At 71.3% G+C, this 112605-nt stretch carries 115 protein-coding genes (2 of these 115 running past the window's edge); 28 read left to right on the top strand and 87 right to left on the bottom strand.

Annotated features, from left to right (window positions below):
* Nucleotides 1-355: the 5' portion of an EamA family transporter RarD gene (gene rarD, locus DEI91_RS03090; protein ID WP_111050836.1), read on the bottom strand. The gene continues 599 nt to the left of window position 1, outside the view; the window shows 355 of its 954 coding nt (coding positions 1-355); the start codon lies at nucleotides 353-355; its stop codon lies off the left edge, out of view.
* A gap of 124 nt (nucleotides 356-479) precedes the next feature.
* Complete coding sequence (groES, locus tag DEI91_RS03085; protein WP_110824204.1) at nucleotides 480-776, bottom strand: co-chaperone GroES; 297 nt, start codon at nucleotides 774-776, stop codon at nucleotides 480-482.
* 158 nt (nucleotides 777-934) lie between these two features.
* Here groES and DEI91_RS03080 point away from each other — a divergent pair, with 158 nt between their 5' ends.
* A complete protein-coding gene (locus DEI91_RS03080; RefSeq protein WP_111050835.1) occupies nucleotides 935-2137 on the top strand; it encodes a class I SAM-dependent methyltransferase in 1203 nt (400 codons plus the stop codon).
* Nucleotides 2138-2210: 73 nt separating this feature from the next.
* Here DEI91_RS03080 and DEI91_RS16820 read toward each other — a convergent pair whose 3' ends face one another.
* From DEI91_RS16820 to DEI91_RS03050, 6 genes are all read right to left on the bottom strand, one after another.
* Nucleotides 2211-3119 carry a DUF4190 domain-containing protein gene (locus tag DEI91_RS16820; protein WP_111050834.1) on the bottom strand — a complete coding sequence of 303 codons (909 nt, stop codon included), beginning with the start codon at nucleotides 3117-3119 and terminating at the stop codon, nucleotides 2211-2213.
* 98 nt (nucleotides 3120-3217) lie between these two features.
* Nucleotides 3218-4273 (bottom strand): tRNA (adenosine(37)-N6)-threonylcarbamoyltransferase complex transferase subunit TsaD, encoded by a 1056-nt coding sequence (gene tsaD, locus DEI91_RS03070; protein WP_111050833.1) that lies wholly within the window; start codon nucleotides 4271-4273, stop codon nucleotides 3218-3220.
* Entirely contained in the window at nucleotides 4260-4805 is a 546-nt protein-coding gene (gene rimI, locus DEI91_RS03065) for a ribosomal protein S18-alanine N-acetyltransferase (RefSeq protein WP_258374264.1), read from the bottom strand. The genes tsaD and rimI overlap by 14 nt, the downstream gene beginning before the upstream one ends.
* Nucleotides 4802-5422, bottom strand: coding sequence for a tRNA (adenosine(37)-N6)-threonylcarbamoyltransferase complex dimerization subunit type 1 TsaB (gene tsaB, locus DEI91_RS03060; RefSeq protein WP_111050832.1), 621 nt, complete (start codon nucleotides 5420-5422; stop codon nucleotides 4802-4804). The genes rimI and tsaB overlap by 4 nt, the downstream gene beginning before the upstream one ends.
* 112 nt (nucleotides 5423-5534) lie before the next feature.
* Nucleotides 5535-8144 carry a polynucleotide kinase-phosphatase gene (locus tag DEI91_RS03055; RefSeq protein WP_111050831.1) on the bottom strand — a complete coding sequence of 870 codons (2610 nt, stop codon included), beginning with the start codon at nucleotides 8142-8144 and terminating at the stop codon, nucleotides 5535-5537.
* Entirely contained in the window at nucleotides 8141-9646 is a 1506-nt protein-coding gene (locus DEI91_RS03050; RefSeq protein ID WP_111050830.1) for a 3' terminal RNA ribose 2'-O-methyltransferase Hen1, read from the bottom strand. Before DEI91_RS03050 ends, DEI91_RS03055 begins: the two co-directional genes overlap by 4 nt.
* Before the next feature lie 172 nt (nucleotides 9647-9818).
* On the opposite strand from DEI91_RS03050, the gene DEI91_RS03045 reads away from it, so the two are divergent.
* The 3 genes from DEI91_RS03045 to DEI91_RS16140 all read left to right on the top strand — a co-directional run bounded on the left by DEI91_RS03045 (nucleotide 9819) and on the right by DEI91_RS16140 (nucleotide 11262).
* The gene (locus tag DEI91_RS03045; RefSeq protein WP_111050829.1) at nucleotides 9819-10427 is read left to right on the top strand and encodes a hypothetical protein; all 609 of its coding nucleotides are present in this window, start codon (nucleotides 9819-9821) and stop codon (nucleotides 10425-10427) included.
* Between the two features lie 65 nt (nucleotides 10428-10492).
* A complete protein-coding gene (locus DEI91_RS03040; RefSeq protein WP_111050828.1) occupies nucleotides 10493-11092 on the top strand; it encodes a dihydrofolate reductase family protein in 600 nt (199 codons plus the stop codon).
* Nucleotides 11089-11262, top strand: coding sequence for a hypothetical protein (locus tag DEI91_RS16140; protein ID WP_181439444.1), 174 nt, complete (start codon nucleotides 11089-11091; stop codon nucleotides 11260-11262). Before DEI91_RS03040 ends, DEI91_RS16140 begins: the two co-directional genes overlap by 4 nt.
* Before the next feature lie 433 nt (nucleotides 11263-11695).
* On the opposite strand, the gene tsaE is transcribed toward DEI91_RS16140, so the two are convergent.
* From tsaE to glmS, 5 genes are read right to left on the bottom strand one after another with little or no spacing between them, the layout of a single operon-like run.
* A complete protein-coding gene (tsaE, locus tag DEI91_RS16135) occupies nucleotides 11696-12151 on the bottom strand; it encodes a tRNA (adenosine(37)-N6)-threonylcarbamoyltransferase complex ATPase subunit type 1 TsaE (RefSeq protein WP_181439451.1) in 456 nt (151 codons plus the stop codon).
* A 38-nt stretch (nucleotides 12152-12189) separates the two neighbouring features.
* Complete coding sequence (gene alr, locus DEI91_RS03030) at nucleotides 12190-13353, bottom strand: alanine racemase (protein ID WP_181439443.1); 1164 nt, start codon at nucleotides 13351-13353, stop codon at nucleotides 12190-12192.
* Nucleotides 13350-14453: an alanine racemase gene (alr, locus tag DEI91_RS03025; RefSeq protein WP_111050827.1), complete on the bottom strand. Its 1104-nt coding sequence runs from the start codon at nucleotides 14451-14453 to the stop codon at nucleotides 13350-13352. The genes alr (DEI91_RS03030) and alr (DEI91_RS03025) overlap by 4 nt, the downstream gene beginning before the upstream one ends.
* Nucleotides 14450-14848, bottom strand: a complete 399-nt coding sequence (locus DEI91_RS03020) for a holo-ACP synthase (protein ID WP_111050826.1) — start codon at nucleotides 14846-14848, stop codon at nucleotides 14450-14452. The genes alr (DEI91_RS03025) and DEI91_RS03020 overlap by 4 nt, the downstream gene beginning before the upstream one ends.
* Nucleotides 14849-14854: 6 nt before the next feature.
* Entirely contained in the window at nucleotides 14855-16702 is a 1848-nt protein-coding gene (glmS, locus tag DEI91_RS03015) for a glutamine--fructose-6-phosphate transaminase (isomerizing) (protein WP_111050825.1), read from the bottom strand.
* A 114-nt stretch (nucleotides 16703-16816) separates the two neighbouring features.
* Between glmS and DEI91_RS03010 the strand changes: the two genes are divergently transcribed.
* From DEI91_RS03010 to coaA, 3 genes are read left to right on the top strand one after another with little or no spacing between them, the layout of a single operon-like run.
* Complete coding sequence (locus DEI91_RS03010) at nucleotides 16817-18001, top strand: ATP-binding protein (RefSeq protein ID WP_146244181.1); 1185 nt, start codon at nucleotides 16817-16819, stop codon at nucleotides 17999-18001.
* 10 nt (nucleotides 18002-18011) lie between these two features.
* The gene (locus DEI91_RS03005) at nucleotides 18012-18497 is read left to right on the top strand and encodes a glutathione peroxidase (RefSeq protein WP_111050886.1); all 486 of its coding nucleotides are present in this window, start codon (nucleotides 18012-18014) and stop codon (nucleotides 18495-18497) included.
* A 37-nt stretch (nucleotides 18498-18534) separates the two neighbouring features.
* Complete coding sequence (coaA, locus tag DEI91_RS03000; protein ID WP_111050823.1) at nucleotides 18535-19479, top strand: type I pantothenate kinase; 945 nt, start codon at nucleotides 18535-18537, stop codon at nucleotides 19477-19479.
* Between the two features lie 184 nt (nucleotides 19480-19663).
* On the opposite strand, the gene glmM is transcribed toward coaA, so the two are convergent.
* From glmM to truA, 6 genes are all read right to left on the bottom strand, one after another.
* Nucleotides 19664-21037 (bottom strand): phosphoglucosamine mutase, encoded by a 1374-nt coding sequence (gene glmM, locus DEI91_RS02995; RefSeq protein ID WP_111050822.1) that lies wholly within the window; start codon nucleotides 21035-21037, stop codon nucleotides 19664-19666.
* A gap of 22 nt (nucleotides 21038-21059) precedes the next feature.
* Nucleotides 21060-21545 carry a 30S ribosomal protein S9 gene (rpsI, locus tag DEI91_RS02990; protein WP_110824220.1) on the bottom strand — a complete coding sequence of 162 codons (486 nt, stop codon included), beginning with the start codon at nucleotides 21543-21545 and terminating at the stop codon, nucleotides 21060-21062.
* 38 nt (nucleotides 21546-21583) lie between these two features.
* A complete protein-coding gene (gene rplM / locus DEI91_RS02985; protein ID WP_110824221.1) occupies nucleotides 21584-22030 on the bottom strand; it encodes a 50S ribosomal protein L13 in 447 nt (148 codons plus the stop codon).
* Between the two features lie 263 nt (nucleotides 22031-22293).
* Nucleotides 22294-25116 carry an ExeM/NucH family extracellular endonuclease gene (locus tag DEI91_RS02980; protein ID WP_181439442.1) on the bottom strand — a complete coding sequence of 941 codons (2823 nt, stop codon included), beginning with the start codon at nucleotides 25114-25116 and terminating at the stop codon, nucleotides 22294-22296.
* A 131-nt stretch (nucleotides 25117-25247) separates the two neighbouring features.
* The gene (locus DEI91_RS02975; protein WP_111050821.1) at nucleotides 25248-25994 is read right to left on the bottom strand and encodes an MBL fold metallo-hydrolase; all 747 of its coding nucleotides are present in this window, start codon (nucleotides 25992-25994) and stop codon (nucleotides 25248-25250) included.
* A gap of 49 nt (nucleotides 25995-26043) precedes the next feature.
* Nucleotides 26044-26961 (bottom strand): tRNA pseudouridine(38-40) synthase TruA, encoded by a 918-nt coding sequence (truA, locus tag DEI91_RS02970; protein WP_111050820.1) that lies wholly within the window; start codon nucleotides 26959-26961, stop codon nucleotides 26044-26046.
* A gap of 128 nt (nucleotides 26962-27089) precedes the next feature.
* Here truA and DEI91_RS02965 point away from each other — a divergent pair, with 128 nt between their 5' ends.
* Nucleotides 27090-28226 carry a hypothetical protein gene (locus tag DEI91_RS02965; protein WP_146244180.1) on the top strand — a complete coding sequence of 379 codons (1137 nt, stop codon included), beginning with the start codon at nucleotides 27090-27092 and terminating at the stop codon, nucleotides 28224-28226.
* 10 nt (nucleotides 28227-28236) lie between these two features.
* Here the strand turns inward: DEI91_RS02965 and DEI91_RS02960 are convergent, their stop codons facing one another.
* The 7 genes from DEI91_RS02960 to infA form a co-directional block, all read right to left on the bottom strand.
* Nucleotides 28237-29409, bottom strand: coding sequence for an aromatic acid exporter family protein (locus DEI91_RS02960; protein ID WP_111050818.1), 1173 nt, complete (start codon nucleotides 29407-29409; stop codon nucleotides 28237-28239).
* A 127-nt stretch (nucleotides 29410-29536) separates the two neighbouring features.
* The gene (rplQ, locus tag DEI91_RS02955) at nucleotides 29537-30118 is read right to left on the bottom strand and encodes a 50S ribosomal protein L17 (protein ID WP_111050817.1); all 582 of its coding nucleotides are present in this window, start codon (nucleotides 30116-30118) and stop codon (nucleotides 29537-29539) included.
* Nucleotides 30119-30182: 64 nt separating this feature from the next.
* Nucleotides 30183-31178 (bottom strand): DNA-directed RNA polymerase subunit alpha, encoded by a 996-nt coding sequence (locus DEI91_RS02950; RefSeq protein ID WP_110824226.1) that lies wholly within the window; start codon nucleotides 31176-31178, stop codon nucleotides 30183-30185.
* A 188-nt stretch (nucleotides 31179-31366) separates the two neighbouring features.
* A complete protein-coding gene (gene rpsK, locus DEI91_RS02945; protein WP_110824227.1) occupies nucleotides 31367-31765 on the bottom strand; it encodes a 30S ribosomal protein S11 in 399 nt (132 codons plus the stop codon).
* Nucleotides 31766-31774: 9 nt separating this feature from the next.
* Nucleotides 31775-32149, bottom strand: a complete 375-nt coding sequence (rpsM, locus tag DEI91_RS02940) for a 30S ribosomal protein S13 (protein WP_110824228.1) — start codon at nucleotides 32147-32149, stop codon at nucleotides 31775-31777.
* Between the two features lie 206 nt (nucleotides 32150-32355).
* Nucleotides 32356-32472: a 50S ribosomal protein L36 gene (gene rpmJ, locus DEI91_RS02935; RefSeq protein WP_022903266.1), complete on the bottom strand. Its 117-nt coding sequence runs from the start codon at nucleotides 32470-32472 to the stop codon at nucleotides 32356-32358.
* Nucleotides 32473-32542: 70 nt separating this feature from the next.
* Entirely contained in the window at nucleotides 32543-32764 is a 222-nt protein-coding gene (infA, locus tag DEI91_RS02930; protein ID WP_017885509.1) for a translation initiation factor IF-1, read from the bottom strand.
* Between the two features lie 286 nt (nucleotides 32765-33050).
* Here infA and DEI91_RS02925 point away from each other — a divergent pair, with 286 nt between their 5' ends.
* Nucleotides 33051-34337 (top strand): LCP family protein, encoded by a 1287-nt coding sequence (locus DEI91_RS02925; RefSeq protein ID WP_111050816.1) that lies wholly within the window; start codon nucleotides 33051-33053, stop codon nucleotides 34335-34337.
* A gap of 386 nt (nucleotides 34338-34723) precedes the next feature.
* Here DEI91_RS02925 and map read toward each other — a convergent pair whose 3' ends face one another.
* From map to rpsJ, 23 genes are all read right to left on the bottom strand, one after another.
* Nucleotides 34724-35554 carry a type I methionyl aminopeptidase gene (map, locus tag DEI91_RS02920; protein WP_258374263.1) on the bottom strand — a complete coding sequence of 277 codons (831 nt, stop codon included), beginning with the start codon at nucleotides 35552-35554 and terminating at the stop codon, nucleotides 34724-34726.
* 14 nt (nucleotides 35555-35568) lie between these two features.
* Nucleotides 35569-36159, bottom strand: coding sequence for an adenylate kinase (locus DEI91_RS02915; RefSeq protein WP_111050815.1), 591 nt, complete (start codon nucleotides 36157-36159; stop codon nucleotides 35569-35571).
* The gene (gene secY, locus DEI91_RS02910; protein WP_110824231.1) at nucleotides 36156-37478 is read right to left on the bottom strand and encodes a preprotein translocase subunit SecY; all 1323 of its coding nucleotides are present in this window, start codon (nucleotides 37476-37478) and stop codon (nucleotides 36156-36158) included. Before secY ends, DEI91_RS02915 begins: the two co-directional genes overlap by 4 nt.
* 176 nt (nucleotides 37479-37654) lie before the next feature.
* Nucleotides 37655-38119 carry a 50S ribosomal protein L15 gene (rplO, locus tag DEI91_RS02905; RefSeq protein ID WP_110824232.1) on the bottom strand — a complete coding sequence of 155 codons (465 nt, stop codon included), beginning with the start codon at nucleotides 38117-38119 and terminating at the stop codon, nucleotides 37655-37657.
* On the bottom strand, nucleotides 38116-38301 hold the full coding sequence (rpmD, locus tag DEI91_RS02900; protein WP_022906355.1) for a 50S ribosomal protein L30: 186 nt from the start codon (nucleotides 38299-38301) through the stop codon (nucleotides 38116-38118). The genes rplO and rpmD overlap by 4 nt, the downstream gene beginning before the upstream one ends.
* Entirely contained in the window at nucleotides 38301-39110 is an 810-nt protein-coding gene (gene rpsE / locus DEI91_RS02895; protein ID WP_375537661.1) for a 30S ribosomal protein S5, read from the bottom strand. The genes rpmD and rpsE overlap by 1 nt, the downstream gene beginning before the upstream one ends.
* Nucleotides 39107-39484, bottom strand: coding sequence for a 50S ribosomal protein L18 (gene rplR, locus DEI91_RS02890; RefSeq protein ID WP_110824233.1), 378 nt, complete (start codon nucleotides 39482-39484; stop codon nucleotides 39107-39109). Before rplR ends, rpsE begins: the two co-directional genes overlap by 4 nt.
* A 2-nt stretch (nucleotides 39485-39486) precedes the next feature.
* Nucleotides 39487-40023, bottom strand: coding sequence for a 50S ribosomal protein L6 (rplF, locus tag DEI91_RS02885; protein WP_111050814.1), 537 nt, complete (start codon nucleotides 40021-40023; stop codon nucleotides 39487-39489).
* 6 nt (nucleotides 40024-40029) lie between these two features.
* Nucleotides 40030-40428 (bottom strand): 30S ribosomal protein S8, encoded by a 399-nt coding sequence (rpsH, locus tag DEI91_RS02880; RefSeq protein ID WP_110824235.1) that lies wholly within the window; start codon nucleotides 40426-40428, stop codon nucleotides 40030-40032.
* A gap of 156 nt (nucleotides 40429-40584) precedes the next feature.
* On the bottom strand, nucleotides 40585-41175 hold the full coding sequence (gene rplE / locus DEI91_RS02875; RefSeq protein WP_110824236.1) for a 50S ribosomal protein L5: 591 nt from the start codon (nucleotides 41173-41175) through the stop codon (nucleotides 40585-40587).
* Entirely contained in the window at nucleotides 41175-41528 is a 354-nt protein-coding gene (gene rplX, locus DEI91_RS02870; RefSeq protein ID WP_111050813.1) for a 50S ribosomal protein L24, read from the bottom strand. Before rplX ends, rplE begins: the two co-directional genes overlap by 1 nt.
* Nucleotides 41529-41531: 3 nt before the next feature.
* A complete protein-coding gene (rplN, locus tag DEI91_RS02865; RefSeq protein WP_110824238.1) occupies nucleotides 41532-41900 on the bottom strand; it encodes a 50S ribosomal protein L14 in 369 nt (122 codons plus the stop codon).
* A gap of 31 nt (nucleotides 41901-41931) precedes the next feature.
* Nucleotides 41932-42216, bottom strand: coding sequence for a 30S ribosomal protein S17 (gene rpsQ / locus DEI91_RS02860; protein ID WP_110824239.1), 285 nt, complete (start codon nucleotides 42214-42216; stop codon nucleotides 41932-41934).
* On the bottom strand, nucleotides 42216-42536 hold the full coding sequence (rpmC, locus tag DEI91_RS02855; RefSeq protein ID WP_110824240.1) for a 50S ribosomal protein L29: 321 nt from the start codon (nucleotides 42534-42536) through the stop codon (nucleotides 42216-42218). Before rpmC ends, rpsQ begins: the two co-directional genes overlap by 1 nt.
* Nucleotides 42536-42955 (bottom strand): 50S ribosomal protein L16, encoded by a 420-nt coding sequence (rplP, locus tag DEI91_RS02850; RefSeq protein ID WP_111050812.1) that lies wholly within the window; start codon nucleotides 42953-42955, stop codon nucleotides 42536-42538. Before rplP ends, rpmC begins: the two co-directional genes overlap by 1 nt.
* Nucleotides 42956-42957: 2 nt before the next feature.
* Complete coding sequence (gene rpsC / locus DEI91_RS02845; RefSeq protein ID WP_110824242.1) at nucleotides 42958-43764, bottom strand: 30S ribosomal protein S3; 807 nt, start codon at nucleotides 43762-43764, stop codon at nucleotides 42958-42960.
* Nucleotides 43764-44156: a 50S ribosomal protein L22 gene (gene rplV, locus DEI91_RS02840; protein ID WP_110903567.1), complete on the bottom strand. Its 393-nt coding sequence runs from the start codon at nucleotides 44154-44156 to the stop codon at nucleotides 43764-43766. Before rplV ends, rpsC begins: the two co-directional genes overlap by 1 nt.
* A 25-nt stretch (nucleotides 44157-44181) precedes the next feature.
* On the bottom strand, nucleotides 44182-44463 hold the full coding sequence (gene rpsS / locus DEI91_RS02835) for a 30S ribosomal protein S19 (RefSeq protein ID WP_017885529.1): 282 nt from the start codon (nucleotides 44461-44463) through the stop codon (nucleotides 44182-44184).
* Between the two features lie 11 nt (nucleotides 44464-44474).
* The gene (rplB, locus tag DEI91_RS02830) at nucleotides 44475-45314 is read right to left on the bottom strand and encodes a 50S ribosomal protein L2 (RefSeq protein WP_110824244.1); all 840 of its coding nucleotides are present in this window, start codon (nucleotides 45312-45314) and stop codon (nucleotides 44475-44477) included.
* An 18-nt stretch (nucleotides 45315-45332) separates the two neighbouring features.
* Nucleotides 45333-45632 carry a 50S ribosomal protein L23 gene (gene rplW, locus DEI91_RS02825; protein ID WP_110824245.1) on the bottom strand — a complete coding sequence of 100 codons (300 nt, stop codon included), beginning with the start codon at nucleotides 45630-45632 and terminating at the stop codon, nucleotides 45333-45335.
* Nucleotides 45629-46288 carry a 50S ribosomal protein L4 gene (rplD, locus tag DEI91_RS02820; protein WP_111050811.1) on the bottom strand — a complete coding sequence of 220 codons (660 nt, stop codon included), beginning with the start codon at nucleotides 46286-46288 and terminating at the stop codon, nucleotides 45629-45631. The genes rplW and rplD overlap by 4 nt, the downstream gene beginning before the upstream one ends.
* 2 nt (nucleotides 46289-46290) lie before the next feature.
* The gene (gene rplC, locus DEI91_RS02815; protein ID WP_111050810.1) at nucleotides 46291-46944 is read right to left on the bottom strand and encodes a 50S ribosomal protein L3; all 654 of its coding nucleotides are present in this window, start codon (nucleotides 46942-46944) and stop codon (nucleotides 46291-46293) included.
* Nucleotides 46945-46958: 14 nt separating this feature from the next.
* Complete coding sequence (rpsJ, locus tag DEI91_RS02810) at nucleotides 46959-47267, bottom strand: 30S ribosomal protein S10 (RefSeq protein ID WP_110824248.1); 309 nt, start codon at nucleotides 47265-47267, stop codon at nucleotides 46959-46961.
* A 547-nt stretch (nucleotides 47268-47814) separates the two neighbouring features.
* On the opposite strand from rpsJ, the gene DEI91_RS02805 reads away from it, so the two are divergent.
* The gene (locus DEI91_RS02805) at nucleotides 47815-48612 is read left to right on the top strand and encodes a TrmH family RNA methyltransferase (protein WP_220038026.1); all 798 of its coding nucleotides are present in this window, start codon (nucleotides 47815-47817) and stop codon (nucleotides 48610-48612) included.
* 94 nt (nucleotides 48613-48706) lie between these two features.
* Here the strand turns inward: DEI91_RS02805 and DEI91_RS02800 are convergent, their stop codons facing one another.
* From DEI91_RS02800 to DEI91_RS02705, 20 genes are all read right to left on the bottom strand, one after another.
* Nucleotides 48707-49504 carry a DarT ssDNA thymidine ADP-ribosyltransferase family protein gene (locus tag DEI91_RS02800; RefSeq protein ID WP_111050809.1) on the bottom strand — a complete coding sequence of 266 codons (798 nt, stop codon included), beginning with the start codon at nucleotides 49502-49504 and terminating at the stop codon, nucleotides 48707-48709.
* An 87-nt stretch (nucleotides 49505-49591) separates the two neighbouring features.
* Nucleotides 49592-50569 (bottom strand): DNA topoisomerase IB, encoded by a 978-nt coding sequence (locus DEI91_RS02795; protein WP_111050808.1) that lies wholly within the window; start codon nucleotides 50567-50569, stop codon nucleotides 49592-49594.
* Nucleotides 50570-50712: 143 nt separating this feature from the next.
* Nucleotides 50713-51900, bottom strand: a complete 1188-nt coding sequence (gene tuf, locus DEI91_RS02790) for an elongation factor Tu (RefSeq protein WP_110824252.1) — start codon at nucleotides 51898-51900, stop codon at nucleotides 50713-50715.
* A 149-nt stretch (nucleotides 51901-52049) separates the two neighbouring features.
* Nucleotides 52050-54164 (bottom strand): elongation factor G, encoded by a 2115-nt coding sequence (gene fusA, locus DEI91_RS02785; RefSeq protein ID WP_111050807.1) that lies wholly within the window; start codon nucleotides 54162-54164, stop codon nucleotides 52050-52052.
* 87 nt (nucleotides 54165-54251) lie between these two features.
* On the bottom strand, nucleotides 54252-54722 hold the full coding sequence (gene rpsG / locus DEI91_RS02780; RefSeq protein WP_110824254.1) for a 30S ribosomal protein S7: 471 nt from the start codon (nucleotides 54720-54722) through the stop codon (nucleotides 54252-54254).
* Between the two features lie 5 nt (nucleotides 54723-54727).
* Complete coding sequence (gene rpsL / locus DEI91_RS02775) at nucleotides 54728-55096, bottom strand: 30S ribosomal protein S12 (protein WP_058728453.1); 369 nt, start codon at nucleotides 55094-55096, stop codon at nucleotides 54728-54730.
* A 262-nt stretch (nucleotides 55097-55358) separates the two neighbouring features.
* Nucleotides 55359-56543: a hypothetical protein gene (locus DEI91_RS02770; RefSeq protein WP_111050806.1), complete on the bottom strand. Its 1185-nt coding sequence runs from the start codon at nucleotides 56541-56543 to the stop codon at nucleotides 55359-55361.
* Nucleotides 56544-56619: 76 nt separating this feature from the next.
* Entirely contained in the window at nucleotides 56620-57075 is a 456-nt protein-coding gene (locus DEI91_RS02765; RefSeq protein WP_111050805.1) for a DUF6121 family protein, read from the bottom strand.
* Between the two features lie 40 nt (nucleotides 57076-57115).
* The gene (locus DEI91_RS02760; protein WP_111050804.1) at nucleotides 57116-57790 is read right to left on the bottom strand and encodes a hypothetical protein; all 675 of its coding nucleotides are present in this window, start codon (nucleotides 57788-57790) and stop codon (nucleotides 57116-57118) included.
* Between the two features lie 172 nt (nucleotides 57791-57962).
* Nucleotides 57963-58715 (bottom strand): hypothetical protein, encoded by a 753-nt coding sequence (locus DEI91_RS02755; protein WP_111050803.1) that lies wholly within the window; start codon nucleotides 58713-58715, stop codon nucleotides 57963-57965.
* Entirely contained in the window at nucleotides 58712-59491 is a 780-nt protein-coding gene (locus DEI91_RS02750; protein WP_111050802.1) for a hypothetical protein, read from the bottom strand. The genes DEI91_RS02755 and DEI91_RS02750 overlap by 4 nt, the downstream gene beginning before the upstream one ends.
* Nucleotides 59488-60540, bottom strand: coding sequence for a type IV pilus assembly protein PilM (gene pilM, locus DEI91_RS02745; protein WP_111050801.1), 1053 nt, complete (start codon nucleotides 60538-60540; stop codon nucleotides 59488-59490). The genes DEI91_RS02750 and pilM overlap by 4 nt, the downstream gene beginning before the upstream one ends.
* A 38-nt stretch (nucleotides 60541-60578) precedes the next feature.
* A complete protein-coding gene (locus DEI91_RS02740) occupies nucleotides 60579-61418 on the bottom strand; it encodes an A24 family peptidase (protein WP_111050800.1) in 840 nt (279 codons plus the stop codon).
* The gene (locus tag DEI91_RS02735; protein WP_146244179.1) at nucleotides 61415-63301 is read right to left on the bottom strand and encodes a hypothetical protein; all 1887 of its coding nucleotides are present in this window, start codon (nucleotides 63299-63301) and stop codon (nucleotides 61415-61417) included. Before DEI91_RS02735 ends, DEI91_RS02740 begins: the two co-directional genes overlap by 4 nt.
* Nucleotides 63298-63999: a prepilin-type N-terminal cleavage/methylation domain-containing protein gene (locus DEI91_RS02730; RefSeq protein ID WP_220038025.1), complete on the bottom strand. Its 702-nt coding sequence runs from the start codon at nucleotides 63997-63999 to the stop codon at nucleotides 63298-63300. Before DEI91_RS02730 ends, DEI91_RS02735 begins: the two co-directional genes overlap by 4 nt.
* On the bottom strand, nucleotides 63999-65465 hold the full coding sequence (locus DEI91_RS02725; protein WP_146244178.1) for a hypothetical protein: 1467 nt from the start codon (nucleotides 65463-65465) through the stop codon (nucleotides 63999-64001). The genes DEI91_RS02730 and DEI91_RS02725 overlap by 1 nt, the downstream gene beginning before the upstream one ends.
* An 84-nt stretch (nucleotides 65466-65549) precedes the next feature.
* Nucleotides 65550-65981, bottom strand: coding sequence for a prepilin-type N-terminal cleavage/methylation domain-containing protein (locus DEI91_RS16815; protein WP_309148037.1), 432 nt, complete (start codon nucleotides 65979-65981; stop codon nucleotides 65550-65552).
* 208 nt (nucleotides 65982-66189) lie between these two features.
* The gene (locus DEI91_RS02715; protein ID WP_181439440.1) at nucleotides 66190-67413 is read right to left on the bottom strand and encodes a type II secretion system F family protein; all 1224 of its coding nucleotides are present in this window, start codon (nucleotides 67411-67413) and stop codon (nucleotides 66190-66192) included.
* On the bottom strand, nucleotides 67413-69029 hold the full coding sequence (locus DEI91_RS02710) for a type IV pilus twitching motility protein PilT (protein ID WP_111050796.1): 1617 nt from the start codon (nucleotides 69027-69029) through the stop codon (nucleotides 67413-67415). Before DEI91_RS02710 ends, DEI91_RS02715 begins: the two co-directional genes overlap by 1 nt.
* 17 nt (nucleotides 69030-69046) lie before the next feature.
* Nucleotides 69047-70717: a GspE/PulE family protein gene (locus DEI91_RS02705; RefSeq protein WP_111050795.1), complete on the bottom strand. Its 1671-nt coding sequence runs from the start codon at nucleotides 70715-70717 to the stop codon at nucleotides 69047-69049.
* Nucleotides 70718-71048: 331 nt separating this feature from the next.
* Between DEI91_RS02705 and DEI91_RS02700 the strand changes: the two genes are divergently transcribed.
* On the top strand, nucleotides 71049-71447 hold the full coding sequence (locus tag DEI91_RS02700; RefSeq protein WP_111050794.1) for a VOC family protein: 399 nt from the start codon (nucleotides 71049-71051) through the stop codon (nucleotides 71445-71447).
* Between the two features lie 129 nt (nucleotides 71448-71576).
* On the opposite strand, the gene DEI91_RS02695 is transcribed toward DEI91_RS02700, so the two are convergent.
* The 3 genes from DEI91_RS02695 to DEI91_RS02685 all read right to left on the bottom strand — a co-directional run bounded on the left by DEI91_RS02695 (nucleotide 71577) and on the right by DEI91_RS02685 (nucleotide 79935).
* Nucleotides 71577-75458, bottom strand: coding sequence for a DNA-directed RNA polymerase subunit beta' (locus DEI91_RS02695; RefSeq protein WP_110824268.1), 3882 nt, complete (start codon nucleotides 75456-75458; stop codon nucleotides 71577-71579).
* Nucleotides 75459-75505: 47 nt separating this feature from the next.
* The gene (rpoB, locus tag DEI91_RS02690) at nucleotides 75506-78994 is read right to left on the bottom strand and encodes a DNA-directed RNA polymerase subunit beta (protein WP_111050793.1); all 3489 of its coding nucleotides are present in this window, start codon (nucleotides 78992-78994) and stop codon (nucleotides 75506-75508) included.
* 359 nt (nucleotides 78995-79353) lie between these two features.
* Nucleotides 79354-79935 carry a hypothetical protein gene (locus DEI91_RS02685; RefSeq protein ID WP_111050792.1) on the bottom strand — a complete coding sequence of 194 codons (582 nt, stop codon included), beginning with the start codon at nucleotides 79933-79935 and terminating at the stop codon, nucleotides 79354-79356.
* A 363-nt stretch (nucleotides 79936-80298) separates the two neighbouring features.
* Here DEI91_RS02685 and DEI91_RS02680 point away from each other — a divergent pair, with 363 nt between their 5' ends.
* From DEI91_RS02680 to DEI91_RS02650, 7 genes are all read left to right on the top strand, one after another.
* A complete protein-coding gene (locus tag DEI91_RS02680) occupies nucleotides 80299-80673 on the top strand; it encodes a hypothetical protein (protein WP_111050791.1) in 375 nt (124 codons plus the stop codon).
* Nucleotides 80666-81508 (top strand): spermidine synthase, encoded by an 843-nt coding sequence (locus DEI91_RS02675; RefSeq protein WP_111050790.1) that lies wholly within the window; start codon nucleotides 80666-80668, stop codon nucleotides 81506-81508. The genes DEI91_RS02680 and DEI91_RS02675 overlap by 8 nt, the downstream gene beginning before the upstream one ends.
* 96 nt (nucleotides 81509-81604) lie before the next feature.
* On the top strand, nucleotides 81605-82315 hold the full coding sequence (locus DEI91_RS02670; RefSeq protein ID WP_111050789.1) for a DUF4064 domain-containing protein: 711 nt from the start codon (nucleotides 81605-81607) through the stop codon (nucleotides 82313-82315).
* 112 nt (nucleotides 82316-82427) lie between these two features.
* A complete protein-coding gene (locus DEI91_RS02665; RefSeq protein ID WP_111050788.1) occupies nucleotides 82428-83261 on the top strand; it encodes a hypothetical protein in 834 nt (277 codons plus the stop codon).
* The gene (locus tag DEI91_RS02660) at nucleotides 83258-83776 is read left to right on the top strand and encodes a SprT-like domain-containing protein (protein ID WP_258374262.1); all 519 of its coding nucleotides are present in this window, start codon (nucleotides 83258-83260) and stop codon (nucleotides 83774-83776) included. Before DEI91_RS02665 ends, DEI91_RS02660 begins: the two co-directional genes overlap by 4 nt.
* Before the next feature lie 9 nt (nucleotides 83777-83785).
* Entirely contained in the window at nucleotides 83786-84481 is a 696-nt protein-coding gene (locus DEI91_RS02655; protein ID WP_111050787.1) for a CGNR zinc finger domain-containing protein, read from the top strand.
* Nucleotides 84482-84581: 100 nt separating this feature from the next.
* A complete protein-coding gene (locus DEI91_RS02650) occupies nucleotides 84582-85832 on the top strand; it encodes an Nramp family divalent metal transporter (protein ID WP_111050786.1) in 1251 nt (416 codons plus the stop codon).
* Nucleotides 85833-85844: 12 nt separating this feature from the next.
* Here the strand turns inward: DEI91_RS02650 and DEI91_RS02645 are convergent, their stop codons facing one another.
* Nucleotides 85845-86144: a DUF427 domain-containing protein gene (locus tag DEI91_RS02645; RefSeq protein WP_110824277.1), complete on the bottom strand. Its 300-nt coding sequence runs from the start codon at nucleotides 86142-86144 to the stop codon at nucleotides 85845-85847.
* 48 nt (nucleotides 86145-86192) lie between these two features.
* Nucleotides 86193-86825: a hypothetical protein gene (locus tag DEI91_RS02640; RefSeq protein WP_111050785.1), complete on the bottom strand. Its 633-nt coding sequence runs from the start codon at nucleotides 86823-86825 to the stop codon at nucleotides 86193-86195.
* Nucleotides 86826-86920: 95 nt separating this feature from the next.
* On the opposite strand from DEI91_RS02640, the gene DEI91_RS02635 reads away from it, so the two are divergent.
* From DEI91_RS02635 to DEI91_RS16810, 4 genes are all read left to right on the top strand, one after another.
* Nucleotides 86921-87553, top strand: a complete 633-nt coding sequence (locus tag DEI91_RS02635) for a GNAT family N-acetyltransferase (protein ID WP_111050784.1) — start codon at nucleotides 86921-86923, stop codon at nucleotides 87551-87553.
* A 51-nt stretch (nucleotides 87554-87604) separates the two neighbouring features.
* Nucleotides 87605-88078, top strand: a complete 474-nt coding sequence (locus tag DEI91_RS02630; RefSeq protein WP_111050783.1) for a hypothetical protein — start codon at nucleotides 87605-87607, stop codon at nucleotides 88076-88078.
* A gap of 73 nt (nucleotides 88079-88151) precedes the next feature.
* Complete coding sequence (locus tag DEI91_RS02625; protein WP_111050782.1) at nucleotides 88152-88784, top strand: DUF1684 domain-containing protein; 633 nt, start codon at nucleotides 88152-88154, stop codon at nucleotides 88782-88784.
* A gap of 10 nt (nucleotides 88785-88794) precedes the next feature.
* Complete coding sequence (locus DEI91_RS16810) at nucleotides 88795-89154, top strand: GntR family transcriptional regulator (protein ID WP_111050881.1); 360 nt, start codon at nucleotides 88795-88797, stop codon at nucleotides 89152-89154.
* Nucleotides 89155-89270: 116 nt separating this feature from the next.
* Here the strand turns inward: DEI91_RS16810 and DEI91_RS02615 are convergent, their stop codons facing one another.
* Nucleotides 89271-90167: an endo alpha-1,4 polygalactosaminidase gene (locus DEI91_RS02615; RefSeq protein WP_111050781.1), complete on the bottom strand. Its 897-nt coding sequence runs from the start codon at nucleotides 90165-90167 to the stop codon at nucleotides 89271-89273.
* 358 nt (nucleotides 90168-90525) lie between these two features.
* On the opposite strand from DEI91_RS02615, the gene DEI91_RS02610 reads away from it, so the two are divergent.
* Both DEI91_RS02610 and DEI91_RS02605 read left to right on the top strand, forming a co-directional pair.
* Entirely contained in the window at nucleotides 90526-92169 is a 1644-nt protein-coding gene (locus tag DEI91_RS02610; protein WP_111050780.1) for a DEAD/DEAH box helicase, read from the top strand.
* Nucleotides 92170-92302: 133 nt separating this feature from the next.
* Nucleotides 92303-92503 carry a CsbD family protein gene (locus tag DEI91_RS02605; RefSeq protein ID WP_110824283.1) on the top strand — a complete coding sequence of 67 codons (201 nt, stop codon included), beginning with the start codon at nucleotides 92303-92305 and terminating at the stop codon, nucleotides 92501-92503.
* A gap of 110 nt (nucleotides 92504-92613) precedes the next feature.
* Here DEI91_RS02605 and DEI91_RS02600 read toward each other — a convergent pair whose 3' ends face one another.
* Nucleotides 92614-93168, bottom strand: a complete 555-nt coding sequence (locus tag DEI91_RS02600; RefSeq protein ID WP_111050779.1) for an NUDIX hydrolase family protein — start codon at nucleotides 93166-93168, stop codon at nucleotides 92614-92616.
* A 74-nt stretch (nucleotides 93169-93242) separates the two neighbouring features.
* On the opposite strand from DEI91_RS02600, the gene DEI91_RS02595 reads away from it, so the two are divergent.
* Nucleotides 93243-93860, top strand: a complete 618-nt coding sequence (locus DEI91_RS02595) for an alpha/beta hydrolase (RefSeq protein WP_111050778.1) — start codon at nucleotides 93243-93245, stop codon at nucleotides 93858-93860.
* A 15-nt stretch (nucleotides 93861-93875) separates the two neighbouring features.
* Here the strand turns inward: DEI91_RS02595 and DEI91_RS02590 are convergent, their stop codons facing one another.
* The gene (locus tag DEI91_RS02590) at nucleotides 93876-94538 is read right to left on the bottom strand and encodes a PadR family transcriptional regulator (RefSeq protein WP_258374261.1); all 663 of its coding nucleotides are present in this window, start codon (nucleotides 94536-94538) and stop codon (nucleotides 93876-93878) included.
* Between the two features lie 142 nt (nucleotides 94539-94680).
* On the opposite strand from DEI91_RS02590, the gene DEI91_RS02585 reads away from it, so the two are divergent.
* On the top strand, nucleotides 94681-99405 hold the full coding sequence (locus tag DEI91_RS02585; protein WP_111050879.1) for an ATP-dependent helicase: 4725 nt from the start codon (nucleotides 94681-94683) through the stop codon (nucleotides 99403-99405).
* A gap of 24 nt (nucleotides 99406-99429) precedes the next feature.
* The gene (locus DEI91_RS02580) at nucleotides 99430-100209 is read left to right on the top strand and encodes a DNA-formamidopyrimidine glycosylase family protein (protein ID WP_111050777.1); all 780 of its coding nucleotides are present in this window, start codon (nucleotides 99430-99432) and stop codon (nucleotides 100207-100209) included.
* A gap of 1 nt (nucleotide 100210) precedes the next feature.
* On the opposite strand, the gene DEI91_RS02575 is transcribed toward DEI91_RS02580, so the two are convergent.
* The 5 genes from DEI91_RS02575 to DEI91_RS02555 form a co-directional block, all read right to left on the bottom strand.
* Nucleotides 100211-100735: a hypothetical protein gene (locus DEI91_RS02575; RefSeq protein ID WP_111050776.1), complete on the bottom strand. Its 525-nt coding sequence runs from the start codon at nucleotides 100733-100735 to the stop codon at nucleotides 100211-100213.
* Nucleotides 100736-100814: 79 nt separating this feature from the next.
* Nucleotides 100815-102881 (bottom strand): glycosyl hydrolase, encoded by a 2067-nt coding sequence (locus DEI91_RS02570; protein ID WP_146244177.1) that lies wholly within the window; start codon nucleotides 102879-102881, stop codon nucleotides 100815-100817.
* A 2-nt stretch (nucleotides 102882-102883) separates the two neighbouring features.
* Complete coding sequence (locus DEI91_RS02565) at nucleotides 102884-103624, bottom strand: HlyD family secretion protein (protein WP_111050774.1); 741 nt, start codon at nucleotides 103622-103624, stop codon at nucleotides 102884-102886.
* Nucleotides 103621-105609 carry a glycosyltransferase family 2 protein gene (locus DEI91_RS02560; protein WP_258374260.1) on the bottom strand — a complete coding sequence of 663 codons (1989 nt, stop codon included), beginning with the start codon at nucleotides 105607-105609 and terminating at the stop codon, nucleotides 103621-103623. The genes DEI91_RS02565 and DEI91_RS02560 overlap by 4 nt, the downstream gene beginning before the upstream one ends.
* 390 nt (nucleotides 105610-105999) lie before the next feature.
* On the bottom strand, nucleotides 106000-106920 hold the full coding sequence (locus DEI91_RS02555) for a LysR family transcriptional regulator ArgP (RefSeq protein ID WP_220038017.1): 921 nt from the start codon (nucleotides 106918-106920) through the stop codon (nucleotides 106000-106002).
* A gap of 68 nt (nucleotides 106921-106988) precedes the next feature.
* Between DEI91_RS02555 and DEI91_RS02550 the strand changes: the two genes are divergently transcribed.
* The gene (locus DEI91_RS02550) at nucleotides 106989-108038 is read left to right on the top strand and encodes a LysE/ArgO family amino acid transporter (RefSeq protein WP_111050773.1); all 1050 of its coding nucleotides are present in this window, start codon (nucleotides 106989-106991) and stop codon (nucleotides 108036-108038) included.
* 155 nt (nucleotides 108039-108193) lie between these two features.
* Here the strand turns inward: DEI91_RS02550 and DEI91_RS02545 are convergent, their stop codons facing one another.
* The 5 genes from DEI91_RS02545 to DEI91_RS02525 all read right to left on the bottom strand — a co-directional run.
* Nucleotides 108194-109663: an APC family permease gene (locus DEI91_RS02545; protein ID WP_111050772.1), complete on the bottom strand. Its 1470-nt coding sequence runs from the start codon at nucleotides 109661-109663 to the stop codon at nucleotides 108194-108196.
* 79 nt (nucleotides 109664-109742) lie between these two features.
* Entirely contained in the window at nucleotides 109743-110612 is an 870-nt protein-coding gene (locus DEI91_RS02540) for a hypothetical protein (RefSeq protein ID WP_111050771.1), read from the bottom strand.
* Between the two features lie 19 nt (nucleotides 110613-110631).
* A complete protein-coding gene (locus tag DEI91_RS02535; protein ID WP_111050770.1) occupies nucleotides 110632-111456 on the bottom strand; it encodes an alpha/beta fold hydrolase in 825 nt (274 codons plus the stop codon).
* A 293-nt stretch (nucleotides 111457-111749) separates the two neighbouring features.
* Nucleotides 111750-112262: a methylated-DNA--[protein]-cysteine S-methyltransferase gene (locus tag DEI91_RS02530; protein ID WP_111050769.1), complete on the bottom strand. Its 513-nt coding sequence runs from the start codon at nucleotides 112260-112262 to the stop codon at nucleotides 111750-111752.
* A protein-coding gene (locus DEI91_RS02525) for a DNA-3-methyladenine glycosylase 2 family protein (protein ID WP_111050768.1) crosses the window boundary here: on the bottom strand, nucleotides 112259-112605 show its 3' end. The gene runs 1339 nt beyond the window's last position; the window shows 347 of its 1686 coding nt (coding positions 1340-1686); its start codon lies beyond the right edge, outside the window — the gene reads right to left on this strand; its stop codon occupies nucleotides 112259-112261. Before DEI91_RS02525 ends, DEI91_RS02530 begins: the two co-directional genes overlap by 4 nt.

Below are 112605 nucleotides of genomic sequence, written 5' to 3'. Positions count from 1 at the left end.
GCGGGTTGATGAAGTAGCCGAGGGCGGCCTCGACGGTGTGTCCCGTGGTCGTCGCGAGCACGTACACGGTCCAGTTGACCAGGATGAGCCCGGCGGCGACCCCCATCACGCCCATCACCCGGGGCTGCACGAGCAGGGACCGGGTACGGAGCCAGGACCGGGTTGCCAGGATCGCCACGGCGCAGAACACCAGGCCGAAGACGATGCGCCACGACACGATCTCGAACGCACCCGCCGGGGCCATGGCCGCGAAGAGCAGGGGCATGAGTCCCCAGAGCCCGTACGCGACGAGGGCCTGCACCACGCCGACGGATGCCTCGCTGCGCGCCGGACGCGCGGGACTCGGTTCACTCACGGAACCATCCTAGGAAGGCGGACCGACGGGCGCGCCCGGCTCCGGGCCTCCCGGCGGTCTGCGGTGTTCCCGGGACGACGAACGCCCCGTCGGCCAGGCCGACGGGGCGTTCGTGGAGCAGATGTCAGTTCTCGATGACCGCGAGGACGTCGCGGGCGGAGAGGACGAGCAGGTCCTCACCCGAGTACTTGACCTCGGTGCCGCCGTACTTCGAGTAGATGACCTTGTCGCCGACGGCGACGTCGAGCGGCACGCGGTTGCCGTTGTCGTCGATGCGACCCGGACCCACGGCGACGACCTCGCCCTCCTGGGGCTTCTCCTTCGCGGTGTCCGGGATGACCAGACCGGACGCGGTGGTCTGCTCCGCCTCCACCTGGCGGATGACGATGCGATCTTCGAGCGGCTTGATGCTGACGGCCACGGTGACCTCTTCTTTCTCGGTACGTGTTCGGTACTGACGAAAACCGGGTTGGCACTTCCCTGGGGAGAGTGCCAACCCCAACTGTAGGACGTCACTGGCACTCGGTCAATCCGAGTGCCAGCGCGTCCGGCTCTGCCCGCACCTGGGAGGATCGGGGCATGGACGCCGCCGAACTCACCCAGCTGCTGACCCCGGCGGGGATGGACCTGCTCGACCGTACGCCCTCGGTCTCGGACGGCGGCGAGATCGTCCGGGTGGTGTCCCGTCTCCGGGCCGAGGGTCACGACCCGGCACTCGTCGCAGCGGTCCTCACCCAGGCGAAACTCCGGCAGAAGGCGCGGGGCAAGTTCGGCGACTTCGCGGCGCGGATGCTCTTCACCGAGGCCGGACTGGAGCAGGCGACGCGGCTGCAGGTGGCCGCGCAGCACGCCGGCCGGTTCGCCGCCGCCGGGCTGCACCGGGTCGCGGACCTCGGCTGCGGGATCGGCGGGGACGCGCTCGCGATGGCTGCGCTCGACCTCGACGTCACCGCGGTCGACCGGGACGAGGTGACGGCTGCCGTCGCGACGCACAACCTCGCGCCGTGGCCGAACGCACGCGTCGAGCTCGGGGACGCCGCCACGTTCGACGTCGGCTCCGTCGACGGGGTCTGGATGGACCCGGCCCGGCGGACGAGCGGGCACTCGGACACCCGACGGCTGGCCGACCCGGACGACTGGTCGCCCTCGCTCGACACCGTGTTCGCCGCCGCGACGACGACCCCGACGGGCGTGAAGCTCGGCCCGGGCATCGACCGCGACCTGATCCCGGACACCGCCGAGGCGCAGTGGACGTCCGTCGACCGCGAGGTCGTCGAGCTCGCCCTGTGGTTCGGTCCGCTCGCCCGTCCCGGAGTCCGACGTGCAGCGACCGTCATCGGTCCGCACGGCATCGCCGAACTCACGGGCGCCGCCGACGCCGAGGACGTCGAGGTCGGGCCCCTCGGTGCGTACCTCTACGAACCCGACGGCGCCGTCATCCGTGCCCGGCTCATCGGGGACCTGGCGCGGTCGATCGACGGCCGGATGCTCTCCGAGGGCATCGCCTACGTGACGAGCGACCAGGCGGTCGCGACGCCGTTCGCCCAGGGGTTCCGCGTGCTGGACACGATGCCGCTCGACGTCAAGCGGCTGGCGGCCCGCCTCGCGGCGGACGACGTCGGCACCGTCGAGATCAAGAAGCGCGGCGTCGACGTGGACCCGGCCGCGTTCCGCAAGCGCCTGCGACTGCGCGGGCGGAATCGCGTCACACTCGTGCTCACCAGACTGGAGGGCCGCCACACCGCGGTCCTGTGCGAGCGCCTCACCGACGTGGCCGGCTGACCACCCGTCGGACACCGGAACGACGACGGGGCGCCGCCCGAGGTGGCGGTGCCCCGTCGTCGTGCGGTGCCGGTCAGGCGATCAACGCGGTCGTGCTGCTGGTGTCGTAGCCGTCGTACCCGTCGTACCCTCCGTAGTCCGGGTTCTCGGAGGCGAAGACCGCGAGCAGGATGAACGCGACGATGCCGAGGACGGCGAGCGCGGTGAGGATCCACCCGCCGATGATGCCGGCGAGGGCGAGGCCCCGACCCTGCTCACCGGTCTGCTTGATCCGGCCGAGGGCGATGTGCCCCATGATCGCGCCGGCGGGGCTGGTCAGGACGGTGAGCGGTCCGAAGAGGAGTCCGCCGAAGGCGAAGACGATCGACAGGATGGCGAGCACGCTCGTCTTCCGCGGCTGCCCGTAGGGGTTCTGGCTCGAGGCCGCGTACGGGTTGTGACCGGCAGTGGTGCGGTGCTGGCTGCCGTACTGCTGCTGCCCGTACTGCTGCTGCTGGCCGTACTGCTGGCCGTACTGCTGCTGGTCTGAGGTCTTCTGACTGCCGTACGGGTTCTGCGAACCGTACGGGCCCGCCTGCTGCGAACCGTACTGGCCCGGCGCCCCGTACGGGCTCTGCGACGAGTACTGCCCCGCCTGGCCGGCGCCGTACTGACCAGCCTGGCCGGCGCCGTACTGACCAGCCTGCGAGGCGGAGGGACCCTGCGAGCCGTAGGCAGCATGCGACCCGGGCTGCCCGGGCGTCGTGTACGGGTTCTGCTGCCCGCGGTCCGTCTGCCCGGGATCCGACGGCCCGGAGAACGCCGCACGTCCGCTCGGGTCGCCCGCGGGGTCCGTGACGCCCTGCGCTGCCGACCCCTGGCCGGACGTCGCGAACGGGTCGTGCGCAGGGGCGTCGTGCCCGCGCTCCGGCTGGCTCGACTCCTGACCCGACGCCTGGTCCGGCGTCTCGTCCGGCTTCGATCGGTCGTTCTGATCGGACACGTGTCACCCCTCCCGGTGGCCGGTCGACCACCGGCACCGATCCTCCCACACGGCTCCCCGCGTCGTTCAGGAGCGCGAGCGACCCGGGTCGGTACCCGTCAGACCTGGACGGTCGTGACCGGCAGGGTGGAGTCCGCAGCGATGCCGAGGTCGCTCGGAGCGTGCCCCTCGGCCACGAGCCGGGCACCGACGGCGGCGATCATGGCGCCGTTGTCGGTGCAGAGGTCGAAGGGCGGGATCCGCAGCGCCACCCCGGCGGCCGCGCAGCGCTCCTCCGCCACCTGCCGCAGGCGCGCGTTCGCGACGACCCCGCCGCCGAGCAGCAGCCGGTCCACGCCGGTGTCCCGGCAGGCGGCGAGCGCCTTCGTCAGCAGGACGTCGACGACGGCCTCGCGGAAGCTCGCGGCGACGTCGGCGACGGGGACCTCCCGGCCCTCGTCACGGCAGCGCTCGACCCAGCGGGCGACGGCGGTCTTCAAGCCGGAGAACGAGAAGTCGTAGCGGTGCGCCGCCATGTCCTTCGGCAGCGTCAGGCCCCGGGGGAACCGGGTGGCCGTCGGGTCGCCGTCGGCTGCCGCACGGTCGATCTGGGGTCCGCCGGGGTACGGCAGCCCGAGGAGCCGCGCGACCTTGTCGAACGCCTCGCCCGCGGCGTCGTCGATGGTCTCGCCGAGCAGCTCGACGTCCCCGACGAGGTCCCGCACGAGCAGCAGCGACGTGTGCCCGCCGGAGACGAGCAACGCCACCGTCGGGAGTTCGATCTCGGAGCCGTCCGTGCGCAGGACGTCCGCACCGACGTGCCCGACCAGGTGGTTCACGCCGTACAGCGGCTTGCCGGTCGCGACCGCGAGCGCCTTCGCCGCACCGACCCCGACCATGAGCGCGCCGGCGAGCCCGGGCCCGGCGGTGACGGCCACGGCGTCGAGTTCGTCGAGGGTCACCCCGGCCTGCTCGAGTGCCTGGTGCAGGGTCGGGGTCATCGCCTCGAGGTGCGCCCGCGCGGCGACCTCGGGCACGACGCCGCCGTAGCGGGCGTGCTCGTCCATGCTCGACGCGATCACGTTCGCGAGCAGGGTGGTCCCCCGCACGATGCCGACACCGGTCTCGTCGCACGAGGTCTCGATGCCGAGCACCAGTGGTTCAGCCGCGGTCATCGAGCGCCTCCTGTCCGATCGGGCCGACGCCGGTCGTGGTCGGGAGCGCCGGCAGTTCCGCGCGCATCACCCAGGCGTCGACCCCGTCCGGCTGGTAGTACCGCGGCCGGACGGCGATCTGCTCGAACCCGAACGCCGAGTACATCGCCTGCGCCACGGGGTTGTCCGCGCGGACCTCGAGGAACACCTCGTGCACCCCGCGGCGACGCGCCTCGTCGAGGAGCTCCGTGAACAGCACCCGGCCGAGCCCCTTGCCCCGCTGGTCCGCCGCGACCGCGATGGTCTGCACGTCCGCGACCGGGTTGCCCGGCAGCGAGGACAGTCCCGCGTACCCGACCACCGTCGGTGCGGTGCCCTCGGAGGTCGTCTCGATGACGACGTAGTGGCCGTGCGGCGAGTGCAGCTCACCGGACATCTGCGACGCCGACCAGGCATCGGTCGGGAACGAGGCGTGCTCGAGCCACATGACGTCGTCGAGGTCCTGCGGGTGCGCGCGACGGAGCCGCAGCCCCTCCGGCAGCACGGCGGTCACCGGGCCACCCGCTTCGGCGCTCCCGGCATGGTGACGTCGGGTTCGCGCAGGTAGACCGGGGTGTCGGCGGCCAGGGGCGCGCCGGAGGCGAGCCGGTCCGCGGCGAGCGCCCCGAGCCTCCCGGCCGGTATGGTCGCGGCCGTCACGCGTCGCCACGCGACCGCCTCCGGACGGGAGGCCCGCAGCACGTCGTCCAGGTCCGCCGGCTTCGCGAGTCCCGGGCCCGCGACGCGCGCGCCGTCGGCGTCGTAGGCGCTCCAGGCGACCTCGCGACGGCGGGCGTCGGTGAGGACGACGAGCGGCCCGGGGTCCCCCGCGGCGACCGCGTCGTGGCTGACGACGGGGAGGAACGGGACAGCCCGCGCGGCGGCGAAGGTCCTGGCGGCGGCGATGCCGACACGGAGGCCGGTGAAGGGGCCTGGACCCATGCCGGCGACGACGCCCGTGACCGCCGACGGAGCGACCCCGGCCGCGCGCAGGACCTCGTCGAGGAACGGGCCGATCACCTCGGCGTGCCGGCGGGTGTCGTCGGTCGCGCGCTCGGCGAGGACCTGCCGGGTCGTCGGGTCGACGACGGCGACGGAGGTCCCGGCGGAGGTGTCGATCGCGAGCAGCACCCGTCCATCGTAGGCGCGGTGCCGTGCCGGACCGTTCGTGCCGAGCGACGGTCCCGCGGCGCGACGGCCACGAGTGCTGTCGCTCAGCGCGGAGGGTCCGGGACGGGCCCGGTCACAACCGCGGGTCCACGGCCTCCGACTCGAGCGCCAGCACGCCGAACACGGGCTGGTGCACCCGCCACAGCGGTTCCCGCTCGACGAAGCGCGCGAGCGACTCGAGGCCGAGGGCGTACTCCCGCAGCGCCATCGACCGCTTGTGGCCGAGGTCCCGGTCCTTGAGGCGCGCCAGGTTCGCCGGCTGCGTGTACTCCGGCCCGTAGATGATCCGGAGGTACTCGCGGCCGCGGACCTTCACGCCCGGCTGCACGAGTCCCTTCGGCCCACGGGTGAGGTTCGACTCGGGCTTCACGACGGCGCCCTCGCCCCCGGCGTCGGTGAGCTCCTGCCACCAGTCGACGCCGGCTGCGCGGGACGCGTCGTCGTGCACCTCGACGAGCAGCGACCGCGTGGCACGGACGGCCTCGGGAGCGGCGTCGGCCAGCCGCCCGGCGATGTCCATGTGCCACCCGTGCGGCCGCTCGGCGAAGGTCCGTCCCTCGGCCGCGAGGACCTGGAACGGCGCGAACCGCACGTCGTCGATCCCGGCCGCGGGTGCGGCGTAGCGCCGGTAGGACGCGGTGTACGCGGCGGCGGCGATCGCACGCTGTTCCGTCCGCGCGAGCAGGTCCGAGACGTCCACACCGGCGTCCCGGGACGCGGTGAGCGCCGTGAGGGTCGCGGGGAACGCCCCGGCTGCGGCGGCACCGACCTCGGCGTACCAGTCCCGGATCATGCCCTCGGCCTTCACCGCCCAGGGCAGCACCTCGCCGTCGAGCAGCACCCAGTCGGACCCCAGCTCGGCCCAGAGCCCGGCTGCCTCGACCGCGGCGTCGAGTCGGGTCAGGAACGTCGCGGTGTCGGCCTCGTCGAAGAAGGAGCGACCGGTGCGGGTGGTCACGACACCGCGCCAGCCCGCCGGGGCGTCGAAGCGCGCAGGGTCCCGGGTGAGGAGCACGGTGGCTCGGGAGCCCATGTGCTTCTCCTCCATCCGGACGGTGTCCACGCCCTGGCCGCGGTAGTACGCGAACGCCTCGTCCGGGTGCTCGAGGTGGTCCGGGAGCGCCGAGGTCGCGACCGGGCTCATCGTCGGCGGGAGGTACGGCAGCCACCGCGGGTCGACCGCGAAGCGGCTCATGACCTCGAGCGCTCCGGCGGCGTTCTCGGCGCGGATGCCGACCCGGCCGTGGTGCCGGGTCTCCACGACCTGCTTGCCGGTGACGTCCTCGATCGGGAGCAGCCCGGGGACGCGACGGGGCGAGGCGGGGGTGACGGCGGGCCTCCCGGCCGGACTGGAGGCTCGTCCCGCGTCCGGTACGTCGACTCCCGTCGCCGACGTGCGCAGCGGCTCGAGCGGCTTGGCCGGCTCGTAGTGGACGCGCTCGGCGGCCACCTGGACGACCTCGCGCTCGGGGTAGCGGAGCGCGGAGAGCTTCCCGCCGAACACGCACCCGGTGTCGAGACACATGGTGTTGTTGACCCACTCGGCGTCGACCGTCGGGGTGTGCCCGTACAGGACCGTCGCGGACCCGCGGTAGTCGTCCGCCCACGGCAGGCGCACCGGCAGCCCGTACTCGTCGCTCTCTCCGGTCGTGTCGCCGTACAGCGCGAAGGAGCGGACGCGGCCGGAGGCCCGGCCCTGGTACTGCTCCTTGAGGCCCGCGTGTGCCACGACCAGCTGACCGTCGTCGAGCACGAGGTGCCCCACGAGGGCTCGACAGAACTCGCGGACCTCGATGCGGAAGTCCTCCGGCTCCTCGGCGAGCTGCGCGAGCGTCTCGGCGAGGCCGTGACCGGTCTGCACCTTCCGGCCGTCGAGCGCGCGGACGAGCTTGTCCTCGTGGTTGCCCGGCACAGCGAGGGCGTGGCCGTTCCGCACCATGCCCATCACGAGCCGGAGGACGCCCGGGGTGTCCGGGCCGCGGTCGACGAGGTCGCCGAGGAACACCGCTCGGCGGCCGTCGGGGTGGACGGCGTCGACGGGCCGCCCGGCGTCGTCACGCACGAGCGACCAGCCGAGGCGTCCGAGCAGCGACTCGAGCTCGGACCGGCAGCCGTGCACGTCGCCGATGACGTCGAAGGGGCCGTGCTCGTCCCGCCGGTCGTTGAGCAGCGGCTCGCGGACGATCGTCGCGGCGGCGATCTCGTCCTCCCCGTGCAGGACGTGGACGCGGCGGAAGCCCTCCTTGCCGAGGCCCTTCAGCCCGCGGCGGAGCTGTCCCTGCTGCCGTCGGATGACGTCGGCGCCGAAGTCCCGGCCGGGGCGGGCCGCGTTGCGGGCGACGCACACGGCCTCGGGGACGTCGAGGACGATCGCCACCGGCAGGACGTCGTGCTCCCGGGCGAGCTTGACGAAGTCGCGCCGCGCCTCGGGCTGCACGTTCGTGGCGTCGACGACGGTGAGCAGGCCGGCGCGGAGGCGTGTCGCGGCGATGTGCTTCAGCGCGTCGAAGGCGGGCCCGGTGGCGGCCTGGTCGTTCTCGTCGTTCGAGACGAGCCCGCGGAAGACGTCGCTCGACAGGGTCTCGAACCGTCCGAAGTGCTGCGCGGCGAACGTGGACTTGCCCGAGCCGCTCGTGCCGACGAGCAGCACGAGGGACATGGTGGGGATCGGCAGGGCGGTCATGCGTCGGTGCCTCCGGTCGGGGTGGTGTGGGTCGCCGTCGTGCTGGTCGGCGTCGCGCGGCGGAACAGGGCGAGCTGTGTGGGCGGGCCCACCTCGGGGTCGTCGTCGCCGACGGGCCGGAACTCGACCGTGTAGCCGTGGCGGTCCCCGACGGCCTGCGCCCACGCCCGGAACTCGTCGCGGGTCCATTCGAACCGGTGGTCGGGGTGCCGGAACCGCCCGGCCGCCAGGTGCTCGTAGCGGACGTTGTGCTCCGCGTTCGGGGTCGTGACGACGACCGCGCCGGGCCGTGCGGCCTGGAACACCGAGGCCTCGAGGGCCGGCAGCCGCTCGGGGTCGACGTGCTCGACGACCTCCATGAGCACGACCGCGTCGAGCCCGGCGATCCGGTCGTCGGAGTACGTCACCGAGGACTGCAGCAACCGCACGCGGGCGCGCTGCTCGTCGCTGACGTCGTCGAGGCGCAGTCGACGCTCGGCGCGGGCGAGCTCCCGGGGCGACACGTCGGTGCCGATGACCGTCGTGAAGGACCGGTCGGCGAACAGGTGCCGGAGCAGGGCACCCTCGCCGCACCCGACGTCGGCGACCGTGTGCGCCCGCACGTCGGCGAGCGCCGTGAGCACCGCCTGGGCGCGGCGGCGGTACAGCGGCGTCTCGCCGACCGCGTCGTCGGCGGGCGGTGCTGTGCGGACCGGCGCCGTGCCTCCCGACCGGTCATCCGCGTGCCCGCCGTCCGGGACGCCGGCGTCGAGGCCCGCGTCGACGCCGAGGAGGCGCGTGGTCGCGTCGTCGACGAGTCCTCGCTGGTGCGCCAGCGAGCGGGTCGTGATGAGCTCGCAGAGCGGGTGGGCCGCGAGCCAGCCCTCGCCACGGCGGAGGAGCATGCCGACCTCGTCGTCCCCGACCCAGTAGTGCTTCGCGTCGTCGAGGACCGGCAGCAGGACGGTGAGCTGCCGGAGCGCGTCGGCGAGCCGGACGTGTCCGCGGAGGCGGAGCCCGACCGTGGCGGCGTCGCCCCACTCGGGTCGGGTGTCGTCGAGCTGGCGTCGGGTCTCCTCGACGGTCCAGCCGAGCGGGGCGAACAACCGCGTCGCGAGTCCCACCCCGTGCTCGTCGCGCTCGCTCGGCACACTGGTGAGGGCGAGCTCGAGGTCCATCGGCGCCGCCGCCCGCTCCGGTCGCGAGGCGCTCCGGGCGCCCATCGCGCTCCGGAACACCTGCCCGATCGCCGTCGCCAGCATCGACGTCGACGCGTAGGGCCGGTCGTTCACGTACCGCGAGAGCGCCTGCGCGTCGGCGCCGTACCGCTTGCTCTTCGCGAGGGCGATCGCGTCGACCTCGACCAGCAGGGCCGCGGTGCACTCGTCCGGGGTGTCCGCGGGGTAGAACACGTGCGCCGTCCCGACGCTGAGGTCGAACGCCTGTGCGCGCCCGGGGTGCTTGTGGAGCAGGTGCGACAGGTCCGGCGCGGCCTCGCCACGGGTGGTGATGGTCACGAGCATGCGCGGCCTCCGATCGTCGTCGTCCGGCGTCCCGCCGTCCGGCTGGGTCGAGGCCGGAGAGCGAGCCTAGTACGACGACGTGGCGGACCGGGAGCACAGGCGGCACCAGCAGACTGGGACGCCGACCGACCAGCCACGTCCGGCACCGGTCGACCCGGACAGGAGGCCCGTGATGGTCGTGTACGACAGCCGACCGTTCCGACGTGTCCGCCAGGTCGTCGTCGACCTCCTGGTCCTCGTCGGCCTGGTCCTGGCCGTGGTGGTCGGCAGGGCGGTCGCCGGCTCGATCGAACGACTCGCGTCCATCGGCACCCGGGTGCAGGACGAGGGCTCGGCGTTCCAGCGGCAGCTGTCGGCGACCGCACGGGCCCTCGCCGACATCCCCCTCGCCGGTGACGCCGTGAGCGCACCCCTGCGGAAGGCGAGCGAGCACGCCGGCGCCGTCGCGGCCGCGGGAGCGCAGCAGCACGACACCGCCGTGCACCTGGCGCACCTCGTCGGCGGCGGCCTCACCGTCGTGTTCGTCGTGGTCCTGCTCCTCGTCTGGACGCGCACCCGTGGTCGGTTCGTGCGGACCGCGACGACCACCCGTCGGGTCGACCAGGGTCCGGACGGGACGGAGGTCCTGGCGCTCCGGGCGCTCGTCGCCCGCGACGCCGTGGCCGCGCTCGGACCCGGCGTCGTGGACCGGTGGCGGGAGCGGGACCCGGCGACGATCGCGGCCCTCGCCGACCTCGAGCGGCGCAGCTGCGGACTGCGGAGCCGTCCCGGTCGGCTCTGACCCGACGGTGTCTTGCCGGCCGCAGTGCCCGGCGGTACCGTCACCGCATCGACGAAGGAGTCCCGATGCCCGCTCGGTTCGTGTACTGGATGAACGTGTCGCTCGACCTGCTCATCGAGCGGGACCGCGGCGACCACAGCGGCCTCGACGGCCCGGACTGGCTCCGCATCGACGGTCCCCTGCACCGCGAGTTCAACGAGCGGGCCCGCGCGATGACGATGTTCGTCGAGGGCCGTGTCGTCCGCGACATGATGGACCCGTTCTGGCCGGACGCCCGCGACGACGACTCCTTGCCGGACTGGTTCCGCGAGTTCGGGCACATCTGGACCGACATCCCGAAGGTCCTGGTGTCGCGGACCCGGACGACGGCCGACCACCACACCCGGGTCATCGGCGGCGACGACGCGATCGCGCAGCTCGCGGCCCTGCGGCAGGAGTCCGAGGGGGACATCGCGGTCGGGGGTGCGACCCTCGCGACGCAGCTGCTCGCCGCGGGGCTCGTCGACGAGCTGCTGCTGTACACGCACCCGGCGGTCCTCGGCACCGGCCGACCGCTCTTCGACGAGCCGGTGCCGGAGCCCCTGCTGCTCGACCTCCTCGAACAGCGCGCGTTCGACAACGGGGTCACCCTGCACCGGTACGCGGTCCGGGGAGCGACGGCGTGACGACGACGGCCGTGCTGCACGCAGCGGCGTCATGTGTGTCCGACACCGTGCCGTGCGACGACGGTGGCGGCGGCGGGTTCGAGGTGATCGGACTGTTCGTCACCGCGGTCGTCGTCGTGTCGGCCCTGGTGCTGCTCGGTGTCGTGCTGCTCGGCCGCCAGCGCCGCTGACGCGCCCAGCACCTCCACGACCGGCCGCCCGGCCCCGTCGGACGAGGGTCGAGGGCGCTCGCGGCAGGTTCGGGTCTCCGCGACGAGCGCCCTCGCGCTACGACGCCGTCGGGTACGACGCGTGGTCACGACGAGGTCAGCCCGGGAACAGGGATCGGGCATCCGCGGCCAGGGTCCGCGGTGTAGCGCGGGTGACGCTACGCCGTCTGCGCTCGATACCCAAGCGTTTCGAGCGAGTTGGCCGAACTCCGCGTGTCGGACGGGAGGCCCGGACCACCGCGCCGACGTCGGTGACGTCGGGCGGGCCTCCCGTCCGACCCGGCGTCCGGAGTCCCGTCCGCCTGGCGTGCGGCGTCCCGTCCCCCGGACGGCGCGTCCCGGAGACGCGGACGGACCGTCTCGGGACGCGGACGGACCATCTCGGGACGCGGCGTCAGAGGGTGACGCCCTGCCAGCGCGGACCGGTGCCGGAGACGACGACGCGGCGCGGCTCGTCCGGCACGTCGTCCGGGTCGACGGCGTCGCCGGTCACGGCGGCACCACCGGTCGCGCGCACGATCTCGACGTCGAGGACGCTGTCGCTGACCCCGTCGACCATGCCGCGGCCCCACTCCACGACGACGATGGAACCGTCCCAGTCGAGGTCCAGGTCGTCGAGCTCGACCGGGTCCGACAGGCGGTACGCGTCGACGTGCACGAGGTCCGGCCCGGCCGTGGTCGGGTGCGTGCGGGCGAGCACGAAGGTCGGGCTCGACACCTGCCCCCGCGCCCCGAGCGCGGCACCGAGGCCGCGGGTCATGGTGGTCTTGCCGGCGCCGAGCGGCCCGGTCAGGACGACGAGGTCACCGGCGCGTAGGACCGCGGCGAGCCGGGCACCCAGGGCGCCCATCTGCTCGGTCGTGTCCACCGTGGTGTCGAGCAGGACGGTCACGCCCGCTCCCCGCGCAGGTATGCGCCGACGCGGCCCGCACCGGAGTGCCCCTCGTGGACACGCTGGACACGGCCGCCGATCCGACAGACGACCTCCTCGCCGATCGTGCCGATCGCGCTCGCCCACTCCAGGACGGTCATCTCGCCGTCCTCACCGGTGCCGAACAGCGTCACCGGGTCGCCGACGCGGACGTCGTCGTCGCCGACGTCGACGAGGAACTGGTCCATCGCGACCCGACCGGCGATCGGGTACCGCGTGCCGTTGACCGCCACCTCGACGCGCCCCTGTGCCGCCCGCGCCACGCCGTCCGCGTAGCCGACCGGGACGAGCGCCAGGGTGGTCTCGGCGTCGGTGCGGTACGTGTAGTCGTAGGAGACGCCCGTGCCGGCGGGCACACGCTTCGTCTTCGCGACCGAACTCGTCACCGTCATCACCGGTGTCAGACCGAGGTCGGCGGCGGAGACCCCGTCCGCGCCCGGGATGCCGAACAGGTTCGCCCCCATCCGGACCATGTCCTTCCGGAACTCCTTGCGCTCGAGCCCGGCCAACGAGGCGGCGACGTGCTCGCACCGGATGTCGAGACCGAGGTCCTCGGCCTGCTCCACCATCGCGTCGAAGTGCGCCACGGCCGCGGCGTCGTCCTCGTCGGACGACTCGGCCAGGTGTGTGTACGCCGCCACGACCTCGATGCGACCGTCGCGTTGGGCGTCGCGAGCGGCCTCCACCAGGGCCGGCCACTCCCCGACGGTCGCGCCGTCCCGGTGCAACCCGCTGTCGACCCCGAGGTGCACCCGGGCCGGCCGGTGGTCGACCGCGTCCACGACACGCTGCAGCTCCGCGACGTTCGAGACGCCGAGGTCGACGGCGGAGTCGATCGCGTCCCGGAAGTCCAGGTCGGGGTCGTGCTGCCACGTGAACAGCCGCACGTCCTCGCCGACACCGATCGACCGGAGGCGCAGGGCCGCCGGGACCGTCAGCACCCCGATCCACCGGATGCCGGCGTCGACCGCGGTCAGGGCGATGGCCTCGAGCCCGTGGCCGTACGCGTCGGCCTTCATGACGGCCATCAGCTCGACGGGGTCCATCCACGACCGGACCAGGTCGAGGTTGGCGCGGTAGGCGTCGAGGTCGATGACCGCGCGGCGGAGTGGTGCGCTCACGTCGTCCTCCGTTCCACGCTGCGGCCGACCCTGGCGACCACCTCGTAGTTGATCGTGCCGATCGCGTCGGCCCACTCCTCCACTGCCGGGTCGCCGTTCGCCGGGTCGCCCCAGACCACGACCTCGTCCCCGACGGCGACGTCGGCATCCCCGATGTCGATGTGCATCGCGTTCATCGCGACCCGGCCGACGACGGGGAACCGACGGTCGCCGATGCGGACCGAGACGACGCCTCCGGCACCACGGTCGAAGCCGTCCGCGTAGCCGAGGCCGATCACGGCGAGCCGGGTGTCCCGCTCGGCACGCCAGGTGTACCCGTACGAGACGCCGTCGCCCGCGGGCACGGCCACGATCCGGAGCACCGCGGCGGTCACCCGCATGGCGGGACGGAGCCCGAGCTCGGCCGACGTGCGGTCCGGGAACGGGCTCAGGCCGTAGAGGGCGAGCCCGACCCGCACCAGGTCGCGTCGGGTCTCCGGGAGCGCCAGGCTGCCGGCGCTCGCGGCGAGGTGCACGACGTCCGGCCGGATGCCGACCGCCGCCAGGCCGTCCAGGGCCCGCTGCAGCGCGGCGTCCTGGTCGAGGTCGTCGACGCGCGACGCGTTCGACAGGTGGGACATGACGCCCTCGATCCGGGTGCGGTCCCCACCACGGGCCAGCGCCGCCGCGGTCGCGAAGAGCTCGGGCCACTCCGACTCGACCGCGCCGTTGCGGCTCAGGCCGGTGTCGACGACGAGGTGCACGGCAGGGACGTCGGCGTCGGCCGCGGTCGAGAGCTGCTCGACGCTCGACACCGCCGGGGTGATCCCGAACCGTGCCGCGCGGCGGAAGTCCTCGTCCGGGGCGTGCAGCCACGCGAGGATGCGGACCCCCTCGTCGATCCCGGCCTGCCGGAGCGCCACCGCCTCGTCGAGGTCGGCGACACCGAGCCAGTCCGCTCCCGCGTCGACCAGGGCCCGGGCGACCTGCACGGCACCGTGGCCGTACCCGTCCGCCTTGACCACGCCGATGACGCCCGCCGGAGCGACCTGTTCCGCGACCGTCGCGTAGTTGGCGATGACAGCCTCCCGGTCGACGGTCACCCCCGTGAACGCGCTCACGCGGCCGCTCCTTCCGTTGCGGGCCGGTCCCGGCCCTCGATGACGACGAACGCCGTCGCGATCCCGCCGTCGTGGGACAGCGAGAGGTGCACGTGCGAGACGCCCCGGTCGTCCGCGACCCGCTGCGCCCCCTCGTGCAGGGTGAGCGACGGGTTCCGCTGGTCGTCCGCGACGACCTCGAGCTCGCGCCAACTCAGCCCGGCACTCGACCCGAAGGCCTTGACGAGCGCCTCCTTCGCCGCGAACCGGGCGGCGAGCGACGCGATCGGCCGCGGTTCGCCGTCGCGCAGCTGCTCGGCGTCGGTGAACAGCCGCGTCCGCATGGCGGGCGTCCGCGCGAGCACCCGCTCGAACCGTTCCAGGTCGACCACGTCGACCCCGATGCCGATGATCACGTCCGACTACTCGACGGTGACCGACTTCGCCAGGTTGCGCGGCTGGTCGACGTCGAGCCCCTTGGCGGCGGCGAGCTCCATGCCGAACATGTGCAGCGGCGCGACCGCCAGCAGCGGCTCGAACAGGGGCGTCGCGAGCGGGATGCGCAGCACCTCGTCGGCGAAGGGCAGCACGGCGGCGTCGCCCTCCTCCGCGATGGCGATCACCCGGGCGCCGCGGGCGCGGATCTCCTGGATGTTCGAGACGACCTTCGGGTGCAGCGAGCGGGCGTCGCGCGGGGACGGGACGATGACGAAGACGATCTGCCCGGGCTCGATGAGCGCGATCGGACCGTGCTTGAGCTCACCGGCGGCGAAGCCCTCGGCGTGGATGTACGCGAGCTCCTTGAGCTTGAGGGCGCCCTCGAGGGCGATCGGGTACCCGACGTGCCGGCCGAGGAACAGCACGCTCCGGGTGTCCGCCATCCACTTCGCCAGCTCGGCGACACCGGAGGCGTCCTCGATGGTCTGCTGGAGCTTCTCCGGCAGACCCTCCAGCTCGGCGACCTGGGTGGCGATCTGCTCGGCGGTCAGCGTGCCGCGCAGCGTGGCGAGGTGCAGGCCGAGCAGGTACAGCGCGACGCCCTGCGCCAGGAACGCCTTCGTCGACGCGACCGCGACCTCGGGACCGGCGTGCGTGTAGATCACGGCGTCGGACTCGCGCGGGATGGTGGCACCCTGGGTGTTGCAGATCGAGAGCACCTGGGCGCCCTGCTCGCGGGCGTACTTGACGGCCATGAGCGTGTCCATCGTCTCGCCGGACTGGCTGATGGAGACGACCAGGGTGCGGTCGTCGAGCACCGGGTCGCGGTAGCGGAACTCGTGCGCGAGCTCGACCTCGACCGGGACGCGTGCCCACTGCTCGATCGCGTACTTGCCGAGCATGCCGGCGTAGGCCGCGGTCCCGCAGGCGATGACGATGACGCGGTCCACCTGCTGCAGCCGCTCGGCGATCGGGTCGAGGTCGGTCAGCGTGATCGCGCCCTCGTGCACGCGGCCGAGGATCGTGTTGCGCACCGCCTCGGGCTCCTCGCTGATCTCCTTCGCCATGAACGAGGACCAGCCGCCCTTGTCGGCGGCGGAGGCGTCCCAGTTCACCTCGAACTCGCTCGGCTCGGCCGGGGTGCCGTCGAAGTGGATGACGTCGACGCCGTCGGGACGGATCGTGGCGATCTCGTCCTGACCGATCGACAGGGCGCGCTGCGTGTAGGCGACGAACGCGGCCACGTCCGAGCCCATGAAGTTCTCGCCGTCGCCGAGCCCGACCACGAGCGGCGAGTTGCGGCGGGCTCCGACGACGACGCCGGGCTGGTCGGCGTGCACGACGAGGAGCGTGAACGCACCCTCGAGCCGGGCCACCGTGCGGCGCATCGCCTCGGTCAGGTCGTGCGTCTCGCGGAACTCGCGCGCGACGAGGTGCGCCGCGACCTCGGAGTCGGTCTCGCTCGCGAAGGTGACTCCCTCGGCGAGCAGCTCGTCCTTGAGCGGGGCGAAGTTCTCGATGATGCCGTTGTGGATGAGGGCGAGCTTGCCGCCGTCGGCCAGGTGCGGGTGCGCGTTGCCGTCGGTCGGGCCACCGTGGGTCGCCCAGCGGGTGTGGCCGATGCCGGTGCCGCCGTCGGCGATCGGGTTCGCCTCGAGCTCGTCGACGAGCTTCTGGAGCTTGCCGGCCTTCTTCGCCGAGGTCATGTCACCGGCCGGGTCGATCACGGCGATGCCCGCCGAGTCGTACCCGCGGTACTCGAGACGGCGGAGGCCCCCGAGGAGGACGTCCGTGCTGCTGTTGCTGCCGACGTAGCCGACGATTCCACACATGGTCCCGATCCTACGGGCAGTGCTGCGGGCCTCGCTGATCACCGCTCCGCTACATGTCGTCGACGACATACGGAGGATTCGGTCGTACACGCGCCCGTCCAGCACGCTGCTGTGATGCACACCGACCAGAACCCCTACGCGCCCGGGTCCGGGGTGCGACCGCCCCTGCTGGCCGGGCGTGACGAGGAGCTCGGCGCGTTCGACGACCTGGTGAGCCGCACCGCCGCCGGGCGACCGGGTCGGGGCGTCGTGCTCACCGGTCTCCGTGGGGTCGGCAAGACGGTGCTCCTCGACCGGATGCGCGACCGGGCGAGCGATGCCGGCTGGCTGGTCGTCGAGCTCGAGGGCCGGAGCCGCCCCTCTGGACGGGCGTGCGTCCGCCGCCAGCTCGCGCACGGGCTCGCGCTGGCAGCACGCCGTCTGCGCGGTCGTGGGATGACGAGCCAGGCGGCGACGGCGCTCGCCGCGGTGCGCTCGTTCGGCGTCGCCTTCGGCTGGGTGTCCGTCGACCTCGGTGTCGAGCCCGCTGTGGGACGAGCGGACACCGGCGTCGCCGAGATCGACCTGCAGGAGACCGTCGAGGACCTCGCTCCGGCACTCACCGAGCGGGGCACCGCCCTGCTCGTCGTGGTCGACGAGGTGCAGGACGTCGACCTCGACCTGCTCGGTGCGCTCCTGACCGTCCAGCACCGGGCCGTGCAGCGCGGCTGGCCGTTCTTCGTCACGGCCGCGGGCCTGCCGAACAGCCCGGCGGTCCTCTGCGATGCCCGGTCGTACGCCGGACGGATGTTCGCGTTCCGGCAGGTCGGTCCGCTGTCGCGGACCAGCGCGGAGTCGGCGCTCCGCGACCCCGCTCGGGCGGCGGGCGTGCTGTGGGACGACGACGCTGCCCGGGTCGTGCTCGACGCCGCCGACGGCTACCCGATCCACCTGCAGACGTTCGCCGCATGCGCATGGGCGACCGCCGTCGACGGCGGCACGATCACCCGGGCCGACGCCGAGGCCGGCGTCGAGCGCGGTCAGGCAGAGCTCGACGCCGGGTTCTTCCCGGGGTGGTGGGACCGCGCGTCGGAGCTGGAGCAGCAGTACCTCCGCCGTGTCGCCCGTGCGTCCGGCACCGCGGCCGCCGTCGCCACGGTGGACGCAGCACCGGCGTCGGCGAGCGGCTGGGCGTCGGTCCGGCGGTCGCTGTGCGAGAAGGGGCTGCTGTTCATGCCCGGCCCGGACCGGGTGGCGCTCACCGTGCCGCGACTCGATGCGTTCGTCGACGGCCAGGCGACCCCCGACGAGGGCGGCTAGCGTGCGCGACATGGGACGCTTCGACGACATCGCCATCACCACCCTGCAGGGCGAGCAGACCACCTTCGGCTCGTACGCCGACAAGGCCGTGCTCGTGGTGAACGTGGCGTCACGCTGCGGCCTCGCTCCGCAGTACGAGCAGCTCGAGGAACTCCAGCGGACGTACGGGCCGCGGGGCTTCACCGTCCTCGGTTTCCCGAGCAACCAGTTCCTCCAGGAACTCGGCTCGTCGGAGGCCATCGAGGAGTACTGCTCCGCCACGTGGGGTGTGACGTTCCCGATGTCCGAGAAGGTCAAGGTGAACGGCGGCGGCGCGCACCCGCTCTACAAGGAGCTGAAGGAGACGCCGGACGCCTCCGGCAAGGCCGGTCGGGTCGCGTGGAACTTCGAGAAGTTCCTCGTGGCGCCCGACGGCACGGTCACGCGCTTCCGCCCGACGACGAAGCCGGACGCTCCCGAGGTCGTCGCCGCGATCGAGGCGGCCCTCCCCGCCTGACCGGTGCCGGGCCTCCCGGCTGAGTACGCTCGACCCCATGCCGATCCCGGAGACGACCGTCGCGCACCCCACCCCCTTCGTGGAGATCCCGCGTGACGAGTGGTCGCAGCTCGCGCCGAAGGAGCACCTCTCCCTCACCGAGACCGAGATCGTGCAGCTGCGCGGCCTGGGTGACCGCCTCGACATCACCGAGGTGCAGGACGTCTACCTGCCGCTCTCCCGGCTCCTGACGCTGTACGCGGCCGGCGCGCGGGACCTGCACGCCGAGACGAGCCGCTTCCTCGGTGAGCGTGCGGGCCGGACGCCGTTCGTCATCGGCGTCGCCGGATCGGTGGCGGTCGGCAAGAGCACCGTCGCCCGACTGCTCCGCGAGCTGACGAAGCGGTGGCCGGACACACCGCGCGTCGAACTCGTGACGACCGACGGCTTCCTCCACCCGAACGCGGAACTCGAGCGCCGCGGGATCATGGACCGCAAGGGCTTCCCCGAGTCCTACGACCGTCGGTCACTCCTGCGGTTCGTCAGCAACGTGAAGAGCGGTGCCGCCGAGGTCCGGGCGCCGTACTACTCGCACCTGGTCTACGACATCGTGCCCGACGCGGAGATCGTCGTGCGGCAGCCGGACATCCTCATCGTGGAGGGCCTGAACGTGCTCGCTCCGCCCGTCCACGGACGCCTGGCCTTGTCCGACCTGTTCGACTTCACGATCTACGTCGACGCGAAGACGAAGGACATCGAGTCCTGGTACGTCGACCGGTTCCTGGCGTTGCAGGAGCAGGCGTTCGCGAGCCCGGACTCGTTCTTCCACCGCTTCGCCGACCTGTCCCGCGAGGACGCCGTCCGCACCGCGACGGAGGTCTGGCGGGCGATCAACGAACCCAACCTGCTCGAGAACGTGTTGCCCACCCGCTCCCGTGCGACCCTCGTGCTCAAGAAGGCGGCCGACCACAAGGTGACGAGCGTCCTGCTCCGCAAGATCTGACCGGCATCGGCGACCGAGGCGCTCTGCGGCCGCACGGCGTGCGCTGGCGGGGCACAACAGGAACCCGTCCGAACCACGGATACCCCTGGTTCGGACGGGTTCCTGTTGTGCGGGACCGGACGGCACCGCCGGGCCGCGGGGCCGCGGGGCCGCGGGGCCGCCGCGGGGCGCGCGCCGGGAGCGGCTAGGCGGCCTCGAGCGTCAGCCGCGCACGCACGACGTCGGCGAGCTCCTCGGCGACGCGCTGCGCGTCCTCCTGGCTCGCGGCCTCGACCATCACGCGGACGACCGGCTCCGTGCCCGAGGGACGCAGCAGCACCCGGCCGGAGTCACCGAGGGCGTCGGCGGCGGCAGCGACCGCGTCCTGCACGCCCTGGTCGTCGAGCCCGTGGCGGTCGACGCCCTTCACGTTGAGGAGCACCTGCGGGAACACCGTCATGCACGCCGCCAGCTCGCCGAGCGTCTTGCCCGTCCGTGCCATCTCGGCGACGAGGTGGAGGCCCGTCAGCACCCCGTCACCGGTCGTCGCGTAGTCGTTGAAGATGATGTGGCCAGACTGCTCGCCGCCGAGCGAGAACCCGCCCTCGGTCATCTTCTCGAGGACGTAGCGGTCGCCGACACCGGTCTCGAGGACCGTGATGCCCGCGTCCGCCATGGCGCGCTTGAGCCCGAGGTTCGACATGACCGTCGCGACGAGGGTGTCGTCGACCAGTCGCCCGCGTTCCTTGAGCGACAGCGCGAGGATCGCCATGATCTGGTCGCCGTCCACCGCGTTGCCGTCGGCGTCCACGGCGAGGCAGCGGTCGGCGTCGCCGTCGTGGGCGATGCCGACGTCGGCACCGGCCTCGAGGACGGCACGCGCGAGGTTGTCGATGTGGGTCGACCCGACACCGTCGTTGATGTTGATGCCGTTCGGGTCGGCTCCGATGAGCGTGACCTTCGCGCCCGCGTTGACGAACACCTCGGGCGAGACCCCGGAGGCCGCTCCGTTGGCGCAGTCGAGCACGACGTGGATCCCGTCGAGTCGGTGCGGCAGCGTGCCGAGCAGGTGGACCACGTAGCGGTCCTCGGCGTCGGCGAAGCGCGTGATGCGCCCGACCTCGGCTCCGGTGGGGGTCGGCGCGGACTGGTCGTGCATGGCCGCTTCGATGCGGTCCTCGACCTCGTCCGGCAGCTTGCGACCACCAGCGGCGAAGAACTTGATCCCGTTGTCCGGGGCGGGGTTGTGCGACGCGGAGATCATCACGCCGAAGTCGGCGTCGATGTCCGCGACGAGGTAGGCCGCTGCCGGGGTGGGGATGACCCCGGCGTCGAGGACGTCGACGCCGGCGGAGGCGAGCCCGGCCGCCACCGCGGCACCCAGGAACTCGCCGGAGACGCGCGGGTCCCGCGCGAGCACGGCCCGCGGGCGCGTGCGACCGGACGCTCGTCGAGCGTCGGCATGGTGTCCGTGCGTGAGCACGGCCGCGCTCGCCTGGGCAAGACCCAGTGCGAGCGCGGCCGTCAACTCGCCGTTGGCGAGGCCACGAACGCCGTCGGTACCGAACAGACGCGGCATGCGATCTCCCGCCGTCAGGCGATCAGCGCTTCGAGAACTGCGACGCCTTGCGGGCCTTCTTGAGACCGGCCTTCTTGCGCTCGATGACGCGGGCGTCACGGGTGAGGAAGCCGGCCTTCTTGAGGGTCGCGCGGTTGTTCTCGCGGTCGATCTCGTTCAGGGTGCGGGCGATGGCGAGACGGAGCGCGCCGGCCTGACCCGAAGGGCCGCCACCCGTGATGCGGGCGGTGACGTCGTACGCGCCGAGGAGCTCGAGCACCTTGAACGGGTCGTTGATGAGCTGCTGGTGCAGCTTGTTCGGGAAGTAGTCCTCGAGCGTGCGGCCGTTCACCGAGAAGGTGCCGGAACCGGGGACCAGGCGGACGCGCGCGATGGCCTCCTTGCGGCGACCGACGGCACCGCCCGAGACGTTGAGGATCTGACGGGGAGCCGCCTCCGACGCGACGGGCGCGCTCTCGGTGGTGAAGGTCTCCGGGGTCTGGTCGATGGAGTCAGCGATCTGAGCCATGAGTGTTTTCTCGTTCCTGGAAGTCGTCGTGGCCGCTGTTACTGCGAGACCTGGTCGAAGGTGTACGGCTTGGGCTGCTGCGCCGCGTGGGGGTGCTCAGCGCCTGCGTAGACCTTGAGCTTCTTGAGCTGCTCGCGACCGAGGGTGTTCTTCGGCAGCATGCCGCGGATCGCCTTCTCGACGGCGCGGGTCGGGTGCTTCTCGAGCATCTCCGGGTAGGTGGTGGCCGTGAGGCCGCCCGGGTAGCCGGAGTGGCGGTAGTAGACCTTCTTGGCGAGCTTCGACCCGGTCAGGGCGACCTTGTCGGCGTTCACGATGATGACGTAGTCACCCATGTCCATGTGCTGGGCGAAGGTGGCCTTGTGCTTGCCGCGGAGGAGGGCGGCGACGTGCGAAGCGAGGCGGCCGAGCACGACGTCGGTCGCGTCGATGACGATCCAGTCGTGCTGGACGTCTGCCGGCTTCGGGGAGAACGTACGAGTCACAGGAGTGCTGCTTTCGTGTCGAGGTGAGGAGTCCGTGAATCCCGCTCCGGTGGGCGTTCCCGCGGGCAGACGCCCGGAGAACGACCCGGTGGAGGGCCCATCTGACTGTCTGGCGCAACAAAGCGCGCAGACCAAGGTGAGAGCCTAGCGGACGCCGGAGCGGTCGGTCAACCGCGCGCGGGACCGCCGTACCACGGACGGGAGGCGCGACCCGGGTGGGACCCGGACCGCGCCTCCCGTCGGTGGTCGCGCTCAGCGCGGCGTCACTCGGTGCCGCCACCCGTCGCCCGGCTGCGACGGAGGGCGAGGAGCCCGCCACCGGCGGCCAGGAGGGCGAGCGCCGCCGCGAGGCCGCCCCCGATCTCCGCGCCGGTGAAGGCCAGGCCGCCACCGGCGCTCGGCGTCCCGTCCGGACCACCGGCCCCGGGGGTCGATCCCGCACCGCCGGCGACCGGCGGCGTCGTCGGGTTCCCCGCGCCCGGGGACGGCGTCGGCGCGGGCTCCGGGGCCGGGTCGCCGGGCACCTCGGCCGCGGTCACGTCGAAGCCGACGAGGATCGGGTCGTGGTCGCTGGCGCGGTACACGTCGTCGCGGTACAGGTCCGACACGTTCACGTTGTACCGGCTGTACTCCAGGCCCACCGACTCGGTCGAGTTGATGTTCCAGATGTCCACGCCGGTCACGGTCTCGAGCGCCGCGGGCGAGGCCAGCACGTGGTCGAGGGACCCGCTCAGGCCGCTGAACACGTAGGAGTACTCGTCCTCGTCCTGCGCCGGGGCGAGGTCGGTGTACCCGGCGTCGCGGAGCACCACCATCGGGTCCTCCTCGCTGTACGCGTTGAAGTCGCCGATCAGGAAGGTCTTGTCGGTGCCGTACCGCTCCTGCATGGCCGTCGAGAAGGTCACCAGGGCACGCGCCTGGCGCACGCGGTCGGCGTTCGACGCACCCTGCCCGTCGCCCTGGTCGGCGTTCTCGCCGGTGCCGGAGCCCTTCGACTTGAAGTGGTTCGCGATCACGAGGAAGTCGTCCTCGGCGGTGCCACCGACCGGTCGGAAGGCGTCGGCGACGGGCTGACGGGCGTTCGTGAAGGCCGGGTCGAGCAGGATCGTCGACTCACCGGTGGGGGCGACGCGGTCCTTCTTGTAGATGAGCGCGAGGCGGATGACGTCCTCGCTGGCCGGCACGACGGAGGGCGACTCGGCGTAGGCCCAGGTGTCGGTCCCGGTCGCCGCGTTGAGGGCAGAGACGAGAGTCGCCACGGCGGCGTCGCGGTCCAGGCCGAACCGAGCCGAGTTCTCGATCTCCTCGAGCGAGACCACGTCCGCGTCGAGGGCGTTGATCGCCTTCACGATCTTCACCTGCTGGCGGTCGAGGTCCTCCTGCTCGGCGGCTCCACGGGCGTCACAGCCCGAGTCGACCGTGATCGGGTCACCCGCGCGGTCCCGGTAGTACGTGCACCCGCTCACCTCGTCGCCGGTCGTCGGGAAGTAGTTCAGGACGTTGAAGCCGGCGAGAGTCAGGTCACCACCGACGGCCTCGGGCGTCGCGGTCCGGACGTCCGAGAACGTGGCGGGCAGGTCGGCCGCGGGGGTCGCACCGGTGATCGGCGTGGTCGGCTGGAGCTTCCAGACGTTGTTCCGGTAGTCGAGGACCACGGGGGCGGTGAACGTCGTCGCAGCACCGACCGTGACCGGGCCCGCGTTCGTCAACCACGGCACCGGCACCTCGCGGGCGGCCTGGCCCTGGTCGTCGCGCGGGAGGAAGTTCGTGCTCGCCCCGTCGTCGAGCGTGACCTTGCGCGCGGCGTTGTCGGCGGCGACCGCAGCGGCCTCGGCGCTGCCCGGACGGGCGACCTCGGTCGGCTGGAGGAGCCGGCCGGTCCCCGTCGCCAGGGCGATCTCGCCGTACTGGTTCGTCGTGTAGTTGTCGGCGACCGTGTACGTGCCCTGCGGGGCGAGGAGCATGCTCTCCAGGGACTCGCGCGCGGCGTCCGTGCGCGGGAAGACGACGGTGGCCGGCTGCGGTGCCGCGGCGGGGGTGGTGAGCACCCGGAGCCCGGTGGCCGGCACGGTGAGCTCGGTCAGTCCCTCGTACTCGGAGACCGCACCCGTGACCTCGACGTGGTCACCGATCGCGACCCGCCCGACGGTCGCCGCGGAGTACACGAAGAGCCCGTCGGACGCGCTCCGCGTGGCGGGGTCGGTCGCGCCTCCCGTCCCCGGCGTCTGGATCGTGTAGCCGGTGAAGCCACCGGTCGGGAACACGGCCGTGACGACGCCGCTCGTGACGACGGTCCGACCGACGAACGGCGAGGTGTCGGTCGTGCCCTGGACCTCGGGGATGGTCGCGGCGACCGCGGGGGCAGCGGGCGGCGTGGTACCGCCGTCGCCCGGGGTCGGGGTCGGCGTCGGCGTCGGCTGGCCGGCGGCGGTCTCGCCCTTCGCGTTCCGCGGCGTGATCGACCGGGAGAGCGTGAAGTCGGCGCTGTTGACGTCCGAGTCCGCGCCGCTCGTCGCACGCACCAGGGCGTCCGGCGTGGTGTTCGCCGCCGCCGGGTTCGTCGCGGCGGTCGTCTCGAACGTGTTGCTCGTGCCGTAGCCGAGCAGGTCCACCACGCCGGGTGTCCCCGTCGGCACTGCGCCGGCGGGCAGCGTGAGGGCGGTCGCCCGGTCGGACAGCACGAGCGTGCCCGCACTGCCGGACGCGTTGAGCGACGAGACGACGTCCGGCGGCGGCAGGGGCGCACCGGCCGTGCCGTTCGAACCGCCCTGCACGAGGAAGGTGCCGTTCGCCGGGACGGTCCCCGTCAGCGGCACGACGGTGCTCGCCGCGCCGGTGCTGGTCGCGGCCCGGTACTGCAGCGACCACCCGTCGACCGACACGGCGGCGTCGGTCGGGTTCGCGATCTCGACGAAGCGGTTCGTGAACGGCTGGTTCGTACTGCCGCCCTTGAGGTACGCCTCGGAGATGACGAGCCCGGTGCCCGCGGGGTTCGCGGTCGCGGCGGTGACGGTGACGAGCGGTGCGGCGACCAGGGTCGCGGCAGCCGTGGCGCACAGCAGGGTGCGTCCGACGGTTCGGGGCATGAGGACCTTCGGTTCGTGGTTCACAGGGATCCCGACGACCGTACGGTCCTGCACGGGCGCACAGGTTACGAGCAGGTGAACCTTCCCCCGGACGAGGGTCGACCCGTCGTTCCACCGTGGGGCCCTCGGCATCACCCCTCGATCGGCACCCACTCCGACCCCACCCGGTGCACCGCCGGGCCGTGTCCCGGCAGCACGATCGCCGGGTACGGCAACACGCGCGCGGACTCCACGGCGAGCGCCTGGTCGGCCGTGAAGAACGGCGTGATCATCCGCGGCCGCGGCGCCCACGAGGCCGGCTGGGTGTCGTGGTGCGTGACGACGGCGTCGCCCGTGACGACCGCGTCGGCGGCCGGCAGCAGGTACGCGGTGGACCCGGCGGTGTGTCCGGGCGCGGGCAGCGGCGTCATCGCGCGGCCGTCGAAGTCCCGCGCCGTGAACGCCCGGGCGGACGGGACGGTGGTCGGTCGGAGCGCGTCCGAGGCGATCGCCCGCCCGAGCCAGCGCAGCACCCGCGGGGCCGCGAGCCGTCCGCCGATCTCCGCCGGCGTCACCTGCTGACGCCCCGGTCCACGGACGTTCGCGACTTCGTCGGCGTGGGCGAGGACCTCGACGTGCGGATGACGCTCGAGGATCCCCGGCAGGCCGCCGACGTGGTCGACGTGCCCGTGTGTGACGTACACGCGGCGGAGCTCGTCGAGGTCGTGGCCGGCGAGCAGCACGCTGTCCAGGACGAGGTCGGTGTCCGCCGGGTACCCGGCGTCGATGAGGGCGACCCCGTCCTCCTCGGCGAGCACGACCCAGTTGGACACCGGCCCCTCGACGAACACCACGCCGGGTGCGACGGAGACGACGGAGCGCGGAGCACGAGGAGCCATGCCCCGACGGTAGCGCCCAGCGCGCCGGCTCGGCGCGGGTGCTCCCCGGTCAGTCGCCGGGCCGGTGTCCCGCCGCGTCGCGACGCGCACGCGTCTGCGCGGCACGGACCTCCAGGCCGTCGTCGTCGGGGTACCCGACCTCCGTCAGGGTGAGCCCTCGGGCGGGCGCGACCGTGAAGGCGCTCGTGCGCTCGGCGGCCACCCGGAGCTCGTCGAGTCGGTCCGGCGTCAGCCGGCCTTCGCCGACGGCGAGGCACCCGCCGACCATCGCGCGCACCATGGAGTGGCAGAAGGCGTCGGCCTGGAGGCTCGCCACCAGCACGCCGTCCGGCTCGCGGTCCCAGCGGAACGCCTGCAGGGTCCGGATGGTGGTCGCGCCCTCCCGCGGCTTGCAGAACGCCGCGAAGTCGTGCAGCCCGAGCAGGCGGAGCGCACCGCGCTCCATCGCGTCCCGGTCCAGACGCCCCGGGTACCAGGTCGTGTGCCCGCGGCGGAGCGGGTCGCGGGGGGCGTCGAGGTCGGCGACCCGGTACCGGTACCGCCGCCAGACCGGGGAGAACCGCGCGTCGAACCCCGGTGGTGCGACCGCGGCCCGCGAGACGACGACGTCCCCGTCCGGGCCGGCGAGCCCGTTCAGGCGGCGGACCAGCCCGGCGAAGGGGTCCCGGGTGGTGCCGTCGGCGGTCGGACGGCGGGGACGGGTGAGCGCGGCCCACTGCTCCCCGCTCAGGTCGAGGTGCGCGACCTGCCCGGTCGCGTGGACGCCGGCGTCGGTGCGGCCGGCGACCGTGAGCTGCGGCGGTGTCCCCCACCGGGTGAAGACGGTCGCGAGGGCGGCCTCGAGCGCGCCCTGCACGGTCCGGAGGCCGGGCTGTCGCGCCCACCCGGAGAACGCGGCTCCGTCGTAGGCGATGTCGAGCCGCAGCCGTACGCCGGCCTCGCCCTCGGTCCGGCCGTTCTCGCTCACACCTCCACGGTACCGACGTCAGCGCGACGACGGTGCTGTCGCGGACCGCGCTCCGTCGACCACAGTCGATACAGGAACGTGATCCGCGCTCGCGTCCGAGCCCGGTCCTGCGTCCCCATACTGAACACATGCACATGGAGACCGTCACGAGGGGGGTCGTGGCCGTCGCACTCCTGGCCGCGATGAGCGCCGGCATGACCGCCTGTGCGCCTGCGCCGAGCGCCGACCGGACGCCCGCCCCGACCGCCACGAGCCCCGCCCCCACGACCTCGGCAGACCCCTCGCCGGCCACGACCGACTTCGGCACGGAGCCCTCCGGCAGCGACCTCCCCGCGTGCGACGCCCTCCTGCCGGACGACCTCGTCCGCGCGCTCGTCCCCGACGCCGAGCCCATCGACGCGATCACCACGCTCGCCCACCCGGTCGCGACCTGGAACGCCACCACACTCGCGGGCGGGACGGACTGCTGGGCGTCGAACGGCACCTCGCCGCTGGACGACCGCGCCGCGCGCACGGTCGACGAGCCCGCCTACGAGGGCGTGCGGGTGGCCGTGCTCCCGGACGCGGCTGCCGCGTTCCGGACCGCAGAGACCGCCGCGACCTCGCCCGCCGAGAGCGCGACCGCGGTGGGCTGCGCCGCCAGTGACTCGGCGCGCGTGTACTGCAGCGGCGGCGTCCTCGCCGGGACCGCATGGGTCGACGTCGAGGTCGTCCGCCTACAGACCGCCTCTGCCGCCACCCCGGAGGCGATGCAGCCGGCGTACGAGTCGCTCCTCGAGCACGTCCGGCAGGCCGTCGCCGCGTCCCCGACGGCGTCGGAGAGCGGCGACGACCCCGATGACTGGTCCTTCACCACCTGCACCCCGGAGAAGGTCGCGGCCGTCACGGACCTCACCCTCCGGGACTCGGTGTCGCAGACCGACACGCCGCCGACCATCGACGAGTTCGCCCAGACCCGGGTCGGCGGGAGCACCTGCCGCTTCGTCTCCCCCGAGAACGACACGGAGGCGCTGTACGCCTCGTTGCCCGACGGTGGATGGATCGTCGAGCAGCGGCTCACCGCGGGCACCGTCGACCGCGACGGACGGGTCGACCTCCCGGGGCTCGGCGCCCGGGACGCCGCCTGGCGCACGTGCGACGACTTCGCCTGCACCATCGACGTCGTGCACGACCGGACCTGGACGCAGTACCACCTGACGACCCGGGCGGCGCCGGACACCGCGGCCGCCATCGAGCGCTGGGCTGCGTCGTCGTTCGCCTCGTGACCTGCCGGCGTCAGCCCCGCTGACCGCCGTCGCGGTCGTCGTCGTGTCCGCGGCGGCGGACGAGTCGGCCACGGAGCCCCCGCGGCTCGGAGGGGCCGGTCTCGGTGTCGGCGTCCCGGGTCGCCCGCCGTTCGGACTCGACGATGCCCCGGAGTGCCACCAGCGCCGTCGCGGTCACGGCGACGTCCGACGGGTTCTCGCGCGAGGCGTCGAGCGCCTCCTCGAGTTCCGCGATCGCCCGGTCGCCCTCGTCCGGCGGGTGGTCGCCACGCACCATCGCCGCGACCTGTCGGACGGCGTGCACGAGCGGCGCCGTGAAGGCCTCGTCCGGGCGCCCCAGGTTCGCCGACACCGGACCGGACCGGGCCACCAGCTCGGTGAGGTCCGTCGTGTACCAGGCGACGCGCTCGAGCGCGCGGAAGCGGGCACCGTCGCGCTGCAGTCGAGCACGTGACCCGCGGAGGGCACCGCGCGGGTTGATGCGTCGGCTCTCCTGGGCGATCGACACCCGGCTCCGCACGTCCGCGATGGCACGGTCGAGGCGGTCCTGCGCCTGGTCCCACGCGCGCTCGTCGCGCTCGCCCTGTTCGAGCACGTCCGCGAGGCCGTCCAGGTGCGCGGCGAGGACGGTGTTCACCTGGTCGATGCGGCGCTCCGCGTCCCAGAAGTGCAGGGGCGGGAAGACGAGGAAGTTCACGAGCAGCCCGACCACCACGCCGACGGCCATCTGCACGAGGTAGCCGAGCGAGTACCCCTCGGCATGTGCACCGCCGACGAGCAGGACGAAGAGCGCTGCCGTCGACACCCACGAGCTGCCCTCGCCGAGGACCCGGAAGCCGCCGACGAGGACGCCGACGCCGACCGTGATGGCCACCGCGAGCACCCCGGGGTCGCCGACCCACATCGTGAACGCTGCGACGGCGATGCCGAGGGCGATCCCGACCAGCGTCTGCAAGCCGCTCCGGAGTCCGGCGAACACCGTCGTCTGCATCGCCACGACGGCACCGAGCGGGGCGTAGTAGGGGTACTCCGCTGCCACTCCCGGCACGTTCTGCGCGATCACCCAGGCCAGGGTCGCCGCAGCGGCGGCCTTCGCGGCGTGCAGCAGGCGGGGCTGCGTACCGGAGTCCCGGCTCCACCGCCAGACCCTCGCGCCGACGCCGGCGACGTGCGGGAACTGCATCGGATTCCTCGTCTCCTCGGTCGGTACGGGGCGTGGCGGACGTCGGCGGGCCTCCCGGCTCACTGCCCGGTCACCAGGAAGGCCCCCGCAGCAGACGCTGCAGGGGCCTTCCGGTGGTGCGGTGCGACTACTTGGACGCGTCCGCAGCGTCGTCCGACTTGGCGGCGGCGTCGGCCTCGACCTCGGCAGCAGCGTCGGTCGTGGTCTCGTCGGCGACCGGGGTCGACTCCTCGGTGGTCTCGGTCTCCTCGACCGGGGCCTCCGTGGTCTCCTCCGACGTGGTGTCCTCGGCTGCCGGCGCGGCGGCGGCCGGGGCCGCGTTGCGCGAGACGGGTGCCGGCGAGCTCGAGACGGGCTCGAGGACGAGCTCGATCGAGGCGAGCGGCGCGTTGTCGCCCTTGCGGAAGCCGAGCTTCGTGATGCGGGTGTAACCGCCCTGGCGGTCGGCCACCTGCGGCGCGATCTCCGTGAACAGCGTGTGCACGACGGTCTTGTCGCGCAGGGCCGCGATCACGCGACGACGCGCGTGCAGGTCGCCGCGCTTCGCGAACGTGATGAGCCGCTCGGCGACCGGACGGAGGCGCTTGGCCTTCGTCTCGGTCGTCGTGATGCGACCGTGCGTGAAGAGGGCGTTGGCGAGGTTGCTCAGGAGCAGGCGCTCGTGTGCGGGACCGCCACCGAGGCGGGGGCCCTTGGTGGGCTTCGGCATGTCAGTTCTCCAGTGGTGATGGTGGTGCGCCCCGTGTCAGGAGCGCGTGCGCGTCAGCGCGAGGTCAGTTGCTGGACTCGTCCTCGTCGTACCCGCTGTAGAAGTGGGCACCGTCGAATCCGGGGACGGTGTCCTTGAGGGACAGGCCGAGCTCGGTGAGCTTGTCCTTGACCTCGTCCACCGACTTCTGACCGAAGTTGCGGATGTTCATGAGCTGCGTCTCCGACAGGGCGACGAGCTCGGACACCGTGTTGATGCCCTCCCGCTTGAGGCAGTTGTAGCTGCGGACCGACAGGTCGAGGTCCTCGATCGGGGTCTGCAGCTCGTTCGAGAGCACGGCGTCGACCGGCGCGGGGCCGATCTCGATGCCCTCGGCCGCCGTGTTGAGCTCGCGGGCGAGCCCGAACAGCTCGACCAGCGTGCGACCGGCCGACGCGATGGCGTCGCGCGGCGTGATCGCGGGCTTCGACTCGACGTCGACGACCAGGCGGTCGAAGTCCGTGCGCTCACCGGCACGCGTCGCCTCGACGCGGTAGGTGACCTTGAGCACGGGCGAGTAGATCGAGTCGATCGGGATCTGACCGGCCTCGCTGAACTCCGAGCGGTTCTGGGTCGCCGAGACGTAGCCGCGGCCACGCTCGATCGTCAGCTCCAGCTCGAAACGCGCGGAGTCGTTCAGGGTCGCGATGACGAGGTCCGGGTTGTGGATCTCGACACCGGCCGGGGCGGAGATGTCCGCCGCGGTGACCTGGCCCGCACCCTGCTTGCGCAGGTAGGCGGTGATCGGTTCGTCGTGCTCGCTGGAGACGACCAGGCTCTTGATGTTCAGGATGATCTCGGTGACGTCCTCCTTGACACCGGGAACGGTGCTGAACTCGTGGAGGACACCGTCGATGCGGATGCTCGTGACGGCAGCACCGGGGATGGACGAGAGGAGCGTGCGGCGCAGCGAGTTGCCGAGGGTGTAGCCGAAGCCCGGCTCGAGCGGTTCGATGACGAAGCGCGAGCGGAACTCGGAGATCGACTCCTCGTTCAGGGTGGGGCGCTGTGCAATGAGCACTGTGGAATTCCTTTCGGCGAAGTGTCCGCTATATGACACTTGGCGGTACGACGGGGCCGGCCGGGCCCCGACGGGTCTGTTTCAGTTGTGATCACGCGCACAGGAGTGCGCGATCGAACGACCAGGAATGGCCGACCCCGCTCGTCCCGGTCAGGGAACGAGCGGGGAACGGCCGGTTGCTCCTCGCGTCAGACGCGGCGGCGCTTCGGCGGGCGGCACCCGTTGTGCGCCTGCGGCGTGACGTCGTTGATCGAGCCGACCTCGAGGCCAGCGGCCTGCAGGGAACGGATCGCGGTCTCGCGACCCGAGCCCGGGCCCTTGACGAAGACGTCGACCTTCTTGACACCGTGCTCGGCGGCCTGACGGGCGGCCGACTCGGCGGCGAGCTGCGCCGCGAACGGCGTCGACTTGCGCGAGCCCTTGAAGCCGACGGCGCCCGAGGACGCCCAGCTCAGGACGGCACCCGACGGGTCGGTGATGCTGACGATGGTGTTGTTGAACGTGCTCTTGATGTGGGCCTGGCCCACGGCGACGTTCTTCTTCTCCTTGCGGCGCGGCTTGCGCGCGGCGGTCTTGGGGGTAGCCATCGTGATCTCCTATCGAGCCTTCTTCTTGCCTGCCACGGTGCGCTTCGGGCCCTTGCGGGTACGAGCGTTGGTCTTGGTGCGCTGACCGCGCACCGGGAGACCACGACGGTGGCGGAGACCCTCGTAGCTACCGATCTCGACCTTGCGGCGGATGTCGGCGGCGACCTCGCGGCGGAGGTCACCCTCCACCTTGAAGGTGCCCTCGATGTAGTCGCGGAGGGCGACGAGCTGGTCGTCGGTGAGGTCCTTGACGCGGATGTCGCCGGAGATGCCGGTCTCCGCGAGCGTCTGGACGGCGCGGGTACGGCCGACCCCGTAGATGTAGGTGAGTGCGATCTCCACGCGCTTCTCGCGCGGGATGTCGACGCCTGCTAGACGTGCCATTGTGTTGGCTGCTCCTGTTGTCGATGGAGGTGTGGCGCAGTACCGGTGCCCGGGCCTCCGTCCCGAGGTGTCCCCCACCTGCCGGAGCGGGTGGGTTCTGGTACTGCGTTGTCGATCTTCAGTTGTGGTTCGTGCTCGAGCCGCAGGCGGCCTGTCGACCGGCGGCCCCGCTCACGCAGCGGACTCCCGGAGGAGCCCGACAGGGACTAGCCCTGGCGCTGCTTGTGACGCGGGTTGCTCTTGCAGATCACCATGACGCGGCCCTTCCGGCGGATCACTCGGCAGTGCTCGCAGATGGGCTTGACGCTGGGGTTGACCTTCATTGTTCGTTCCTCGTGCTCGCTGGCTTCGTGCTCGGCGGGTTCGCCGGGCCGTTCCTTTCCAGCTCGCGGATCACTTGTAGCGGTAGACGATCCGGCCGCGGGTCAGGTCGTACGGGCTCAGCTCCACGATCACGCGGTCCTCGGGGAGGATGCGGATGTAGTGCTGGCGCATCTTCCCGGAGATGTGCGCGAGGACCTTGTGTCCGTTGGTCAGCTCAACGCGGAACATCGCGTTGGGCAGAGCTTCGAGCACCGAGCCCTCGATCTCGATGACGCCGTCTTTCTTGGCCATAGCCTCACTGTCGCTTGGTTGGATTACCGGTGTGATCCCCGAGCCGGTCTGCGGGTCGGGCGCCACGCCAGAGGGCATGGCACACCAAAGATCGATCTTATGTGGTAGACCGCGGATTGCCAAGTGCGCCCGCATGTCGGACCGGCACGGGCACCCCAGTGCAGGGGACGGACCGGCCGGATCCGCGCGGAGATCGGCGCTTCGACAGCTTCTCCACAGCCCGGGCGATGCCGGAACCGGGCCCGGACCCGTACGGTGACGGGAGCAGTCATCGAAGGAGACCCCCGTGCCCGACGCCCCCGGCCGCGCGCGCCCCGTCGCACGCCACGGTCGACTCCCCCGCCGCCGCGGGTGGACGACCGTCCTGTCCGTCGTCGCGTCCGCCGCCGCGGTCCTCCTCGTCAGCGGCACGAGCGTCGCCGCCATCTCCTTCGCCCAGCTCGCCGCCGCTCCGCAGACGGTACAGCTCAGCACCGACGACCAGAGCACCGCGGAGACCGCCGACGTCACAGCGATCGACGGCGGCGCGAACATCCTGCTCATCGGCAGCGACACCCGGGTCGGGCAGTTCGACTCCGACGAGGACGTCGAGGGCGCCCGCAACGACGTGACGATGCTCGTGCACGTCTCCGAGGACCACCAGCAGCTCACCGCGGTCAGCTTCCCCCGCGACCTGATGGTGCCGATCCCCGAGTGCACCAACCCCGAGACCGGGACGACCTACCCCGCCGCCGACTCGGCGCAGTTCAACACGGCGCTCGGCAACGGCGGCGTCTCCTGTGTCGTCGACACGGTGGAGAACCTCACGGGCCTCACCGTGCCCTACGCCGGACTCATCACGTTCGACGGCGTGATCGAGATGTCGAACGCCCTCGGCGGCGTCGACGTCTGCGTCGCCACCCCCATCGACGACACCTTCACCGGGCTGCACCTGGCCGCGGGCGCACACTCCCTGCAGGGGTCGGACGCCCTCGCCTTCCTCCGCTCGCGTCACGGCGTCGGAGACGGCAGCGACCTCGCCCGCATCAGCTCGCAGCAGGTCTTCCTCTCAGCGCTCCTCCGGCAGGTCACCGCCGACGGCACGCTGTCGAACCCGATCACCCTCTACAAGCTCGCGGGCGCGGCGCTGTCCAACATGACGCTCTCGGACGGCCTCGCCCAGACACGGACCCTGGTCGGGCTCGCCTCGACCCTGCGCGGGATGAGCACCTCGAGCATGCTCTTCGTGCAGTACCCCGTGGTCGACGACCCCGCGGACGCGGCACGCGTCGTCGTCGACGAGGCGGCGGCCCACACCCTCAACGTCGCACTGCAGACGGACGAGCGCACGTCGCTCAGCGATTCGTCGACCGGCCGCGCCTCGCAGGAGTCGACCGAGCAGGTCGATCCGACGCCGTCCGCGAGCCCGTCGTCCGCGCCCGCCGACCCGTCCGACGCCCCGACCGCCGCGCCGAGCGCGTCCGCGACACCGGACGGCCCGACGACCACCACGAGCAGCCCGTCCTCGACGCCGCTGCCGTCCTCGATCACCGGACAGAGCGCGGCCGAGCAGACCTGTTCCGTCGGGAACTGAGGGACAGCACGAGCGTCGGCCACGGTCGGGCGCATCACGCTGCGCTCCCGACGACGCCGGCCTGGAGGCCCGCCACGCGATGACGACGGCCCCGCCGCTGTGCGTGGGCCGACTCCGCACGGGGTTGCGGCTCCCACGACAGAGGACGCTGACGGCCGACCCACGTCGGCGACGCTGGCAGCAGGCCGCAGGCCCAGGCCCAGGGCCAGGGCCAGGGCCAGGGCCATGGGCCCACGGCATGGGCCCATGGCATGGGGCGCGGGCCGCGCGCCACGAGCCGGGCGCGGCCGGCGGGTCCCCGCGTTCCGCTCCCCCTTGCCGAACGCGGTCAGGAGCCGCGTCCCCCGGCCACGGGCAGGCGGAGACCGCGCTGCCCCGCTGCCGCGCTACGGGACCGGGACGGGCGTGACACCGAGCGGTGCGAGCGAGGCGGCACCGCCGTCGGCCGCCGTCAGGACCCAGATGCCGTCGGCGTGTACCGCGACGCTGTGCTCCCAGTGTGCCGCGTCGGATCCGTCGAGCGTCCGCACGGTCCACCCGTCGGCGTCCGTCGAACTGTCGATCGTGCCGGCGGTCACCATCGGCTCGATGGCGATCGCGAGGCCGGGTTGCACCGCGGGGCCGGCGCCACGGACGCGGTAGTTGAAGACCGGCGGCTCCTCGTGCATCGATCGGCCGATGCCGTGTCCCGTGAAGTCCTCGACGATCCCCCACGCACCGGTCTCGTCGATGGCGTCCTCGACGGCCGCTCCGACCTCGTGCAGGTGCTCCGCGTGCGCGAGCGCCGCGATGCCGTGCCAGAGCGCACGTTCGGTCGTGTCAGACAGCTTCTGTCGTGCAGCGGCCACCGCGGGGTCGCCGCCGGGGACCACCACCGTGAAGGCGCTGTCACCGTTCCAGCCGTCGACCTCGGCCCCGGCGTCGACCGACACGATGTCGCCGGCCTGCAGCACCCGCGCGCCGGGGATGCCGTGCACGATCTCGTCGTTCACGGACACGCAGAGCGTGTGCCGGTACCCGGGCACGAGCTGGAAGTTCGGGATGCCGCCACCGTCACGGATGGTCCGCTCGGCGATCGCGTCGAGCTCGGCCGTGGTGGTCCCGGCCCGGACCGCGGCGCGGACGGCGTCGAGCGCCTGCGCGGTCAGGAGGCCGGGGCGCACCATCGCTCGCAGTTCGTCGGGCGACTTGTAGATGGAGGGCTTCCGCCGACGCACGGAGACGACCCCGGTCAGACCGTGGCCGTGAGACCGCGAGCCGCCAGGGCCTCCGCGATGCGGTCCCCGACCTCGTCGACGGCACCGAGGCCGTCGACGTCGGCGACGAGGCCACGCTCCTGGTAGACGGCGACGATCGGGGCGGTCTGCTCCTGGTACACCTGCTGGCGACGACGGATCGTCTCCTCGGTGTCGTCGGCGCGACCCTGTTCCCCCGCGCGCTTGAGCAGGCGTGCCACGAGCGCGTCCTGCTCGGCGACGAGCTGCACCACGAGGTCGACCGCCGTGCCCTGCTCGGCGAGGAGCCCGTCGAGGTACTCGACCTGCGCGGTGGTGCGTGGGTAGCCGTCGAGCAGGAACCCGTTCTCGGCGTCGGGCTCGGAGAGACGGTCCCGGACCAGCTCGTTCGTGAGGTCGTCCGGCACGTACTCGCCGGCGTCCATGAGGGCCTTCGCGCGCTGACCGAGCGGCGTGCCGTCCGCGACGTTCTTGCGGAAGATGTCACCCGTGGAGATCGCGGGGATCCCGAGGGCCGAGGCGATCCGACCGGCCTGGGTGCCCTTCCCGGCTCCGGGAGGTCCGACGATGATGAGGCGTGCGCTCAACGGAGGAGCCCTTCGTAGTGACGTTGCTGCAGCTGCGAGTCGATCTGCTTCACGGTCTCGAGACCGACACCCACGATGATCAGGATGCTGGCGCCGCCGAACGGGAAGTTCTGGTTCGCCCCGAACAGCGCCAGTGCTGCGAGCGGGATGAGCGCGATGAGACCGAGGTACAGCGCACCGGGCAGCGTCACCCGGGTGAGGACGTAGTCGAGGTACTCGGCCGTCGGACGCCCGGCACGGATGCCCGGGATGAACCCGCCGTACTTCTTCATGTTGTCGGCGACCTCTTCGGGGTTGAAGGTGATCGCGACGTAGAAGTACGTGAACCCGACGATGAGCAGGAAGTACAGGACCATGTAGAACCAGTTGTCACCCGACGTCAGGTTGCTCTGGATCCAGGTCACCCACGGCGCAGGCGCGCTGCCGTCCGAGGGCTGGTTGAACTGTGCGATCAGCGCCGGCAGGTACAGCAGCGAGGACGCGAAGATGACGGGCACGACGCCGGCCATGTTCACCTTGATCGGGATGTACGTGTTGTTGCCGCCGTAGGTGCGGCGCCCGACCATGCGCTTGGCGTACTGAACCGGGATGCGCCGCTGCGACTGCTCGACGAACACGACGGCCATCATGATGACCAGGCCGACCAGGATGACGAAGAGGAAGAGCTCGAAGGACTGCGACTGCTCGATGGCCCAGAGCGCCGACGGGAACTGCGCGGCGATCGAGGTGAAGATGAGCAGCGACATGCCGTTGCCGATGCCGCGCTCGGTGACGAGCTCGCCCATCCACATGATCAGGCCGGTGCCCGCGGTCAGGGTGATGACCATCAGGAGGATCGCGTACCAGCTGTCGTTCGAGATGATCGACGTGCAGGAGGCCGAGGCGCTCGTGCCGAAGAGGGCACCCGAGCGGGCGACGGTGATCAGGGTGGTGGACTGCAGCACGCCCAGCGCGATGGTGAGGTAGCGCGTGTACTGGGTCAGCTTCGCCTGACCGGACTGACCCTCCTTGTAGAGCGAGTCGAAGTGCGGGATCACCACGCGCAGGAGCTGCACGATGATCGACGACGTGATGTACGGCATGATCCCGAGCGCGAAGACCGAGAGCTTCAGGAGCGCGCCGCCGGAGAACAGGTTGATCAGGTCGTACAGGCCGCCGGAGGACGACGCGGACGCCAGGCAGGCCTGCACGCTGGCGTAGTCCACGAACGGTGCCGGGATGTACGAGCCGAGGCGGAACAGCGCGATGATCGCGAGGGTGAAGCCGATCTTCTTCCGAAGATCTGGGGTGCGCATGATGCGCGCGACCGCTCTGAACACGAGTTACTCCGAACTTCTGTGACCGGTTGACCGGTCGAGCCGGGCGAGGACGCCCGTGGCCGGAAGCGCCGACCCCGTGGCCCGGGAACGCACGTCGAACGACGCCGTGTTCCGAGCCTGCCATCAAGGAAACCGTAACGGCGGCCCGCGCGCAATGCGCGGGCCGCCGACGGGGACTACTTGGTGACGGTGCCGCCCGCCGCCACGATCTTCTCCTCGGCGGATGCCGAGACCTTGTCGACCGTGACCGTGATCGCCACGCTGATGTCACCCTGACCGAGAACCTTGACCTTCTCGTTCTTGCGGACGGCGCCCTTGGCGACCAGGTCCGCAACGGTGACGTCGCCACCGTTCGGGTAGAGCTCCGCGATCTTGTCCAGGTTCACGGGCTGGTACTCGACGCGGAACGGGTTCTTGAACCCGCGGAGCTTCGGAGTGCGCATGTGCAGCGGCATCTGCCCACCCTCGAAGCCGACCTTGACCTGGTACCGGGCCTTCTGGCCCTTGGTGCCACGGCCGGCGGTCTTGCCCTTCGAACCCTCACCACGACCGACGCGGGTGCGGTCCTTCTTGGACCCCGCTGCCGGACGAAGGTGGTGGACCTTCAGGATCTGGACGCGCTCGTTCTTCTCGTCGCTCATGCGTCGACCTCCTCGACCTTCACGAGGTGCGCCACCGTGGCGACGTACCCGCGGTTCTGGGCGTTGTCCTCACGCAGGACCGTACGGCCGATGCGCTTGAGACCCAGGCTGCGGAGCGTGTCGCGCTGGTACTGCTTCTCGCTGATGACGGACTTCGTCTGCGTGATCTTCAGCATCGCCATCACGCACCTGCCTTCTCGTTCGCAGCCGTGCGTGCGGCCGCCTCGGCGTGCAGCAGACGGGCCGGGACGACGTGGTCGACGGGCAGACCACGACGGCTGGCGACGGCACGCGGCTCTTCGAGCTGCTTGAGCGCCGTCACGGTCGCGTGCACGATGTTGATGGTGTTGGACGAACCGAGCGACTTGCTCAGGACGTCGTGGATGCCGGCGCACTCGAGCACGGCGCGGACCGGACCACCGGCGATGACACCGGTACCGGCAGCGGCCGGACGCAGGAGGACGACGCCAGCGGCAGCCTCACCCTGCACCGGGTGCGGGATCGTGTTGCCGACACGCGGGACGCGGAAGAAGTTCTTCTTCGCCTCCTCGACGCCCTTCGAGATGGCGGTCGGGACCTCGCGGGCCTTGCCGTAGCCGACGCCCACCAGACCGTTGCCGTCACCGACGACGACGAGCGCGGTGAAGCTGAAGCGACGACCACCCTTGACGACCTTGGAGACGCGGTTGATGGTGACGACGCGCTCGAGGAACTGGCTGTCGCCGCCGCGACCGTTGCGGTCGTTGCCACCACGGCCACCCTGCTGACGGTCACGCCCGCCACCGCTGCCGCCACCACGGCGGCCACGGTTGTCCACGGAGTCGCGGTTGTTCGAAGCCGAACCCGCAGCGGTCTCGACGGGACGCTCGACGACCGGGACGTCGGCCTCCTTCGCAGCCGGGGCCTTCGCCTCGGTCGCGGTGGTCTCGGCGTCGGTCGTCTCGACCTCGGTCGTGGCCTCGGCGTCGTTGGTGTTCGCGATGTCGCTCACAGGTTCAGCCCTCCTTCACGGGCACCATCGGCGATCGCGGCGACGCGACCGGCGTACTTGCTACCGCCGCGGTCGAAGACCACGGCCTCGACGCCAGCCGACTTCGCGCGCTCGGCGACGAGTTCGCCGACGCGACGGGCCTTGGCGGTCTTGTCGCCGTCGAACGAGCGGAGGTCGGCCTCCATCGTCGATGCGCTGGCGAGGGTGTGACCCTTGGCGTCGTCGATGACCTGGACGAACACGTGACGTGACGAACGGGTGACGGCGAGACGGGGACGGGTCTCGGTCCCGGTGATCTTCTTCCGGAGACGGTTGTGGCGACGCGCCTTGGCAGCCGCCTTGCTCTTGCCTCGAGTACGAGTTCCGATGGCCATGATCACTTACCTGACTTTCCGGCCTTGCGGCGCACGATCTCGCCGGCGTAGCGAACACCCTTGCCCTTGTAGGGCTCGGGCTTGCGCAGCTTGCGGATGTTGGCCGCGACCTCACCGACAAGCTGCTTGTCGATGCCGTTCACGGTGACCTTGTTGTTGCCCTCGACGGCGAAGCTGATGCCCGCCGGCGGGTTGACCGTGATCGGGTGGGAGTACCCGAGCGCGAACTCGAGGTCGCTGCCCTTGGCTGCCACGCGGTAACCGGTCCCGACGACCTCGAGGCCCTTGGAGTAGCCCTGGGTGACGCCGATGATCTGGTTCGCGATGAGCGAGCGCGTCAGGCCGTGCAGCGCGCGGGAGGAACGCTCGTCGTCCGGGCGGCTGACGAGGACCTGGTTGTCCTCGACCTTGGCCTGGATGGGCTCAGCGATGACGAGCGTGAGCTCGCCCTTCGGGCCCTTGACGGCGACGTTCTGGCCGTCGACCGAGACGGTCGCTCCGGCCGGGATGTCGATGGGGAGACGTCCGATACGAGACATGATCGATCACCAAACGTAGGCGAGGACTTCCCCACCCACGCCCTTCTGCTCGGCTTCGCGGTCGGTCAGGAGCCCCGAGGAGGTCGACAGGATCGCCACGCCGAGGCCACCGAGGACCCGGGGGATCTCGGTCGACTTCGCGTAGACGCGGAGGCCCGGCTTCGAGACGCGCTTGATGCCGGCGATCGAACGCTCGCGATCGGGGCCGTACTTGAGGTCGATGGTGAGGGTCTGCCCGACGCGGGCGTCCTCGACCTTCCACTCGCTGATGTAGCCCTCGCGCTTGAGGATGTCAGCGATGGTCTGCTTGAGCTTGGAGCTCGGAAGCGAGACGGCGTCGTGGTGCGCCGAGTTCGCGTTCCGCAATCTGGTCAGCATGTCTGCGACCGGATCGGTCATCGTCATGATGCGTTTCCGTTCTTCGTCCGGTTTCGACACCCGTTCCACGAGTGCCGACCTCGACGATCGAGGTGATCCCAGGGCGGTTCCCCGGGATCGGTGTGACTTCGTGCGAGCGGGCCGGAGGAGCAATCTCCTCCGGCCCGCACCGCCCGGAGTAGCTTAGACCGTCTGCTCGGCAGAACGGAACGGGAAGCCGAGCTGGCGGAGCAGCGCGCGGCCTTCGTCGTCCGTCTTCGCGGTGGTCACGACGGTGATGTCGAACCCACGCACGCGGTCGATGCGGTCCTGGTCGATCTCGTGGAACACGCTCTGCTCCGAGAGACCGAAGGTGTAGTTGCCGTTGCCGTCGAACTGGCGGTCGCTCAGGCCGCGGAAGTCGCGGATGCGCGGGAGCGCGAGCGACAGCAGGCGGTCCAGGAACTCCCACGCGCGGTCACCGCGGAGGGTGACGTGCGCGCCGATGGCCTGGCCCTCGCGCAGCTTGAACTGCGCGATGGACTTGCGGGCCAGCGTGACCTGCGGCTTCTGACCGGTGATCGCCGTGAGGTCCTTGATGGCGCCCTCGATGATCTTCGAGTCGCGCGCGGCCTCACCGACACCGGTGTTGACGACGACCTTGACCAGGCCGGGGACCTGGTTGACGTTCGCGTAACCGAACTGCTCGGTCAGCGCCGCCTTGATCTCGTTGCGGTACTTCTGCTTGAGGCGCGGCTGAACTTTCTCAGCAGTCGCGGCAGTCGTGTCGGTCATCAGAGCTTCTCACCAGACTTCTTGGCGTAGCGGACGCGGACGGTCTTCGTGACGCCGTCCTTCTCCACTTCTTCGTTGCGGTGACCGACGCGGGTCGGCGTCTTGGTCTTCGGGTCGACGATCGCGACGTTCGACACGTGGATCGGGGCTTCGTGCTGCTCGATGCCACCGGTCTTCGAACCGCGCTGGGTCTGACCGACGCGGACGTGCTTGGTCACGAAGTTGATGCCCTCGACGACCAGGCGGTCGCCGCGGACCTCGATGACCTTGCCCTGCTTGCCTCGGTCGCCGCCACGCTCCTGCGTGGCACCCGTGATGACCTGGACCAGGTCACCCTTCTTGATGTTCGCCATGGCTTACAGCACCTCCGGCGCGAGCGAGATGATCTTCATGAACTTCTTGTCACGGAGCTCGCGACCGATCGGCCCGAAGATACGGGTACCGCGCGGGTCGCCGTCAGCCTTGAGGATCACTGCCGCGTTCTCGTCGAACTTGATGTAGGAGCCGTCGGGACGACGGGTCTCCTTCTTGGTGCGAACGATGACCGCCTTGACGACGTCACCCTTCTTCACGTTGCCGCCGGGGATGGCGTCCTTCACCGTGGCGACGATGACGTCACCGAGACCGGCGTAGCGACGACCCGAGCCACCGAGCACGCGGATGGTCAAGATCTCCTTGGCACCCGTGTTGTCGGCGACCTTCAGGCGGGATTCCTGCTGAATCACTGCTGTCTCCTATTCCGAAGCGGGCCGAGGCCTACTTGGCCTTCTCGAGGATCTCGACCAGGCGCCAGCGCTTCGTGGCGCTGAGGGGACGGGTCTCGCTGATGACGACCAGGTCGCCGATGCCGGCGGTACCGAGCTCGTCGTGGGCCTTGACCTTCGACGTGCGACGGATGACCTTGCCGTAGAGGGGGTGCTTCACGCGGTCCTCGACCTCGACGACGATCGTCTTGTCCATCTTGTCGCTCGTGACGTAGCCACGACGCGTCTTCCGGTAGCCGCGGGTGAGGGCTGCGGAGTCCTTCTCTTCGGTCGCCATCAGTTCTCCTCGGCGGTCTCGGCCTCGGTCGACTCAGCCGGCTTCTCGGCCTTCTTCGACGACTTCTTGGCCTTCGGGGCGGTCTCGACGGGGGCGGGCGTGGCACGGATGCCCAGCTCGCGCTCGCGGAGCACGGTGTAGATGCGCGCGATGTCGCGCTTGACGGCACGGAGACGGCCGTGGCTCTCCAGCTGGCCGGTGGCCGACTGGAAGCGGAGGTTGAACAGCTCCTCCTTGGCCTTCTTCAGCTCGTCAGCGAGACGCTCGTTCTCGAAGGTGTCGAGCTCAGTGGGACGGAGCTCCTTGGAACCGATCGCCATTATGCGTCGCCCTCCTCGCGCTTGATGATGCGTGCCTTGAGGGGCAGCTTGTGGATTGCACGGGTCAATGCCTCGCGGGCGATCTCGTCGCTGACGCCGGCGAGCTCGAAGAGCACACGACCCGGCTTGACGTTCGCGACCCACCACTCGGGCGAACCCTTACCGGAACCCATTCGGGTCTCAGCCGGCTTCTTGGTGAGCGGGCGGTCCGGGTAGATGTTGATCCACACCTTGCCGCCACGCTTGATGTGACGCGTCATGGCGATACGAGCGGACTCGATCTGACGGTTGGTCACGTAGGCCGGGGTGAGCGCCTGGATTCCGTACTCACCGAAGGAGACCTTGGTGCCACCGGTCGCCTGACCCGAACGCTTCGGGTGGTGCTGCTTGCGGTGCTTGACTCGACGGGGGATAAGCATGGTTACGCCTCAACTCCTGCGCCGGCCGGCGCGTCCTGCGGGGCCTGCTGCTCGCGACGGTCGCCACCGCGCTCGTTGCGGTCGCCACGGGGGCCGCCGCCACGACGGTCGCCGCCACGACGCTCCGGGCGGGACGAACGCTGGTTCGCCTGCTCGCGAGCGAGCTCCTTGTTCGTGATGTCGCCCTTGTAGATCCAGACCTTCACGCCGATGCGGCCGAACGTGGTCCGGGCCTCGTAGAAGCCGTAGTCGATGTTCGCGCGGAGGGTGTGCAGGGGCACGCGGCCCTCGCGGTAGAACTCCGAGCGGGACATCTCGGCGCCGCCGAGACGGCCCGACACCTGGATGCGGACACCCTTGGCGCCGGCGCGCTGTGCACCCTGCAGGCCCTTGCGCATGGCGCGACGGAACGCGACACGAGCGGAGAGCTGCTCGGCGATGCCCTGCGCGACGAGCTGGGCCTCGGTCTCGGGGTTCTTGACCTCGAGGATGTTGAGCTGGATCTGCTTCTTGGTGAGCTTCTCGAGCTCGCTCCGGATGCGCTCCGCCTCGGCGCCGCGGCGACCGATGACGATGCCGGGACGCGCGGTGTGGATGTCCACGCGGACGCGGTCACGGGTGCGCTCCAGCTCGATGCGGGCGACGCCCGCGCGGTCGAGGGTCTTCGTCAGGAACTGACGGATCTTGACGTCCTCGGCCACGAAGTCGGCGTAGCGCTGACCCTTCTTCGTGCTGTCGGCGAACCAGTGGGAGATGTGGTCCGTCGTGATCCCGAGACGGAAGCCGTACGGGTTGACCTTCTGGCCCATTACTTGCTCGCCTTCTTGCTCGTCGCGGCGGCCTCGGCCTCATCCGGCGTCGCGAGGACGACCGTGATGTGGCTCGTGCGCTTGTTGATGCGGAAGGCGCGGCCCTGAGCACGCGGCTGGAACCGCTTCAGGGTCGTGCCCTCGTCGACGAAGACGCTGCTCACGTAGAGGTCGCGCTCGTCGAGGAAGCTGTTCGTCGAGTCCGCCTTGACACGTGCGTTGGCGATCGCCGAAGCGACCAGCTTGTACACGGGCTCCGAAGCGCCCTGCGGGGCGAACTTCAGGATGGCGAGCGCCTCGTGGGCCTGCTTGCCGCGGATCAGCTGGATGACGCGACGGGCCTTCTGAGGCGTGACGCGGATGTGTCGCACGCGTGCGATCGACTCCACCATTTCGTTCCTCCTCTGCGTCGCCGCCCTAGCGGCGACGGCCCTTCTTGTCGTCCTTCACGTGGCCGCGGAAGGTGCGGGTCGGCGCGAACTCGCCGAGCTTGTGACCGACCATCGACTCGGTGACGAACACCGGGATGTGCTTGCGGCCGTCGTGCACCGCGATGGTGTGACCGAGCATGTTCGGGACGATCATCGACCGACGCGACCAGGTACGGATCACGTTCTTGGTGTTGGCCTCGTTCTGCGTGACGACCTTGCGGAGCAGGTGCTCGTCGACGAAGGGGCCCTTCTTCAGACTGCGTGGCATCTTCGGAACTCCTACTTGCGCTTCTTGCCGGCGTTACGGCGACGGACGATGAGCTTGTCGCTCGGCTTGTTGGGCTTGCGCGTGCGGCCCTCGGCCTGGCCCCAGGGGCTGACCGGGTGACGACCACCGGACGTCTTGCCCTCACCACCACCGTGCGGGTGGTCGACCGGGTTCATCGCGACACCACGCACGGTCGGGCGGACGCCCTTCCAGCGCATGCGGCCGGCCTTGCCCCAGTTGATGTTCGACTGCTCGGCGTTGCCGACCTCGCCGATGGTGGCACGGCAGCGGGCGTCGACGTTGCGGACCTCGCCCGACGGCAGACGGAGCTGCGCGTAGGGGCCGTCCTTGGCGACGAGACGCACCGAGGCACCGGCGGACCGGGCCATCTTCGCGCCGCCACCCGGGCGGAGCTCGATCGCGTGGATCACGGTACCGACGGGGATGTTGCGCAGCGGCAGGTTGTTGCCCGGCTTGATGTCCGCGCCGGGGCCCGTCTCGACGACGTCGCCCTGCTTGAGCTTGTTCGGGGCGATGATGTAGCGCTTGGTGCCGTCCACGAAGTGCAGGAGCGCGATGCGCGCCGTGCGGTTCGGGTCGTACTCGATGTGCGCGACCTTCGCGTCGACGCCGTCCTTGTCGGCACGACGGAAGTCGATCACGCGGTACTGGCGCTTGTGGCCACCACCGATGTGACGCGTCGTGATGCGGCCCGAGCTGTTCCGGCCACCGGTCTTCGGCAGCGGACGGAGCAGGGACTTCTCCGGGGTCGAACGGGTGATCTCGGCGAAGTCGGCGACCGAGGAGCCGCGACGACCGGGGGTCGTGGGCTTGTAGTTACGAATAGCCATGATTTATCCCTCTGGTCCTCAGCCGACAGCCGTGAAGATGTCGATCGAACCGGACTTGAGCGTCACGATGGCGCGCTTGGTGTCCTTGCGCTTGCCGATCCCGAACTTGGTCCGGCGGGTCTTGCCCGGACGGTTCAGCGTGTTGATGCCGGCGACCTTGACGTCGAAGATCTTCTCGATCGCGAGCTTGATCTCGGTCTTGTTCGCACGGGGGTCCACGAGGAACGTGTACTTGCCCTGGTCGATGAGGCCGTAGCTCTTCTCCGACACGACCGGCGAGATGATGATGTCGCGCGGGTCCTTGTTGAAGCCGCTCATGCGGTGATCTCCTTCGCGGTCTTCGACGCGATGAAGGCGTCGAGGGCGCTCTTGCTGAAGACGACGGCGTCCGCACGGAGGACGTCGTAGGCGTTCAGCTGGCCGTACGAGAGCGCGTGGACGTTCGGCAGGTTGCGGATCGACTTGAGCGTGAGCTCGTCGCCCGACTCGAGCACGACGAGCACGTTCTTGACGGGCGCGACCTTCTCGATGAGCGTGCGGGCGACCTTCGTCGACGGCGTCTCGGCCGCGATGAAGCCCTCCACAGCGGAGATGCGGCCACCGCGGGCGCGGTCCGAGAGCGAGCCGAGCAGGGCTGCGGCGATCATCTTCTTCGGGGTGCGCTGCGAGTAGTCGCGGGGGGTCGGTCCGTGAACGACGCCACCACCGGTGTGCTCCGGAGCGCGGACCGAACCCTGACGGGAGCGGCCGGTGCCCTTCTGCTTGAACGGCTTGCGACCGGCACCGCGGACTTCGCCACGGTTCTTGGTCTTGTGGGTGCCCTGACGCGCGGCTGCGAGCTGCGCGGTGACGACCTGGTGGATCAGCGGGACGTTGGTCTCGACGTCGAAGATCGCTGCGGGGAGCTCGACGGTGCCGGACTTCTCACCCGAGGCGTCCAGGACGTCGATCGTGGTTGCGGTCGTGGTGGCCATGATCACTTACCCTTCACGGCGGTGCGGACGAAGACGGAACGGCCACGAGCACCGGGGACGGCGCCCTTGACGAGCAGCAGACCCTTCTCGGCGTCGACGGCGTGGACCGTGAGGTTGAGGACGGTCACGCGGTCGCCACCCATCCGACCGGCCATGCGCATGCCCTTGAAGACACGCGACGGGGTCGAGGAGGCGCCGATCGAACCGGGCTTGCGGTGGTTGCGGTGCGAACCGTGCGAGGCGGAGACACCGGCGAAGTTGTGACGCTTCATGACACCGGCGAAGCCCTTGCCCTTGCTGGTGCCGACGACGTCGACCTTCTGGCCCGCCTCGAACAGGTCGACCGTGAGCTCCTGGCCGAGTGCGTACTCGGCGGAGTCGTTCGTCCGGATCTCGGTGAGGGTGCGGCGCGGGGTGACCCCGGCGGCCTCGAAGTGGCCGGCGGCCGGCTTGTTCACCTTGCGGGGGTCGATCTGGCCCGCGGCGATCTGGATCGCCTCGTAGCCGTCGCGCTCGACGTTGCGGATCTGGGTGACCACGTTCGGGCCGACCTCGATCACGGTGACGGGGATGAACTTGTTGTTCTCGTCCCACACCTGGGTCATCCCGAGCTTCTTGCCGAGGAGGCCCTTGACGGTCTTGGTTGAGTTCGCCATGAGTTCCAGCCCCCTTACAGCTTGATCTCGATGTTGACGTCCGCCGGGAGGTCGAGTCGCATGAGCGAGTCGACGGCCTTCGGCGTCGGGTCGACGATGTCGATGACCCGCTTGTGCGTGCGCTTCTCGAAGTGCTCGCGCGAGTCCTTGTACTTGTGGGGAGAACGGATCACGGGGATCACGTTCTTCTCGGTGGGGAGCGGCACCGGGCCGACCACGGTCGCACCGGCACGGGTCACCGTGTCGACGATCTTCCGGGCCGACGTGTCGATGACCTCGTGGTCGTACGACTTGAGCCGGATGCGGATCTTCTGTCCCGCCATGTGTTTTCCTGTCCTCTCTGCGCCGCGCACCCGCAGGCCGCCTGACGCCGCCGGGACTCCGCTGTCGCGTGCCCGGCTGTTTACGTGAACCACCGGCTCCGCCCGGAGGGGATGACCGCTGTTCTCCTGTCAACCGCGCGGGGGCCTCAGCCACCCGGGCGGACATGTCGTCACCCACACCGGGCACTGTCGCGCCGTGGTGCTCGAGGATGACGATCGTGTTCTGCTGCCTGCGGCCCAACCCAGCCCTGCTGGACAGGGGGGTTGTGCACTGCCAGAGCAGTGACCCTGCGGGCGCGAACGCCCGCGGAATTTCGGAACCGGACAAGTCTCCCATAGGCCCCGCGTGCGTGCAACCCGGGCGTGTCGCGATCCGAGCGGCGTGTCGGCGACGCTCCCCCGGGTCTCCCGGGACGGCCGTGACGGGCACCTCGTGCGAGCGCATCCGGCCTGGAGGCCCGCCCACGTCCGCCCGCGACGCGCGTCCGGCGGGCGCTCGCCACCACCCTCCCGGAGCGGCGCTGCGCGCCGCTGCTAACCTTCGCGCATGCCGGAACCCGAAGTGCTCACCGACCCGTCCGATCCCGCGGTGCAGCGTCTCGCCGACCTCGCGAAGCCCTCGCGCGGTGCCGTCCGCACCGCGATCGTCGAGGACCTCGAGCCCCTCGTGCAGGCCCTCCGAGCCGGCGTGCGGTTCGTCGAGGTGTACGGGGAGTCGAGCCGGGAGTTCCCGAGCCAGCTCGCCGCGCTCTGCAGCGAACACGGGGTGTCGGTCCGGCTCGTCGACCCGGCCGTCCTGACCAGGGTGTTCCGCTCCGAGAAGCGTCCGAAGGTCTTCGGCGTCGCGAACGTCCCGGCACCGGCCCGCTTCTCCGCCCTCGCCGAGGGCACCGGGGACGTGCTCGTCCTGGACGGCGTGAAGATCGTCGGCAACATCGGTGCCATCGTGCGCACGGCCGTCGGCCTCGGCGCACGAGGCGTCGTGCTCGTCGACAGCGACCTCCCCACGATCGCCGACCGTCGTGTCGTGCGCGCCAGCCGCGGCCACGTGTTCTCGGTGCCGGTCCTGCTCGAGACCCGCGAGCGCGTCGCCCGGTGGCTCGGCGAGTCCGGGCTCCGCGTGGTCGACGTCGACATGGACGGCACGCTCTCCCCCGAGTCGATCGGCGACCTGGACGAGGACGTCGCACTGTTGCTCGGCGCCGAGAAGACCGGGGCGTCCGACGTGCTGCAGGACCTCGCCACGCAGACCGTGTCCGTGCCGATCGACGGCCGGGTGGAGTCGCTCAACGTCTCCGTCGTCGCCGGGATCGTGCTCTACGCGCGCTCCCGTCGGCACCGCTGACCCCGCTGACGCAGCAGGTCCACCGGACGCACGACGCCCCGGCTCCCACACGGGAGACCGGGGCGTCGGCATGTCCGGGACGTCGCGTCCGGCGTCAGTCCTCGGGCAGCGGCGGGACGAACCACGGCGGGAACACGGCGACACGTGGCGACGGTCCGCCCTGCTCGGCGAAGACGGCCTTGACCTGCTGGCGGACACGGTCGTTCGGCACGCCCACGAGCGCGACCGAGGACAGCGGGACCCGCGGGCCGGCGAGCAGTTCGACCCCGTGCATGGACGGGTCGGTGATGTCGGTGCGGCGGAGGAGGTTCGTCGCGGCCTCCGGACCGACGGCGAAGCGGACGTCCGGGTCCTCCGCATCGGTGTCCGCGAGGATCACCGACGCACCGAACGCGGTCGTGGGGACCACGAGCACCACGAACTCCGTCGCGCGGGTGCGCCGGGCGGTGTCGGACCAGCGCTCCTCCTCCGCGCCGGACCGGAGCTCGTCCCAGCGTCGCGCGTCAGGCGAGAGGGTGAAGGGCACGTGGCCGGCCACGCTGGAACCGTCCGGAGCGACCGCCGCACGCCGGGCCTCCCGGGTGGCCGCGGCGCTGACGTCGACGGACGGCGCGGCCTGGTCGGCGGCGAGGATCGCGCCCTCGGCGACGATCGACGCCAGGTTGTCCACGTGCGTGACGTGGTGCGCCCGCAGTGCGGCGAAGTCGCGGGTGGCGGGCAGGGTCGGCTCGACCGCCTTCCCGGCGGCGTTCGTCGGGGCGGAGCGCAGCGACGTCGTCACGCGCGTGCGCCGCGGCGCCGGGGTCTTGGTGATGGTCTCCGGGTCACGCTGCCGTGGGGAGCAGATGTCGCAGAGCTCGATGGGGAAACCGTGGATGCACTCGTCGGTCACGACTGATGGGTCCTTCCGTGCCTCGTGGGGTGGGCGGGCACGACCACCAACGCTACGTCATCCGGGAACCGCGGGCGACCGGTCACGTCACTGCCGGTAGAGCAGGGCCCGGACCTCGGCCTCGGCGGCGTGCAGTCGCGCCGGGTCGATCGTCTCACCATGCTCGTACGCGTCGAGCAGCCGCGGGTCGATGTAGCTCTGGCGGGCGACGGTCGGGGTGTTGCCGAGGACCTCGCTCGCGGCCTTCACCGCGTGCGAGATCGCCTTCTTGCGCTTCGCCTGACTCGACAGGACACCGGTCCGGGCCAGGTCGACCGCGGCCGCGACCGTGCCGTGTAGCGTGCGGAAGTCCTTCGCGGTGAACTCCTCCCCCGCACGCTCCTTGACGTAGGCGTTGATGTCCTCCGCCGTCACCGGCTGCCAGTCGTCCCCCCGCCGCTCGCGGAAGGAGAGCAGGCGGGCGTTCGCACCGCGGCGCTTCATCCCCACCAGGACCCGGGCGAGGTCCGCGTCGTGGATCGTCGACGACCATGCCTGGTGGCTCTTGCCGGGGAACCCGAGCTCGATGTCGTCCCCGGAGATGTGGGCGTGTGAGCAGAGCAGTGTCGACAGGCCGTGGCTGCCGTGCTCGGTGGCGTACCGCTCGGACCCCACACGCAGCGAACCCTGGTCGAGCATCCGGAACGCAGCAGCGAGCGCCCGACGACGATCCGGGTCCGGGCGACGCAGGTCCTGCGTCACCATCCGCCGGGCAGCCGGCAGTGACTCGGCGAGGGCGAGGGCGCGGTCGTACTTGATCTTGTCCATCCGGTCACGCCACGACGGGTGGTACATGTACTGCCGGCGACCGGCGCCGTCGATGCCCGTGGCCAGGATGTGGCCGTTCTCGTACGGGGAGATCCACACGTCGTCCCACGCCGGCGGGATCGCGAGGTCCTCGAGGCGCTGCCGCACCTCCGGGTCGGCGACCGTCGTGCCGTACGGGTCGCGGTAGGAGAAGCCCTTGCCGCTGCGGACGCGGTGGTACCCGCGACCCTTGGTCGAGGAACGGCGCAGACGTGTCACGACCCGATGCAACACCCTCGGCACTGCCGGACGCTGCAGGAACGTACCCCGCGGGCGGCCCCTGCCGCCTCGCCCGCTGCGGAGACGACGAAGAGCGGGGCCGGACCCGAAGGCCCGACCCCGCTCTCGTGGAGCAACCGGAGTTACTTGATGATCTTCTCGACCGTACCGGCGCCGACCGTACGACCACCCTCACGGATGGCGAAGCGGAGGCCCTCCTCCATGGCGATCGGCTGGATCAGCTCGACGGTCATGGCGACGGTGTCACCGGGCATGACCATCTCGGTGCCCTCGGGCAGCGTGATGACGCCGGTGACGTCCGTGGTGCGGAAGTAGAACTGCGGACGGTAGTTCGCGTAGAACGGGTTGTGACGACCGCCCTCTTCCTTGTTCAGGATGTACGCGTTCGCGGTGAACTCGGTGTGCGGCGTGACCGAACCCGGCTTCACGACGACCTGGCCGCGCTCGACGTCCTCGCGCTTGAGGCCACGGATGAGCAGACCGGTGTTGTCACCGGCGACTGCCTTGTCCAGCAGCTTGCGGAACATCTCGATGCCCGTGACCGTGGTCTTCTGGGTCGCCTTGATGCCGACGATCTCGACCTCGGAGTTGATGTCGAGCTCACCGCGCTCGACACGGCCGGTGACGACGGTTCCACGACCGGTGATCGTGAAGACGTCCTCGATCGGCATGAGGAACGGCTGGTCGGTGGCGCGCACCGGGTCCGGGACGTTCTCGTCGACGGCGGACATCAGGTCCTGGACGGACTTGACCCACTTCTCGTCTCCCTCGAGCGCCTTGAGCGCCGAGACCTGCACGACGGGGGCGTCCTCGTCGAACTCCTGCGAGCCGAGGAGCTCGCGGACCTCGAGCTCGACGAGCTCCAGGATCTCCTCGTCGTCCACCATGTCGGCCTTGTTGAGGGCGACGACGATGTAGGGGACGCCGACCTGACGGGCGAGCAGGACGTGCTCACGCGTCTGGGGCATCGGACCGTCGGTGGCGGCGACCACGAGGATCGCGCCGTCCATCTGGGCCGCACCGGTGATCATGTTCTTCACGTAGTCGGCGTGACCAGGAGCGTCGACGTGCGCGTAGTGGCGCTTGTCGGTCTGGTACTCGACGTGCGAGATGTTGATCGTGATGCCGCGCTGGCGCTCTTCGGGAGCGTTGTCGATCTGCGCGAAGTCGCGGGCCTCGTTGAGGTCCGGGTACTGGTCGTGCAGAACCTTGGTGATCGCCGCCGTGAGCGTGGTCTTGCCGTGGTCGACGTGACCGATGGTTCCGATGTTGACGTGCGGCTTGGTCCGCTCGAACTTGGCCTTGGCCACTGTGGGTCCTCCTCAGGACTCGGATGCGTCGCCCCCGGCAGGACCTTGGTCGGCCCTGCGCTGTTGGCGCGCGGTGTGTGTGTCTCTACTTTACTTGGTGACGAGGGGCCCGTCGCCGGGCACCCTCGCCTGGGGATGACGCTGGAGCGTCAGGCCCCGGTGCTCTTCTGGATGATCTCGTCCGCCACGTTGCGCGGGACCTCGTTGTAGGTCTCGAACACCATGGAGAAGACAGCACGACCAGAGGTCTTGGAGCGCAGGTCGCCCACGTACCCGAACATCTCGGACAGCGGGACGCTCGCGCGGACCACCTTGACGCCCGACGCATCGGTCATCTCGGAGATCTGACCGCGACGCGAGTTCAGGTCGCCGATGACGTCGCCCATGTACTCCTCGGGCGTACGGACCTCGACGGCCATGATCGGCTCGAGCAGCACGGGACCGGCCTTGCGGGCCGCTTCCTTGTACGCGATCGAACCGGCGATCTTGAACGCCATCTCGGACGAGTCGACGTCGTGCGCCGCGCCGTCCTTGAGGATGGCCTTGACACCCACGGTCGGGAAGCCGGCGAGCACGCCCACCTGCATCGCGTCCTGGATACCGGCGTCGACCGACGGGATGTACTCGCGCGGGACGCGACCACCGGTGACGGCGTTCTCGAACTCGTACACCTTCTCCGCGGTGACGGGCATCGGCTCGAGCGCGATCTGCACCTTCGCGAACTGACCGGAACCACCGGTCTGCTTCTTGTGGGTGTAGTCGTAGCGCTCGACGACCTTGGTCAGGGTCTCGCGGTAGGCCACCTGCGGCTTGCCGACGTTCGCCTCGACCTTGAACTCGCGCTTCATGCGGTCGACGAGGATGTCGAGGTGGAGCTCGCCCATGCCCTTGATCGTCGTCTGACCGGTCTCGGCGTTGAGCTCGACGCGGAACGTCGGGTCCTCTTCGGCGAGCTTCTGGATCGCGGTGGAGAGCTTCTCCTGGTCGGCCTTGGTGTTCGGCTCGATCGCGACCTCGATGACCGGCTCCGGGAACGTCATCGACTCGAGGACGACCTGGTTCGACGGGTCGCACAGGGTGTCACCCGTGGTCGTGTCCTTGAGGCCGATGACCGCGTAGATGTGGCCGGCGGTGACCGAGTCGACCGGGTTCTCCTTGTTGGAGTGCATCTGGAAGATCTTGCCGATGCGCTCCTTCTTGCCCTTGGTCGAGTTGATGACCTGGGCGCCGGAGTCGATGTGACCGGAGTACACGCGGACGTAGGTGAGGCGACCGAAGAACGGGTGCACCGCGACCTTGAACGCGAGGGCCGAGAAGGGCTCGGTCGCCTCCGGCTTGCGGATGATCTCGACCTCTTCGTCCTTGACGTCGTGGCCGATCATCGGCGGGACGTCGAGCGGCGACGGGAGGTAGTCGATGACCGCGTCGAGCATCGGCTGCACACCACGGTTCTTGAACGCCGAGCCGCACAGGATCGGGTAGACCTCGGAGTTGATCGTCAGCTTGCGGATCGCGGCCTTGATCTCGTCCTTGGAGAGCTCTTCGCCACCGAAGTACTTCTCGAGCAGCGCGTCGTCGGTCTCCGCGACACGCTCGACGAGCTTGGCGCGGTACTCGTCCGCACGGTCCTTGAGGTCCGCGGGGATCTCCTGGACCTCGTACTGGGCACCCATGGTGACGTCACCCTTGGCATCGCCCGGCCAGACCTTGGCGTGCATCTCGATCAGGTCGATGACACCGACGAAGTCGTTCTCGGCACCGATCGGGAGCTGGAGCACGAGCGGCTCCGCACCGAGGCGGTTGATGATCGTGTCGACGGTGAAGTAGAAGTCCGCACCGAGCTTGTCCATCTTGTTGACGAAGCAGATGCGCGGGACGTTGTACTTGTCCGCCTGACGCCACACGGTCTCGGACTGGGGCTCGACGCCCTCCTTGCCGTCGAAGACGGCGACCGCGCCGTCGAGGACGCGGAGCGAGCGCTCCACCTCGACCGTGAAGTCCACGTGGCCCGGCGTGTCGATGATGTTGATCTGGTTGTTGTCCCAGAAGCAGGTCGTCGCGGCCGACGTGATCGTGATGCCGCGCTCCTGCTCCTGCGCCATCCAGTCCATCGTGGCAGCGCCGTCGTGGACCTCACCGATCTTGTGCGTGATGCCCGTGTAGAACAGGATGCGCTCGGTCGTCGTGGTCTTGCCGGCATCGATGTGCGCCATGATGCCGATGTTGCGGACCTTGTTCAGGTCGGTGAGCACGTCCTGTGCCACAGGTTCCTCCGAGAGAGTTGTAGGAGAGGGTGGCGGCCGTCCGGGTGCCGCGGCTGTTGGCCGAGGCACCCGGACGGTGCCGGATGACTACCAGCGGTAGTGCGCGAAGGCCTTGTTCGACTCGGCCATCTTGTGGGTGTCCTCACGGCGCTTGACCGCGGCACCGAGACCGTTCGACGCGTCGAGGATCTCGTTCATGAGACGCTCGGTCATCGTCTTCTCGCGGCGGGCCTTGGCGTACGAGGTCAGCCAGCGCAGGGCGAGCGTGTTCGCACGGTGCGGCTTGACCTCGACCGGGACCTGGTAGGTCGAGCCACCGACACGGCGGCTGCGGACCTCGAGGGTCGGACGGACGTTGTCGAGCGCCTTCTTGAGCGTCGTGACGGCGTCCTGGCCGTTCTTGGAGGAGACCCCTTCGAGCGCGTCGTAGACGATGCGCTCGGCGAGGCCCTTCTTGCCGTCGAGGAGGATCTTGTTGACGAGCTGGCTGACGACGGGGGCGCCGTAGACCGGATCGGCGACGACGGGGCGCTTCGGGGCGGGACCCTTACGAGGCATCTAACTCAACCCTTCTTCGCACCGTAGCGGCTGCGGGCCTGCTTACGGTTCTTGACGGCCTGGGTGTCCAGGGCACCACGGATGATCTTGTAGCGCACACCCGGGAGGTCCTTCACACGACCGCCGCGGACGAGCACCATCGAGTGCTCCTGGAGGTTGTGGCCCTCACCGGGGATGTAGGCCGTGACCTCGGTGCCGTTCGAGAGCTTGACACGAGCGACCTTGCGCAGTGCCGAGTTCGGCTTCTTCGGGGTGGTGGTGTAGACGCGGGTGCACACGCCACGCTGCTGGGGGTTCGCCTTCAGGGCGGGCGCCTTGGTCTTGACGACCTTCGGCGTACGACCCTTGCGAACGAGCTGCTGGATGGTAGGCAACTGTTCTCCTGGTTCTTCGCTCGTGCTCTCTGGCCGACGCGGTCCGTCGGCTTCCTCATCCCACGCAGACCGCCGCCTGACGGCGACGGGAGATGGGGGATGGAGTGATCAGGAGGCCGGAGGCCTGCTGGATCTGGGCGCGCCCGAAGGCGCACACCCGGGAGAGCCTAGCCGCCACGCCCGACGAAATCAATCCACGGTGGCCCCGACGGCGGGCCGTTCGCCGTGGGCGTGGACCGGTCGGGGACGGGGCCGAGGACGCTCAGGAGCCGGAGTCGGTGCGGCCGTTCGCGACCGCCGCGACGAAGGTCGCGCCACCGTCGCCGAAGCCGGTGATCCAACCGGACGCGTTGACGTCGATCGGGCCGGCCGTCGCGGTCCCACGTCCGCTCGGACCGGTGAACTCCGCGCTGAACGTGGCCGACCCCGGAGCGCGGGTCTCGACGAGCCACCCCTTCGACGACCACGCACCGACGCTGACCGACGGCCGGGTGTCGAGCGTCCACTTCTGGTTCGTGTACGTGTTCGCCGGGTTCTCGCCGTAGGCGTAGAAGCTGCACCCGTCGGGCGTGGCCGTCGGAGCCGCCACGCAGCCGTCCACCCAGGCGTCGACGGCCTTCGTCGCGGCCTGCTGCCCGGCGTCCGTCAGGGTCGTGGTGAGCACGACCGGGGTCCCGGCCGTCCCGAACCCCGGCACGGCGGCCGTCGCTGCGTCGGCGGCGAACCACTCGCCGCCATCGGTCGCCACCTCGTACGAACCCGGGAACGCCCGCAGCGCGACCGCTCCGAGGTCGTCCGTCGTCGCGTCCGCTCCGGCGACCTGCACCGTGCTCGCCGTCGGGCCCTGCACGACGACCTCCACCGAGCCGAGCGACGGCGGCTGCAGCTCCCAGACGGGGAACACGCCCCAGTCCGTGCCGGTGCGCTCGAGCTCGAACGTGGCCGGGACGCTGCGGCCGGCCTGGGTCAGGAGCGCCCGCACGGTCGCGTGGTCGTCGCCCTGGTCGACCGAGGTGATGCGGTGCGCCGTGACCTTGTCGTCCGCCTTCGCGTAGGCGGCGTCGGTGAGGAGCACGTCGTCGTCATCGCGGTCGATGCCTGCCGCGTCGAGCGCGTCGGAGAGCCGACCGTCCTCCACGTCCTGCAGGAACGCCTGCACGGGGCGCTCCGCCGAGTGGCTGTCCGAGCCGACCGACCAGCCGATCCCACCCGCGACGACGAGGAGCACGAGCGCGGCGGCTCCGGCTGCGATGCCGATCACCGCGCCCTTGCGGAGCCCCCGGCGCGGTCGACTGCCAGCGGCTCCGGGAGCGCCGGCCATCGGGTGGTGCGGGGCCGGGTGCAGCGCGGGTGCGGTCATCACCGCGGGCAGCGCCCGGTCGCCACGGAGGGTGTCCGCCCCCGGCACCGACTCCCAGCCCCGCGAGTCGTCAGGTCCGTCGGTCATGGGTCCCCCAAGATGCCGTCGTTCAGCTCGTCTCCGGAATTGTACCGAACCCTGCGGGCGCGGGCCGGGCCTCCCTTCAGTCCTGTGGACGGATCGGGGACGACTGCTGGCCCTGTGGACGGGTGCCCTGCCACCGGACCGCGGAGATGCCCGCGACGACCGTGACGAGCGCGACGACGACCCCGCCGACCACGAAGGGGCTGAGGGCGTAGCCCGCGGGGAAGACGAGCAGTTCGGCGGCGTCGGAACGGACGAGGGCGTAGCCGACCGCGCCCACGCCCAACATGACGAGGTACGTCGTCGCGGCGGCGACGAGGCCGGTGACGACCGGGTTCCCCTCGCGAGCGCCCATCGCCGTCGCGAGGAAGACGGCGACGGCGGCGCCGACGACCATCGCGGGGCCGAGGTAGGGGGTGGCGTCTGCCTGCCGGATCGCCTCGACGTCGGCGAGCAGGGCCTCGAAGCCCGTCACGGCGATGACGAGCGCGATGAAGAGGACGGACGCCATCGTCGCCACCAACCACCGGGACATGCGCCGATCGTAGCGCTCCGCGGGGGTCCGGGTCCGGCGGCTACGGGGCGTCGGCCGGTTCCGGTCGCGCGGTCTCCTGCTGCGCGGCCTCCTGCTGCGCGGCGTGCTGCTGGTGCGCCGCCTGGACGAGCGCGAGGGCGATGGTCGCCGTGATGACCGGGACCGTCTCCGTCATCGGCGCGGGCGCCTCGGTCCCGGTGACACCCGTGGCGTCGCCGGCCGTGCCGTCGCCGGCCGGGAGGCTCGGGGTCGGCTCCGGCACGAGACCCGCCTCGGGCGCGTGCTCCTTCTCCGGCCGGTGGTCGGCCTCGGGCTGGTGGGCCGCCTCGGGCTGGTGGGCCGCCTCGGGCTGGTGGCCTGCCTCCGGCTGGTGGTCGCGGAGTGCCGGGCCGACCACCGGCAGGACCGCCGTGGTGGTCGGGGGTTCCGCGTGCAGCTCGGGGGCCGGATCCGCTCCGGCCGCCGTGCCCCGGCGCCGACGGGCCACCATGCGGACGAGGACCACCGCAGCCACGGCCGCCCAGATGCTGTTCACGATCGTGGAGGGGACGGCGTGGTGCGCGGCCACGTTCACGGCGATCGCGACACCGCCGACCAGGTTGAACAGCTGGTAGACCGGGCCGTTCGCGATCTTCCCGAGTGAGAAGAGGACGTACCCCACGAGGACCGTGACGGCCCCGAACCAGCCGAGGAACTCCACGACACCGACCAACACGAGCGACTCCGGGCACGACGAGGGACGCCCGTTCCGAGGGACGTCCGAGAAGGAGATGAGCAGCCGCGAGCGCGGGCCCGACCAGCATCGTAGAGGCACGGGACGCCCCGACGGAAGTGGGTCCCGCGTGGCGGCGGGACCCCGTCCGGGGGGCGTTCGGTGGAGGTGCGGGTCAGCCGGCCGGGGCCGCCGCCGGGGAAGCCGTCGGGCTGGCCTCCGTGTCGCCGGACGGGTCCGACAGCACGTAGACGAAGCCGGAGAGCGACCACGCCTGAGCGGTCATCGGGGGCGCGTCCTCGTCCGCGTCGGTCGCCGCGATCCGGTTCACCAGGAAGAGGCGGTCACCGCCCTGCACGGCCTTGGTGAAGGCGAGCGCCTGGTCGTACGAGCCGGCGATCGCCACCGTGACCGGCATGACGGTGAAGTTCGTCCCCGTGATCGCCGGGTCCGTGACCGGGACCGGCGCGGTCGGCACCGCCGGGGTCGCTGCTGCGCTCGGCGTCGCGGTCGGGGCCGGCGTCGCCGCCGTCGCGCTGCTGCCTCCGTCGGCCCCGTCAGCCCCGTCGGTCGCCGTCGGCCCGACGTACGGCTGGGCGTCACCGATCGTGATCGTCGTGATGCGGACGCCGGCAGCGGTCGCGGAGCCGTCGAGGGCCTTCAGGAAGGGCGTGGTGTCCTCGGACGACGGGATCGAGGCGCGGAGGGCGGCGAGTTCCGCCTTCGTGGTCCCGAGGTCACCGGCTGCCTTCGCCAGGCGCGCGAGCTCCGCCTGGTTCGCCTCGTTCGTGCTGTCGATCGCCTCTTGCTGCCGGCCGTTGTCGGCGGACTGGGCGAGCAGCGGCTGGACGCCGAGGAACCACCCCCCGGCGAGCACGGCCACCGTGACGACGAGCGCGATCACGAGTGAGAGCTTGTTCTTGTTCACCGGTCGGCTCCCTCGGTGTACTTGCCGTCGTAGGCCTGGTCGTCGAGGGCGAGTTCGACGACCGCCGTGTAGTCGCCGGAGTCCTCGTCGAGCGAGATGGAGGAGATCGACGACCCCGCGTAGCCGACGACCGAGGACAGGCGGTCCTTCCAGTCCGGGACCGACGGGATCGTCGTGGTCTGCACCGTCAGCGTCATGGTGGCGATCCGCGGGCCCTGCAGCGGCACGGTCGACTGCTCGAACACCTGGGTCGCGTCGGCCGAGTCGATCGTCATCGCGGTGATCCCGACGCCCGCCGGGAGCGCGGCTCGGACGCCGGAGAGGGTCGCGGCCCAGTCGACCTCGGTCGACCCACCGACCGCCTGCGCGGATTCGAGGAGCTGCGTGTCCGCCTCGGTGGACCGGACCTCGGCGTAGCGCTGCTGCTGCGCGAGCAGGGACGAGGTCGCTTCCTGGGCTGCCGTGAGCGACGACGCCGAGTCGAGCTGGTGCGCGACCGCGGCACCGGTGCCCAGCAGCACCACCGCCACGGCGACACCGACCCCGATCCACGCGCGGCGGGCCGTGGTGCGCTCCCGGCGGTCGACGTGCACCTCGACGGGCAGCAGGTTGACCCGCGGTTCGCGGATGGTCGTCATGGCGGACGACCGGCCGGCCTTCGGGGCCTTCCGGGGTGCGCTCGATGCGACGGTGTCTTCGGACTCCGCGCGCGACGGGCCGCGACCCGCGCGCTTCGTGAACGGCAGGCCGACCGGCCGCCCCTGTGCGCTGGTCATGCTGCTCTGCTCCCGACTGCGAGTCCGTACGCGACGGCGATGGCGTCCCCGTGCTCTGCCACGTCCTCCGGTCGGATCGACCGCGAGGTGGCGACACCCGTGAACGCCGTCCCGAGCTCGACGGGCAGCCGGGTCTGGTCGGCGAGCGCTTCGCGGAAACCGATCAGGCGTGCGCCGCCGCCCACGAGGACGATCTGCCCGACCGGCTCGGCGGGGCGGGTGTTCGTGAAGTAGTTGATGGTGTTCCGGAGGCTCGCGATCAGCTCACCGGCAGCGTCGTGGGTCGCCGCGATGGCACGGGCGTCGTCGACGGTCCGCCCGCCCGGCCCGAGCCCGAGGTGGCGCTTGACCGCCTCGGCCTGGTCGAAGGGGATGTCGATGCGGCCCGAGAGCGACTTGGTGATGTCGGTGCCACCGCTCGGGATGATGCGCACGAACTGCGGGATGCCGTTCGTCGCGAGGACGACGCTCGTGGTGTCGGCACCGAGCTGCACGAGGGCGACCGTGCCGGGGCGCTCCTGCCGGCCGACCAGCACCCGTGACAGCGCGAACGGGATGAGGTCGACTCCGACCGGGTTCAGCCCGGCCAGTTGGACGGCCCGGACGTTGGCGAGCACGGCGTCCTTGATGGCCGCGATGAGCAGCCCGTGCACCACGGGGCCGTTCTCGCCGTGGCTCTCGGAGGTCGGGTAGAAGTCGAGGATCGCGTCCACGACCGGGACGGGGAGCATGTCCTGCACCTGGAAGGGCAGGCTCTCGCGGATCTGCGCGATCGGTGCCTGCGGGACGGTCAGGTCACGGGAGAGCACGCGCTGGTTGCCCATCCCGAGCACGACGTTCCGCGAGCGGAACCGGCCGAGCTGCCAGAGCTGCCGGAGCGCTGCGGCGACGGTGTTCGGCTCGAGGACCTCACCGCGGCTCACCGCTCCCTCGGGGGTCGGTACCTCGGCGAACCGCACCAGCGTCGGTCGAGCGCGGTCCGCGTCCGCGACCTCGACCGCGCGGATCGACGACCCGGCGATGTCGACGCCGACGATGCTCTTGCTCATGCTGCTGCTCTCGGTTCTGTGGGGGTCATGTCAGGTGGTCAGCCGAGGCCCAGGAGGCCCAGGTAGCTGTCCCAGATCGGCGTGCCGAAGGCGATCCCGAGCCACGCTCCGACGAGCATCGACGGCCCGAAGGGGATCCCGCCCCGCCAGCGCGCTCGGCCGACGACGAGGAGGACGATCGCGACCGTACCGCCGACCAGGAAGGCGCCGAAAGCTCCCACTGCGAGGGGTCCCCATCCGAGGTACGCGAGCACCATGCCGAGGACGACGGCCAGCTTGACGTCGCCGAGCCCCATGCCGCCGGGTACCGCGACCGCCAGCACGAGGTACGCACCGCCGAGGACGACGGCGCCGAGCAGCCCCCGCAGGAAGGGAGCAGGATCACCGGCCACCGTCGATGCCGCGGCGAGGAGCACGAGCACGACGACGGCGGTCGGGTACACGATCGCGTTCGGGAGGGTGTGGGTGTCGAGGTCGATGAGGGCCAGGGCGACGCTCACCGCCATGAGGACGAGGAGTCCGACGGCCACCAGCACGCCGGCAGACACCTCGCGGCCACCGCCGGCCAGGGTCGGCACCGTCAGTCCGGCGACGGCGGCGAACAGGAGGCCCGTGGCGAGTTCGACCGCCGGGTACCGGACCGGGATGGGTGCGTCGCAGTCACGGCACCGGCCGCGGAGGGCGATCCAGGAGAGGACCGGGACGTTGTCGCGGCGGCGGATGCCGTGCCCGCACTGCGGACATGCGCTCGCGGGCACGACGACCGACCGGCCGGCCGGTACCCGGTACACGACGACGTTGAGGAACGACCCGACGACGAGCCCGAGCACGGCGCACAGCGGCACGAGGACGGGGGCGAGTTCCGCCCCGGCGGTCATCGGCAGCCTCCACCGGCGTCGGTCGCGCACGATCCGGACGCCGTGTACGCGGACTGCACCTCGACCTGCGTGGTGACGCCGTACGAGGTCGAGACGGGCTGCAGGAACTTCGGCGGTGCCGTGGTGAGGAGGCGCTGGTCGTAGACGTAGTTCTTCACGAAGCCCGTCGTCCCGAGCGTCGCGACCGCACCGCGCCAGTTCTGCGCGATGGAACCGACGACCTTGAGCGTGCCGAGCTGCGGTCCGATGTCGTAGTTCTGGTTCCAGAACGTGCCGGCGTTGCTGGCGATCGCGGCGCTGATGGTGAGCTTCGCACCCCGGCTGCGGTCGAGGAGGCCCACGCCGCCGTCCGTGCACCGCGTGTAGTCGACGCCGTTGCGCGTGGAGGGGTAGGCCGTGCACTCGGCCGGGTTGTAGATCTCGACGGCGTTCTGGCCGACCAGCCCGAGGATGTCCTTCGTCGGGTCGCCGTAGGTGATGTCCCCGGTGACCCATACCTTGCCGGAGGCGGCCATCGTCATCGCTCCGGAGAAGCCACCGCTGACGAACAGGTCCCCGGCACGGCAGGAGTAGGTGTCCGAGACGGATCCGGTCCGGAAGTCGTTCGACCTACCGGTGTTGATCCACTCGCCTGCGGCCGGGAACCCCTGGCCGTTGCTGTACGGCTGGTTCGCCTTCGTCGTGGCCTTGCCGTTCGTCACCGTGACCGCGGTCGAGCAGTACGTGTTCGAGTACTTCGAGGGGACCGTGCCGGCCGCCCACGTGTTGTCGTTGTTCGACGCCGACGGCACGTCCTGCACGTACATGAGGTTCGCGGGCAGGGTCGGGATGGTCGCACCCGCGGCGCTCTGGAGGGCGTCGATCGAGCCGCACAGCGACGCTGCCTTGGCGAGGTCGTCGCTCGCGGTCACCGCCCCGCTCGAACTGCTCACCTTGATCTGGGTCGCCTTCGACCACGGCGACCACACGGTCATCTTCCCGTTCCCCAGGAACGACACCCGGGTGGGCCCGGTGTACAGGCAGCCGGGGCGCGGCACCGTCGCGGGGATGTCCGTCCGCGTCTCCTGCGACATGTTCGAGTTCAGCGCCGGCAGCCCGAGGTACGGCACGGTCGAGGCCGGGCCGCCCTTGAACTGCCCGCTGCACCCACCGCCGGCCGAGCGGACCGTGAGGTCGTGCTGCTCGACCGCGCTGAGGAACGTCGTGGCACACGCTGCCGTGAAGACGTCGTTCGTGCGGATCGGCCCGTCCAGGACGTCGTTGGGGGCGAACTGCACGGCCTGGCACTTCCCACCCACGCTGGTCTGCCACTGGTAGGCGGTGACGCAGGACGACCCGGTGAGGGCGGGGTTGGAGGACTCGTAGTTCGTGAAGTAGAGGTAGTTGATGAACCCGTCGCCCTTGAGGTTCGCGACCAGGGACCGCACGCTCCCGCCGGACTTGCCGGTCACCCGCACGCGGAGGACACCCTTGCCCGAGTACTCCGAGTTGTCCACCTCGTACCGGAAGAACTGGTCGGTCGAGCCGACCACCGACGCCCACTTCGATCCGCTGCTCGTGAAGGCGACGTTGCCGTCATCGCCGGTGAACGTCGACGGCGGGATGGTCTTCTTGCTGAACTGCGCATCGGAGTTCCCGTAGAGCGCGTAGCCGTTGTCGTTCGACAGCTTGGCCTGGTAGTCCGCGAGGCCGGCGTAGGCGGCTGCCATCGCGTTCTGGAAGTTGCGGTCGGACGCCGACTTCACCGCGCCGGAGGTCGAGACGGCGATCATCGTCGCGACGAGCAGCATCATCACGGTCCCGAAGATGAGCACGTTCGCCAGCACCACGCCGCGTTCGTCGTCGTGGGCGCGCCGGAGCGCGTCCGTCACCCGGCGCATCACGGCGTCACCGTCGCTGCAGTCCCGTAGGCGACGTTGAAGAGGTACAGGGTGTTCTGCACGTGGGTGTTCGCTGCCTTCCCGGCCGTGGTCGAACCGAGCTCGAGGTTCACGCGTACGGCGCGGATCGTCCCGAGCGACGCCGTCGGCACGATGCCCGACACCGGCGTCGCGATCGCCTTGTTGCCGACTCCGAGGTAGGTGAAGAGCGCGTCGCCGTCGCCGGTCGGGGACGCGACCGGTCCACCGATGACGATGCTGCGGTTCGGCGTCTGGGTGGGCGCGGGGAACGAGTAGAAGCCCTTCGTCTCGGTGCCGTCCCACTGGTCGAGCACGATCCGCTTGGCTGCGTTGAGCGAGTACCGGACGAGCACGGGCTCGTCCGTGCTGTTCCCGTCGAGGTTGATGAACGCGGTGAAGGTGAGGCGCGTCGGCGTGGCCTCGACGACGGCCGGGGCGGACGAGCCGTCGACCTTCGGCAGCAGACTCGCGGCGTGCACGTAGCGCGTGACCGAGTTCATGACACTCGACGCCACGCGGGAGTTCTGGTCCGACGACGAGTTGGTCGCCCCCGCACGCAGCGTCGCGATGAAGAAGCCGCCGATCGCCACGATGATGATCGACGCGATGCTCATCGACACCAGGAGTTCGCTGAGGGTGACGCCCGCCTGGTCACGGTGCAGCCGACGCACGAGACGCATCATCGGACCTGCCCCCGGGGGTCGAGCGTGACGGTGTTGTCGTAGTCGATGACGAGCAGTGCGGTCTTCCGGTTCACCGACCCGGGCGTGACGGGCGTGACGTTCTTCGGGTCAGAGGCGATCTCGTTCTTCGCCGTGTCGCCGAAGGACTTCCCGGAGCTGATGGTCCACGTGCCGAACGGCAGCGCGAGGGTGACCGAGTCGGACTCTGCGACCGGGAACCGCATGGTCATCCCGGCGGCACAACCGGGGTCGCCCGGACCGGGGTTCGCCGACGACACGGCGGTGATGTACCGCCCCTTCACACCCTTCACCGTGAGCACGCCCGTCATGACCTGCGCCTCGGTGGCGCCCCCGGCCGGTGCCGGGACCAGGGCCGGGGTGACCCCGACCGCGCCGGCCGCATCCGGGACGGTCCAGGACGCGGGGTTCGGACTCAGGCAGTTCTTCGTCCGGTCGAGACTGTTCGAGTACGGTCCGGCGATGACCGTGTAGCCCGACGTGAACGGGAAGACCGGGACGGTCGGGCTCGGGTTCGTCGTCGAGGTGATCCGCACGGTCGAGCTCGTCGTGTCCCACGGCGTCACGGTGTCCAAGCCCCCGGACGGACTCGACAGGACCGTGACCATGTTCGCGGGGACCGTGGCGTTGTAGGTCTTCGCGTACTGGAACGCCATCGTGCTGGCCTGGTCGTAGACGAAGGGGACCGGTGCACTGGCACCGGCGGTCACGGAGATCGGGGACTGCGACGAGGGTTGCTTCTGCTCGGTGTCGATCCCGCCGGGGACGTTCGCGGTGACCGTGTAGTCGCCCTGCGCGACGTTGACGGCGTACGAGCAGCCCTGCGCGTCGGTCGGCAGGGGGGCCTTCGCGAGCGCGGAACCGGCACCACCGCGGACCGGCGCGACGCTGATCGTCACGCCCGGGTACGGAGCGCCGGAGGCGTCGACGACCGAGATGATGATCGTGCCGTACCCGGGGTCCGTCACGGCGTCGCTCGGAGCGATCGCGGAGGCCATCGAGGTCGAGCTCATCCCGCCGCGGGGGTTCGGCCACGACACCGTCTCGACGACGCTCTTGTACGCGAGCTTCCCGGTCGACGTGCCGCATGCGCCACTGGCACCGTCGCTCTGGACCCACGAGACCTTCCGGTCGACCTGGTAGGTCAGGCCACCGACCGTCGTGGTGTTGTCCTCGCCGCGGGCACTGACGACGTCGAAGATGCCGGTGGTCGACCCGGCGGCGGTCTGCCGCAGCATGTCGATGTCCTCCGACGCCAGCGCCACGGCGGTCTCCCGCCCGCGGCTCGTCTGGGTGAGCTGGAGGGTGTTCGCGATGCCGTAGGCGATGCCGACCGACATGACGGCGAAGACCATCATGGCGACCATGACCTCGATGATGCTCGAGCCGGATTCCCGGGCCGTCGGGTCGGACGGGCGTAGGACGCGCTGTAGTCGCTGGATCATGGTCACCTCCCTCGTACATCGATCAGTTCAGTGCGCGAAAGGGCGGTTCGTCGCCAGACGAACCGCCCCCGCAGTACCTGCACGTCAGCAGGAAGCGACTTCCGTCGCCGCAGTCGAGTCAGTGATCTTGAAGTGCTTGTTCGTCGAACCAGTGCCGCAGACGGAGAACGTCACGCCGGTCGCGGCCGGGCTGTAGATGAAGGTCGTTTCGGAGCTCTTCGTCCAGCCGTACGGCGTCATGGTGGCGGAGTCAGCGAACTCAGTGCCCGTCGGCAGCTTGCCGTTCTTGTCCGTCTGGAACGCGATGACCGCGGTCTTCGCGTTCGCCAGGTCGGACTTGACCGAAGCGTCCTTCGCGTTGTTCTGGACGTTGAGGTACACCGGGATCGCGATCGCGGCGAGGATGCCGATGATGATCACGACGACCAGGAGCTCGATCAGGGTGAAGCCCTTCTCGTTCTCGTTGAGGAGACCCTTGCGGCGAGCGTCAAGCTTGCCCATGAGACGGAAGTACATGGTTTTCCTTCACTGGGGAAATGATGGGGTGAGTGGTTCCGGCTTGTGCTCGTCGCCGTGCATCAGCGTATTCGAGGCAATTCCGTGTCGTAATCCCGAGAACGGGGGTCACCGCGGGATCGAAACACCCCCAGAAACGGGGGCAGGAATGCGCGTTCCACCCCCGTCCGGGGTTGGTCTTGCTTTCCGGACACTCAGTACGGGGCGCTCAGTGGACGAGCGAGGTGATCTGGAAGATCGGCAGGTACAGGGCGATGATCATGCCGCCCACGACGACACCCAGGAACGCGATGAGCAACGGCTCGATGAGCGCGGTCAGCGATTCCGTGGTCGATTCCACCTCGGAGTCGTAGAAGACAGCGATCTTCTCGAGCATGACCTCGAGCGAACCGGCGTCCTCACCGACGGCGACCATCTGCGCGACCATCGACGGGAAGACCTTCTCCTTCGCCAGCGGCTCGGCGATCGATTCGCCTTTCCGGACACTTTCGGAAACGCGGTCGAGTGCTTTCTGCACGACGAAGTTGTTCGACACTTCGCCGACGATATTCAGGGCCTGGAGAATGGGGACGCCGGCGCCGATCATGTTCGAGAAATTGCGCGCGAACCGCGCGATGACGATCTTCTTCGTCAATGCGCCGAAGATCGGCAGACGCAACAGGATCGGGTCACGGAATGCTCGGAACCGGTCGGTGTTCTTGTTCGCCCGGTACCACAACCACGCGACCACGATCCCGACGGCGAGCACGGGAGCGCCCCAGCGCATGGCGTGCGAGAGCTGCACGAGGATCATCGTCGGCAGGGGCAACTGCCCGCCGAGCGAGGAGAACATGTCCTGGAAGATCGGCACGATGAACACGAGCATGATCACGACGGACGCCAGCGACATGCAGAGCACCACGACCGGGTAGGTCATCGCGGACTTGATCGTCGACCGGAGCTTGTGCTCCTTCTCGAAGTTCGTCGCGATCGAGTCCATCGCCTGGTCGAGGAAGCCGCCGGTCTCCCCCGCTCGGATCATGTTGATCATCAGCGGCGGGAAGTCCACCGGGTACTTGCCCACGGCGTCGGAGAACGACACACCCTGCTCGACCTCGTCGCGCACCTTGCCGAGGATGTCCTTGAGCTTCTTGCTCTCGGTCTGGTCGGCCAGGATCGTGAGCGCCCGGAGCAGTGACAGCCCCGACGACAGCATGGTCGAGGCCTGCCGCGACATGATCGCCAGGTCCTTGAGGCCGACGCCCTTCTCGAACCCCGGGATCTTGATCTCGGTCTGCAGTCCGGTGCCGGCCTTGGCCTCGGTGATGGCGATCGGCGAGACGCCCATGCCGCGGAGCCGCTGGACGACGGCGCCCTCGGACGCGGCGTCGACCCGGCCCTTGACGAGCTTGCCGGAGCCGTCCCGGCCGCGGTAGTCGAACGCGAGGGACATCAGTAGCCTCCGGAGAACTTGTCGCCGAAGTCGATCCCACTCGCGGCGATGGCGTCGGCGGACGCGTCGGACGGGGATTCGACGCGCTGCACCAGCCGGTCGAAACCCTCGAGGTCGTGGACCTTCTCGAGCGCCGCCTTGCGGGTGATGGTGCCCACGTTGACCAGCTCGGCCAGGTCCTGGTCCATGGTGTGCATGCCCGCGTCCCGCCCCGCCTGCATGGCCGACGTGATCTGGTACGTCTTGCCCTCGCGGATGAGGTTGCCGATGGCGGGGGTGGTCTTCATGATCTCGGTCGACACGATGCGCCCGGTGCCGTTCGCCTTCGGGACGAGGGTCTGGCAGACGACGCCCTCGAGCGTCGCCGCGAGCTGGGTGCGGATCTGCCCCTGCTGGTGCGGCGGGAAGACGTCGATGACGCGGTCGATCGTGCCGGGGGCGCTCTGCGTGTGCAGGGTCGCGAAGACGAGGTGGCCGGTCTCGGCGGCGGTCAGCGCGACCGAGATGGTCTCGAGGTCGCGGAGCTCGCCGATGAGGATGACGTCGGGGTCCTGGCGGAGGACGTGCTTGAGCGCGCGGGCGAACGAGTGCGTGTCCGCGCCGACCTCCCGCTGGTTGATGATCGCCTTCTTGTGCTCGTGCATGAACTCGATCGGGTCCTCGACCGTGACGATGTGGTCGGCACGGGTCTCGTTGACGAGGTCGATGAGCGCGGCGAGGGTCGTCGACTTGCCGGAACCGGTCGGACCCGTCACGAGGACGAGCCCGCGGGACAGCTTGGCGAACTCGCCGACGTGCTCGGGGATGCCGAGCTGCCTGAGCGTCTTGATCTTGGTGGGGATGATGCGGAAGGCCGCTCCCCAGTTGCCGCGCTGCTGGTAGAAGTTCACGCGGAAGCGGTACTCAGGCGACAGCGAGTACGCGAAGTCGAGTTCCTGCTCCTGGTCGAACTGCGCCGCCTGGTCGCCCGACAGGAGTGTCTTGAGCGCGGCGATGACCTTGTTGCGGGCCCACGGGCCTCCCGGCACGGCGGGTCGGAGTGACCCGTCGACCCGCACGGTGGGCGGGGCGTCCGCGGTCACGTGCAGGTCGGATGCACCCTGGTAGACGACCTGCGCGAGCGCGGTGATGAGGTCGGAGTCGGCCACCTCGCGCGCGTGGCGGGTGAAGTTGATCTCGGGGCTGCCGGTCGGTGTGACCACCTGGGCCGGCGCGTGCGGCGCGACGCTCGGGAGGCTCGCGGCGGCGGGCGCCACCGGGATCCGCTCGGTCGCCTGGTACGGGTCGTACCCGTAGCTGGCGGTCGACGGCGGGACGGCGGCCGGCGGCGTCGCCGGCACGGCCTGCGGCTGGGCGACGGGCACCGCGACGGGCTGCCCGACGGGTGCGGACCAGGCGGCGAGGTCGTCACCGAGGTCGTAGACGGGCGCGGCCGGCGCCGGGACCGGGCCGCCTGGTGCGGGCGGGTACGAGGTCGGTGCCGTCTGCCCGGCCTGGGCGAGGCGCGCGGCTCGACGCCCGCCGACCTCGACCCCGGGCGTGCCGGGCGTGCCGGGGTGCCAACCGGCCACGGGCTCGTCGCTGGCGGGGGTCACGTCGTAGACGGACTCGGTCATCTGCTCGTCCTCCAGGCCTACGCGACCACGCGCAGGATCTCGTCGACGCTCGTGAGTCCGAGCTTGACCTTCTCCCACCCGTCCATCCGGAGGGTGAGCATGCCCTGCTGCTGGGCGACGCGGCTGATCTCCGCGCTCGAGGCGCGGGCGACGGCGAGCCGTTCGATCTCCTCGGTGACGGTCATCACCTCGTGGAGCGCGATGCGCCCGCGGTACCCGGTGTTCGAGCACACCGAGCAACCGAGCGGCGCGAAGAACTCCGGGATCGCGGCGGTCGGGGCGTCGAGGAACCCGAGGGCGTGCAACTGCTCGGCCTCGTACACGGCGGGCACCTTGCAGCGGTCGCAGAGCTTGCGTGCCAGACGCTGTGCGACGACGCAGTCGAGGGCCGACCCGACGAGGAACGGTTCGATGTCCATCTCGGTGAGCCGGGTGACGGCCGAGGGCGCGTCGTTCGTGTGCAGCGTGGAGAGCACGAGGTGACCGGTGAGCGACGCCTCGATCGCGATCTGGGCGGTCTCGTGGTCACGGATCTCACCGAGCAGCACGACGTCGGGGTCGGACCGGAGGATGCTGCGCAGGGCTGACGCGAAGGTCAGACCGGCCTTCGGGTTGACCTGCACCTGGTTGACCCCCGCCATGCGGTACTCGACCGGGTCCTCGACGGTGATGACGTTGATCTCGGGCCGGGCGACCGCGTTGAGCGTCGTGTACAGCGTGGTCGACTTGCCGGACCCGGTCGGTCCGGTCACCAGGATCATGCCGTACGGCTTCGAGTACGACTTCTGGTACGCCGCCGCGTTCCGGTCGAGCAGGTTGAGGTCCTTGAGGGTCAACGACGTGTTCGTGTTGTCGAGGATCCGCATGACGACCTTCTCGCCCCACACGGTCGGCAGGGTCGCCACACGCAGGTCGATCTGGCGACCGCCGTGGCGGACCGACATGCGGCCGTCCTGCGGCTTCCGCCGCTCGGCGATGTCGATGTCGCTCATGATCTTGAGCCGGCTGATGACGCCGTTCTGGATGTTCTTCGGCGCCGGGCTCATCTCGTGCAGCACGCCGTCGATGCGGTAGCGGACCCGCACCTCGTGCTCGCCGGGCTCGATGTGGATGTCGGACGCGTGGTCCTGGATCGCCTGGGACACGAGCAGGTTCACGAAGCGGACGATCGGCACGTCGTCGAGGGACCCGTCCCCGATGTCGGCCTGCTGCTCGTGCGTGCGTGCGGCCTCTTCCTCGAGCGAGGAGGTGAGGTCGTTCAGTTCGTCGTCGGCGCGCAGGTAGCGGTCGAACGCGGCGAGCAGGTCCCGCTCGTCGACCTGCAGCGGCTTGATCGGTCGGCCGGAGGCGGCGCGGGCGTCGTCGATCGCGAGGACGTTGGCCGGGTTGACCATCGCGAGCACGAGGGTCTCCCCCTCGAACCCGATGCCGAGGACCGAGTGCCGGCGGCAGAGCGGGGCGGGCAGCACCGAGACCGCCGTACCGTCGACCGGGTAGTCGGTCAGCGGGACGGTCTTCGAGTTGTGTGACGCGGCGCGCGCGGTGATGTACTGCGCCTCGCTCACGACGCCCTGTTCGACCAGGGAACGGATCGCTTGCTCGTCGACGTCCTCGTGGCCGGTCATGGCGTCGAGGTACTCGATGGGGAGCGCACCGTTGAGGATGAGGATCTCGGACAGGGTTGCCATGAGCCCTGTACCTCCTTGCTGCCGGGCGCGCCGAAGCGGCGTGGGTCGATGGGCGTCGCCAGGGGTACGACGCTCGACAACGCTACGTCCGGGCCCGCTCGTGGAGCAGTCCCAGAAGGAGGGGGCGGAGCAGTCGTCGCTGGACCCAGAACAGGGGTACCGGCGGGTATCGAGGTGAGCGTGCGGGCGCATGACCGACAGCATCCGTCCCACGGCGCGCGTCCAGCGTCCGGACGGCGCGACCTGTGGACGGCCGGGCCGCGGGGGTCGCCTGTGGAGCAGCGGCAGGTGAGCCCTCGACGCACCCGGTGTGCACGGACCACAATGAGCCATGGACATCACGAGCGTGACCGTGGGCTTGCCCGTCACCGACCTGGAGGCCTCCTGCCTCTGGTACGGCGCGGTGTTCGAACGACTCGAGCCGGACCTGGAACCGACCGAGGGGATCGCCGAGTACGAGGTCGGTGGCATCTGGATCCAGCTCGTCGAGGACCCCGACGCCGACGAGAACCCGGCGACGGTCCGCTTCGGTGTCGACGACGTGGCCGCCCAGCACGCCCGGATCGCCGCCCTCGGCATCGACGTCGGACCGGTCGAGTGCGTCGACGGGGCCGTCGACTGGTTCGACGTCCGCGACCCCGACGGCAACGTCCTCAGCCTCTACTCGCTCGCCGACGAGCGCGGGCGCGGCACCGGCGACCGCGACAGCGGCGCCGATCGCTCCGTCTAGGTCCCCGGACACCGGACCGGGAGGCCCGTGGCGGGGCCGCACCGAGCCTCCCGTCCGGCTCCTGCCCCGGAACGCGGGAAGGGCCCCGCATCCTGACGGATGCGGGGCCCTTCCCGGTGCTCACTGGGTTCAGTTGTACGTCCCCGGCGTGAAGTCGTCCGACGAGAAGCTGTCGAAGTCGACGAAGCTCAGGTCGGCGTCCGAGAACGACGAGTCGTCCGCGAAGATGCGGTTCGGGTACCGCTCCGCCTTCGCCTCCTCCGTCGCGTTCACGTCCACGTCGCGGTACCGGCTGAGGCCCGTCCCGGCGGGGATGAGCTTGCCGATGATGACGTTCTCCTTGAGGCCGACGAGCTGGTCCTGCTTGCCCTCCATGGCCGCCTGCGTCAGGACGCGGGTGGTCTCCTGGAAGGACGCGGCGGACAGCCACGACTCGGTCGCGAGGGACGCCTTCGTGATGCCCATGACCTCCTGGCGAGCCGAGGCGGTCTTGCGACCCTCCTGCAGCGCCGCCCGGTTGATCGCGTTGTAGCGCGACCGGTCGACGAGCTCACCCGGCAGCAGGTCGGTGTCGGCGTGGTCGACGACGGTGACCTTGCGGAGCATCTGGCGGACGATGACCTCGATGTGCTTGTCGTGGATCGGCACACCCTGCGAGCCGTACACGTCCTGCACACCGTTGACCAGGTGCTTCTGGACCTCGCGGACACCCTTGACCCGGAGGACTTCCTTCGGGTCGACGGTGCCGGCGATGAACTGCTCGCCGAGCTCGACGTGCTGCCCGTCCTCGATGAGGAGGGTCGCACGCTTGAGCACCGGGTAGATGAACGGCTCGTCGCCGTTGTCCGGCGTGAGGATGATCCGACGACCCTTGTCCGTGTCCTCGATCGTGGCGCGGCCGGGGGCCTCGGCGATCGGGGACGCGCCCTTCGGGGTGCGGGCCTCGAAGAGCTCGGTCACGCGGGGCAGACCCTGCGTGATGTCGTCGGCCGAGGCCGAACCACCCGTGTGGAAGGTACGCATCGTCAGCTGGGTACCGGGCTCACCGATGGACTGGGCGGCGATGATGCCGACCGCCTCACCGATGTCGACCAGGTTGCCCGTGGCGAGCGAGCGGCCGTAGCACTGCGCGCAGACACCGACGGCTGACTCGCAGGTCAGGACCGAGCGCACCTTGATGCTCTCGACACCGGCAGCGAGCAGCTTGTCGAGGAGGACGTCACCGACGTCCTCGCCGGCCTCGGCCACCACGGTGCCCGAGGCGTCGACGGCCTCGGTCGCGAGGGTGCGCGAGTAGACGGTGTTCTCGACGCGCGGGTCGCGGACGAGCCCGCCGTCCGCACCGACCGTCGCGATCGGCAGCTCGAGGCCACGGGTCGTCCCGCAGTCGTCCTCACGGATGATGACGTCCTGCGACACGTCGACGAGACGACGGGTCAGGTAGCCCGAGTCAGCGGTACGGAGTGCCGTGTCCGCCAGACCCTTGCGAGCACCGTGCGTGGCGATGAAGTACTCCGCCACGGTCAGGCCCTCGCGGTACGAGTTGATGATCGGGCGGGCGATGATCTCGCCCTTCGGGTTGTTCACCAGACCACGCATACCGGCGATGTTGCGCACCTGCAGCCAGTTACCACGAGCACCGGACGACACCATGCGGTTGATGGTGTTGTCGACCGGGAAGTTGTCGCGCATCTCCTGCGCGATCTCGTTCGTGGCCTCGGTCCAGATCTTGATCAGGTCGGCGCGACGCTCGGAGTCGGTGATCAGACCCTTGTCGAACTCGCCCTGCACCTTGGCGGCCTGGACCTCGTAGCCCGCGATGATCTCCTTCTTGCGAGGAGGCGTCACGACGTCCGACAGGGCGACGGTCACACCGGAGCGGGTGCCCCAGTAGAAGCCGGCGTCCTTGATCCGGTCGAGCGCAGCGGCCGTCTCGGTCTTGGAGTAGCGCTCGGCGAGGTCGTTGACGATCGCGGAGAGCGTGCCCTTGTCGGTGACCCGCTGCACGAACGGGTAGTCCGCCGGCAGGGTCTCGTTGAAGAGCGCACGGCCCAGGGTGGTCTCGAGGAGGATCGGCTGACCGACCTCGTAGCCCTCCGGCGCCTCACCCTCGGCGAAGTGGACACCCGTCATGCGGATCTTCACCATCGCGTTGAGGTGCAGCGTGTTCTGGTCCTTCGCGAGGATGGCCTCGGCGACGGAGGAGAACGCACGGCCCTCACCCACGGCGCCCTCGCGGACGGTCGTCAGGTGGTGCAGACCGATGATCATGTCCTGCGCGGGCAGGGTCACCGGACGACCGTCGGACGGCTTGAGGATGTTGTTCGAGGCGAGCATCAGGATGCGGGCCTCGGCCTGGGCCTCCACCGACAGCGGCAGGTGCACGGCCATCTGGTCGCCGTCGAAGTCCGCGTTGAACGCAGCACAGACCAGCGGGTGGAGCTGGATGGCCTTGCCCTCGACGAGCTGCGGCTCGAACGCCTGGATACCGAGACGGTGCAGCGTGGGCGCACGGTTCAGCAGCACGGGGCGCTCGCGGATGATCTCCTCGAGCACGTCCCACACCTGGGCACGCGAACGCTCGACCATGCGCTTGGCCGACTTGATGTTCTGCGCGTGCGACAGGTCGATCAGGCGCTTGATGACGAACGGCTTGAACAGCTCGAGCGCCATCTGCTTGGGCAGACCGCACTGGTGGAGCTTGAGCTGCGGGCCGACGATGATGACCGAACGGCCCGAGTAGTCGACGCGCTTGCCGAGCAGGTTCTGGCGGAAACGACCCTGCTTGCCCTTGAGCATGTCGCTCAGGGACTTCAGGGCGCGGTTGCCGGTACCCGTGACCGGACGTCCACGACGACCGTTGTCGAACAGCGCGTCGACCGCTTCCTGCAGCATGCGCTTCTCGTTGTTCACGATGATCTCGGGGGCACCGAGGTCGAGCAGGCGGCGGAGACGGTTGTTGCGGTTGATCACACGACGGTAGAGGTCGTTGAGGTCCGACGTGGCGAAGCGGCCACCGTCGAGCTGCACCATCGGGCGGAGCTCCGGCGGGATGACCGGTACGACGTCGAGCACCATCGCGGCCGGCGAGTTCCCGGTGGCGAGGAAGGAGCTGACGACGCGCAGGCGCTTGATCGCGCGGATCTTCTTCTGGCCCTTGCCCTCGGCGATCTGCAGACGCAGCGCCTCGGCCTCGGCGGCCAGGTCGAAGGCCTCGAGCCGCAGCTTGATCGCCTCGGCGCCCATGTAGGCGTCGAAGTAGATCCCGAAGCGGTCCTGGAGCTCGTGGAAGACGGCGTCCTCGGGCTTGAGGTCGCCCACCTTGAGGTTGCGGAAGTCCTCCCACACGCGCTCGAGGCGGGTGATGTCCTCGTCGAAGGACTTGCGGACCTGGGACATCTCCTTCTCGGCGGTGTCCTTGGTCCGGCGCTTCACGTCGGCCTTGGCGCCCTCTTCCTCGAGCGCCGCGAGGTCGTCCTCGAGCTTCTTGAGGCGGTCGGCGATGATCGAGTCGCGCTGGTTCTCGAGGTTCTTGATCTCGAGGCGCATCTCGTTCTCGAGGCCGGGCATGTCGGCGTGACGGCCCTCCTCGTCGATGCTGATGATCATGTACGCCGCGAAGTAGATGACCTTCTCGAGGTCCTTCGGCGCCATGTCCAGCAGGTAGCCGAGGCGCGACGGGACGCCCTTGAAGTACCAGATGTGCGTGACGGGCGCGGCGAGCTCGATGTGGCCCATGCGCTCACGGCGGACCGAGGACTTGGTGACCTCGACGCCGCAGCGCTCGCAGACGATGCCCTTGAAGCGGACACGCTTGTACTTGCCACAGGCGCACTCCCAGTCGCGGGAGGGACCGAAGATCTGCTCGCCGAACAGACCGTCCTTCTCGGGCTTCAGGGTGCGGTAGTTGATGGTCTCCGGCTTCTTGACCTCGCCGTACGACCACTGGCGGATGTCCTCGGCGGTCGCGAGACCGATCCGAATGGCATCAAAGGAAGTTGCTTCGAGCAATGTTCTTCTCTCTTGCTGAGTTCGAAACGTGTTCGGTACGGGAGGGATCAGATGTCGTCGACGGACGACGACTCGAACCGCGAGGAGATGTTGATGCCGAGCTCTTCAGCGGCACGGAAGACCTCGTCGTCCGTGTCGCGGAGGCTGACCGCCTGGCCGTCCGCCGAGAGGACCTCGACGTTCAGGCAGAGCGACTGCATCTCCTTCATGAGGACCTTGAACGACTCCGGGATGCCGGGCTCCTGGATGTTCTCGCCCTTGACGATCGCCTCGTAGACCTTCACGCGGCCGAGGATGTCGTCGGACTTGATCGTCAGGAGCTCCTGGAGGGCGTACGCGGCACCGTATGCCTCGAGCGCCCACACCTCCATCTCACCGAAGCGCTGGCCACCGAACTGCGCCTTCCCACCCAGCGGCTGCTGCGTGATCATCGAGTACGGGCCGGTCGAACGGGCGTGGATCTTGTCGTCGACCAGGTGGTGCAGCTTCAGGATGTACATGTAGCCGACCGACACGGGCTCCGGGAACGGCTCGCCGGAGCGGCCGTCGAAGAGCTGCGCCTTGCCCGAGGAACCGATCAGGCGCTCGCCGTCACGGTTCGGGAGCGTGGAGTCGAGGAGGCCCTCGATCTCGCGCTCGTACGCACCGTCGAACACCGGGGTGGCGACCTTCGTGCCGGGGGCTGCACTGTGCGCGGCCTCGGGCAGGGCGGAGGCCCACTCCTGGATGCCCTCGACGTTCCAGCCCTGCTTCGCGAGCCACCCGAGGTGGATCTCGAGGACCTGGCCGAAGTTCATGCGGCCGGGGACGCCGAGCGGGTTGAGGACGATGTCGACCGGGGTGCCGTCCGCGAGGAACGGCATGTCCTCGACCGGCAGGATCGTCGAGATGACGCCCTTGTTGCCGTGGCGGCCGGCGAGCTTGTCACCCGCGGTGATCTTGCGCTTCTGGGCGATGTAGACGACCACGCGCTGGTTGACGCCCGAGCCGAGCTCGTCGTCGCCGTCCTGCGAGTCGAACACCTTGACGCCGATGATCGTGCCCTCTTCACCGTGGGGCACCTTGAGCGAGGTGTCGCGGACTTCGCGCGACTTCTCGTTGAAGATGGCACGGAGCAGGCGCTCCTCGGCGGACAGCTCGGTCTCGCCCTTCGGCGTGACCTTGCCGACCAGGATGTCGCCGGGGCGGACCTCGGCACCGATGCGGATGATGCCGCGCTCGTCGAGGTCGGCCAGGAGGTCCGGGCTGACGTTCGGCAGGTCGCGGGTGATCTCCTCCTTGCCGAGCTTGGTGTCGCGAGCGTCGACCTCGTACTCCTCGATGTGGATCGAGGAGAGCGTGTCGTCCTTCACGAGGTTCTGCGACAGGATCATCGCGTCCTCGTAGTTGTAGCCCTCCCACGGCATGAACGCGACGAGGAGGTTCTTGCCGAGCGCGAGCTCGCCGTTCTCCGTCGCGGGGCCGTCGGCGATCACCTCGCCCTGCTCCACACGCTCACCGGCGCTGACGATCACGCGGTGGTTGTAGCTCGTGCCCTGGTTCGAGCGGTCGAACTTGCGCAGGTAGTAGGTCTGCGTGCCGCCCTCGTCGAGCTGCAGGGTCACGGCGTCGGCCGAGACCTCGGAGACGACGCCCGCCTTGTCGGCGGTGACGACGTCACCGGCGTCGATGGCGGTGTAGCCCTCCATGCCGGTGCCGACGAGCGGCGACTCGGAGCGGAGGAGCGGCACGGCCTGGCGCTGCATGTTCGCACCCATGAGGGCGCGGTTCGCGTCGTCGTGCTCGAGGAACGGGATGAGCGAGGTCGCGACCGACACCATCTGGCGCGGCGAGACGTCCATGTAGTCGACCTCGTCCTTGCCGACGAGCTCGACCTCCCCGCCCTTCTTGCGGACGAGCACCTTGTCGTCCTGGAAGTGGAAGTCGTCGGTCAGCGGGGCGTTGGCCTGCGCGACGACGAAGTCGTCCTCTTCCGAAGCCGTGAGGTAGTCGATGGTCGTGGTGACCTGACCGTTCACGACGCGGCGGTACGGCGTCTCGATGAAGCCGAAGGAGTTGATCCGACCGAAGGACGCGAGCGAACCGATCAGGCCGATGTTCGGGCCTTCCGGGGTCTCGATCGGGCACATGCGGCCGTAGTGCGACGGGTGGACGTCGCGGACCTCGACGCCGGCGCGCTCACGGGACAGACCACCCGGGCCGAGGGCCGACAGACGCCGCTTGTGCGTCAGGCCCGCGAGCGGGTTGTTCTGGTCCATGAACTGCGACAGCTGCGAGGTGCCGAAGAACTCCTTGATCGCGGCGACGACGGGGCGCACGTTGATCAGGGTCTGCGGGGTGATCGCCTCGATGTCCTGCGTGGTCATGCGCTCGCGGACGACGCGCTCCATGCGGGACAGGCCCGTGCGGACCTGGTTCTGGATGAGCTCGCCGACCGCACGGATGCGACGGTTGCCGAAGTGGTCGATGTCGTCCACGTCGAGGCGGAGCTGGACCGGCTCACCGTCACGGACGCCGTCCATGGTGGTGCGCTCGGCGTGCAGCGACACGAGGTACTTGATCGTCGCGACGATGTCCTTGACGGTGAGCACCGAGTCGGACAGCGGGGCGTCGATGCCGAGCTTGCGGTCGAGCTTGTAGCGACCGACCTTGGCCAGGTCGTAGCGCTTCGGGTTGAAGTAGAAGTTGTCGAGGAGCGCACGCGCGGCCTCGGCGGCGACCTGCTCGCCCGGACGGAGCTTGCGGTAGATGTCCTTGAGCGCCTCTTCCTTCGTCAGGACGGCGTCCTTCTCGAGGGTCGACTCCATGGACGCGAAGCCCTGGAACTCCTCCATGATCTCTTCGCTCGTCAGGCCGAGGGCCTTGAGGAAGACGGTCACGGACTGCTTGCGCTTGCGGTCGATGCGCACGCCCACCTGGTCGCGCTTGTCGATCTCGAACTCGAGCCACGCACCGCGCGACGGGATGATGCGCGCGGAGTAGATGTCCTTGTCGGACGTCTTCTCCTGGGCGCGCTCGAAGTACACGCCCGGCGAGCGGACGAGCTGCGAGACGACGACACGCTCGGTGCCGTTGATGATGAACGTGCCGCGCTCGGTCATGAGCGGGAAGTCGCCCATGAAGACCGTCTGCGTCTTGATCTCACCCGTCATGTGGTTCATGAACTCGGCGTTGACGTACAGCGGAGCGGCGTAGGTCTTGCCGCGCTCCTTGCAGTCGTCGATCGAGTACTTCGGGTCCTCGAGCTCCGGGGACGTGAACGAGAGCTGCATGGTCTCGCCGAGGTCCTCGATCGGGGAGATCTCCTCGAAGATCTCCTCGAGCCCGGAGTGCAGCGCGAGGTCGGTACGACCCTGCTCCTGCCCTTCGGCGAGGCGGGCCTTCCACGCGTCGTTGCCGACGAGCCAGTCGAAGCTCTCCGTCTGGAGGGCGAGCAGATCAGGGACCGTGAGGGTGTCCGTGATCTTGGCGAACGAGAGTCGCGAGTGGTTGCGACCGTTCTTGGGGTTGGTGGATGCGTTGGGCGCAGCAGCCAAGGGTGTGACCTCCGGTAGGCCCCGTCGGGCCGACACTGACGAGCAGTGTGTAGGTGAGTGGATTGATCGCTCGGCGCAACCCGATGATCACGACACGAGTACGGTGAGGCTCCGGGTCCGGAGCCGCCTGTGGGATGATCGGTGAGCGGGCCCCGCCGCCATATACGGGACCGGCATCACCAGGCGTGTTCTGCGAAGCACCTGCTGAGAGGCGTCTTCGAGGAACTCGGTCGACCGCAATATGACGACACGGATGCCAGGGAGCGCGAACTGTCATCATAGGTCGGGGACGAGTGCGCTGTCCAGTCCTGGCTTGACCGAGATCGAGTCCGGCGTGTATAAGCCCCGCCCGAGCGGTCTCATTCCCCGGGCCGAGCCGCCTCGCCGTCGGTCGCGGTGTCGAGCGCACGCACCGCGTCGCACGGTCGGTCGCTCCGCACGAACGTCGTCCGCCCGGCGTCGTCGGTGATCTCGAGCCCGGGACCCGGGGTCAGCACGAGCGCCCGACGACGACGTCCGAGCCGGAGGCCGACCCCGCCGTAGGTGGTCGCGTCCGCCTCGGTCACCCGGACCCTCGCGATCCGCCGCCTCGCGATCCGACGGGGCGGGAGCGGCCGGAAGTGCAGCACGACGGCGTCCTCGGTGACGGTGAACCCCGCGCGGGCGGCGAGTGCGAGTGCGCCGACCGCGACGGCGACGAGCCCGGGGACGACGAGTGCCGACTCGGGCGCGTCCCCCGGCCAGGCGAGGACCGCTGCCGTGAGCGCGAGCCCGGCGGCCAGCACGACCCCGCCGACCACGCGCATCCAGACCGGTGCGGTCTGGCGGTCCTCGACGAGCGGCCGGGAGGCCCGTCCCGCCTCCGTCGCGCGGCGTGCGCGAGCGGACGCGCGCGGCGGGCGTCCGGTACGGACGGGGACGGAGAGGGTGTCGGTGGACATGGGTGGGCTCCTTCGGGCGCGGGCGCCCGGACGTGGTGCGGCGGTGCGGTGCGGACGGCGGCACGTCGACGAGGCCCGCGACGAGGGCGGGGCTCGTCGTCGGGCTGCGTCCGGAGCGGTCGGGAGCGGCGGCGGACGGGCTCCGGTGGGGACCGGGGCGGGCGTCGACGGCGTCGGGCCGACCGGGGCGACGGACACGACCGGGTGTCGTGGGTCACGTCGTTCGTCGCCCGAGGACACCGGGACGGTACGTCGTGCACCTCGGCGTCTCCTGACTGTCCATGCACGAGCATGGACCAGCGGCGGTCAGCGTCCATCGGACGACCGGTCGGCCGTCGTGCGTGCGGTTCGTATCCTGGTCGCATGCCCACCCTCTCGAGCCAGGAGCTCTCCGACTGGATCGCGGAGTTCCGTGCACGCGACGCCGGTGACGCGGCCGACCCGCGGGCGATCGACGTCTCGTGGGACGGCTCCCTGGTCGACACCGCGCTCATCGTCGCCCGGCTCGGCACGTCCGGCACCGAGGTCTACCTGAAGCGTGAGATCGGCGGGTCACCGGAGTGGACCGTGACGTTCGAGGCCCGCGAGACCGACGCGCAGGTCTCCGCGGAACAGGTGATGACCCTGGCCACCGAGGTCCTCGCGGTCGGTCGGCTGTGCGCCTTCCTGACGGAGCGGACGGCACAGCACCTCCGCGAGGTCGCGGGCCGCGATGGTGTTCCATCGAGCCATGGCTGATGCGTTCGACGGGTTCCGGGTCGGTGCTGGGTACGCGGTGGTCGAGCCGGACAGGCACCGGCCGGGCTCGTTCACCCTGGTGGTCGACGGCACGCCACAGTCGCACGTCGACCTCGAGGACCCGACGCACCTGGCGTTCGAGTACATCCGGCGGATCGGGCACGCGATCGACCTCCTCCCGTCGGGTCCGGTCACCGCGCTGCACCTCGGCGCCGGCGCACTGACCCTGCCGCGGTACGTCGCGGTCACCCGTCCGGGCTCGCGGCAGCAGGTCATCGAGCTCGAACGCGACCTGGTCGACCACGTCCGGGACGCCCTGCCGTTCCCCCGCGGCGCTTCGATCCGGGTGCGGTACGGCGACGCCCGCGAGGTCCTCGAGAAGCTGCCGGCCGGCCTCCGTGGCACCGTGGACCTCGCCGTCGTCGACGTCTTCAGCGGTGCCCGCACACCCGCACACGTGACGAGCGTCGAGTTCTACCGCTCGGTCGCCTCCTTCCTCTCCCCGACCGGCTTGGTCGCGGTGAACGTCGCCGACGGTGCCGGCCTGGCCTTCGCCCGTGGGCAGGCCGCGACGCTGCAGTCGGTGCTGCCGTCCGTCGCCGCGGTCGCGGACACCGGGATGCTCAAGGGCCGGCGCTTCGGCAACATCGTGCTGCTCGGCTCGCCCGGCGAACTGCCGATCGCGGAGATGCCGCGGCGGTACTCCTCGGACCCGCTGCCGAGCAAGGTCGTGCACGGCGACGAGCTGCGGTCCTTCATCGCGGGGGCGCCCATCGTCACCGACACCACGGCCGTGGGGTCGCCCGAACCGAACCGGTCGGTCTTCGGCGCCTGAGCAGCGGCTGCGGACGACGTCCCTCGCGGCGGTGACGCTGCCAGGATGGGGGCACGCCGCGCCAGCGCGCGACCGCACACCACGAGGAGGCCGCCGATGACCAACGACGATCGCACCCCAGCCCCGCAGGGCCACGGTGAGCAGGACCGGCCGCGCTACGGCGAGCGCATCACCCCCGAGCACGGTGCGGCGCCGCGGTACGAGGACCAGCCGACGCAGCAGGACGGCCAGCAGTCCGCCCCGCAGTGGGGTCAGCCGCAGTACGGCGACCAGCAGTACGGGCAGCAGCAGCACGGCGACCAGTACGGGCAGCCGCAGTACGGGCAGCAGCAGTACGGGCAGCCGCAGCAGTGGGATCAGCAGCACGGCGCCGCTCCCGCCTGGCAGGCGCACGACGGCTCGGCGAAGCGGAAGCGCACCCTGGGCGTCGTGGCGTTCGGCCTGGGCATCGTGGCCCTCGTGCTCGGCGCCGTCGGCGGCTGGTTGTTCGGCAGCGGCATCGGGGCGAGCCAGGCGTTCCAGGAACTCCTGCAGAACGGCGGCTCCGGCACCGTCGACCAGGAGCAGCTGTCGCGGGAACTCATGTCGGACCCCGCCGTCGTACGGGCCCTCGGCAGCGCACTCGTCGTGGCGGGCATCGGCACCGTGCTCGGCCTCTGGGCCCTCGTGCAGGGCATCATCGCGGCCGCGACGGGTCGCGGCCGCGTATGGGGCATCCTGGCGATCGTCCTCGCCGTCCTCGCTGCCGTCGTGTTCGGCATCGCCTACGGCGCCTCGATCGCGGCCACCGTCGCCGGGGCTCGCTGACCGCTCGACGCCGACCGACACGGCCCGTCCCGGATCTTCCCGGGCGGGCCGTGCGCGTTCCGTGCGCGTGGCACGGAGGTCTCCGGGGATCGCGCGGATACCCTCGACCGTGATGTCCCTCCCGCCCGACGAACGCCGAGACCACGACCGGACCGACCAGGCCCGGGAGCCCCGTCATGCCGCCCCGGTGACCGCCGGGGTCAGCCCGGGCAGCACCTTCGCGCCGATCAGCCTCCGCCCGGCCGTCGACGTCCAGGCCGTGCAGGACCGCCTGCGCGACCTCGGCCAGAGCCGGAGCACCGACGCCCTCGCCGAGCGCGCCGAACTGCTCCGTCTGCTCGGCCGCCTGGACGAGTCGCTCACCGTGGCCGAGGAGGTGTTCCGGCTGACGATGTTCACCGGGGAACGCCAGGACAAGGTCGCGGCACGCATCCGCCGCGCACACGTCCTGCACGACCTCGGCCGCCACGAGCGTGCCGCGACCGAGGCCTCGATGGCCCGGGACACCGCCGCGACCGAGGAGTGGCCGGAGCTGGAGGGCGCCGCCGCCGAGCTCGAGGGTTGGTCCCTCTACGAGCTCTCCCGCTTCGAGGAGGCCCGCGCGGTCCTCAGCCGCGCGTACGACGCCTTCCGGGCTGCCGGCGCCCCGTCGGAGCGCACCGAAGCGCTCCGTACGGCCGTCGAGGCCGCGCTCCGGGCCTCCATGGCGCAGCCCGCCGCCGAGCCGGAGCGCGCTCGACCGCGCACCGCCCGTGAGGTCGCGGTCCGCACCGAGGACGAACCACAGACGCGCGTCGCCGAGCCGGAGAAGCAGATCCCGCCGGTCCGGCGCCGGGTGCTCGGTGCACCGGACGCCGCCCGGACCGAGGGCGACTCGCTCTGGAGTCGACTGTCCGCCCGGAAGGACCGGTCCGACGAGGGCCAGGGTCCGCGCGGGGAGCAGTGACCGCACTCGACCACGTCCGTTCCCGGGCTGCCGAGCTGATGGGCGCACACCTCCCGGACGGCTCCTGGACCTTCGCGTTCGACAACGCGAAGACCCGGGCCGGGCAGTGCGACTTCGCACGCCGCCGCATCACGGTGAGCCGACACCTCGCCGCCCGCTTCACACCCGAGGACGTCGAACAGGTGCTGCTGCACGAGATCGCGCACGCCCTGAGCGGCCCACGTGCCGGTCACGGGCCCTCGTGGCGCCGGACGGCCCGCACACTGGGGTACACCGGCTCACGGCTGCACGACGGGCCGATCGCGAGCGAGCTGGCACCGTGGGTCGGCCACTGCCCGGCCGGACACGAGCACTTCCGGTACCGGACCCCCACGCGTCCGCTGGCATGCGCCCGGTGCTCGCGACGGTTCGACGAGCGGAACGTCATCGCGTGGGTGCGGCGCCCGACCGGGGGGACGGGGACGACTAGCCCAGTGCCGGCCGATCGTGTCGGAGGCGCGCCGCTCACCCGTTAGCCTGGGCGGATGCGAACAGGGCAGGACATCCGGACCGATGCCGGGTCGTCGTGGTTCTTCGACGCGGGACGCATCGCCCTGGACTTCGCGCACACCGGCGGCTTCGCGGACGACCCCGACCGCCGCCGTCCGCGCGGGCACCTCGGCGAGCTGCTCGCGACCCCGGCCGACCTGGACGAGTGGCTCGGGTTGCACACCGAACCGATCGACGTCGGCGCCACCGCGCGCGAACTCCAGGACGCCCGTGCGCTCCGCGCCGCGATCGCGCGCCTCGCGGTCGCCGCCGCCCCCGCTCCCGCCGACTCCGCGGCGGAGCGCACCGCGGTCGCCGCGGGCCTCCGCGCCGGGACCGGGCGAACCCGGCCCGTGCCGGACGACATCGACACCGTCAACCTGTTCGCCGCCCTGCCGGACGTGCCCCCGAGCCTCCCGGGTGGTCGACGCCGGGCCGGCGCGAACCGCGTCCGTCTCGCCCAGGCCCTCTCGAGCGTCGCGCGCGACGCCGTCGCCCTGCTGACGGAGGTGGGCTTCGACGACCTCGAGGCCGAGGGCCGCTCCGCCCGACTCAGCCGGTGCTCGGCGCCGGACTGCGGGCTGGTGTTCTACGACTCCTCGCGGGGTGGGACACGGCGCTGGTGCTCGATGCAGCGCTGCGGCAACCGGGCGAAGGTGCGCGCGCACCGCGCTCGCCGCGCAGCCGTCTGACGAGCGCGCGGCCGCGGGCCCGCCCCGCTGATCCGCGCCGATCGGACGACGGCCCGAAACCCTGGATTCGGCGCACCGAACTCTCTGGCAGGCTGGCCGCATGACGGACACCGCCGCCCCGGTCGTGGGCCACCGCCCGCCAACCCGACGCGCCGCCGGGCTCGGGCTGCTCGGTCCGGCCTTCGTCGCCGCGATCGCCTACGTCGACCCGGGCAACGTCGCCGCCAACCTCACCGCCGGCGCCCGCTACGGGTACCTGCTGCTGTGGGTGCTCGTCGCCGCGAACGCGAGCGCCGTCGTGGTGCAGTACCTCTCCGCGAAGCTCGGGATCGTCACCGGGAAGTCGCTCCCGGAACTGCTCGGCCTGAAGATGCGCCGCACGCCGCGCCTGCTGTTCTGGGCACAGGCCGAGGTGGTCGCCGCGGCCACCGACGTCGCCGAGGTCATCGGCGGCGCGCTCGCCCTGCACCTGCTCTTCGGCGTCCCGCTCGTCGCCGGGGGACTCATCACGGGTGTCGTGTCGATGGCGATCCTCCTGCTGCAGAACCGCCGCGGCGCCCGGACCTTCGAAGCGGTCGTCACGGCGATGCTCGCGGTCCTCACGATCGGGTTCTGCGCCGGACTGCTGTTCGCGCAGGTCTCCCCCGGTGCCCTCGTGGCCGGCATCGCACCGCGGTTCGCCGACTCCGGGTCGGTGCTCCTCGCCGCGTCGATGCTCGGCGCGACCGTCATGCCGCACGCCGTGTACCTGCACTCGGCACTGGCCCGGGACCGGCACGGGGACGTCCCGGCCGGGGCCGAGCGGCACCGGGTCCTCGTCGCGACCCGGTGGGACGTCGGCCTGGCCCTGGTCGTGGCCGGCGGGGTGAACATCAGCATGCTCGTCCTCGCCGCCGCGACGCTGCAGGGCGTCGACGGCACCGACTCGATCCCCGGAGCCCAGCGGGCCATCGCCGAGAACGTCGGCCCGGTCGTCGGGGTGCTGTTCGCGATCGGGCTGCTCGCGTCCGGGCTGGCGTCGACCTCGGTCGGCTGCATGGCCGGCGCCGAGATCATGCACGGGCTGCTGCGCGTGCGGGTGCCGCTCGTGGTGCGGCGGCTCGTCACGCTCGTCCCCGCGATCGTCCTGCTCGCGCTCGACGCCGACGCCACCCAGCTGCTCGTCATCAGCCAGGTGGTGCTGAGCTTCGGCATCGCGTTCGCGATCGTCCCGCTCGTCGCCTACACGTCCCGGCGGAGCGTGATGGGTGCCGACGTCAACGCCGTCGGCACCCGGGTCGTGGCCTGGCTCATCGCCACGGTGATCGTCGCCCTCAACGTGGCGCTCGTCGTGCTCACCGTGACGGGCTGAGCCGCGCGGCTCCTAGGAGACCCGCACGTCCTTCCAGAACGCCACGTAGCCGCTGTAGTCCTGGCCGACGCGGTCGAACGACGACGGGATCGGCTCCGGGTACGACCAGGCGTTGTCCACGTGCTCCTGCCCGTCGACCGTCACGGTCCAGTACTGCGTGTCGCCCTTCCACGGGCAGTGGTACTGGGTGGGGCTCTCGCTGAACAGCTCGGTCTTCACGCTCGCGGGCGGGAAGTACCAGTTGCCCTCGATCTGGATGAGGTCCGCCTCCGGGGCCTCCGCGATGACGGTGTCGCCGATCACTGCCTGCATGACTTCCTCCTCGTTCCGGCCGTCGGTCCGACGGCGTCGACCGGGACCCTACGCCCGTACGGTGGACGGTCGCAGCGTGACCAGGTCGGGATCCACGGCGAGTGCCGCGTGCACCCGCTCGGCACCGAGCACGGCGGCCGACTCGGACGCGGTGACGAGGTGCTTCGCCGCCCGACGGAGGCCCGTCCAGGCCGCGCACGCCGCCGCTGCCTCCGGCGACGTGTGGTCGATGCCGGACGCCACGAGCGCGTCGACGACGGCCCCCGCAGCGAGCAGGTCCTCGACGGCGAACTCCGGCACCGCCGGCACGTCCGGCGCCTCGCCCGCCTCGGCGGCCGCGTCACCCGCGACGGGACCGTCGACGTGTCCGGCCGCGACCACCGCCACGACGCAGCGGTCGCCCCGCTCGGCCTGGAGGCGCGCCACCCGTCCGGCGACCGCTGCGGTGTTGCCGAGGTGACCGAGCACGACCTCCGGGCCGTCGGGCAGTTGCCCGAGCGGCACGTCCCGGTGGCGGGCGTCGCCGTGGCGGGCGTCGTCGTGCCGGGCGCCGCCGTGGGAGGCGGCCGCCGGCAGCACGTCCACCCACACGAGCAGGTGCGCGTCGGCGGCGACCCGCGCCGCTCCCGAGACACCCCACCCGAACCGCACCTGGTACCGCTGCTGTCCTCGTTCCTGCACGCCGACACGATAGCCGCGGCGGGACCTCGGTCGGGCACGCTCCGAGCGGTCCCGCGCAGCTGCCGTGTCCGGTGTGCCCGGTACGATCCCCTGCCATGGAGACCGACCCCGCGCCCACCCTCACCGGCGACCGCGTCACGCTCGAGCCCCTGTCGCACGAGCACGCGGACGACCTGCGGGCGGCCGTGGCGGACGGCGACCTCTGGCGTGCCTGGTACACCTCGGTACCGGCACCGGCACAGGTGGACGCGGAGGTCGACCGGCGGCTCGCCGAGCAGGCCGGCGGGCGGATGGTGCCGTTCGCCGTGCGGGACCGCCCCACCGGCCGGGTCGTCGGCGCGACCACGTTCATCAACATCGACCGGGACAACCGCCGGGTCGAGATCGGGGCGACGTTCCTCGGCGCCTCCGCGCAGCGCACCGGCATCAACACCGAGGCGAAGCTGCTCATGCTCTCGCACGCGTTCGACGTCTGGCAGTGCATCGCGGTCGAGTTCCGGACGCACTGGCACAACACGCGGTCCCGCGCCGCCATCGCGGGCCTCGGCGCGAAGCAGGACGGGGTGCTCCGGAACCACGCCCTCGGTCGGGACGGCAGCCTCCGCGACACCGTGGTGTTCTCGGTCATCCAGTCGGAGTGGCCGACCGTCCGGCTCTCCCTCGCTGAACGTCTGCGCAGCCACGACCGTGCGGAAGGGTCCCGCCGCCGGTCCGCCCGGCACGCCTGACCGTCCCCCGTGGGCGACGGCAGCCCAGCACGTCCGGGTAGCGTCCGCCGCATGCACGTCGGACTCCGCATCGAACTGGACGCCCCCGTCGACGCCGTGCGGGACGCGCTCCTCCGGCCGTCCGTCATGGTCGCCGTCACGAAGCCGTTCCTGGTCTACCGCTCGCTCGACCCCGAGGGGTTCCCGGAACACTGGACGCCGCACGACCCGCACCCGATCAGCGCGTCGACGTTCGGTGTCCTCCCGAGCGGCTCGAGCCACGTCGACATCGACCTGCACCAGACCGAGGGCGTCCCCGTGCAGGTCGACCGCGGCGGCGGCACGAGCGGCCTGTTCGCCCGGATGGACATGCGCCACCGGATGGCCGTCTCCGCGCTGCCGGACGGGCGCACGCTCTTCCGCGACCGTCTCACCTACCGGACCCGACCGGCACTCCTCGGCGTGGTGCTCTGGCCCGGCATGTGGGTCATCTGGCAGTGGCGGGCGTTCCGGATGCGCGCGCTCGCGCCCACCTGGCGGGCGTGAGCCGAGCGACCAGGGTGGCCGGGCCTCCAGACCGCCCGGTGCGGCGTCGCCGGCCGGGCGTACGCTCGGCGACGTGACCCAGACGGAGACCGCCGACCGCGTCCGAAGCACCCTCGCCACCGTCGACTGGCGCCGTCGGACCTTCGACCTGTACCGCCGCGCGCGGGCCGCCGCGACGCCGGAGGCCGCGCACGCGCTGTGGCGCGAGGGCCGCGACGCCCTGTTCGCCACGCACCCCGCGAGCCCGCTGCTCCCCGAGGACGCCGCCGGGTTCACGACCCTCCCCGTGCCCGACTACGACCCCGCGTGGCGCTTCCGGCTCCGCATCGAGGAGGCCGCACCGCAGGCCCTCGACGTCGAGACCGGCACCGACGGCGTCGTGCACTTCGACCGCCTCGGGACCGTGCAGGTGCCCGGCGTCGGCTCGCTCGACGTGTGGTCGCACGGCGGGTACGCGGGCGGCCTGTTCGTGCCCGTGAAGGACGCCGGCGCCGGTCGGCCCGGCGGGACCTACGGCGGTGGCCGCTACCTGCTCGACACCATCAAGGGCTCTGACCTCGGCGGTGTCGACGGGGAGCTCGTGCTCGACTTCAACTTCGCCTACAACCCGTCGTGCGCGTACGACCCGGCGTGGGCCTGCCCGCTCGCCCCACCCGGCAACACCGTCCCCGTGGCGATCCCGGTCGGCGAGCGGTACGGCTCCTAGGGTGGACCGCATGTCGGGATTCGTCGCGATCGACGCCGGCGGCCGTGTGCCGCCCTTCGAGCAGGTGCGGTCGCAGCTCGCCGCGCAGATCACAGCCGGGTACCTCGTCGACGGCGAGCGACTGCCGAGCGTCCGCGGGCTCGCTGCCGAGCTGGGCCTCGCCGCCGGGACCGTCGCGAAGGCCTACCAGCTGCTCGAGGAAGCCGGGCTCGTGCACACCGCACGGGGCGCCGGTACCCGGGTGGTGCGGCCGGCCGAGGTGCCGGAGAGCGTGACGGCTGCGGCAGCCGCGCTCGTGGCCGCGGCGCGCGAGGCCGGCCTCTCGGCGGACCAGGCGACGGCCGCGCTGCGGGACGCCTGGCCGGCGTAGGGCGCTCCGCGGTCGCTCCGCGCTGAGCGACACCGTCCGAGGCAGGACGGCCGTGTCGTGTCGCCCAGCGCGGACGGTCCGCCGCGCCGCGCCGCGGCGGGCGTGGACGGCTGCGCTCAGCAGTGCTCGAAGACGTACCCGTCGTCGCCGGCGGGCACGAGGTCCCGGTCGCGGAGGATCGTCATGCGCGGACGGTCCGGCATCGCGCACACGTCCGACCACTCCTGCTCGAGCGTGTCCGCGTACTCGACGTCCAGCACGCGGTCGCCGTACACGTCGGTGTAGGCGGCGCACTCGTCGTACTGCACGCACTCCTCGGCGACCGCGAAGTCGAAGCCGGTGCGCTGCTGTCCGACCGTGCCGAGCTGCGGCGTGTTCTTCTGCGCGGCGGCCAGCCCCTCGTCGTGGGCTGCCCGGACGAGCGCGGCGGCGAGGGCGAGGTTGCCGGAGCGCGTGAGCCGGCCGCCGGACCGGGTCCACGAGTCGAGGTTGTCGAACTCGACGGCGTCGAACCCGTGGGCGGCGCACCCGGCGATCGTCCGACCGAGGACCTCGGTGATGGTCGCGCGCGCCGCTGCCGTCCGGGTGTCGAGCAGCATCTCGTCCGGCCATCCCGGGTCGCGCACCGGCTCGCCGCCCGCCGTCCGGAGGACCGCGTCGGGGTGCTCGGACAGCCAGGACGCCCGCTCCCCGGGCTGGGTCTGGAAGCCGTTGACGTAGCAGATGCCGTAGGTGCCCGCCGCCGGGCGCTCGGTGCTGTCCCGTGCGACGACGGTGACCCCGGTGGGTGGGGCGTACCCGCCACCGAGCTGGTAGTCGGGCACACCGGTCGTCGGGAACGGCCGCACCGCGACACGGGCGGACGCGCCGGGTCCGTCGGCGTCGACGCTGGACCGGCCCGCGTCCACGGAGGTCGCTCCTGCGTCGGTGTCGGTCGCGTCCGCACACCCCGCCGAGGTGAGGGCGACGAGGGCGACGAGGGACGCGATGACGAGGGGGTTCCGGGTGCGCACGAGGCATCCTCGCACGCTCGCCGCGAACGCCCCCTCCCGTTCCGGGCCCTCGGCCCGCTATGCTGGGACCACTCGAGGCGCCGATCGCCTCGTGCGTCGTACGGACGCCCCCGAAACTCCCGGTGTCCCGCAGTGAGCCCCAGTGGCATACGAGCGGAACCGACACCGATGTATCGCGCACCTCCCCTCTCCCGGAACCCGTCCGGGAGGACGGAACCGGTGCCAGGCTCTCTGCTGCGGCGACAGCACCCGTCCACCAGCGCCGTCTCCTCCGGGAAACGGACCGCTACGGGTGCGCTCCCGCCCGCGCCGGCCTCGACCGCGCGCCTTCCGGCCGGCAACGGCCCGAGAGGTCACCATGACCACCCAGAACACCACGCAGGACCCCCACACCGCCGACGTCCGGTTCGCCGACCTCGGTGTCCCCGCCCCGATGGTCGACGTCCTCGTCGGCCAGGGCAAGGAGAACGCCTTCCCGATCCAGGTCGACACACTCCCGGACTCGCTCAAGGGCAAGGACGTGCTCGGCCGTGGCCGCACCGGCTCCGGCAAGACGATCGCGTTCGCGATCCCCCTCGCCGCCCGCCTCGCCGCCGCACCCCGCCAGCGCCGCGCCGGTCGACCCCGCGCCCTCGTGCTCGCCCCGACCCGTGAGCTCGCGACCCAGATCGACGCGACGCTCGCCCCCCTCGCCAAGGCGATGGGCCTCAACACGACGACCATCTTCGGTGGCGTCGGCCAGGGCCGTCAGGTCGAGGCGCTCAACCGCGGCGTCGACATCGTCGTGGCCTGCCCGGGTCGCCTCGCCGACCTCATGCAGCAGGGCCACGTGCACCTGGACGCCATCGAGGTCACCGTCCTCGACGAGGCCGACCACATGGCCGACATGGGCTTCCTGCCCGGTGTGACCAAGATCATGCAGGCGACGCCGGTCAAGGGCCAGCGCCTGCTGTTCTCCGCCACGCTCGACAACGGCGTGGACAAGCTCGTCAAGAAGTTCCTGCACGACCCGGTGATGCACTCCGTCGACGACGAGACCAGCCCGGTCGAGGCGATGACCCACCACCTGTTCGAGGTCGCCGACGCCGACGCGAAGAAGGACCTCGTCAAGGCCCTCGCCTCCGGCACCGGCCGCCGCATCCTGTTCATGCGCACGAAGCACCACGCCAAGCGCCTGGCGAAGCAGCTGTCGAGCCAGGGCATCCCGGCCGTCGACCTGCAGGGCAACCTGTCGCAGGGTGCCCGTGAGCGGAACCTCGCCCGGTTCTCCTCCGGCGACGCACTCGTCCTCGTGGCCACCGACGTCGCCGCCCGCGGTGTGCACGTCGACGCCGTCGAGCTCGTCGTGCACGTCGACCCGCCCACCGAGCACAAGGCGTACCTGCACCGTTCCGGCCGCACCGCCCGTGCCGGTTCTTCGGGTGACGTCGTCACGGTGGCGATGCCCGCCGAGCGTCGTGACGTCGCGCAGATGATGCGCGCCGCCGCGATCAAGGTCACCCCGCAGCAGGTGACCGCCACCTCCCCGGCCGTGACCGAGCTCGTCGGCGAGGTCGCCCCGTACCGCGAGGACACCACCCCCGCGGTCCAGCAGCAGCAGCCGCGTCGCCAGTCCTCCGGTGACGCCGCCGGCCAGGGCCGTGGCCGCTCGCGCGGTCGTGGCACCGCGGGCGGGAGCACCGGCGGTCGCTCGGGAGGCACGGCCTCGGCCGGACGCTCCGCAGCGGGCACCGAGTCGGCCGGTTCGGGCGCCCGCCGTGGCGGTCGGTCCGACGCAGCCGGTCGTGACGACCGCCGCGGCGCGTCGACCGGTGGTGCCGCCGGTCAGCGCCGTGGTGCCCCGCGCCGCGCCGCCTCGGACACCACCCGTGGTGGGTCCGCGTCGGTGTGGTCGTCGGACGGCGGCTACGCCGCCGGTCGTGCCCCGCGCGACGACGCTGCCCCCGCAGCCCGTCGTGGTGGCTCGCGCCGCGCCTCCCGTCCGGCCGGCTCCGGCCGCTGATCGGGTCCGGACGGCCACTCCGGGCAACCTCAACGGTTCCTCCGAGCGGCTCGACACCGGAGCGTACGGTACTGGTCACCGGCGGATGCGCGAGTGTCCACCGGGGAATCGTCCGTCGTCGGAAGGAGCACGTATGGCTGGGATCGAAGACATCAAGAACGCCGCTGAGAAGGCGGCCGGCAAGGCCAAGGAAGGCTTCGGCAACGCCACCGACAACGACCGCCTGAAGGCCGAAGGTCAGACCGACCAGGGCAAGGCCTCGGCCAAGCAGGGCGTCACCGACGTGAAGGACGCTGCACACGGCGTCGCCGACTCCTTCAAGAACGACAAGTAACGAAGCCGGTCCCGCACCGCGCTGCGAAGCCCCCGGATCCGATCGGATCCGGGGGCTTCGTCGTGTGCGGGGTGTCCCGGAACGGGGGCGCCCTCGTCCGCCGGGCGCCGTCAGTGCAGCGCGCCGACCGAGGCCAGGCCCGCGCGGAGGAGCGCACCGCGGCCGCCCTCCATCTCGTTCGCGACCGCGTCCGACGCGGCCTCCATCGGGCTCATCCAGGTGAGCTCGAGCGCGTCCTGCCGGGGCTCGCACGTCCCCGTGACGGGGACGACGTAGGCCAGTGAGATCGCGTGCTGCCGCTCGTCGGTGTACACCGAGGCGCCGGGCAACGGGAAGTACTCGGCCACGGTGAAGGGGTTGGGGCTCGTGGGTAGCTGCGGGAACGCCATCGGCCCGAGGTCCTTCTCGAGGTGCCGGAAGAGGGCGGTCCGGATCGACTCGCCGTAGAGCACGCGACCGGACACGAGGGTGCGCGCGATCGACCCGCTGGGCGAGACACGGAGGAGCACCCCGACCTCGGTCACCACGCCGAGGCCGTCGGTGCGCACCGGGATCGCCTCGACGTAGGCGATCGGCAAGCGACGACGGACGGAGGCGAGTTCCTCGTCCGACAGCCAGCCGGAGGCGGAGTCGGGATCGGGGTCGGGGGTGCGGAGCGAGGCCATGCACCGTTCCTACCAGGCCCGGCGGCGAGTGCGGTGCCCGCCGGAGTCGCCTGTGGACGGATACCGTCGTCCCCATGGTGGATGCGGACGTCGTGCAGTGGACCCGGTCGGCAGCGGACCGCGTCGGGACGCCGCTCCTCGTCGCCCTGCACGGCGTCGGGTCGCACGAGCAGGACCTGCTCGGTCTGGCACCGGCCCTGCCCGCGGCCTGGACCCTGGCGGCGCTCCGGGCGCCCGACCCGTGGGGGCCCGGCTTCAGCTGGTACCCGCTCGGGACGCCCGGGTCCCCGGAGCCCGCGGCCGTCGACGCCTCCGCCGCAGCGGTGCTCGCATGGGTCGACGCCGTGGCTGCCGACCACCCGCGGATCGGGCTGCTCGGGTTCTCGCAGGGCGGGTCGATGGCCCTGCAGCTCCTCCGGGCCCGCCCGGAGGCGTTCGCGTTCGCGGTCTCGCTCTCCGGTTTCGTGGTCCCCGGCGCCGACGACGGCCGGGACGACCGCCTGGCCGCCGTCCGTCCACGGGTCTTCCTCGGACACGGGGACGCCGACACGGTGATCCCCGCCGATGCGACCGTCCGGACCAGCGCGTGGGCGGCCACGCACACGCGGGTGACGGACCGGAGCTACCCGGGGTTGCCGCACGCGGTCTCGGCGGCGGAGCTCGCGGACCTGGCGGCGTTCATCGACGACTGACCCCGCGGTCCGGGGTCAGTCGGCCAGGATCTGCAGGAGGGTGCGGCGCAGCCGGTCGACCTCCTCGGTGGCGGCGGCGAGCTGCGCCTCCGTGGCGGTGGTCCGGTACATGTGCAGCACGCCCATCGCCCTGCGGAGGGACTCGGCGAACGCGCGCTGCGAGTCCGGGATGCCGGGCGTGGACTCCCACGCGGCGGCGATCTCGTCGGCCTTCGCCGCGACCTCGGCGCGACCGGCGTCGGTGAGCTCGAAGAGCGTCTTGCGGCCGTCGCCCGTCGAGACGACGAGGTCCTCGTCGACGAGCTGCTGGAGCGTCGGGTACACCGAACCGGGGCTCGGCTTCCAGGCGCCGTCGGTGCGTTCGGCGATGGTCTTGATGACGGCGTACCCGTTCTGTGGGCCCTCGGCGAGGAGACCGAGGACGGCGAGCCGGACGTCGCCGCGACGCCGGCGCTCGCGACCGGGGCCGAAGCCGCCGCCGAAGCCAGGCCCGAAGCCAGGCCCGCCGAAGCCGGGTCCGCCGAACCCGCGACCGCCTCGACCGGAGTGGTCGTGGTCACGGCCCGGGAACCCGGCGCCGTGGTGCTGGCGGGCGCCGCCGAAGCGGGGTCCGCGGGGCCCGCGACCGAAGGGGCCGCGGGGGGACGTGGTGCTGGTGTGGTCGTCCATGGAGTGCATGACGACTCCTTTCGTGGAGGATGGTCCACGACCGGATTCGTACCGGTCGCGATGTAGTAACGATAGATCGGTATTGTTCGGATTGTCAAGCAGCGCTCACATCAGGACGCTGTCGGGGGTCAGGAGCAGGATGGGCGGGACCATGACGGACGTCTTCGAGCGCTTCTCCCCCGCCACCGCCGAGTGGTTCCGGGGCGCCTTCCGCGAACCGACGGCAGCGCAGGCCGGGGCGTGGGACGCGATCTCGACCGGGCAGCACGCGCTCGTCATCGCCCCGACCGGCTCCGGGAAGACCCTCGCCTCGTTCCTCTGGTCGATCGACCGGCTCATCGCCTCGACCGACACCCCGCCCGCGAAGCAGCGGACCCGGGTGCTCTACGTGTCGCCGCTGAAGGCCCTCGGCGTCGACGTCGAACGCAACCTCCGGAGTCCCCTGGTCGGCATCACGCAGACCGCCAAGCGGATGGGTCTGGAACCGCCGGAGGTCACGGTCGGGGTCCGGAGCGGGGACACGCCGTCGGCCGACCGGCAGAAGCTCCTGCGGCTGCCGCCGGACATCCTCATCACGACGCCCGAGTCGCTGTACCTCATGCTCACCTCGAAGGCCCGCGAGACGCTCGTCAACGTCGACACGGTCATCGTCGACGAGGTGCACGCCGTCGCCTCCTCCAAGCGGGGTGCCCACCTCGCCGTGTCGCTCGAGCGTCTCGACGACCTGCTCGAGCGGCCCGTGCAGCGCATCGGCCTGTCCGCGACCGTGCGTCCGGCGGAGGAGGTCGCCCGGTTCCTCGGCGGCCGGGCTCCCGTGCAGATCATCGCGCCACCCGCGCAGAAGACGTTCGACCTCCGCGTGGTCGTCCCCGTCGACGACATGACCGAGCTCGGTGCGCCGCCGGTCGGGGCCGACGCGACCTCGGGCCCGACGAACGGGTCGATCTGGCCGCACGTCGAGGAGTCCGTGGTGGACCTCATCGAGCAGCACCGGTCGACGATCGTCTTCGCGAACTCCCGGCGGCTGGCCGAACGCCTGACCGCCCGGCTGAACGAGATCCACGAAGAGCGGGCGCTCGCGACGACCGAGGTGGCCGAGCCCGTGGCCGTCGGCGCAGCGGCGGTGGCGCAGTCCCCGGCGCGGGCGTCCGCGCACGCACCGGTGGCCCCGCCGAGGCGACCCCCGGCCCAGCTCGTCGGCCAGTCCGGACAGACCGACGGCGGCGGCTCGGACCCGAGCGTGCCGGTGCTCGCCCGCGCCCACCACGGCTCCGTGTCCAAGGACCAGCGCGCGATCATCGAGGACGACCTGAAGTCCGGTCGGCTCCGCTGCGTGGTCGCCACCAGCTCGCTCGAACTCGGCATCGACATGGGCGAGGTCGACCTCGTCATCCAGGTCGAGGCTCCGCCGTCGGTCGCGAGCGGCCTGCAGCGTGTCGGCCGAGCCGGGCACCAGGTGGGCGAGATCTCCCGCGGCGTGCTCTTCCCGAAGCACCGGGCGGACCTCGTGAACAGCGCCGTCACCGTCGAGCGGATGGTCGCCGGACAGATCGAGTCGATCTCCGTCCCCGCGAACCCGCTCGACGTGCTCGCGCAGCACACGGTCGCCGCGGGGTCCGTCGACACCGTGGACGTCGAGCACTGGTTCGACCTGGTCCGACGGAGCGCCCCGTTCAGCGGCCTGCCGCGCTCCGCGTTCGACGCGACGCTCGACCTCGTCACCGGGCGGTACCCGAGCGACGAGTTCGCGGAACTGCGGCCGCGCCTGGTCTGGGACCGCGTGCACGGCACGCTGACCGGCCGTCCCGGTGCGCAGCGACTCGCCGTCACGAGCGGTGGCACGATCCCCGACCGCGGCATGTTCGGCGTCTTCATGGTCGGGGAACGGGCATCCCGCGTCGGCGAGCTCGACGAGGAGATGGTCTACGAGTCCCGCGTGGGCGACGTCTTCGCACTCGGCGCCACGAGCTGGCGGATCGAGGAGATCACGCACGACCGGGTCCTGGTCAGTCCGGCGTTCGGGCAACCCGGGCGGGTGCCGTTCTGGAAGGGCGACGGCCCGGGCCGACCGGCGGAGCTCGGCCGCGCGACCGGTGCCTTCGTGCGCGAGGTCGAATCCGCCTCGGACGAGGACGCCCGCGCGCGGGTGGCGGGCGTCGGACTCGACGACCGCGCGGTCACGAACCTCATCACCTTCCTCCGCGACCAGCGCGCCGCCACCGGCCACGTGCCGAGCGACACGACGCTCGTCGTCGAGCGCTTCCGCGACGAACTCGGCGACTGGCGCCTCATCCTGCACTCGCCGTACGGCATGACCGTGCACGCGCCGTGGGCCCTCGCGGTCGCGGCGCGCCTGCGGGAGCGGCACGGGATCGACGGCGGGGCGATGGCCGCCGACGACGGCATCGTGGTGCGGATCCCGGAGACCGACGCCGAGCCTCCCGGTGCGGACCTGTTCGTCTTCGAACGCGACGACCTCGAGGCGATCGTCACGGACGAGGTCGGCGGCTCGGCGCTGTTCGCCGCCCGGTTCCGCGAGTGCGCCGCGCGGGCGCTCCTGCTCCCCCGGCGTGACCCCGGTCGCCGCTCGCCGCTCTGGCAGCAGCGTCAGCGGGCGTCCCAGCTGCTCGAGGTCGCCCAGAAGTACCCGACGTTCCCGATCCTCCTCGAGACCGTACGCGAGGTCCTGCAGGACGTGTACGACGTCCCGTCCCTGCTCGGGATCGCGGACGAGATCGCCCGGCGGCGCATCCGACTCGTCGAGATCGAGACCGAGCAGCCGTCGCCGTTCGCCCGGACGCTCCTGTTCGGCTACGTCGCCGCCTTCATGTACGAGGGCGACTCGCCGCTCGCCGAACGACGGGCCGCCGCCCTGTCGCTCGACTCGACGCTGCTCAGCGAGCTGCTCGGCCGTGCGGAGCTGCGTGAACTCCTCGACCCCGCCGTCATCGAGGGCGTCGAACGCGACCTGCAGCGCCTCTCCCCGGACCGCCGGGCGCGGGACGTCGAGGGCGTCGTGGACGTCCTGCGACTCGTCGGCGCGCTCGACCTCGACGAACTCCTCGACCGCAGCTGGCTCGCCGACACCACCGACCGGACCGAGGCGGGCACCACCCTGCGCGCGGCACTCGAGGGGCTCGAGCGGGACCGCCGGGTCCTCGCCTTCTCGCACGCCGGCGCCACCCGGTGGGCCGTCATCGAGGACGCGTCCCGGCTCCGCGATGCACTGGGCGTCCCGCTGCCGATCGGCGTGCCGACCGCGTTCGTCGAACCGGTCGCGGACCCGCTCGGCGACCTGGTCGGCCGGTACGCCCGGAGCCACGGGCCGTTCAGCCTGCAGGAGGCCGCCGGTCGGCTCGGCCTCGGCGTCGCGGTCGTGCAGGACACGCTGCGGCGTCTCGTCGCCGACCGCCGCCTGGTCGAGGGCGAGTTCCGGCCGGACCGGCAGGGCGCGGAGTGGTGCGACGCCGAGGTCCTGCGCCGCATCCGCACGAAGTCGCTCGCCGCGCTCCGGCACGAGGTCGAGCCGGTGTCCCCGGACACACTCGCCCGGTTCATGCCCGCATGGCAGCACGTCCGGGTCCCCGGTGCCCGCGGCGGCCTGCGCGGGATCGACGGCGTCCTGCAGGTCGTCGACCAGCTCTCGGGCGTCGCGCTGCCCGCCAGCTCGTGGGAGTCCCTCGTGCTGCCGGCTCGGGTGTCCGACTACGCCCCGAGCATGCTCGACGAGCTGACCGCCACGGGCGAGGTCCTCTGGTCGGGTGGCGGGACCCTGCCCGGCAACGACGGCTGGGTGCGCCTGCACCTCGCGGACACCGCGGCGACGACCCTCGCCGAGGCCGCCGGGGACGAGACGACGGAGCTGCAGCGGGACGTGCTCGGCGCGCTCGCCGGCGGCGGCGCGTACTTCTTCCGCCAGCTGGGCCAGGCCGTCGGGAGCACCGACGACAAGGCGCTGACGACCGCCCTCTGGGACCTCGTCTGGGCCGGACAGATCACCAACGACACGTTCGCGCCGCTCCGGGCGATGCTCGGCGGGAAGGCGCGGGCGTCGGCCGCGCCCCGGACCCGCGCCTACCGCGGGCGACGGCGGCCGACGCTGCCGACCCAGTCCGGGCCGCCGAACGTCGGCGGACGCTGGTCGCTCCTGCCGCTCGCCGAACCCGACGCGACGGTCCGGGCCGCGGCGACCGCTGAACTCCTGCTCGAACGCTACGGCGTCGTCACCCGAGGGGCCGTGCAGGTCGAGGGCGTCCGGGGCGGCTTCGCCGGTGTCTACCGGGTGCTCGCGAAGTTCGAGGAGTCCGGCCGTGCCCGACGCGGGTACTTCGTCGAGGGGCTCGGGGCCGCGCAGTTCGCGACCGGACCGACAGTCGACCGGCTCCGCACGTACGCGAAGGACCTGGACGACGAGGAGCGCGCCGACCCGGACCGCGTGCGAGAGGCGCTCACGCTCGCCGCCACCGACCCGGCGAACCCGTACGGCGCCGCGCTGCCCTGGCCGCACGACGCCGGCGACGGGGACGCAGCCGTCGACGGCTCCCCCGGCCCGACAGGCACGGGCGCGACCACGGCCCCGTCGAAGACCGGACGCGGGCACCGACCCGGACGGAAGGCGGGCGCACTCGTCGTCCTCGTCGACGGACAGCTCGCCGTCTACGTCGAACGCGGCGGCAAGAGCGTCCTGACCTTCACCGAGGACGCGGCCGACCTCGCGGCCGCGGCGGCGTCCATCGCGGCCACGGTGCGGACCGGCCTCGGCAAGCTGTCGGTGGAGCGGGTCGACGGGGAGTTCGTCCTCGAGACCGCGCTCGGCACGGCCCTCCGGACCGCGGGCTTCACGGCCACCCCGCAGGGACTGCGACTCCGCGCATGAGGACGAACGAGCCTGAGGTGGATCGTGCCTGAGGGCGACACCGTCTTCCGGGCGGCGGCGCGGCTGCACGCCGCACTCGCCGGGAAGGTCCTGACACGCAGCGACTTCCGGGTGCCGGCCTTCGCCACCCTCGACCTGGTGGGGCGGACGGTCGACGAGGTCGTGCCGCGCGGCAAGCACCTGCTGCACCGGATCGGCGACCTCACCGTCCACTCGCACCTGAAGATGGAGGGCCGGTGGGACGTCTACCGTCCCGGCGAGCGCTGGCGCCGTCCCGCGTTCCAGGCCCGTGTCGTGCTCGACGCGGCGGACGTCTCGACCGTCGGGTTCACGCTCGGGGTCCTCGAGGTGGTCCCGCGCGACCAGGAGTCCACCGTCGTCGGGCACCTCGGCCCGGACCTGCTCGGCCCGGACTGGGACGCCGACCTCGCCCTCGCGAACCTCACCGCGGACCCGGAGCGTCCGGTCGGCCTCGCCCTCCTCGACCAGCGGGTGATGGCGGGCCTCGGGAACGTCTACCGCAACGAGCTCTGCTTCCTGCGGGGCGTGCTGCCGACGCGCCCCGTCGCCGAGCTGCGCGACCCCGCGCGGATGGTGACCATGGCCTCCCGGCTCATCGTCGCCAACCGCGACCGGAGCAACCGGGTGACCACGGGCGTCGACCGCCCGGGGCAGCGGTTCTGGGTCTACAACCGGGCCGGGAAGCCCTGCCTGCGCTGCGGCACGCGCATCCGGTCGGGCGACCTCGGCGAGTCCGAGCTCACGCTGCGGGACACCTACTGGTGCCCACGCTGCCAGACCTGACTCAGTGGTCGACGGCCTCGACGATGCAGCTCTGGACCTGCTTCGCGGCCTTCGACGTCTCGGAGAACGCGGACGGCGCTGCCGTGGCGGAGCCCTGCTCGTCGGCGACGACGTCCTCGGCGACCTTGTTCACCGGGAAGACCATGCCGTCGAAGTCCTCGGCGGTGGGGTCCTCCTCGGTGCCCCAGATGCCGACCTCGTCGTCGTTCGGGTCGTCGCTCGTGTTCGGTGCGACGGAGACGCCGAGGTACCAGCCCTCGTCGCTCTCCGTGACGCTCACGACGTCGGTGCCGTCGTGCGGTCCGACGGCCTCGTCGATCACGTCGACGGCGGCACTCGAGGCGACCCCGCACGGGGCGCTGTTGCGCTGACCCGGGTCGGAGCGGGTCGCGGACTCCTCGGAGCCCGGCACCTTCCCGACCGGGTTGCCGTTCTGGGCACCGGCGTTGGCGCAGCCGCCGAGCAGCAGGCCGACGGTGGCGAGGCCGACGAGGGTGGCGGTGGTCTTCGCGCGCAAGGTGGTCATGATCCCGACGGTAGGCCGCCTGAGGTGTGCCGGAGCCCAGGAGCGCGTCCCCCGATGCGCTCCCGGGATCCGGCGCCCGCTACCCGCGCGCCATGATCCAGGCGAGCAGGTAGGACCGGGTGTTCCCGGTGTCGATGTCCTCCGCGGGGAGGTCCCGTGCCTCGGCCAGCGCGGCCTCCGCCTGGCGACCCGATGCGAGCGCCCGGTACATGAGCAGGTAGTCACCGAACTGCACCGCGTGGTCGCCGTCCGGCAATGCCTCGTCGAGGACCCGGGCGATCTGCTGCTTCCCCCCGGCCGCGACGTACTCCGTGGCGACGGCGGGCATCGGGATGAGCTCGATGCCGGCCGGTGCCGCCGGGTCCGCACTGAACCACGTGGCGTGGTCCCGCTTGCCGCCCCAGTTCAGCGAGACGATCGTGTGCTCGAACCCGGGGAACGCCCGCAGGTCCGGGTCGAGGACGTCCCGCTGCGCCGACGCGGCCTCGTTCGCGAGCAGCCAGCTCCCCAGTTCCGCGGTGGACCGGGACCCGGAGACCGTCCCCCAGCGGGCGAGCCCGTTCCAGGCGGACACGGCCTCGGACGAGGACTCCTGGTTGTTCCCGTCGGCGAACGGCGAGTACCCGGAGGCCCAGGAGTGCTGCGCGTACGGGTCGTACACGCGGAGCTCGGGGAACGACGCCGTGGCCTCCGGCGACGCGATGTCCGCGGCGACGAGGTCGAGCACCGGCGCCCACTCGGCCACGAGCTCGTCCGAGCCGTCCGCGACGATCGCCGCCGCGGACAGCAGGTAGCCGTAGTGGAAGTGGTGGTCGTTGAACTCGTCCGACCCGTAGGACGGCGCCTGGCCGACGAGGCCCTTCACGGTGTCGTCGTACCGGAAGCACCGCGTGCCGCTGACGCCGCAGCCGTCCGGGTCGGTCCACTGGTCGATCTGCGTGACGAGCTGCTCGCGCAGACCGGCGGCGACGTCGTCCAGGTCGAGCTGCGTCGCGAGGCGGTACAGGTTCGCCACCCGGTACAGGTCCTTGCCGCCGCCGTAGCTGTCGGCGCCGAAGGACGCCTCGGAGACCCCGCCGGCGTCCGCGCGGACCTGGGCGGCCAGCTCGTCACGCTCGGCGGACGACAGACCGGACAGGTCCAGACGGTCGTCGGCCTGGAGGCTCGGAGCGGCGAACCGGAGCACGTCACCGGTGCAGACGGGAGCGTCCCCGGTGATGGTCGCGTAGTGCAGGCCCGTGCAGTCGAGACCGGTCGCGCCCTGTCCGGGCTGCGGGACGATGACGGTGTCGCCGCGCGCTACGGTGCGGTACGCGAGGGCGGTGCGCTGCTCGCCGTCGCTCGCGGTGCCGGTCGACGAGCGGGCGAGTGTGACCTCCCGCAGCGGGGACGCCGCCGCGGTGGACAGCGCCTGCACCTGCTTCCGTGTCGCGTCGTCGGGCACCGGGAACAGGACGACGGTGCCGCCGCGGGCGAGGTCGATCGCGCTGCCGCTGACCGCCCCGCTCGTGACGACGCCCCACGTGCGGCCGTCGGCGGCGATGGTGCCCGTCGTCGTGCCACCGGGACCGTCACCGGTCGCGGTGATGCGCTCCGTCGAGCGGACGGTCTGTCCGGCTGCCGCCGTGTACGACACGAGCGGCGAGCCCTGCGCCAGGACGGTGTGCCCGACGACCTGGTCGCCGTCGCGGTGCTCGACCGTCACGGAGACCTGGTCGTACGCCGAGACGAGGGTCCGGTCGGCGCCGAGGTCGAGCCCGACCTGCTGCACCGCGCCGCCGGCGATGGTCTTCTCGGTGGCGCTGACCACCGGCAGCCCGGCGGCGAAGCCGTCGTCGGTCACCTGCCACGAGATCGGGGTCGGGAAGACCGGCTGCGGCGCGGCGCCGTACACCAGGCCGGAGAACCAGCGGTTCGTCGGCGGGACGAGCCCGTCTGCCAGGCGCATCGGGCCCGCGGTGGTCTCCGTCACCTCGCCGAGTGCGGCCAGGACGTCGGTCCGGGACGCGCCGCCCGCGGACGGTGAGCCGGTCCCGGTCGTGCGGTCCGGGCCTCCCGTCGCGGTCTCGGCACCGGTCCCGGTGCAGGCGGTGAGCACGAGCGCGGACGCGGCCACGAGGGCGACGGCGGCGGCACGGAGCTGCACGCTCAGAGGCCAATCTGACGGAGGAAGTCGCGGAACCCGTCGGTGACGCCGGCCAGGCGACCGTCGTCCCGGAGGTGCAGGGTCGCGTCCACCGGGGTACCGGGGCTCGTCACGCCGGAGGACGGCGACGCCGACAGCTCCGGGCTCTCCACCGACACGGTCGTCTTCGCCTGCCCGTCGGCGTCGGTCACGACGCTGACGTTCTTGACGGTCCCCTCGATCGACCGGTCGTTCGGCAGGAGCAGGTCGACGCTCGCACCGTCGGTGATCCGGCCGTAGTCGCGCGGGCTGACGAGGAACTCGGACGTGACGAACAGGCTCCTCGCCTTGTGGATGGTGCCGAGCTCGGAGCCGGCCTGCACGTACCCGCCGGCCTTCACGTCGAGCTTCGCCACGGTGCCCGAGACCTCCGCCTTGAACGTGATGAGGCCGTCGCGCTCGATCTCGTAGGCACTGGTGGTGGTGTCCGACCCGACGACGCCCTTCCGGATGTCCTGCGCGAGCTGCAGGCTCTGGACCTGCATGAGCTCCTGCCCCTCGCGCACGGAGTCGCCCTCCTCGACGTACTCCTCGGTGACCGTTCCGCCGTAGTCGGTGCCGACGGCGTACTCCTGCGCGGTGATCGCGGCCGACGAGCTCGTCACCGCGCTCCGCCGCTGGTTGAAGACGAGCGTGCAGGCCGCGACGACGACGAGCACGACGAGGATGCCGCCGTACAGGCGGAGTCGGTTGGTCCAGGTCATGATGCGACCTCCACGGCCGTCGGGGTGCCGGAAGCGGCGCTGGCGGTGATGACGTCGCGTGCGTTCTGCAGCGAGTCCGGGCGGACCACCTGGGTCCGGAGGGCAGGTGCCGGCTCGAGGCCGGCCGTGGCGAGGACGAACACCGGGGCGGTGTCCGCGTCGCGCTCCTGCCGGGCGGCCCGACGGTTGCCGGCCTGCTCGCGGAACGCCGTGACGATGAAGGCGCCGAAGATGACCGAGTTCGTGATGTTCCAGGCGGTGGCCAGGGTCAGCTGCCCGTTCGACACGTCACGCCAGATCGCGACGACGCTCGTCAGGGACAGGAAGACGAAGACGAGCACCTGCGGCACGATGAAGTTGAACGGCGACGGCGCCCGACCGCGACCGGCTCCCGTCACGTGCCAGGCCTGCTCCTTCCCGCAGAGCACGTTCCACAGGGCACGCGCGTAGATCGGGAACGACACCGCGGCCAGGAGCAGCGTCTCGTACCGGAACGACCCGAGGGCGTAGAACGCCAGGACGACCTGCATGAGGTAGAAGCCGAGGTAGAACAGCACCCACTCACCGACGCCGATCGACATGTTCATCGGGCGGAGGTCGAAGAAGATCTCGAGCGGTGGGACGAGCAGCAGCAGGCCGGGGACGATGCCGGTCAGGTAGAAGCTCGCGGTGACGAAGTACTGCAGGCGCTGGTCCATCGTCAGCTTGCGCTTCGGGTTGAACGGGAAGTGCGTCAGGAGGATCTCGAACCCGCCGGTGGCCCAGCGGAGCTGCTGCTTGCTGAACGCCTCGATGGTCTCCGGGGCGTCACCGACGGCCAGGGTCATCGGGATGAACACGGACTTCCAGCCGCGCTCGTGCAGGTGCAGGCTCGTCCAGACGTCCTCCGACTTCGAGTCCGTGTGGATGCCGCCGACGTCGTCGATCGCCGCACGCCGGAAGATGACGTTCGTCCCGACGCAGAAGGCTGCGTTGAACCGGTTCCGGCCAGGCTGGATGAAGCGGTAGAACACCGTCTGCATGTAGCCCGCGCCGCGGGAGACGAGGTTGTGCAGGTTGCCGTAGGTCTGCGGCGTCTGCACGAAGGCGATCGACTCGTCCGCGAAGAACGGGACGGTCTCGAACAGGAAGTCCTTCGCGGGCACGAAGTCCGCGTCGAAGACGGCGAAGTAGTCGCCCTTCGCGAGGGTGAGGGCGTGGTTGATGTTGCCCGCCTTCGCGCCGTTCGACGACAGTCGACGGACGTACCGCGCGCCGAGGCGGTCGGCGAGGGCGCGGACGTCGTCACTCCGGCCGTCGTCGAGGACCCACGTGCGGTGCTCACCGCGCATCGCGACCGCGGCGGCGACGGTGGCGGCGATCTTCGTCAGCTCCTCGCCGTAGACGGTGATGAAGACGTCGACGGTGACACGCGTGCCGCGGACCCGCATCGGCCAGAGGTGGCTGCGCTCGCTGAGCCGCTGCCGGTCGATCTGGTCGACGTCGAACAGCGAGTCCTGCGTGTTGTGGAACGCGAAGTCGCGGGGATCGGAACCGCCGGAGAGGATCGTCCACATCGACAGCAGGGACTGCCCGACGAGGACGCTCTCCGCGACGATGACGAGCCCGTACGGCAGGAAGTCGCCGCGGTTGGCGGGGTTGAGCAGGAACACCGCGTAGGTGACGACGCCGAGCGTGGCCAGCAGCACGATGAGCACCATGACCGGGCTGTGTGCCCGGGTGTCGGCGCGGGTGCGGGTGGCGGCGGTCGGCTCGCCCCCGTGGACGGGCCGCTCGGCCGCCTGCACGACCGGTACGGCCGGGCTGTCGGCGCGCTCGGGGCTGCGGGTGGCGACGGCGGCGGGACCGCTGCCTGCGGAGGAGCGGCGACCGGTCTGGCGACGGGACTGCCCGTCGGCCGGGACGTCGGTCGCGGGTCGGTCGTCGGCTTCGGTCGGGGGTGCAGAGGTCGTCCGGGGTCGCCGGACGTCCGTGGGTGCGGACATGCGCGTTCTCCTGTCGGGTGTCGGAGATGTCGGTCCGTCGTGCTCGCGGGGCACGACGGATGACGGGTGTCGGCGACGGTGGCGACAGGATCCGGACGCGGTGGTCCGGCGCGGACGGAGGCCAGGGTTCCTCGTCCGGGGCACGGTGCTCGCCGTGGGTGCGGCGCGCACCGGGTGGTCCGCCCTCGGGAGGCAGGACCGTGTTCGGTGGGTTCGGGTCGAGCTGCTGACGGCCCGCGCCGTCAGTGCTGCGATCGTACGTCAGGACTCCGCACCGCCGTGTGACGATCGTGTGAACACGCCCCCTGGACAGGGGCCACGGGCGCGTCACGGTGCTGCTCGTGCGTTCCGCGGACATCGGGCAGGTTGGGCGCGTCACCGCCACCGGCGTCAGGCCGGCGGGTGCAGCCGTTCCGCCGCGACCGTCCGCACCGCGTCGGTGACACGTTCGAGCAACGGTGACGCCGTCGCCCACCGCTGCCACCACAGCGCGACGTCGGCCCGCCGGCCCGGGGTGAGCTCGACGAGTGCACCGGAGCGCAGCGCGTCGCGGCACTGCGCCTCCGGCAGGAGACCCCACCCGAACCCGAGCTCCACAGCGCGGGCGAAGTCGGCCGAGTTCGGGACGAAGTGCCGCGGACCGCGCGGCGCGTGTCCGAGGACCCGCCGGAGGAACCCCTGCTGCAGGTCGTCGTCGCGGTCGTAGTCGACGAGCGGCACCCGGTCGAGCCGGGCCGTCATGCGCCGCTCGGTGTCGGCGCCGTCGAGGTACCGCCGCACGAAGGACGGCGCGGCCACCGCTCGGTAACGGTCGATGCCGAGCGGGACGGACGAACACCCCTGCACCGGTGCCGCCTCCGCCGTGACCGCTCCCATCACCGTGCCGGAGCGCAGCAGTTCGGCGGTCCGGTCCTGGTCCTCGCGGTGCAGGTCGAAGACCACCTCGGTGTCGCGCTGCACCCGGACGAGGGCGTCGAGGAACCAGGTGGCGAGCGAGTCCGCGTTCACGGCGAGGGGGATCGAGGGCGTGCGTCCCGACCCGTCGGCGCCCGGCACGGCGAGGGCTCGGGAGGTCTCCTCGTCCAGCAACCGCACCTGCCGTGCGTGCCGGAGCACGATCTCGCCGTCGGGCGTCGGCGTGATCGGTGTGGTCCGCTGCAGCAGGACCCGACCGACGAGCTGCTCCATCGCCTTGACCCGCTGCGACACCGCCGACGGCGTGATCGAGAGCTCCCGCGCGGCTGCGTCGAACGTGCCTGCGTCCACCGCGGTGAGCAGTGTCTCGAGGTGGTCGCGCTGGAACCGCACCATGAGCGCAGCTTACGGTACCGCAGGAACATGAGCTGGTCTGGTGTCCGCGGTGGGCCTACGGTTCCCCTGTGACCGCGCTCCTCCCCGCCCTCTCCGGCCTCGGCACCGGCCTGGCCCTCATCGTCGCGATCGGGGTCCAGAACACGTACCTGCTGCGGCTCGCGGTCGGCGCGCGGCTGGCCGTGGTGGCGGCGGCCGTCGCCGTGTGCGCCCTGTCGGACGCGGCCCTCATCGTCGCCGGGGTGCTCGGCGTCGGCGCGGTGGTCGAGCGCGTGCCGGCGGCACTGCTCGTCATCCGGCTCGTCGGGGCGGCGTTCCTGCTCACCTACGGGGTGTTGGCCGCCCGACGGGCGCTCCGGCCGTCGGGCGATGCGATCCGGGTGGCGGACCGTGTCGCGGAGGACGGGGTGCCCGGCGCTGCCGTGGTCGCGACGGCGGTGGGGGCCGACGTGACGACCGGCTCAGCGGACGCTGCCGGCACGGACACCGACCGGGGCCGGGTGACCGGCGCGGGCGCGGCGACCGGCGCGACCGACCCGCACGTGGGCGCGGACACCGGCCGGGGCCGGGTGACCGGCGCAGGCGCGGCGACCGGCGCGGCCGATCCGCACGTGGGCGCGGACGTGAGCGCGGGCACGGTGGGGACCGACAGCGCGACCGGCGCGACGGACGCTGCAGACGCGGCCGACGCCGCGGCACCGGGGTGGACGGTCGCGAGCGTGTCGGCTCTCCCCTCGGCAGCGGGCCCCGCCCTGGAGGCTGCACCCGCCTCGGCGAGCCGCACCGCGCCTCCCGGCCGGGTCGGTCCGGGCGACCGCGGTTGGCCGACCATGCGGGCCGCGGTCCTGACGATGCTCGTCTTCACGTGGGCGAACCCGCACGTGTACCTGGACACGCTGGTGTTCCTCGGGTCCGTGGCGAACCAGCAGGGCGTCGACGACCGGTGGTGGTGGACCGCCGGCGCGGTCGGAGCGAGCTGCCTCTGGTTCGGTGCGCTCGGGTTCGGCGGACGGCTGCTGCGACCGCTGTTCGCGCGACCGGTGACGTGGCGGGTGTTCGACGCCCTCGTGGCCGTCGTGATGCTCGCGTTCGGCGTCACCCTGTTGCTCGGCGCCTGACGCCGGTGCGGGTGCCGGCCGCCCGCAGTGCGGCGGCCGCCCGCGGTGCCGGCCCGCGGTGTGGACTGGCGCGGCACAACGAGGACCGGCTCGAACCGCGGGATGCCGTGGTTCGAGCCGGTTCTCGTTGTGCTGGTCCGGTTGGCGCCGGGCCGTCAGTGCTCGCCGCGACCGACCCGGCTGTGGCGACGGCTGTAGCCGAAGTAGATCGCGAAGCCGATGGCGAGCCAGACGACGAAGCGCACCCAGGTCTCGACCTCGAGGTTGAGCATCAACCAGAAGCACAGCACGGCGGACAGGATCGGGATGACCGGCGACCAGGGCACCCGGAAGGCGCGGGGTGCGTCCGGACGCGACTTCCGCAGCACGATGATGCCGATCGACACGAGCACGAACGCGGACAGCGTGCCGATGTTGATCATGCCCTCGAGGTTCTCGACCGGCGTGAACCCGGCGAGGAACGCGACGACGATGCCCGCGACGACCTGCACCCGGACCGGGGTCTGCGTCTTCGGGTTCGTCACCGAGAACCAGCGCGGCAGCAGGCCGTCCCGGCTCATCGAGAACACGATGCGGGACAGACCGAGCAGCAGCACCATGACGACGGTGGTCAGGCCGACGAGCGACCCGATCGCGATGATCCCGGCCGCCCAGGGCAGACCGACGATGTCGAACGCCGAGGCGAGCGACGGGGCGTCCTCCTCGGCCAGCTGCCGGTACGACACCATGCCCGTGATGACGATGCTGACGCCGACGTACAGGAGCGTCACGATGCCGAGGCCGATGAAGATGCCGCGCGGCAGGGTCTTCTGCGGGTTCTCCGTCTCCTCGGCGCTCGTCGCGACGACGTCGAAGCCGATGAACGCGAAGAAGACCAGGGAGGCGGCGGCGAGCAGGCCGAAGACGCCGTACTGCGCGGGCTCGGACCCGGTGGCGAAGGACACGAGCGACTGGGTCCACACGCTGCCCTCGGCACCCTTGGCCGGCTCGGCGGCAGGGACGAACGGCGTGAAGTTCGCGGCCTTGACGAAGAAGGCGCCGACCACGATGACGAACAGGACGATCGCGACCTTGATGATCGTGATGACGGCGGACACCCGGCTCGACAGACGGGTCCCGAACGCCAGCAGCGCCGTGAACACGCCGACGATGAGCACCGGCCCCCAGGTGAAGCCGATCGGGCCGAGGGCGATCGTGCTCGGGAGCGTGATGCCGAAGACGTCGAACGCGGTGCTGAGGTAGATGCCCCAGTACTTCGCGATCACTGCACTGGCCGTGAGCGTCTCGAGGATGAGGTCCCACCCGACGATCCAGGCGAGCAACTCCCCCATCGTCGCGTAGGTGAACGTGTACGCGGAGCCCGCGACCGGGATCGTCGAGGCGAACTCGGCGTAGCACATGATCGCCAGGCCGCACGTGACCGCGGCGAGGATGAACGAGATGATGACGCCGGGTCCGGCGAAGTTGGCGGCGGCGTTCGCGCCGACCGAGAAGATGCCGGCACCGACCGCGACGGCGATCCCCATCGCGGCGATGTCGAACGTCTTCAACGAGCGCTTCAGCGAGCGCCCCTTCTCGTCGGCGTCGGCGAGCGACGCCTCGATGGACTTGGTGCGGAGGGCCATGGGACGTTCCCGTCATCGGAGCAGGCGGACCCGGGAAGGGTATTGGTGTACCGCGAGCGTCCGCAAATGGTCGCGCCCGTCAGGCGGGACGCCACTCCCGCAGGAAGCGCGCACCAGCCTCGTCGTGGATGACGCCCTCCGGCGCGGTGAGCACGGGGTACGGGGTCTCCGGGACCCCGTCGGCCGGCCGGACGTCGACGTGCGCGACCCGGTGGCCGTTCGCGTGCAGCCAGTCCGCCATCGCGTAGTCGCTCCGGGAGTCGCCGACCGTCCGCCACTCGAGCGGCAGGGCGCCGTCCTGGGCGAGGAGCTCCAGCGCACGCTCCGCACCCAGGTCCTTGCCGCTGCGGTCGGACTCGATGTCGGTCGAGATGATCGTGGGGTCGACGCGCCAGTCCACGGCGCCGTGCTCGTCCGGTCGGACGTCGTCGAGCCGACGGACGCCGAGCCCCCGTCGCTCGAGCGCCACCATCGCCTGTGCGTCGAACGTCGGCTGCCGGGCCAGGTAGGCGGCGTTCTCGACCTCGACCAGCTGCTCGATCGACACCATCGCCCGCTTCGTCTCGTCGAAGAACACCAGGTCCGCGTACTCGTTGCGGACCAGGTCGCGCATCTCGTCCGCGAAGTCGCGCGGCAGGGCCAGGTCCTCGGCGACGGTGAGTTCGCCCATGCCGTCCGGGAACTGCGGTCCGATCGAGCACCAGACCGCTCCCTTCTCGCAGACCGCGTGCACCCGTCCACCGGCGGCGAGGCCACCGGCGAGGAGCGGGCCGACGACCTGCTCGCGGATGAAGGCGTCGCTGCGGCCGGTGTTGAACACGATCGGGATGCCCTCCGCCGCGAGCGCGACGAGGTCCTCGATGATGCTCGGGATCGCGATCGTCCGCGAGAGCGGGCTGGCGATCGGGCCGTCGACGTCGAGCAGGAGTCCGAGGCGGGGTGCGTTCACCCGTCCATCCTGGCGCAGGTCAGTCCGGGTCGGGGGTGGGTCCGCCGAGCAGGAACGCGTCGACCGCTTCCCGGAGGACGCCAGGGTCGGGCACGTGCCCCTGCCCGTCGAGGACCACGGCGCGGGACCCGGGCACGCTCTCGACCACCGCGCGAGCAGCCGCACGTGCCCACACCGCCCCGGCGGTCCCCGCCGCGACCAGCACCGGGACACCGATCGCGGCGAGCACCCGCTCGGGCACGACGAGCCCGCCGAGGACCCGGACGTCGCGGCCGAGCACGCCGGCGTCGGCGAGCAGCGCCTTCCACAGCTTCGGCTTGAGGGGCACGGCGGAGACCTGGAGCATCGGCACGCCGAGCACGCGGGTCAGGTAGGCACGGACGGCAGCCGCTCGCCGTCCGCCGTCGATCATCTCGTCCAGGCGGTCGGCGAACAGGACGTCGTCCGCGCGGGCCTCGACGCTCGCACGGTAGGGCGGTTCGTAGAGGACGACGCGTCCGACCGGGACACCCGCGGCGACGGCGTGCAGGACCACGGCGGCACCCACGCAGATGCCGAGCAGGTCCACCGGTGCGCCAGCGTCCGCGACGACCGCCGCGAGGTCGTCGACCTCGCGCTCGACCGACCACGGCCGGTTGTCGCCGCTCTGCCCCCGCCCACGTCGGTCGTACGTGACGACCCGGTAGCGGTCGGAGAACGCCGCGACCACGGCATCGACGAACGGCGTGCCCCGGTGGTCGAAGGCACCACCGACGAGGACGAGCACGGGGCCGGAACCGCTCGACGAGACCGCGATCTGCGTGCCGTCAGCAGACGACACCGATCGTTCGGTGATGGTCGTCATGGCGTCCTCGTTCGTCCCCGACGTCGTGTGGTCCGTCCCCGGGCGCGTGCCACTGGTCGGTGGCGCGCGCAGCTCGGGCGACGCTGACCTCGGCCCCCGCTGGTCGTGGGCCACGCCGTCGTCGCGAGTCTGACAGGCGGAGCGCCGAGAGTCACCACCCGCGTCCTGGGGGAGCGCTCTGTGACTCCTGTGGACGCCGGACTCCTGTGGACGCCGGACTCCTGTGGACGCCGACGCGGGCTCCTGTGGACGCCGACACGCTCCCGTCGGCCGCGCCGCGGTCGGGCTCGGGGTCAGACGAGCGCGTCGACGCCCACGGACTCCCGTTCGAGCAGGGCTCGCTTGACGTCGAGGCCCCAGGCGAACCCGCCGAGGGAGCCGTCCGAGCGCAGGACCCGGTGACAGGGGACGAACAGCGCCGGGGCGTTCCGGGCGCAGACGCTCGCCGCGGCGCGCACGGCGTCCGGACGGCCCATCGCACTCGCGAACGCGGTGTAGGTCAGCGTCGATCCGGCCGGGATGTCCCGCAGCCGCCGCCAGCCCTCCGTGAAGAGGTCCGTGCCGACCTGGTGGACGGGGACCTGCATGACGTGGTCGGTCTCCCCCGCGTAGTACGCGTCGACCGCGTCCGCCGCGGCGACCCGCCCGTCGAGGACCCGCGTCGGCCGGTGTCGCTCGGCCACCCGGGCGAGGACCCGCTCGACGTCGGGGGTCCACCCCGAGGCGAGGACCCGACCGCGGTCGTCCTCGAGCACGGTGAAGGGTCCGTCGGGGGTGGTGAGGGTGCTGCAGACGGCGTCGGTCATCGGGGTTCCTTCCCGGAGGTCGTGGTGGTCGCCGCGGTCCGGTCCATCGCGCGATCGATGATCGGCCGCCAGCAGTGCATCGTCAGGTAGCTCCGCCAGGGGGCCACCCGTTCCGACCATAGGGAGAGCTCGCGCGCCGTCCCGGGCAGCCCGAGTTCCTGTGCACCGTTCCGGACCGCGAGGTCACTGTGGAGGAAGAGATCAGGATGGTGCCGGACCCGCAGCGCGACGTAGTCGGCCGTCCACGGGCCGATGCCCTTCACGGCGAGCAACCCCGATCGCAGGTCGTCGAGGGACTGCCCGCCGTCGACCACGAGCGACCCGTCCGCGAGAGCAGCCGCGA

Origin of the sequence: Curtobacterium sp. MCBD17_032, from assembly GCF_003234855.1 — a bacterium.
Classification (GTDB): Bacteria; Actinomycetota; Actinomycetes; order Actinomycetales; family Microbacteriaceae; genus Curtobacterium.
Note: the sequence above shows the minus strand (reverse complement) of the source record. Positions and strands in the feature narration are given on the sequence as shown.

Coding starts and splice junctions, on each gene's coding strand:
- DEI91_RS03080 (WP_111050835.1), top strand. CDS start 935: ATGGACGCCGCCGAACTCACCCAGCTGCTGACCCCGGCGGGGATGGAC.
- tsaD (WP_111050833.1), bottom strand. CDS start 4,273: ATGACCGCGGCTGAACCACTGGTGCTCGGCATCGAGACCTCGTGCGAC.
- DEI91_RS03055 (WP_111050831.1), bottom strand. CDS start 8,144: ATGACCGCCCTGCCGATCCCCACCATGTCCCTCGTGCTGCTCGTCGGC.
- DEI91_RS03050 (WP_111050830.1), bottom strand. CDS start 9,646: ATGCTCGTGACCATCACCACCCGTGGCGAGGCCGCGCCGGACCTGTCG.
- DEI91_RS03045 (WP_111050829.1), top strand. CDS start 9,819: ATGGTCGTGTACGACAGCCGACCGTTCCGACGTGTCCGCCAGGTCGTC.
- DEI91_RS03040 (WP_111050828.1), top strand. CDS start 10,493: ATGCCCGCTCGGTTCGTGTACTGGATGAACGTGTCGCTCGACCTGCTC.
- tsaE (WP_181439451.1), bottom strand. CDS start 12,151: ATGGGCGCCCTGGGTGCCCGGCTCGCCGCGGTCCTACGCGCCGGTGAC.
- glmS (WP_111050825.1), bottom strand. CDS start 16,702: ATGTGTGGAATCGTCGGCTACGTCGGCAGCAACAGCAGCACGGACGTC.
- DEI91_RS03010 (WP_146244181.1), top strand. CDS start 16,817: ATGCACACCGACCAGAACCCCTACGCGCCCGGGTCCGGGGTGCGACCG.
- DEI91_RS03005 (WP_111050886.1), top strand. CDS start 18,012: ATGGGACGCTTCGACGACATCGCCATCACCACCCTGCAGGGCGAGCAG.
- coaA (WP_111050823.1), top strand. CDS start 18,535: ATGCCGATCCCGGAGACGACCGTCGCGCACCCCACCCCCTTCGTGGAG.
- glmM (WP_111050822.1), bottom strand. CDS start 21,037: ATGCCGCGTCTGTTCGGTACCGACGGCGTTCGTGGCCTCGCCAACGGC.
- rpsI (WP_110824220.1), bottom strand. CDS start 21,545: ATGGCTCAGATCGCTGACTCCATCGACCAGACCCCGGAGACCTTCACC.
- DEI91_RS02980 (WP_181439442.1), bottom strand. CDS start 25,116: ATGCCCCGAACCGTCGGACGCACCCTGCTGTGCGCCACGGCTGCCGCG.
- DEI91_RS02975 (WP_111050821.1), bottom strand. CDS start 25,994: ATGGCTCCTCGTGCTCCGCGCTCCGTCGTCTCCGTCGCACCCGGCGTG.
- DEI91_RS02965 (WP_146244180.1), top strand. CDS start 27,090: ATGCACATGGAGACCGTCACGAGGGGGGTCGTGGCCGTCGCACTCCTG.
- DEI91_RS02960 (WP_111050818.1), bottom strand. CDS start 29,409: ATGCAGTTCCCGCACGTCGCCGGCGTCGGCGCGAGGGTCTGGCGGTGG.
- rplQ (WP_111050817.1), bottom strand. CDS start 30,118: ATGCCGAAGCCCACCAAGGGCCCCCGCCTCGGTGGCGGTCCCGCACAC.
- rpsK (WP_110824227.1), bottom strand. CDS start 31,765: ATGGCTACCCCCAAGACCGCCGCGCGCAAGCCGCGCCGCAAGGAGAAG.
- rpsM (WP_110824228.1), bottom strand. CDS start 32,149: ATGGCACGTCTAGCAGGCGTCGACATCCCGCGCGAGAAGCGCGTGGAG.
- rpmJ (WP_022903266.1), bottom strand. CDS start 32,472: ATGAAGGTCAACCCCAGCGTCAAGCCCATCTGCGAGCACTGCCGAGTG.
- infA (WP_017885509.1), bottom strand. CDS start 32,764: ATGGCCAAGAAAGACGGCGTCATCGAGATCGAGGGCTCGGTGCTCGAA.
- rplO (WP_110824232.1), bottom strand. CDS start 38,119: ATGAGCGACGAGAAGAACGAGCGCGTCCAGATCCTGAAGGTCCACCAC.
- rpmD (WP_022906355.1), bottom strand. CDS start 38,301: ATGGCGATGCTGAAGATCACGCAGACGAAGTCCGTCATCAGCGAGAAG.
- rplR (WP_110824233.1), bottom strand. CDS start 39,484: ATGGCCATCGGAACTCGTACTCGAGGCAAGAGCAAGGCGGCTGCCAAG.
- rplF (WP_111050814.1), bottom strand. CDS start 40,023: ATGTCTCGTATCGGACGTCTCCCCATCGACATCCCGGCCGGAGCGACC.
- rpsH (WP_110824235.1), bottom strand. CDS start 40,428: ATGACGATGACCGATCCGGTCGCAGACATGCTGACCAGATTGCGGAAC.
- rplE (WP_110824236.1), bottom strand. CDS start 41,175: ATGACCGACACGACTGCCGCGACTGCTGAGAAAGTTCAGCCGCGCCTC.
- rplX (WP_111050813.1), bottom strand. CDS start 41,528: ATGGCGAACATCAAGAAGGGTGACCTGGTCCAGGTCATCACGGGTGCC.
- rpsQ (WP_110824239.1), bottom strand. CDS start 42,216: ATGGCGACCGAAGAGAAGGACTCCGCAGCCCTCACCCGCGGCTACCGG.
- rpmC (WP_110824240.1), bottom strand. CDS start 42,536: ATGGCGATCGGTTCCAAGGAGCTCCGTCCCACTGAGCTCGACACCTTC.
- rplP (WP_111050812.1), bottom strand. CDS start 42,955: ATGCTTATCCCCCGTCGAGTCAAGCACCGCAAGCAGCACCACCCGAAG.
- rpsC (WP_110824242.1), bottom strand. CDS start 43,764: ATGGGCCAGAAGGTCAACCCGTACGGCTTCCGTCTCGGGATCACGACG.
- rplV (WP_110903567.1), bottom strand. CDS start 44,156: ATGGTGGAGTCGATCGCACGCGTGCGACACATCCGCGTCACGCCTCAG.
- rpsS (WP_017885529.1), bottom strand. CDS start 44,463: ATGCCACGCAGTCTGAAGAAGGGCCCCTTCGTCGACGAGCACCTGCTC.
- rplB (WP_110824244.1), bottom strand. CDS start 45,314: ATGGCTATTCGTAACTACAAGCCCACGACCCCCGGTCGTCGCGGCTCC.
- rplW (WP_110824245.1), bottom strand. CDS start 45,632: ATGAGCGGCTTCAACAAGGACCCGCGCGACATCATCATCTCGCCGGTC.
- rplD (WP_111050811.1), bottom strand. CDS start 46,288: ATGGCCACCACGACCGCAACCACGATCGACGTCCTGGACGCCTCGGGT.
- rplC (WP_111050810.1), bottom strand. CDS start 46,944: ATGGCGAACTCAACCAAGACCGTCAAGGGCCTCCTCGGCAAGAAGCTC.
- rpsJ (WP_110824248.1), bottom strand. CDS start 47,267: ATGGCGGGACAGAAGATCCGCATCCGGCTCAAGTCGTACGACCACGAG.
- DEI91_RS02805 (WP_220038026.1), top strand. CDS start 47,815: ATGCCGGAACCCGAAGTGCTCACCGACCCGTCCGATCCCGCGGTGCAG.
- rpsG (WP_110824254.1), bottom strand. CDS start 54,722: ATGCCTCGTAAGGGTCCCGCCCCGAAGCGCCCCGTCGTCGCCGATCCG.
- DEI91_RS02770 (WP_111050806.1), bottom strand. CDS start 56,543: ATGACCGACGGACCTGACGACTCGCGGGGCTGGGAGTCGGTGCCGGGG.
- DEI91_RS02765 (WP_111050805.1), bottom strand. CDS start 57,075: ATGTCCCGGTGGTTGGTGGCGACGATGGCGTCCGTCCTCTTCATCGCG.
- DEI91_RS02750 (WP_111050802.1), bottom strand. CDS start 59,491: ATGACCAGCGCACAGGGGCGGCCGGTCGGCCTGCCGTTCACGAAGCGC.
- pilM (WP_111050801.1), bottom strand. CDS start 60,540: ATGAGCAAGAGCATCGTCGGCGTCGACATCGCCGGGTCGTCGATCCGC.
- DEI91_RS02740 (WP_111050800.1), bottom strand. CDS start 61,418: ATGACCGCCGGGGCGGAACTCGCCCCCGTCCTCGTGCCGCTGTGCGCC.
- DEI91_RS02730 (WP_220038025.1), bottom strand. CDS start 63,999: ATGCGTCTCGTGCGTCGGCTGCACCGTGACCAGGCGGGCGTCACCCTC.
- DEI91_RS02725 (WP_146244178.1), bottom strand. CDS start 65,465: ATGATCCAGCGACTACAGCGCGTCCTACGCCCGTCCGACCCGACGGCC.
- DEI91_RS16815 (WP_309148037.1), bottom strand. CDS start 65,981: ATGTACTTCCGTCTCATGGGCAAGCTTGACGCTCGCCGCAAGGGTCTC.
- DEI91_RS02715 (WP_181439440.1), bottom strand. CDS start 67,413: ATGTCCCTCGCGTTCGACTACCGCGGCCGGGACGGCTCCGGCAAGCTC.
- DEI91_RS02710 (WP_111050796.1), bottom strand. CDS start 69,029: ATGACCGAGTCCGTCTACGACGTGACCCCCGCCAGCGACGAGCCCGTG.
- DEI91_RS02705 (WP_111050795.1), bottom strand. CDS start 70,717: ATGGCAACCCTGTCCGAGATCCTCATCCTCAACGGTGCGCTCCCCATC.
- DEI91_RS02700 (WP_111050794.1), top strand. CDS start 71,049: ATGGACATCACGAGCGTGACCGTGGGCTTGCCCGTCACCGACCTGGAG.
- DEI91_RS02685 (WP_111050792.1), bottom strand. CDS start 79,935: ATGTCCACCGACACCCTCTCCGTCCCCGTCCGTACCGGACGCCCGCCG.
- DEI91_RS02680 (WP_111050791.1), top strand. CDS start 80,299: ATGCCCACCCTCTCGAGCCAGGAGCTCTCCGACTGGATCGCGGAGTTC.
- DEI91_RS02675 (WP_111050790.1), top strand. CDS start 80,666: ATGGCTGATGCGTTCGACGGGTTCCGGGTCGGTGCTGGGTACGCGGTG.
- DEI91_RS02670 (WP_111050789.1), top strand. CDS start 81,605: ATGACCAACGACGATCGCACCCCAGCCCCGCAGGGCCACGGTGAGCAG.
- DEI91_RS02665 (WP_111050788.1), top strand. CDS start 82,428: ATGTCCCTCCCGCCCGACGAACGCCGAGACCACGACCGGACCGACCAG.
- DEI91_RS02655 (WP_111050787.1), top strand. CDS start 83,786: ATGCGAACAGGGCAGGACATCCGGACCGATGCCGGGTCGTCGTGGTTC.
- DEI91_RS02650 (WP_111050786.1), top strand. CDS start 84,582: ATGACGGACACCGCCGCCCCGGTCGTGGGCCACCGCCCGCCAACCCGA.
- DEI91_RS02645 (WP_110824277.1), bottom strand. CDS start 86,144: ATGCAGGCAGTGATCGGCGACACCGTCATCGCGGAGGCCCCGGAGGCG.
- DEI91_RS02635 (WP_111050784.1), top strand. CDS start 86,921: ATGGAGACCGACCCCGCGCCCACCCTCACCGGCGACCGCGTCACGCTC.
- DEI91_RS02630 (WP_111050783.1), top strand. CDS start 87,605: ATGCACGTCGGACTCCGCATCGAACTGGACGCCCCCGTCGACGCCGTG.
- DEI91_RS16810 (WP_111050881.1), top strand. CDS start 88,795: ATGTCGGGATTCGTCGCGATCGACGCCGGCGGCCGTGTGCCGCCCTTC.
- DEI91_RS02610 (WP_111050780.1), top strand. CDS start 90,526: ATGACCACCCAGAACACCACGCAGGACCCCCACACCGCCGACGTCCGG.
- DEI91_RS02605 (WP_110824283.1), top strand. CDS start 92,303: ATGGCTGGGATCGAAGACATCAAGAACGCCGCTGAGAAGGCGGCCGGC.
- DEI91_RS02600 (WP_111050779.1), bottom strand. CDS start 93,168: ATGGCCTCGCTCCGCACCCCCGACCCCGATCCCGACTCCGCCTCCGGC.
- DEI91_RS02595 (WP_111050778.1), top strand. CDS start 93,243: ATGGTGGATGCGGACGTCGTGCAGTGGACCCGGTCGGCAGCGGACCGC.
- DEI91_RS02590 (WP_258374261.1), bottom strand. CDS start 94,538: ATGCACTCCATGGACGACCACACCAGCACCACGTCCCCCCGCGGCCCC.
- DEI91_RS02585 (WP_111050879.1), top strand. CDS start 94,681: ATGACGGACGTCTTCGAGCGCTTCTCCCCCGCCACCGCCGAGTGGTTC.
- DEI91_RS02575 (WP_111050776.1), bottom strand. CDS start 100,735: ATGACCACCTTGCGCGCGAAGACCACCGCCACCCTCGTCGGCCTCGCC.
- DEI91_RS02565 (WP_111050774.1), bottom strand. CDS start 103,624: ATGACCTGGACCAACCGACTCCGCCTGTACGGCGGCATCCTCGTCGTG.
- DEI91_RS02560 (WP_258374260.1), bottom strand. CDS start 105,609: ATGTCCGCACCCACGGACGTCCGGCGACCCCGGACGACCTCTGCACCC.
- DEI91_RS02555 (WP_220038017.1), bottom strand. CDS start 106,920: ATGGTGCGGTTCCAGCGCGACCACCTCGAGACACTGCTCACCGCGGTG.
- DEI91_RS02545 (WP_111050772.1), bottom strand. CDS start 109,663: ATGGCCCTCCGCACCAAGTCCATCGAGGCGTCGCTCGCCGACGCCGAC.
- DEI91_RS02535 (WP_111050770.1), bottom strand. CDS start 111,456: ATGACGACCATCACCGAACGATCGGTGTCGTCTGCTGACGGCACGCAG.
- DEI91_RS02530 (WP_111050769.1), bottom strand. CDS start 112,262: ATGACCGACGCCGTCTGCAGCACCCTCACCACCCCCGACGGACCCTTC.